Annotated in this window: 77 protein-coding genes, 4 tRNA genes and 1 pseudogene; 51 read left to right on the plus strand and 31 right to left on the minus strand. The window is 69.9% G+C overall.

What is annotated here, in order from left to right:
* From CXP56_RS11170 to CXP56_RS11185, 4 genes are all read left to right on the plus strand, one after another.
* A partial coding sequence (locus CXP56_RS11170; protein WP_286901028.1) for a class I SAM-dependent RNA methyltransferase occupies window positions 1-1,008 on the plus strand: 1,008 nt, incomplete at its 5' end.
* Window positions 1,009-1,129: 121 nt separating this feature from the next.
* Window positions 1,130-3,028, plus strand: coding sequence for a 1-deoxy-D-xylulose-5-phosphate synthase (dxs, locus tag CXP56_RS11175; protein WP_028848225.1), 1,899 nt, complete (start codon window positions 1,130-1,132; stop codon window positions 3,026-3,028).
* 68 nt (window positions 3,029-3,096) lie between these two features.
* On the plus strand, window positions 3,097-3,774 hold the full coding sequence (locus CXP56_RS11180; RefSeq protein ID WP_028848226.1) for a response regulator transcription factor: 678 nt from the start codon (window positions 3,097-3,099) through the stop codon (window positions 3,772-3,774).
* Between the two features lie 10 nt (window positions 3,775-3,784).
* Complete coding sequence (locus CXP56_RS11185; RefSeq protein ID WP_028848227.1) at window positions 3,785-4,915, plus strand: sensor histidine kinase; 1,131 nt, start codon at window positions 3,785-3,787, stop codon at window positions 4,913-4,915.
* Between the two features lie 4 nt (window positions 4,916-4,919).
* Here CXP56_RS11185 and CXP56_RS11190 read toward each other — a convergent pair whose 3' ends face one another.
* The 3 genes from CXP56_RS11190 to CXP56_RS11200 form a co-directional block, all read right to left on the minus strand.
* On the minus strand, window positions 4,920-6,161 hold the full coding sequence (locus CXP56_RS11190; RefSeq protein ID WP_286901031.1) for a ribonuclease D: 1,242 nt from the start codon (window positions 6,159-6,161) through the stop codon (window positions 4,920-4,922).
* A 67-nt stretch (window positions 6,162-6,228) separates the two neighbouring features.
* Window positions 6,229-6,945 carry a response regulator gene (locus tag CXP56_RS11195; RefSeq protein WP_038045087.1) on the minus strand — a complete coding sequence of 239 codons (717 nt, stop codon included), beginning with the start codon at window positions 6,943-6,945 and terminating at the stop codon, window positions 6,229-6,231.
* Window positions 6,946-7,626: 681 nt separating this feature from the next.
* On the minus strand, window positions 7,627-8,190 hold the full coding sequence (locus CXP56_RS11200; protein ID WP_286901033.1) for a DUF3000 domain-containing protein: 564 nt from the start codon (window positions 8,188-8,190) through the stop codon (window positions 7,627-7,629).
* Between the two features lie 440 nt (window positions 8,191-8,630).
* Here CXP56_RS11200 and hemE point away from each other — a divergent pair, with 440 nt between their 5' ends.
* The 3 genes from hemE to hemQ are packed head-to-tail and all read left to right on the plus strand — an operon-like array spanning window position 8,631 to window position 11,821.
* On the plus strand, window positions 8,631-9,710 hold the full coding sequence (hemE, locus tag CXP56_RS11205) for a uroporphyrinogen decarboxylase (RefSeq protein WP_286901034.1): 1,080 nt from the start codon (window positions 8,631-8,633) through the stop codon (window positions 9,708-9,710).
* A gap of 4 nt (window positions 9,711-9,714) precedes the next feature.
* A complete protein-coding gene (gene hemG / locus CXP56_RS11210; RefSeq protein WP_286901036.1) occupies window positions 9,715-11,112 on the plus strand; it encodes a protoporphyrinogen oxidase in 1,398 nt (465 codons plus the stop codon).
* 4 nt (window positions 11,113-11,116) lie between these two features.
* A complete protein-coding gene (gene hemQ / locus CXP56_RS11215; protein ID WP_028848233.1) occupies window positions 11,117-11,821 on the plus strand; it encodes a hydrogen peroxide-dependent heme synthase in 705 nt (234 codons plus the stop codon).
* Window positions 11,822-11,992: 171 nt separating this feature from the next.
* On the opposite strand, the gene msrB is transcribed toward hemQ, so the two are convergent.
* The 6 genes from msrB to CXP56_RS11245 all read right to left on the minus strand — a co-directional run bounded on the left by msrB (window position 11,993) and on the right by CXP56_RS11245 (window position 18,863).
* Window positions 11,993-12,418 (minus strand): peptide-methionine (R)-S-oxide reductase MsrB, encoded by a 426-nt coding sequence (msrB, locus tag CXP56_RS11220; protein ID WP_028848234.1) that lies wholly within the window; start codon window positions 12,416-12,418, stop codon window positions 11,993-11,995.
* A gap of 2 nt (window positions 12,419-12,420) precedes the next feature.
* Window positions 12,421-12,711 carry a hypothetical protein gene (locus CXP56_RS11225; protein ID WP_286901037.1) on the minus strand — a complete coding sequence of 97 codons (291 nt, stop codon included), beginning with the start codon at window positions 12,709-12,711 and terminating at the stop codon, window positions 12,421-12,423.
* 221 nt (window positions 12,712-12,932) lie between these two features.
* Window positions 12,933-14,498, minus strand: a complete 1,566-nt coding sequence (locus tag CXP56_RS11230; protein WP_353744551.1) for a serine/threonine-protein kinase — start codon at window positions 14,496-14,498, stop codon at window positions 12,933-12,935.
* A gap of 86 nt (window positions 14,499-14,584) precedes the next feature.
* The gene (locus tag CXP56_RS11235; RefSeq protein ID WP_286901038.1) at window positions 14,585-16,348 is read right to left on the minus strand and encodes a metallophosphoesterase family protein; all 1,764 of its coding nucleotides are present in this window, start codon (window positions 16,346-16,348) and stop codon (window positions 14,585-14,587) included.
* 128 nt (window positions 16,349-16,476) lie between these two features.
* Entirely contained in the window at window positions 16,477-18,045 is a 1,569-nt protein-coding gene (locus tag CXP56_RS11240; RefSeq protein WP_038044325.1) for an alpha/beta hydrolase, read from the minus strand.
* A 56-nt stretch (window positions 18,046-18,101) separates the two neighbouring features.
* On the minus strand, window positions 18,102-18,863 hold the full coding sequence (locus CXP56_RS11245; RefSeq protein WP_286901074.1) for a pyrimidine reductase family protein: 762 nt from the start codon (window positions 18,861-18,863) through the stop codon (window positions 18,102-18,104).
* Between the two features lie 62 nt (window positions 18,864-18,925).
* On the opposite strand from CXP56_RS11245, the gene zapE reads away from it, so the two are divergent.
* On the plus strand, window positions 18,926-19,951 hold the full coding sequence (gene zapE / locus CXP56_RS11250; protein WP_028846273.1) for a cell division protein ZapE: 1,026 nt from the start codon (window positions 18,926-18,928) through the stop codon (window positions 19,949-19,951).
* Here the strand turns inward: zapE and CXP56_RS11255 are convergent.
* Both CXP56_RS11255 and rocD read right to left on the minus strand, forming a co-directional pair.
* Entirely contained in the window at window positions 19,911-20,483 is a 573-nt protein-coding gene (locus CXP56_RS11255; RefSeq protein WP_051309509.1) for a phosphatase PAP2 family protein, read from the minus strand. The genes zapE and CXP56_RS11255 overlap by 41 nt on opposite strands.
* Window positions 20,484-20,507: 24 nt before the next feature.
* Window positions 20,508-21,746, minus strand: a complete 1,239-nt coding sequence (rocD, locus tag CXP56_RS11260) for an ornithine--oxo-acid transaminase (protein ID WP_286901042.1) — start codon at window positions 21,744-21,746, stop codon at window positions 20,508-20,510.
* 154 nt (window positions 21,747-21,900) lie between these two features.
* On the opposite strand from rocD, the gene CXP56_RS11265 reads away from it, so the two are divergent.
* Window positions 21,901-24,000 carry a S9 family peptidase gene (locus CXP56_RS11265; RefSeq protein ID WP_028846271.1) on the plus strand — a complete coding sequence of 700 codons (2,100 nt, stop codon included), beginning with the start codon at window positions 21,901-21,903 and terminating at the stop codon, window positions 23,998-24,000.
* Between the two features lie 255 nt (window positions 24,001-24,255).
* On the opposite strand, the gene CXP56_RS11270 is transcribed toward CXP56_RS11265, so the two are convergent.
* Window positions 24,256-25,515 (minus strand): glycosyltransferase 87 family protein, encoded by a 1,260-nt coding sequence (locus CXP56_RS11270; protein WP_051309508.1) that lies wholly within the window; start codon window positions 25,513-25,515, stop codon window positions 24,256-24,258.
* A gap of 155 nt (window positions 25,516-25,670) precedes the next feature.
* Between CXP56_RS11270 and CXP56_RS11275 the strand changes: the two genes are divergently transcribed.
* Both CXP56_RS11275 and CXP56_RS11280 read left to right on the plus strand, forming a co-directional pair.
* Window positions 25,671-26,858 carry an acyl-CoA dehydrogenase family protein gene (locus CXP56_RS11275; RefSeq protein ID WP_286901043.1) on the plus strand — a complete coding sequence of 396 codons (1,188 nt, stop codon included), beginning with the start codon at window positions 25,671-25,673 and terminating at the stop codon, window positions 26,856-26,858.
* Window positions 26,859-26,978: 120 nt separating this feature from the next.
* Window positions 26,979-28,199, plus strand: coding sequence for a thiolase family protein (locus CXP56_RS11280; protein ID WP_028846269.1), 1,221 nt, complete (start codon window positions 26,979-26,981; stop codon window positions 28,197-28,199).
* 156 nt (window positions 28,200-28,355) lie between these two features.
* Here the strand turns inward: CXP56_RS11280 and CXP56_RS11285 are convergent, their stop codons facing one another.
* The 4 genes from CXP56_RS11285 to CXP56_RS11300 all read right to left on the minus strand — a co-directional run bounded on the left by CXP56_RS11285 (window position 28,356) and on the right by CXP56_RS11300 (window position 31,806).
* Window positions 28,356-29,954, minus strand: coding sequence for a beta-N-acetylhexosaminidase (locus CXP56_RS11285; protein WP_245566515.1), 1,599 nt, complete (start codon window positions 29,952-29,954; stop codon window positions 28,356-28,358).
* A gap of 330 nt (window positions 29,955-30,284) precedes the next feature.
* Window positions 30,285-31,088: a hypothetical protein gene (locus CXP56_RS11290; protein WP_156899062.1), complete on the minus strand. Its 804-nt coding sequence runs from the start codon at window positions 31,086-31,088 to the stop codon at window positions 30,285-30,287.
* 59 nt (window positions 31,089-31,147) lie between these two features.
* Window positions 31,148-31,405, minus strand: a complete 258-nt coding sequence (locus CXP56_RS11295; RefSeq protein ID WP_051309506.1) for a hypothetical protein — start codon at window positions 31,403-31,405, stop codon at window positions 31,148-31,150.
* Window positions 31,405-31,806 (minus strand): hypothetical protein, encoded by a 402-nt coding sequence (locus tag CXP56_RS11300; RefSeq protein ID WP_286901044.1) that lies wholly within the window; start codon window positions 31,804-31,806, stop codon window positions 31,405-31,407. The genes CXP56_RS11295 and CXP56_RS11300 overlap by 1 nt, the downstream gene beginning before the upstream one ends.
* Window positions 31,807-31,848: 42 nt before the next feature.
* Between CXP56_RS11300 and CXP56_RS11305 the strand changes: the two genes are divergently transcribed.
* The 5 genes from CXP56_RS11305 to CXP56_RS11325 all read left to right on the plus strand — a co-directional run bounded on the left by CXP56_RS11305 (window position 31,849) and on the right by CXP56_RS11325 (window position 36,432).
* Window positions 31,849-33,594, plus strand: coding sequence for a hypothetical protein (locus CXP56_RS11305; protein ID WP_156899061.1), 1,746 nt, complete (start codon window positions 31,849-31,851; stop codon window positions 33,592-33,594).
* A gap of 28 nt (window positions 33,595-33,622) precedes the next feature.
* On the plus strand, window positions 33,623-33,940 hold the full coding sequence (locus CXP56_RS11310) for a right-handed parallel beta-helix repeat-containing protein (RefSeq protein WP_286901045.1): 318 nt from the start codon (window positions 33,623-33,625) through the stop codon (window positions 33,938-33,940).
* Window positions 33,937-34,062 (plus strand): hypothetical protein, encoded by a 126-nt coding sequence (locus tag CXP56_RS11315; protein ID WP_281168964.1) that lies wholly within the window; start codon window positions 33,937-33,939, stop codon window positions 34,060-34,062. The genes CXP56_RS11310 and CXP56_RS11315 overlap by 4 nt, the downstream gene beginning before the upstream one ends.
* Before the next feature lie 97 nt (window positions 34,063-34,159).
* Window positions 34,160-35,242, plus strand: coding sequence for a type VII secretion protein EccE (locus CXP56_RS11320; RefSeq protein ID WP_084608791.1), 1,083 nt, complete (start codon window positions 34,160-34,162; stop codon window positions 35,240-35,242).
* Window positions 35,243-36,171: 929 nt separating this feature from the next.
* Complete coding sequence (locus tag CXP56_RS11325; RefSeq protein ID WP_156899060.1) at window positions 36,172-36,432, plus strand: hypothetical protein; 261 nt, start codon at window positions 36,172-36,174, stop codon at window positions 36,430-36,432.
* A gap of 238 nt (window positions 36,433-36,670) precedes the next feature.
* Here the strand turns inward: CXP56_RS11325 and CXP56_RS11330 are convergent.
* Window positions 36,671-36,745 (minus strand) — tRNA-Val (locus tag CXP56_RS11330).
* Window positions 36,746-37,130: 385 nt separating this feature from the next.
* On the opposite strand from CXP56_RS11330, the gene CXP56_RS11335 reads away from it, so the two are divergent.
* The 5 genes from CXP56_RS11335 (at window position 37,131) to CXP56_RS11355 (ending at window position 38,473) form a co-directional block, all read left to right on the plus strand.
* Window positions 37,131-37,556, plus strand: a complete 426-nt coding sequence (locus tag CXP56_RS11335) for an SsgA family sporulation/cell division regulator (protein WP_028846265.1) — start codon at window positions 37,131-37,133, stop codon at window positions 37,554-37,556.
* A 92-nt stretch (window positions 37,557-37,648) separates the two neighbouring features.
* Window positions 37,649-37,721, plus strand: a tRNA-Gly gene (locus CXP56_RS11340).
* Between the two features lie 28 nt (window positions 37,722-37,749).
* Window positions 37,750-37,820: transfer RNA gene (locus CXP56_RS11345), tRNA-Cys, on the plus strand.
* Between the two features lies 1 nt (window position 37,821).
* Window positions 37,822-37,896: transfer RNA gene (locus CXP56_RS11350), tRNA-Val, on the plus strand.
* 385 nt (window positions 37,897-38,281) lie between these two features.
* On the plus strand, window positions 38,282-38,473 hold the full coding sequence (locus tag CXP56_RS11355) for a hypothetical protein (RefSeq protein ID WP_286901048.1): 192 nt from the start codon (window positions 38,282-38,284) through the stop codon (window positions 38,471-38,473).
* A gap of 165 nt (window positions 38,474-38,638) precedes the next feature.
* Here CXP56_RS11355 and CXP56_RS11360 read toward each other — a convergent pair whose 3' ends face one another.
* Entirely contained in the window at window positions 38,639-38,833 is a 195-nt protein-coding gene (locus CXP56_RS11360; protein WP_028846263.1) for a DUF397 domain-containing protein, read from the minus strand.
* Window positions 38,808-39,668: a helix-turn-helix domain-containing protein gene (locus CXP56_RS11365; RefSeq protein WP_286901049.1), complete on the minus strand. Its 861-nt coding sequence runs from the start codon at window positions 39,666-39,668 to the stop codon at window positions 38,808-38,810. Before CXP56_RS11365 ends, CXP56_RS11360 begins: the two co-directional genes overlap by 26 nt.
* 393 nt (window positions 39,669-40,061) lie before the next feature.
* Here CXP56_RS11365 and CXP56_RS11370 point away from each other — a divergent pair, with 393 nt between their 5' ends.
* The 10 genes from CXP56_RS11370 to CXP56_RS11415 all read left to right on the plus strand — a co-directional run bounded on the left by CXP56_RS11370 (window position 40,062) and on the right by CXP56_RS11415 (window position 47,361).
* A complete protein-coding gene (locus CXP56_RS11370; RefSeq protein ID WP_286901050.1) occupies window positions 40,062-40,310 on the plus strand; it encodes a hypothetical protein in 249 nt (82 codons plus the stop codon).
* Window positions 40,307-40,684: a hypothetical protein gene (locus CXP56_RS11375; RefSeq protein ID WP_286901051.1), complete on the plus strand. Its 378-nt coding sequence runs from the start codon at window positions 40,307-40,309 to the stop codon at window positions 40,682-40,684. The genes CXP56_RS11370 and CXP56_RS11375 overlap by 4 nt, the downstream gene beginning before the upstream one ends.
* A gap of 15 nt (window positions 40,685-40,699) precedes the next feature.
* Window positions 40,700-41,659: a radical SAM/SPASM domain-containing protein gene (locus tag CXP56_RS11380; protein WP_286901052.1), complete on the plus strand. Its 960-nt coding sequence runs from the start codon at window positions 40,700-40,702 to the stop codon at window positions 41,657-41,659.
* Complete coding sequence (locus CXP56_RS11385; protein WP_286901053.1) at window positions 41,656-42,495, plus strand: phosphotransferase family protein; 840 nt, start codon at window positions 41,656-41,658, stop codon at window positions 42,493-42,495. The genes CXP56_RS11380 and CXP56_RS11385 overlap by 4 nt, the downstream gene beginning before the upstream one ends.
* An 84-nt stretch (window positions 42,496-42,579) precedes the next feature.
* Window positions 42,580-42,705: a hypothetical protein gene (locus tag CXP56_RS11390; protein WP_281168963.1), complete on the plus strand. Its 126-nt coding sequence runs from the start codon at window positions 42,580-42,582 to the stop codon at window positions 42,703-42,705.
* Complete coding sequence (locus CXP56_RS11395) at window positions 42,702-43,817, plus strand: rRNA adenine N-6-methyltransferase family protein (protein ID WP_028846259.1); 1,116 nt, start codon at window positions 42,702-42,704, stop codon at window positions 43,815-43,817. The genes CXP56_RS11390 and CXP56_RS11395 overlap by 4 nt, the downstream gene beginning before the upstream one ends.
* A gap of 487 nt (window positions 43,818-44,304) precedes the next feature.
* Window positions 44,305-44,802, plus strand: coding sequence for a pyridoxamine 5'-phosphate oxidase family protein (locus tag CXP56_RS11400; protein WP_028846258.1), 498 nt, complete (start codon window positions 44,305-44,307; stop codon window positions 44,800-44,802).
* A gap of 14 nt (window positions 44,803-44,816) precedes the next feature.
* Complete coding sequence (locus tag CXP56_RS11405; RefSeq protein WP_028846257.1) at window positions 44,817-45,239, plus strand: VOC family protein; 423 nt, start codon at window positions 44,817-44,819, stop codon at window positions 45,237-45,239.
* A gap of 134 nt (window positions 45,240-45,373) precedes the next feature.
* Window positions 45,374-46,318: a hypothetical protein gene (locus tag CXP56_RS11410; RefSeq protein ID WP_286901054.1), complete on the plus strand. Its 945-nt coding sequence runs from the start codon at window positions 45,374-45,376 to the stop codon at window positions 46,316-46,318.
* 245 nt (window positions 46,319-46,563) lie between these two features.
* The gene (locus CXP56_RS11415; protein WP_051309501.1) at window positions 46,564-47,361 is read left to right on the plus strand and encodes a GH12 family glycosyl hydrolase domain-containing protein; all 798 of its coding nucleotides are present in this window, start codon (window positions 46,564-46,566) and stop codon (window positions 47,359-47,361) included.
* 710 nt (window positions 47,362-48,071) lie between these two features.
* Here the strand turns inward: CXP56_RS11415 and CXP56_RS11420 are convergent.
* Both CXP56_RS11420 and CXP56_RS11425 read right to left on the minus strand, forming a co-directional pair.
* A complete protein-coding gene (locus tag CXP56_RS11420; RefSeq protein ID WP_051309500.1) occupies window positions 48,072-48,647 on the minus strand; it encodes a TetR family transcriptional regulator in 576 nt (191 codons plus the stop codon).
* Window positions 48,628-49,059: an SRPBCC family protein gene (locus tag CXP56_RS11425; RefSeq protein ID WP_038044238.1), complete on the minus strand. Its 432-nt coding sequence runs from the start codon at window positions 49,057-49,059 to the stop codon at window positions 48,628-48,630. The genes CXP56_RS11420 and CXP56_RS11425 overlap by 20 nt, the downstream gene beginning before the upstream one ends.
* A gap of 134 nt (window positions 49,060-49,193) precedes the next feature.
* On the opposite strand from CXP56_RS11425, the gene CXP56_RS11430 reads away from it, so the two are divergent.
* On the plus strand, window positions 49,194-49,883 hold the full coding sequence (locus CXP56_RS11430; protein ID WP_286901055.1) for a hypothetical protein: 690 nt from the start codon (window positions 49,194-49,196) through the stop codon (window positions 49,881-49,883).
* On the opposite strand, the gene CXP56_RS19030 is transcribed toward CXP56_RS11430, so the two are convergent.
* Window positions 49,765-50,646 (minus strand): phosphatase PAP2 family protein, encoded by an 882-nt coding sequence (locus CXP56_RS19030; protein WP_353744550.1) that lies wholly within the window; start codon window positions 50,644-50,646, stop codon window positions 49,765-49,767. The two genes, CXP56_RS11430 and CXP56_RS19030, sit on opposite strands and share 119 nt — an antisense overlap.
* 87 nt (window positions 50,647-50,733) lie before the next feature.
* Between CXP56_RS19030 and CXP56_RS11435 the strand changes: the two genes are divergently transcribed.
* The 3 genes from CXP56_RS11435 (at window position 50,734) to CXP56_RS11445 (ending at window position 53,688) form a co-directional block, all read left to right on the plus strand.
* On the plus strand, window positions 50,734-51,423 hold the full coding sequence (locus CXP56_RS11435; protein WP_038044237.1) for a response regulator transcription factor: 690 nt from the start codon (window positions 50,734-50,736) through the stop codon (window positions 51,421-51,423).
* Window positions 51,420-52,499 carry a sensor histidine kinase gene (locus tag CXP56_RS11440; RefSeq protein WP_286901056.1) on the plus strand — a complete coding sequence of 360 codons (1,080 nt, stop codon included), beginning with the start codon at window positions 51,420-51,422 and terminating at the stop codon, window positions 52,497-52,499. Before CXP56_RS11435 ends, CXP56_RS11440 begins: the two co-directional genes overlap by 4 nt.
* Before the next feature lie 88 nt (window positions 52,500-52,587).
* Complete coding sequence (locus tag CXP56_RS11445; RefSeq protein WP_084608782.1) at window positions 52,588-53,688, plus strand: alpha/beta hydrolase; 1,101 nt, start codon at window positions 52,588-52,590, stop codon at window positions 53,686-53,688.
* Window positions 53,689-53,738: 50 nt separating this feature from the next.
* Here CXP56_RS11445 and CXP56_RS11450 read toward each other — a convergent pair whose 3' ends face one another.
* Both CXP56_RS11450 and CXP56_RS11455 read right to left on the minus strand, forming a co-directional pair.
* Window positions 53,739-55,319, minus strand: a complete 1,581-nt coding sequence (locus CXP56_RS11450) for an ABC-F family ATP-binding cassette domain-containing protein (RefSeq protein ID WP_286901058.1) — start codon at window positions 55,317-55,319, stop codon at window positions 53,739-53,741.
* Between the two features lie 311 nt (window positions 55,320-55,630).
* Window positions 55,631-56,341, minus strand: coding sequence for a hypothetical protein (locus tag CXP56_RS11455; protein ID WP_038044235.1), 711 nt, complete (start codon window positions 56,339-56,341; stop codon window positions 55,631-55,633).
* 303 nt (window positions 56,342-56,644) lie between these two features.
* Here CXP56_RS11455 and CXP56_RS11460 point away from each other — a divergent pair, with 303 nt between their 5' ends.
* Window positions 56,645-58,129 (plus strand): sugar transferase, encoded by a 1,485-nt coding sequence (locus tag CXP56_RS11460; RefSeq protein ID WP_084608781.1) that lies wholly within the window; start codon window positions 56,645-56,647, stop codon window positions 58,127-58,129.
* On the opposite strand, the gene CXP56_RS11465 is transcribed toward CXP56_RS11460, so the two are convergent.
* Window positions 58,123-59,280 carry a glycosyltransferase gene (locus tag CXP56_RS11465; protein ID WP_028846251.1) on the minus strand — a complete coding sequence of 386 codons (1,158 nt, stop codon included), beginning with the start codon at window positions 59,278-59,280 and terminating at the stop codon, window positions 58,123-58,125. The genes CXP56_RS11460 and CXP56_RS11465 overlap by 7 nt on opposite strands.
* Window positions 59,277-60,539, minus strand: a complete 1,263-nt coding sequence (locus tag CXP56_RS11470) for an O-antigen ligase family protein (protein WP_084608821.1) — start codon at window positions 60,537-60,539, stop codon at window positions 59,277-59,279. Before CXP56_RS11470 ends, CXP56_RS11465 begins: the two co-directional genes overlap by 4 nt.
* Window positions 60,540-60,758: 219 nt before the next feature.
* On the opposite strand from CXP56_RS11470, the gene CXP56_RS11475 reads away from it, so the two are divergent.
* Together CXP56_RS11475 and CXP56_RS11480 are read left to right on the plus strand one after the other, a co-directional pair.
* A complete protein-coding gene (locus tag CXP56_RS11475; protein ID WP_038044234.1) occupies window positions 60,759-61,919 on the plus strand; it encodes a DUF1972 domain-containing protein in 1,161 nt (386 codons plus the stop codon).
* Window positions 61,916-63,580 carry a delta-60 repeat domain-containing protein gene (locus CXP56_RS11480; protein ID WP_286901062.1) on the plus strand — a complete coding sequence of 555 codons (1,665 nt, stop codon included), beginning with the start codon at window positions 61,916-61,918 and terminating at the stop codon, window positions 63,578-63,580. The genes CXP56_RS11475 and CXP56_RS11480 overlap by 4 nt, the downstream gene beginning before the upstream one ends.
* A 111-nt stretch (window positions 63,581-63,691) precedes the next feature.
* Here the strand turns inward: CXP56_RS11480 and CXP56_RS11485 are convergent.
* The 4 genes and pseudogenes from CXP56_RS11485 to CXP56_RS11500 all read right to left on the minus strand — a co-directional run.
* Window positions 63,692-63,880 (minus strand): annotated as a pseudogene (locus tag CXP56_RS11485) (beta clamp domain-containing protein); the annotation flags it as partial.
* A gap of 141 nt (window positions 63,881-64,021) precedes the next feature.
* The gene (locus tag CXP56_RS11490) at window positions 64,022-65,746 is read right to left on the minus strand and encodes a right-handed parallel beta-helix repeat-containing protein (RefSeq protein ID WP_028846249.1); all 1,725 of its coding nucleotides are present in this window, start codon (window positions 65,744-65,746) and stop codon (window positions 64,022-64,024) included.
* A 2-nt stretch (window positions 65,747-65,748) separates the two neighbouring features.
* Entirely contained in the window at window positions 65,749-66,186 is a 438-nt protein-coding gene (locus tag CXP56_RS11495; RefSeq protein ID WP_028846248.1) for an FAD synthase family protein, read from the minus strand.
* The gene (locus CXP56_RS11500) at window positions 66,183-66,935 is read right to left on the minus strand and encodes a CDP-alcohol phosphatidyltransferase family protein (RefSeq protein ID WP_286901064.1); all 753 of its coding nucleotides are present in this window, start codon (window positions 66,933-66,935) and stop codon (window positions 66,183-66,185) included. Before CXP56_RS11500 ends, CXP56_RS11495 begins: the two co-directional genes overlap by 4 nt.
* Window positions 66,936-67,190: 255 nt before the next feature.
* Between CXP56_RS11500 and CXP56_RS11505 the strand changes: the two genes are divergently transcribed.
* Together CXP56_RS11505 and CXP56_RS11510 are read left to right on the plus strand one after the other, a co-directional pair.
* Window positions 67,191-68,687 (plus strand): AAA family ATPase, encoded by a 1,497-nt coding sequence (locus CXP56_RS11505; RefSeq protein WP_051309496.1) that lies wholly within the window; start codon window positions 67,191-67,193, stop codon window positions 68,685-68,687.
* Window positions 68,684-69,937 (plus strand): oligosaccharide flippase family protein, encoded by a 1,254-nt coding sequence (locus CXP56_RS11510; RefSeq protein WP_156899053.1) that lies wholly within the window; start codon window positions 68,684-68,686, stop codon window positions 69,935-69,937. The genes CXP56_RS11505 and CXP56_RS11510 overlap by 4 nt, the downstream gene beginning before the upstream one ends.
* 148 nt (window positions 69,938-70,085) lie before the next feature.
* Here CXP56_RS11510 and CXP56_RS11515 read toward each other — a convergent pair whose 3' ends face one another.
* A complete protein-coding gene (locus CXP56_RS11515) occupies window positions 70,086-71,513 on the minus strand; it encodes an LVIVD repeat-containing protein (RefSeq protein ID WP_502694573.1) in 1,428 nt (475 codons plus the stop codon).
* Window positions 71,514-72,126: 613 nt separating this feature from the next.
* On the opposite strand from CXP56_RS11515, the gene CXP56_RS11520 reads away from it, so the two are divergent.
* The 11 genes from CXP56_RS11520 to CXP56_RS11570 all read left to right on the plus strand — a co-directional run bounded on the left by CXP56_RS11520 (window position 72,127) and on the right by CXP56_RS11570 (window position 84,295).
* Window positions 72,127-72,822: a DUF305 domain-containing protein gene (locus CXP56_RS11520; protein ID WP_245566514.1), complete on the plus strand. Its 696-nt coding sequence runs from the start codon at window positions 72,127-72,129 to the stop codon at window positions 72,820-72,822.
* Between the two features lie 202 nt (window positions 72,823-73,024).
* Entirely contained in the window at window positions 73,025-75,085 is a 2,061-nt protein-coding gene (thrS, locus tag CXP56_RS11525) for a threonine--tRNA ligase (RefSeq protein WP_028846245.1), read from the plus strand.
* A gap of 15 nt (window positions 75,086-75,100) precedes the next feature.
* A complete protein-coding gene (locus CXP56_RS11530) occupies window positions 75,101-75,661 on the plus strand; it encodes an HIT family protein (RefSeq protein WP_028846244.1) in 561 nt (186 codons plus the stop codon).
* A 324-nt stretch (window positions 75,662-75,985) separates the two neighbouring features.
* The gene (locus CXP56_RS11535) at window positions 75,986-76,396 is read left to right on the plus strand and encodes a hypothetical protein (protein WP_156899052.1); all 411 of its coding nucleotides are present in this window, start codon (window positions 75,986-75,988) and stop codon (window positions 76,394-76,396) included.
* 48 nt (window positions 76,397-76,444) lie between these two features.
* Complete coding sequence (locus CXP56_RS11540) at window positions 76,445-77,962, plus strand: sugar transferase (RefSeq protein ID WP_051309537.1); 1,518 nt, start codon at window positions 76,445-76,447, stop codon at window positions 77,960-77,962.
* Between the two features lies 1 nt (window position 77,963).
* The gene (locus CXP56_RS11545) at window positions 77,964-79,199 is read left to right on the plus strand and encodes a class I SAM-dependent methyltransferase (RefSeq protein ID WP_028846242.1); all 1,236 of its coding nucleotides are present in this window, start codon (window positions 77,964-77,966) and stop codon (window positions 79,197-79,199) included.
* A complete protein-coding gene (locus CXP56_RS11550) occupies window positions 79,196-80,035 on the plus strand; it encodes a sugar phosphate nucleotidyltransferase (RefSeq protein ID WP_286901067.1) in 840 nt (279 codons plus the stop codon). The genes CXP56_RS11545 and CXP56_RS11550 overlap by 4 nt, the downstream gene beginning before the upstream one ends.
* Window positions 80,036-80,058: 23 nt before the next feature.
* Window positions 80,059-80,685 (plus strand): PIG-L deacetylase family protein, encoded by a 627-nt coding sequence (locus CXP56_RS11555; RefSeq protein ID WP_286901069.1) that lies wholly within the window; start codon window positions 80,059-80,061, stop codon window positions 80,683-80,685.
* A complete protein-coding gene (locus CXP56_RS11560; protein ID WP_028846240.1) occupies window positions 80,682-81,827 on the plus strand; it encodes a methyltransferase C-terminal domain-containing protein in 1,146 nt (381 codons plus the stop codon). Before CXP56_RS11555 ends, CXP56_RS11560 begins: the two co-directional genes overlap by 4 nt.
* A gap of 15 nt (window positions 81,828-81,842) precedes the next feature.
* Window positions 81,843-82,985, plus strand: coding sequence for an NAD-dependent epimerase/dehydratase family protein (locus CXP56_RS11565; RefSeq protein WP_028846239.1), 1,143 nt, complete (start codon window positions 81,843-81,845; stop codon window positions 82,983-82,985).
* A complete protein-coding gene (locus CXP56_RS11570) occupies window positions 82,985-84,295 on the plus strand; it encodes a UDP-glucose dehydrogenase family protein (protein WP_028846238.1) in 1,311 nt (436 codons plus the stop codon). Before CXP56_RS11565 ends, CXP56_RS11570 begins: the two co-directional genes overlap by 1 nt.
* The last annotated feature ends 96 nt before the right edge of the window (window positions 84,296-84,391 follow it).

Consider the following 84,391-nt stretch of genomic DNA (forward strand, 5'->3'; position numbering starts at 1 on the left):
GCCGACGATCGTCGGGTCACCCCGCCGTGCCCGCTTGCCGTGCCCGGTGGGTGCGGCGGGTGCGACTGGCAGCACGCCGCACCGTCGCTGCAGCGCGAGCTGAAAGCTGCGGTGGTGGCCGAACAGCTGCACCGGCTCGCCGGCATCGACACCGACGTCGTGGTGGAACCGCTGGAGCCGGCCCCGCTGGGCTGGCGGAGCCGGGTGCGGCTGGCCGTCGGCAGGAACGGCAAGGCCGGGCTCCGTGCGCATCGCAGCCACACGGTGGTGCCGCTGCAGGGCTTCGGGTGCCCGATCGCGGTGCCGGAGATGCTGGACGGCGTACTGGCGCGCAAGTGGCGTCCACGTGCCGAGGTCGAGGTCACCGCGGACGGTGACGCTCAGGTCCACGTGCAGGTGATCGAGCAGGTGCGCGGCCGGACGCGGCGTCGGCAGCTGGCCGGTGGCCGGGCGCGTGAGCACGCGGCCGGGCGGGACTGGCAGCTGGCGGCGCACGGGTTCTGGCAGGCGCACCCGGCCGCCGCGGACACCTACGCCCGCGTGGTGGCCGAGTACGCGCAGGCAGAGCCCGGGTCGCACGCGTGGGACCTGTACGCGGGGGTCGGGCTTTTCGCGTCGGTGCTGGCCGAGCAGGTCGGGGAGCAGGGGAGCGTGCTGGCCGTGGAGTCTTCCCGCTCCGCGGTCGCTGACGGCGAGCGCAACCTGTCCGACCTGCCGCATGTCCGGTGGCGTGCGGAGCGGGTCGAGCGGATGGTGCAGACCGAGGCCGGCGATCCCCAGGTTGTGGTGCTCGATCCGCCACGCAAGGGGGCGGGGGTCGAGGTGGCTCGGGCTATCGCCGAGCGTCGGCCGGCCCGTGTGGTGTACGTCGCGTGTGATCCTGCCGCCTTGGCGCGGGACGTGGCGACGTTCACCGAGGCCGGGTATCGGCTCGCTGACCTGCGGGCATTCGACGCGTTCCCGATGACGCACCACGTGGAGTGCATCGCACTGCTCACCGCGAGTTGATCATCGGGCGGGTAGCGTGGTGCCCGTCCGGGCATCCGGGCATCTCTACACTGGCAGGAACTGCCGGGGCCGGGCGGATCCGCCGGATCCCGGTGGTCGGCGCGACGAGGCGAGGTGGGACATGACGCTGCTGGACCAGGTTCGCGGACCGGGCGACCTGAAGCGGATGAGTCAGGTCGAGCTGGCCGCGCTGGCCGCGGAGATCCGCACGTTCCTGGTGGAGAAGGTGTGCCAGGCCGGCGGGCATCTCGGGCCGAACCTGGGGGTCGTCGAGCTCACCTTGGCGCTGCACCGGGTGTTCGACTCACCGCACGAGCCGCTGCTGTGGGACGTCGGCCATCAAAGCTACGTGCACAAGATCGTCACCGGCAGGCAGAAGGGCTTCGACCTGCTCCGCCAGCGCGGCGGGGTCAGCGGCTATCCGTCGCGGGCGGAAAGCGAGCACGACTTCGTCGAGAACAGCCACGCCTCCACCGCGCTGTCCTATGCCGACGGGCTGTCCAAGGCTTTCGAGTTGCGCGGCGAGCAGCGGTGCGTGGTGGCCGTCGTCGGCGACGGTGCGCTGACCGGTGGCATGTGCTGGGAGGCGCTGAACAACATCGCCGCTGCCCAGCGTCCGGTGGTCATCGTGGTCAACGACAACGGCCGCTCCTACCTGCCGACCTTCGGCGGGTTCGCCGAGCACCTGGCGTCGCTGCGGCTGCAGCCGTCCTACGAGAAGGTGCTGCAGCGCGGCAAGGACATGCTGCGGCACACCCCGGTGGTGGGGAAGCCGCTGTACGCGGCCGCGCACGCGGCCAAGGCCGGGTTGAAGGACGCGCTGAGCCCGCAGGCGATGTTCTCCGACCTGAAGCTGAAGTACCTCGGCCCGGTCGACGGGCACGACATCGCGCAGCTGGAGTCGGCGCTGCGCAAGGCGAAGGCGTTCGGTGGCCCGGTGATCGTGCACGTGGTCACCGAGAAGGGCCACGGCTACCCGCCGGCGGTCAACGACGAGATCGACCAGATGCACCAGACCGCGCCCGCGTCGTCGGGCTCGGCCAGGAAGGGCAAGAGCTGGACGGCGGTGTTCGCCGACGAGCTGGCCGCGCTGGCCGACGAACGCCCCGACCTGGTGGCCATCACCGCGGCCATGCTGCACTCCACCGGCTTGCACAAGTTCGCCGGGAAGTACCCGGAGCGGGTCTTCGACGTGGGCATCGCCGAGCAGCACGCGGTGACGTCCGCCGCGGGCCTGGCGATGGGCGGTCTGCACCCGGTGGTGGCGATCTACGCGACGTTCCTCAACCGGGCGTTCGACCAGGTGCTCATGGACGTCGCGCTGCACCGCCTCGGCGTCACGTTCGTCCTGGACCGGGCGGGCATCACCGGCCCGGACGGCCCGAGCCACCACGGGATGTGGGACCTGTCCCTGCTGGGCGTGGTCCCGGGCATGCGGGTGGCCGCCCCGCGTGACGAGGCGACGTTGCGCGAGGAGCTGCGCGAAGCGGTCGCCGTCACCGACGGGCCGACCGCCGTGCGGTTCTCCCGGGGCAGCGTCGGCGCGCCGATTCCTGCCGAGCGGCGCATGGGCACCGTGGACATCCTGCGCACGCCCGCCGGCGGCGCGGACGCCGACGTGCTGCTGGTGGCCGTCGGGGCGTTCGGCGAACTGGGCGTGCAAGCCGCGGCGAAGCTGGACGACCAGGGCATCGGGGTCACCGTGGTGGACCCGCGCTGGGTGCTGCCGGTGCCGGAGGAGCTGGTCGCGTTGGCCAAGCGGCACCGGCTGGTGGTCACCGTCGAGGACGGCGGCAGGCACGGCGGCTTCGGCTCCGCGCTGGCCGCGGTGCTGCGCGACCACCAGTGCGACGTGCCGCTGCGGGATCTTGCGGTGCCGCAGCGGTTCCACGAGCACGGCAGCCGTGGCGAAGTGCTCGCCGGCCTGGGGCTGACCGCGCAGGACGTGGCGCGCCAGGTGACCGGGTGGGCGTCGTCGCTGTCGGAGGCCGGTGTCGCGGAGGCCGCCGAGCGGCGCTAGCGCCACGCCGAGGCGGGTTTCAGCTTCTTCTCAGCCATCTGTGCAGTCAGTTGTGGCACGGTGAAGACGTGCGAGTTCTGGTAGTCGAGGACGAGGAACCTCTCGCGCAGGCGGTCGCCCGCGGCCTGCGCCGGGAAGGCATGGCGGTCGACGTGGCGTTGACCGGTGACGAGGGGCACGAGAAGGCCATGATCACGCGCTACGACGTGGTCGTGCTGGATCGTGACCTGCCCGGTATGCACGGCGACCAGCTGTGCGAGGAGATCATCAACTCCGGCGAGCTCACCCGCGTGCTCATGCTGACGGCGAGCGGCACCGTGGAGGACCGGGTCGACGGCTTGTCCCGTGGCGCGGACGACTACCTGGCCAAGCCGTTCGCCTTTCCCGAGCTGGTCGCGCGGGTGCGTGCGCTGGCCCGCCGGGCCACCCCGCCGACGCCGCCGGTGCTGGTTGCGCGGGACGTCAGGCTGGATCGCGCCAAGCGCACCGTCACGCGGGCCAGCGGGCCGATCGAGCTGACCCGCAAGGAGTTCGGGGTGCTCGAGGTGCTGATGGCCGCCGGCGGCTCGGTGGTGTCCAGCGAGGAGCTGCTGGAACGGGTGTGGGACGAGAATGCCGATCCGTTCACCACGACGGTGCGGGTCACCGTGATGACGTTGCGCAAGAAGCTGGGCGAGCCGGGGATCATCGACACCGTGGTGGGGGCGGGCTACCGGATACCCGAGGCCGGTACCGTGTCCCAGTGATCTTGTCGTGATCGTCAAGCGAGCGGTGGCGCACCTGCGCGGGTTGCGGGGGCGCTTCACCCTGCTGGCCGTGCTGCTCACCGCCGCGGTCAGCGTCGTGCTGCTGGTGCTGGCCTGGCTGCTGGTGCGCGACGCGGCGGCCACGGTCCCGCAGCTTCCGCCGGGCACCAAGGTGCGTGTCGACGACGCCCTCGTCGACGCGTCGGCGCTCACGGCCCATCTGCAGCAGCAGGCGCAGAACAAGGTCGTGGTGGCGGGCATCATCGCGTTCGGCTGCGTCGTGCTGGCCGCCGGCATCCTGGCGTGGGCCCTGACCACGCGGGTGCTCCGGCCGCTGGCCGAGATCACGGCCACCGCGCGCCGCCTGTCCGCGGAGTCGTTGCACGAGCGCATCGGCCCGTTGCGGCCGCGGGACGAGCTGGCGCGGCTGGCCGAGACGATCGACGAGATGCTGGACCGGCTGGCGCACGCGTTCGACTCGCAGCGCCGCTTCGTGGCCAACGCTTCGCACGAGCTGCGCACCCCGTTGACGGTGATCCGCACCGAGCTCGACGTCACGCTCTCCGACCCGGATGCCGACGAGGCCGAGTACCGCCGCATGGCCGAGGTGGTGCGGGCAGCAGCGCAGCGCGCGGAACGGCTGGTCAGTGCGTTGTTGCTGCTGGCGAAGACCGACGCGGCCGGCGTGTCCGCCAGGGAGCCGGTCGATCTGGCCGCGGTCGTGCGCAGTGCATGGGAAGCCGTGCGGCCGGAAGCCGAGGAACGTGGCCTGCGCGTCGACATGGCCATCGCCCCGGCGCCGACCATGGGTGACCCGGCATTGCTGGAGCGCGTGGCGGGCAACCTGCTGGAGAACGCCGTGCGGCACAACGTCGACGGCGGATGGATCACCGTGCACACCACGGCGGACGCCACGTCGGCGCAGCTGGTGGTGCGCTCGTCCGGGCGCACGGTCGATCCGGCCTCGGTGCCCGAGCTGTTTCAGCCGTTCCACCGCGGGGCAGGGCGAGTGGCCCGGTCCGGTGCGGGGCTGGGCCTGTCCATCGTCCGCGCCGCGGTGGAGGCGCATGGCGGCACGGTGCGCGCAGAGCCGGTGGACGGCGGGGGTCTGGCCGTCACCGTGATCGTGCCCAGTACGTAGCCGCTCAGTCCGTCTTCGCCCGTAACGCCCGGCTCAGCGGCAGGGCGGTGAGCTCCACCTGCCACGGGCGGGCGCCCCAGCCGGTGAGCAGCCGGGCGATCGAGTCCGCGTCGGTTTCCGCGGGCGGCTCCCAGCACAGCCTGCGGACCAGTTCCGGCAACAGCAGGTTCTCCACCGGTACCCGGTGCTGCTCGGACAGTTCCGCCAGCGCCGAGCGTGCCGCGGTCAGCCGGGCGGCCGCTTCCGGGTGCCGATCGGCCCAGCGGCTCGGCGGTGGCGGGCCCTCGCTGGGCTGGCTGGGGTTCGGCAGCTCGTCCGGGGGCAGTCGGCGGGCCTGTTCGATGTGCCGCATCCACAGCGTCGACAGCGAACGTTGCCGTTTGCCTCCGAACACGTCCAGCGCCCTGAGCTCGTCGACGGTCCTGGGGTTGCTCAGCGCGGCGGCCACGATGGCCTTGTCCGGCAGGATCCGGTTCGGCGCCCGGTCACGGTTGCGGGCGAGTTCGTCGCGGGCTTGCCACAGGGCGCGCACCACGGCCAGCGCACGGGGGGAGCGGATCTTGTGGATGCCGGAGGTGCGCCGCCACGGCTCCGGGCGCGGTGCAGGCGGGGGAGCGGCCAGGACCGCGGCGAACTCCTGTTCGGCCCAGTCCAGCTTGCCCTGGCCGGCCAGTTCGGTGGCGAGCTTGTCCCGCAGCGGCAGCAGCAGTTCCACATCCAGCGCGGCGTAGCTCAGCCATGCCTGCGGCAGCGGGCGGGTGGACCAGTCGGCCGCGCCGTGCCCCTTTTCCAGACGGTACCCGAGCAGCTGCTCCACCATGGTGCCCAGGCCGACCCGCTGGTACCCGGCCAGGCGCGCGGCCAGCTCGGTGTCGAACAACTTCGGCGGGCGAAGCCCGAGTTCGGTCAGGCACGGCAGGTCCTGCGACGCGGCGTGCAGCACCCACTCGCAGTCGTTGAGCACCGCGCGCAGTGGCTCCAGCTTGCCGGCCAGTGCGATCGGATCGATCAGGTGTGTGCCCGCGCCGTCGCGCCGCAGCTGGATCAGATACGCCTTCGGCCAGTAGCGGTAGCCCGACGCGCGTTCGGTGTCCACCGCGATCGCTCCGGTGCCCCCGGCCAGCGCGGCACAAGCGCGCGCCAGCGCTTCCTCGTCCTCGACCACGTCGGGAACGCCGTCCCGGGGCTGCCGCAGCAGGATCGCGTCGGTGGAGGGCTGGTCGGCTGCGGAGCGTGTGTCGTTCACGGCCCGCAACCCTACGCCGACAGTGCCCCGTCGGCGTAGGGTCCGGCCGTCACGTCGATCACGATGGTCAGCGGATGACCCCCGCCCGCATGGCCAGTGCGACCATCTGGGCCCGGTCACCGGTGCCGAGCTTGCGCCCGATCCGCGACAGGTGGGACTTCACCGTCAGCGCGGACAGGTTCAGCGCTTCACCGATTTCCTTGTTGGACTGGCCGTCCGCGACGAGCTGGAGCACCTGCACCTCACGCGAGGACAGCTCGCGCGGGGTGTTGTCGGTGCCGGGGACCCGCGTCCCGGTGGCCAGTACCGGAGCGACGCCCGGGTCGGCGTACACGCCTCCCTCGAGCACCCTGCGCACGCCGTCGGTCACCGCCATCGGTGACGCCGACTTGAGCAGGTACGCCTGCGCACCGGCCTGGAATGCGGCCCGCACGGCGTACGGGTCGTCCGACGACGCCAGCACGACCACCCGAGGCCAGCCGTTGCTGCGTAGTTCGGACACCAGCTCGATGCCGCTGCCATCCGGCAGGCCGAGGTCGAGGATGGCGAGGTCGCACGGCCCGGTGGCCGCTGCCCTCATCCTCGCTTCGGCGATGGTGGCAGCCTCGTGAACGGTGCCCGCACCCATCTGTGCGAGCCGAGCGGCGATCGCTTCCCTCAGCAGCGGGTGGTCGTCGACCACCAGCACGGAGAAAAGCTCCTCCCGCGGATGCGGAACCATGCTTGCTGGCAAGCTGCCAGCGGGCGTGGAACGAGCGGCCTGATTGAAGCCGACGGTAGCCACGTCACTACCTCCCTGGAGTCGGTCGTGCCCCCCGACCGGCACCGGCACTTTCGGCCGTTCAGCCGCGCCAGCTTTGAGCCGAAAGTGGTGTCGTGTGACGCACTCTAGCCGCCTGACAGGGTCAGTGGGGCGATCAAATGGGTAAGTATTTCGTTCTGTTGACTACTCAGAGTGGTGTGATTCACACGATCGGGCTACTAATGGCGAAGGTAGTAACGCGGCACTCGTCCAAAGCGATGAACATCGGTTAACGGTTCGCTCGGCACGGTGAGTGGTTGTTGCGAGCAGACGAGCGGTCGGCGGCCGAGCGGTGCACGCCCGCAGCCTCCCATCGGCCGTATCACAGCCTCTGGCGCATTCCGATTCGGCCCCAATTTTCCAGTATCTTCGGTTGGCCGGTGACGCCGGGGTCGGCTGTGACGGCTCGCGCCGGCTCCGGTGCTGACACAGCGTCGCCGGGATCGGTCGCAGATTCCGCGTTACGGCAAGTGGTGGAACGGCTCGTCCGTCCCCCGCGGTGGTCACCGCAGCGATGTGCAGACGGCGTTCAAGGCCTGGTTCCGGCTTACCTTGGGGGGAGGGCCGGACACGCGTGCGCAGCCGGCTCGACGTGCCGTCGAGGGCCACTCAGGGCAGCCGCAACGCAGGCCGTCGGCTTTCCGGCGGCCCCGGGCAGTGGGGTCAGGAACCGTGCCGCTGGCCGAAGAGCGTGACACCGACGGGTGGCAGGCCCACGACACTGGCCATCACGCGGCAGAACGCCTCGCCGTGCGGCCGAAGGTCGGGTGTCTTCGGCGTCCACGATGCGCGCAGTTCCAGGTCGTCGGTGCGGGCCGGGCCGGAGATGTCGCCGAAGCGGGCCGAGGACGTGGCGGTCACCGTGCCGCCGAGCGCGGTGTACTCGGCCGCCGTCGCCTCCAGTGCGTCGGTCAGCCAGGACCAGCCGACCGACGGCAGCAGGGGATCGCCCGCCAGCTCCGGATCGATTTCCGCGGTGACGTAGCCGACCAGCCGCAGCACGCCGTGCCACGGCTCGGGACCGTCCGGGTCGTGCAGCAGCACCAGACGGCCGGAGGCCACCACGTCGGCCGGCCCGGTCGCCTCGCAACTGAGCGCGTAGGACCACGGAGCGAGCCGCCGAGGTGGCCGGACCGGCTCGAGGACGAGCTCCGGGCGCGGTCGCACCTGGCGCAGTGCGTCCACGGCCGCCCGGAACACCTCGGGGGCGTGCGTCATCGCGGTCATCGGGGACGACTGTATGCCGGAAAACGCTTGCCGAGCCCGTAGGCACGCCGACAATCTCGCCCGGGTGTGGTGGGTCGTGCAGCGCGATCGCCCGATCGGCCGCCGCGCTGCGGTCGCCGTACGCCCGTCCAGGCGGATGATCGTGCGTTTACCCGGCGCACGGCGCGCGTCCGATCGGAGTACCGCCTCGCCGACGGCGCGCGGGGTCGGTGCATCATGCATCGGCCACGGTATGGGCCGTCGACGGGGCGGCGTTCGGTTTCGCAACTGTCGAGCAGAGCGGGGGAGGCCGTGCCGTCGGGTGGGGTGGCGAGCTTTGCGTGGCTGGCGCGCGGCAGGACGCCCGAAGGTGTACCAAGCCACTGGTACGGGTACCGGGCACGGATCGCGGCCGATGCCGTGGGATCATCGAGGCCGAGCCACTGGTCGAGGAGAGCGCCGTGCGTGTTGCCGAATCCCTGCGGGGGGACATCGTCCGTCGAGAACTGTCGACGGCGCCGTTCCTGGTGGCCGCGCGCGGCGGTACCCCGAGCCGGCTGCCGGTGTGGTTCATGCGTCAAGCCGGCCGCAGCCTTCCCGAGTACCGGCGGGTACGCGGCAGCGTGCCGATGCTCACCGCCTGCTTCGACCCCGGGATGATCACCGAGATCACCCTGCAGCCGGTACGCAGGCACGGCGTCGACGCGGCCATTCTGTTCAGCGACATCGTGGTGCCGTTGAAGGCTGCGGGTATCGGAGTGGACATCAAGCCGGGCATCGGCCCGGTCGTCGACCACCCGGTGCGCGACCGCGCAGGCGTGCGGTCGCTCCCGCTGCTGGAGCCTGATCAGGTCGACGCGGTGCACCAGGCGGTGCGCCTGCTGGTCGCCGAACTCGGCCGCACGCCACTCATCGGGTTCGCCGGGGCGCCGTTCACGCTCGCCTCGTACCTGATCGAGGGCGGGCCCAGCCGCAACCACGAGCACACCAAGGCGCTGATGCACTCCGACCCGCAGACGTGGCACGCCCTGCTGGACAAGCTCGCCGACATCACGATCACTTTCCTGCAGGCCCAGCTGGCCGCCGGGGTGGACGCGATCCAGCTGTTCGATTCCTGGGCCGGGGCGCTGGCCGAACGGGACTACCGCCGCTTCGTGCAGCCGCACTCGGCGAAGGTTCTCGCGGCTGTCGAGCAGGCGGGCGTGCCGCGCATCCACTTCGGGGTGGGGACGTCGGAGCTGCTGCCCGCCATGCGGGATGCCGGCGCCGACGTGATCGGAGTGGACTGGCGCATCTCGCTGACCACCGCGATCGAACGGCTCACCGCGAACGGCCGGCCGCTTCCGGTGGTGCAGGGCAACCTCGACCCCGCGGTGCTGCTCGCCGACTGGCCGGTGGTCGAGGCCGAGGTGCGGCGCATCGTGGCCGAGGGCCGTGCGGCGGCAGGCCACATCGTGAACCTCGGGCACGGCGTGCTGCCCGCCACCGACCCGGCCGTGCTCACCAGAATCGTCGAGCTGGTACACGGACTGACCCCGTGACGAGGTGAGCAGCCCGGTGGAGATCGCGGTCGTCGGCGGGGGAATCTCGGGGCTCACTGCGGCGGTGCGGCTGCGCAAGCTGCTCGGCCCCGCGGCATCGATCACCGTGTACGAGTCGACCACGCGCCTGGGCGGGAAGCTGCGCACCGTCGAGGTGGCCGGTGTTCCCGTCGACGTCGGCGCGGAAGCGTTTCTGCTGCGCAGGCCGGAGGCCGTCGAACTGGTCGCCGAGCTGGGACTGCAGGACGAGGTGGTGCATGCCGGCCCGGCCAGTCCGAGCGTACGGGCAAGTGGCCGTACGGTCGCCTTGCCGCGGCGGACGTTTATGGGAATCCCCGGCGACGCCGCCGAGGTCGACGGCGTGCTGTCCGCGAAGGGGGTCGAGCAAGTCGCCGCCGAGCGCACGTTGCCCCCGGTGCGGCTGCCCGCGCACGACGTGTCCCTCGGTCGGCTGTTGCGGCAACGGCTGGGCGACGAGCTGGTCGACCGGCTGGTGAGCCCGCTGCTGGGTGGCGTCTACGGTGCACGGGCGGACGATCTGGGACTGCGTGCCGTGTTGCCTGCCCTGGCGAAGGCGCTCGAGAATGGCGCGGGTTCGATCACCGCCGCTGCCGCCGGCCTGCTGCCACCACCGCAAGCGGGGGGAGGATCGCCCGTGTTCGGCACCTTGCGGGGCGGATTGCAGCAGGTGGCCGAACGGGCGGCACACGTGGCCGACGCCCGGGTGGAGCTGGGCACACCGGTGCGCGAGCTGCGCCGCACGGCCGCGGGCTGGCAGGTGACCGCGGCGGAGACCCGGTCGGTGGACGGGGTGATCCTGGCCGTGCCCGCTCCCGCGGCGCGTCGGCTGCTGGCCGGGTGCTCGCCCGAGGCCGCCGACGCCTACGGCCGCGTCGAGCTGGCCTCGATGGCCGTGGTCACCGTGGCGTTCCCGCCCGGCACCGAGCTTCCGGAAAGCAGCGGGTTGCTGATCGAGGAAGGCCAGCGCCGCTCCGACGGGTCCGCGGTGCTGAGCAAGGCGATGACGTTCACCAGCCGCAAGTGGCCGCACATCGGCGCCGCCGGGGTGATCATGCGTGCGTCGGTAGGCCGGTTCGGGCAGGCCGAGCAGCTGCGGATGACCGACGACGCGCTGATCGAGGGAGTGCTGGCCGACGTGGCCGACCTGGCAGGCGTGACCGTCGAGCCGATCGACGTGCACGTCCAGCGGTGGGGCGGCGGGCTGCCGTGCTACGGCCCCGAGCACGGCGAATGCGTCGCTGCGATCGACAAGGCGGTGGCCGGCCTGCCACGGCTGGAGGTGGCGGGCGCGCTGCTGGACGGGGTGGGCATCCCGGCGTGCATCGCCACCGCCGATGCCGCTGCCCGGCGCCTGGCGAGCCAGGTCACAGTGCCACACTGATGACATGACCGCCAAACCCGACGCAGCCCGGATCCGCGAGCTCAACGAGACCATTCGATACACGATGTGGTCGGTCTTCCGCGTCCAGCAGGGCGCGCTTGGCGAGGATCGCGGGCCCACCGCCGACGAGACCCAGCAGTACCTGGAGAGCCTGGAGGGCAAGGGCGTCACGGTGCGTGGCGTCTACGACCTGGCAGGCATGCGTGCCGACGCCGACTACATGGTGTGGTGGCACGCCGAGGAGATCGAGCAGCTGCAGGCGGCCTACAGCGGCTTCCGGCAGACCGCGCTCGGCCGCGCCAGCGTTCCGGTGTGGAGTCAGGTCGGCCTGCACCGGCCCGCGGAGTTCAACAAGAGCCACATCCCGGCGTTCCTGGCCGGTGAGCAGCCTCGCAAGTACCTGTGCGTGTACCCGTTCGTGCGATCGTACGAGTGGTACCTGCTGCCGGAGCAGGAGCGCAAGGAGCTGCTGGCCGAGCACGGCATGATGGCCCGCGACTACCCGGACGTGCGGGCCAACACGGTGGCGTCGTTCGCCCTCGGCGACTACGAGTGGCTGCTGGCTTTCGAGGCAGACGAGCTGCACCGCATCGTCGACCTCATGCGCACGTTGCGCGGGGCCCGTGCCCGGCGGCACGTGCGGGAGGAAATCCCGTTCTACACCGGCACCAGGGTCGCCCCGCCGGAGCTGGTCGCCGCCCTGCCCTGAGCGGCGAGGCCGCCTGTCGCGCCGACGGCCGGGCCTGCGGCCGCGGGAAGGCGTGCGCCGCACGCGCCGGCACGTGCGTGTGGCCGCCGGATGAGGGCCCGGTGCTCGGCGCATCCGCGCCGCAGGTCACCGGGCCTGGCGGCATGCCGTGCGTCTCCGGGCGGAGTGTGGTCACTCCTCCTCGGGCACCAGCTTCAGCGCGATCGAGTTGATGCAGTAGCGCTTGTCGGTGGGGGTGTCGTAGCCCTCGCCGGTGAACACGTGGCCAAGGTGGCTGTGGCAGCTGGCGCACAGCACCTCGACCCGCTTCATGCCCAGGCTGAAGTCGTCCCTGAGCAGCACCGCGTCGGAATCCGCCGGATCGTAGAACGACGGCCAGCCGCAGTGGCTGTCGAACTTCTCGTTGCTGGTGAACAGCTCCGCCCCGCAGGCCCGGCAGGTGTAGACGCCTTTGGCCTTGGTGTTCTCGTATTCCCCGGTGAACGGCGGCTCGGTGCCCGCTTCGCGCAACACGTGGTACTCCTCCGGGCTGAGTTCCTGCCGCCACTCGATCTCGGACTTGACCACTTTCGGCGTGGCGCCGACGACTGGCTTCATACCTACCATCCCAAGAATCCGCTGATCGTGTCCCACACGCTCACCGCGACGCCGAGCAGGATCAACGACACCACCAGCACGGCCATCGCCCGGTAGTGGCCGCGGACGCGGTTGCTCGATTCGGCGAACTCGGCGATGCCGTCCAGCGCGCCCTCCACGGTGAACCGGGGACCGGTGCGTTCCATCCGGTGCAGGTGCTCGGCGAAGGCCCGCGCTTCCGGGTCGTCCGGATCCAGGCCGATCAGGTCGTCGTGGAACCGGGCGTCGGGGCCCTCGGGCATGCGGGAGGTCATGTCACCACGGTATGTCAGCTCGACCGTGCCGTCGATGGCCGGCGATCGGCTTGCTCTGGGGCGTGCCCGGCGCGACGGTGCCAGCACTGGCGGGCTGCTGGTCTGGTGTGTGCCGGTTGGGTGTGGGGGCTGCTCGTGTGGGCGGGCTGCTGGTCTGGTGTGTGCCGGTTGGGTGTGGGGGGCCGCTCACGTGGGCCGGCTGCCGGATCGTGCGCGACCGGTCACCGGGTGCCCGAGTCCACGCGCAGCTGGTTGCCCTGCCGGATCACCCGGACCTTGCGCTTCGTGGTCATCTCGGTGCCGTCGTTCAGATAGGTGACGTCGATGGAGATCGTCACCGAACCGTCGGGGTTCTGCTCGCCCCTGGCGTTGTTGGACCACACCTGGTCGTACTGCGACCAGTACTTCCGGAACTTCGCTTCGCTGCCGTACTCCTGCTTGGCCTCCTCGCTGAGCATCTGCCACGACTTGGCCATGCCTGCAGGGAACGTGTAGAAGTCCACCACCAGGTTGCCCGCCTCGGAGAAACCGATCGGGCCGCCGGAGGCGTCGTGGCCGCCCTGCTTGGGCTGGCTCGACGACGGCGCGGGCTGCGACGTCTGGCTGCTGGCCGGGGGCTTGTCACCCTGCGCCTGCTGGCCGTTGCCGTCCAGCCAGAACACGAACCCGGCCACGACGGCCGCCACCACGAGCAGTGCCGCGGCGACGAGCACGGCCAGCCTGCCGGACTTCGATCGGCCGCCCTTCCCGCCCTTGTCCGGGCGCTTCGGCTGCGTGGCGGGCGGGCGGTGCGGGCCTGCCGCCGGGAACACGGCCGTGCCGGGGTGCTGGTCACCACCGGTGCGCTGGCTGGGGCTTGCGTTGTCGCGGTGACTCGGTGGGGGAGCGGGCGGCAGCGCGGGCATGGTGGCGGGCGGCGCCTCCGGCGCGCCGACGCTGGAGGCCACCTGGGCAAGGCGGCGGGCCGCCTCCGCCATCGTGATGCGCTCGGCGGCTTCCGGCCGCAGCATGGACATCAGCAGCGCGGTGGCCTTGCCCGCCTGCATCGGGGGCTGGATCTTGCCGCTGGCCGCGGTGTGCAGCAACGCCAGCTGGTTCGGGTTGTCGCCGTACGGGCAGTGGCCCTCGATCGCGTGATAGAGCGTCGCACCCAGCGCGAACACGTCCGACGCGGGTGCCGGGTCCGCGCCACGGGCCAGCTCGGGGGCCAGGTAGGCCGGGGTACCGCCGACCAGCCCGGTGGCGGTCAGCGTCATGTCGCCCTGGGCACGGGAGATACCGAAGTCGGTGAGCTTGGCCACCCCGGAGTCGTCGATCAGGATGTTGCCCGGCTTGACGTCGCGGTGCACGATGCCCGCCTTGTGTGCGGCGTGCAGTGCGCGGGCCACCTGCTCGCCGATGCGCGCGACCTCCGGCACCGGGAGGGTGCCGCGCTCGGTGATCAGCTGCGCCAGGCTCTTGGACTCCAGGTACTCCATCACCAGGCACGGGTCGCCCTCGTGCTCGGTGATGTCGAACACCATGATGGCGTTCGGGTGCTGCAGGCGGGCGGCGTTCTTGGCTTCGCGCATGGCCCGCGCGTGCAGCTCGGCCCGGTCGGCGGGCGACATGCCGTGCTGGCCGATCACCCGCTTGACCGCTACCGGACGCTCCAGACGCTCGTCGATGGCGCGCCAGACCACGCCCATGGCACCGGCGCCGATGTATTCGACGAGTCGGTAGTACCCAGCGACAAGTTGCCCGGCTTCGATGGCGAATTCTCCTTGGCGCGATGACGAGACGTGCAGGCGATTGGTGCCCCCCGACGACGCTTCGAGTGTACTGACCCCGGGGCGTGGCGGTGGCAGCGTGTCGGCCTCCCCGGCCGGGCGGCCTACCGGTTCGGCTCGTCGCGGGGCGTCACCACCACGGGGTCCTCGATCAGCTGCGGGCGCAGCTGGACGCCGTGTGGCCGCAGCAGCGGGTCCCCCGGCGCGCCGTCCGGGTCGGCCACCCACCGCCTGCACACCTTTTCCACCTTGATCGGGTAGATGCGCAGCGTGCCGTCGGCGGCGATGTGCATGCGCAGGAAGCCTTTGTGATCCTCGATGCTCTGGCCGGCCATCAGCTCGTTGAGGTTGATGCCGAACCGGCTGGCGATCATCAAATACACCGCGACGACCTCGCTGTGCACCAGGCCGAGCACGGTGGGCAGGCCGACCAGGATGACGACGAACGACACCCAGTTGCTCAGCACGTCGTCCGGGATGACGTCGCGGTACAGCTCGGTGATCAGCAGGCCCCACGCCAGGCTCAGCCCGAGATGGACCGCGGCGTGAGCGACGCCGAAGACGGTTCCGCGTAGTCGCGACGTGCGCAGATCGAGCCGGGCGAAGGCGACCCAGCCGACGACGACCAGGACGGCGAGCAGCACGGCGGGTGTCCAGCTGGCCACCAGGGCGAAGAACCCGCGCGGCCGGTCGCCGAACGGTCCGGCCAGCCCGTACAGCACGGCCAGCACGATCAGCGACTGGATGATGCCGGCGACACCCCAGAACCCGGGGTTGCGGAACGGCAGTCGCAGGATGCCTGCGGCGAAGCGCCGGGACTGGCGCTTCTCCGGATACCGGGCGGCCAGATCGTACCGGGTGCTCGGCCCCGCCGCCCTGATCCGCGTGGTCGGTGGCGGCAGCACCACCGACTCCGGCAGCTCGTCGGTGGTGGTGAGGTAGCCGCCGCCCAGGCCGCAGGTGACCTTCTGCCTGCCGCCGCCACGCTCGGCGTACCGGGAGTAGTGATGCTTGTCCCCGGACAGCATGACCCGGATGGTCGCCCCGGCGGGCCGCACGATGGTCGTGTCGAAGTACTCGATGGTGTCCCAGGCCTCCGCTCCGCGGGACGTGTGCGCGTCGACCCACGACGGGGACGGCGTGCACAGGATCACCGAGTCGCCTTCCCGCAGCTGCTTGGCGGCCTCGGTGAAGTACGCCAGCTGCGGCGCGTCGATGTGGTCGTCGAACTGTGTGTCCAGCGCGAACAGCCACCACCGCTGGGGCAGCTGGATGGCGAAGTAGCTGCGGGTCTGCGCGGTGTCCCAGCCGCCGAACGGCCTGCCCTGGGCGAACACGCGAAGAAACGCGGTCAGGCCGTCGTACCAGTCGTGGTTGCCGGGCAGCGCGTACAGGGTCGGGCGCTTGCCGTCCACGTGCGGCAGCGCTGCGGCGTAGACGCCCTTGGTGCGGTTCCGGTACGCGGTCACGGACGCGGCCGGGTACACCTGGTCTCCGCCCATGATCAGCATCTCGCCGCGGGGGAGCTTGCCTGCCGAGGGAACGTCGAGCTCGTCGGCGGCGAGCAGGCTCGCGACAGTGTAGGTCGCGTTGAACCCGTCGCCGAGGTCGGCGACGAAGTCGAACCACACCTCCCCGGTCTCGTCGTCCCCGTGCCGGTAGACGCGGGCGGGCAGGCTGCCTTGCAGTTCCCGCTTGTCGGCGTAGGCACCGAAGATCGTGGCCAGCAGCGCCTTGACGCCGGTGGCCACCAGGACCCCGGGTGCCAGCCACCGCACTGCGGGTTGCGGAGTGAAACCGAGTTCGGCGGGGGTGATCTCCCGCGGGCGCTCGGCCTGGGCTGGGGTATCGGCTCCTCGTGCGGACACGAGAGCGCATGGTAGCGATCAAGCACGCGGCCCGGGCCAGGCCGACGGGAGGGTGACGACGCATCGCGATCAAGCGGACGAACCGGACGCGTTCCGGCTGCTGCCGTGGACACTGGTGGCGCCTGCCGTCACGCCGGGCACACGACGTTGCTGTTCGGGACCTTGCCGTCGAGCAGGAAGTCGGTGACGTTCTTGGTCACGCAGTCCGACCGGCCGATCGCCCCGTGGCCGGCACCCTCCCAGGAGACCTTGCGCGCCCCGGCCAGCTGGTCGGCGGTACGCGAGGTGCCCTTCTCCGGGGTGACCGGATCCGCCGCGGTGGCGATCAGCAGGGTGGGCGGGATGCCCGGGGTGTGCAAGCCGGGCGGTTTCTCGGTCGGGACCGGCCATTGGCTGCACCACAGCAGCCGCTGCGCGATCAGCCCGCCGAACGTGGGGTACTTCTCCCGCCACGACGCGGCCAGCTGCACGATCCGCTCGGTCGGCAGCCGGGTCGTGGTGTCGTTGCAGATGGTGGTCAACGTGGCATCGATCGTCGGTGGCGCCTCGCCGGAGGGCTCCAGCACGGGCCGCACCAGCCGGACCAGCCGGGCCGGGCTCCCGTCGGCGGCGTCGTCGATGGCCCTGGCCAGGTGCGGCCAGCCATCCGGATCGCGCAGCCCGAGCCAGGCCGCGTACAGCACCATCGCCGGCCCGACCTGGATGCCGTCCACCTCGGCCGGGTCGTGTCGTGCCCGGTCGACGGCCTTGGCCAGCGCCGACGACGGGTCCGACCCGAGCGGGCAGTCCGAACGGCTCGCGCAGTCGTCGCCGAAGGCGCGCAACGTCGCTTCCGCGGCGGCGGCGAGGTCGGCCAGCGTGGCGGTGGCATCCGTTGCCGGGTCCGGTGTCCCGTCGAAGACGAACCGGCCGACGGACTGCGGGTGGGCGTTGGCATAGGCGATGAGCACCCGGGAACCCTCACCGCGAGCGATGGCGTGCAGCTTCGGCACGCCGACCGTCCGGCGCACTTCCTCCAGGTCCTCGGCGGTGTGCCTGGCGTCGTAGACGGTTTGCTCGTTGCCCAGCGCGATCGAGCATTCCTGACCGGACTTGCGGACCGCCTCCACCAGCGGCTCCGGGTCGGAGCTGTCCGGGTCGAGCCCGAGCAGGCCGTGCCGGGCGTAGCGGGGGATGCAGTCGATCGGGTTCGACCGGCCGGTGCCGCGGCGATCGACGCCGACCAGGGCCACCTGCTGCAGCAGGCGGTCGGGCAGCCGGCCGGCCAGCTCGGCCGCCAGCTCGCTGCCTGGCGGGCCGTCCACGTCGCCGACGACCACCACCGGCACCCGCCGGCCGAGATCACCCTTGCCGACGCGCATGAGCGCCACCTCGTGCTCGGGGCCGCGGTGGTCCAGCGACGGGCCCACGACGGTGGAGCATTCCACGGTCAGGCCGCGTGCGGCGGGCGGCAGGCGGTCGGTGACGCTCGGCAGGCACTCCGGCCAGTCCCGCCACCCGATGGCGTTCGGTGGCGGGGCACCCAGCGGTGGCAGCGGGGCGGGGCCCTGCTCGTCGGATGCGGTGTCCTCGCCGGGGGTGTCCTGGATCAGCACGGCGGGGCGTTCGGACGGGCCGACGGTGCATCCGGCGGTAAGCAGCGCGGCCAGTGCGCTGGTCAGCGCGCCGGTGATGCGCGTGCGCCGGGAAACCCTCACCACCACTCCCTTCGGCTCACCACCCCCAGTGTGCGCAGCGCCCGGTGAGACTCCGGTCAAGCACGCCGGTAGCGCAGCATCAGGAAGCCGTCCGCGGTCAGCACCGAGGCCAGCCGCAGCGAACGCGGCGGGCCGGTCATGGCCGGGCCGCTCACGATGCGCTCCGCGCCGGCTCCCGCCAGCAGCGGCGACACGGTCAGGCAGAGCTGGTCGACGAGGTCCGCGGCGACCATGGCGCCGAGCAGCCGCGGGCCGCCTTCGCAGTCGATCCGGTAGAGCCCACGGTCGCCGAGGGCCCGCACCGCGGATGGGAGGTCGACGCTGTCCTCGCCCACGACGACGACGTCCGCCCCCGCGTCGGCCAGTGCGTCGCGGCGCTCGGCCGGCGCGGCGGCGCAGGTCAGCACGATCGGGGGCACCATGGTGTCGGTCAGCAGCGGGGACTGCGGGGACAGCGAGCAGCGGTTGGTCACCACCGCGATCGGCGGCAGCGGCGACAGCCCCCGTGCCTGGCGCCGGGACGTGCGCAGTTCCCGGGGTTTGATCCCGGCGTAGCGCTCCGCCTGTGCCGTTCCCGCTCCGACCAGCACCACGTCGGCCAGGTCCCGGCCAAGGGCGAACACCCGCTTGTCGGCGGGATGCGACAAGCCCGCGGACCGGCCGTCGACCGCGGCCGCCCCGTCGGCCGAGCTGACCATGTTCGCCTGCACCCAGGGCTCGGTCAGCTCCGGCGGATAGTCGTAGAGGCGTTCCAGGTCGGCGTCGGTCACTGCGGTGGGCTCACCGTCGGTCGGCCACAGCGCGTACACGATGCCCAGTTCATCACATCCGGCCCGGCTGACTCCGGGGACGGGGCGTCCGGCCAAGTAGGGTGTGATCCATGCCGGCGTCCCTCGTCGATCGCTTCCCCGAGGTCGAACCAGCGGAGCTGGTCGCGGGGCTGGTGCCACCGCCTCGGTTCGACGCGGTGCGCTTCGACACCTACGTGCCCAACCCGGCCGAGCCGACCCAGGCGGCCGCGGTGGCTGCCGCGCGGGCGTTCGCCGAGCAGATCGGCGCAGGCGGGGGCGGGCGGAAGTCCCGCTGGCGCAGCCTGTTCGGCGGGCGGAAGGGCGGGCCGCAGCCGAGCAAGGGCCGGTACTTCGACGGCGGGTTCGGGGTCGGCAAGACCCACCTGCTCGCCTCGTTGTGGCACGCGGTTCCCGGCCCGAAGGCGTACGGCACGTTCGTCGAGATCACCAATCTGGTCGGGGCGCTCGGGTTCGCCGAGACCGTGCGACGGCTCTCCGGGTACACCTTGCTCGCCGTCGACGAGTTCGAGCTGGACGACCCGGGCGACACCATGCTGATGACCCGGCTGCTGTCCGAGCTGATGGACACCGGGGTGGCCGTGGCGGCCACGTCGAACACGCTGCCGGACAAACTCGGCGAAGGCCGCTTCGCCGCGGAGGACTTCCTGCGCGAGATCCACTCGCTGGCCGCGCGGTTCGAGGTGATCCGGGTGGACGGGCCGGACTACCGGCACCGCGGCCTGCCGGAGCCGCCCGAGCCGATGTCCGACGACGAACTCGTCGCGGCGGCCAACGCGCGCCCCGGCGCGACCCTGGACGAGTTCGGCAAGTTGTGCGAGCACCTGGCGGCCGTGCATCCGGCCCGCTACGGGCACCTGGTGGACGGGGTGTCCGCGGTGTTCGTGCAAGGGGTGCGCCCGGTGGACGACCAGGCCATCGCGCTGCGGCTGGTCGCGCTCGCCGACCGGCTCTACGACCGCGCCATCCCGGTCGCGGTCAGCGGCCAGGACGTCAGCAAGATCTTCCCCGAGGACATGCTCGCGGGCGGCTACCGCAAGAAGTACCTGCGTGCCATCAGCCGGTTGACGGCGTTGGCGCGAGACGCCGCCGAGTGACGTGGCCGATCACCACGACGCCCACGCCGACGGCGCAGCCGCCGACGATGTCGAACGGGTAGTGGTAGCCGGCCGCCACCATGCCGATCCCGGCCGCGACGACGAGCACCATCCCGACGCCTGCGCTGACCGCCCTGGCCACCCCCGGCCGGGTCAACAGCACCAAAAGCGCGCACACGGCCGCCAGGCTCGCGGTGTGCCCGCTGGGGTACTCCAGCGTGCCCGCGGACAGCGCCCGGAACACCGGTTTGAGCACCGCGGTGGTCGACAGCACCGCAACGAGCGGTGCCGTGGCCGCGAGCAGCGCGGCAGGACGGTCGCGGCCGAGCATGCACAGCACCACCACGACCACGACGACGGGCACCAGGACCACCGGCTCGGAGGGCAGCACGAGGTGACCGAGCACCTCGGGCTGCCCGTCGAACCACAGCGCCGCGTCCCGCTGCCAGGCGACGTCGATCGGCCACGGCCGCCGCCGCGCCAGTCCCAGCGCCAGGGCGGCAAGCAGCGCCAGCGGCCCGATGATCAGCACACCGGGAGGATAGGGCCTTCGGTGTCAGCGGCCGACCACCGCGGCCAGGGCGTCCAGGCCCTGGTCCAGCTCCTCGCGGGTGATGACCAGCGGGGGAGCGATGCGCAGCGTGGCGCCGTGCGTCTCCTTGCACAGCACGCCACGGCCGGCCAGCCGCTCGCAGGCTTCGCGCCCGGTCATGCCGTCGATGTCCACCCCGGCCCACAGGCCACGGCCACGCACCGCGGTCAGCCCGTTGCCGACCAGCTTGGTCAGCCGGTCGTGCAGGTGCTTGCCGAGTTCGGCGGACCGCTGCTGGAACTCGCCGGTGCGCAGCAGCCGCACGACGGCGCGGCCGACCGCGCACGCCAGCGGGTTGCCGCCGAACGTCGACCCGTGCTCACCGGGACGCAGCACGCCGAGCACGTCTCGGCTGCCGACGACCGCCGACACCGGCACGATCCCGCCGCCCAGGGCCTTGCCCAGCGTGTACAGGTCGGCGCGCACGTTCTCGTGGTCCAGCGCCAGCACCTTTCCGGTGCGGGCCAGGCCGGACTGGATCTCGTCGGCGATCAGCAGCGCGCCGTGCTCGTCGCACAGCCGCCGGACGGCGGCCAGGTAGCCCGCCGGTGGCACGATCACGCCTGCCTCGCCCTGGATCGGCTCCAGCAGGACCGCGGCGGTGTGCTCGGTGATCGCTTTCCGGAGCGCTTCGGCGTCGCCGTAGGGCACGATGGTGAAGCCCGGCGTGTAGGGGCCGTAGTCGGCTCGCGCGGTCTCGTCGTCGGAGAACGACACGATCGTGGTGGTCCGGCCGTGGAAGTTGGCACCGGCGACGACGATGTCCGCCTTGCCCTGCGGCACGCCCTTGACCCGGTACGCCCACTTGCGGGCGACCTTGATGGCGGACTCGACCGCCTCGGCGCCGGAGTTCATCGGCAGCACCATCTCGGTGCCGGTGAGCTCGGCCAGCTCCTGGCAGAACGCGCCCAGCTGGTCGTGGTGGAACGCCCTGGAGGTGAGGGTGACCCGGTTCAGCTGCCGGGTGGCGGCCGCGATCAGCTCGGGGTGCCGGTGGCCGAAGTTCAGCGCCGAGTAGCCGGCCAGGAAGTCCAGGTACCGTTTGCCGTCCACATCGGTGACCCACGCGCCTTCGCCCTCGGCGATCACGACCGGCAACGGGTGGTAGTTGTGGGTCGACCATCGCTCGTCGGCCGCGATGAAGTCGCGGCTGGTCACGGCGGGGCGAGTCAGGCTGGGGGAAGTGGGAACCGTCGTGGTCATACCGCCAGGTTAAGGCAGCATATGTGCGGCAATCATCCGCACAACGTTGCTCATTGCGGTTGTTTGTTGCACAGTTGACCACCTCGGCAATCGATTCGTTGCATCGTGTGATGCGGTGCCGGGTGGCGGGACCGGGCGTGGCACAGTGCACGGTGTGACGAGTGGTGTGACGACTGACCGGCAAGACCTGCCGTTTCTCCGCAAGCTGGCCCGTACCCAACGCTTCACCCTCGGTGCGCCGAGGGAGTTCGCGATCTCACCGGACGCCTCGCGCGTGCTGTTCCTGCGCAGTGCCGACGGGTACGACAAGAAGCACAGCTTGTGGTCGCTGGACCTGACCACCGGCACCGAGTCCGTTCTGGTCGACGCGAACGCGTTGCTGCCGGGGGAGGAGGACCTGCCGCCCGAGGAACGGGCCCGGCGCGAGCGGGCTCGGGAGACCGGCGGCGGTGTCATGCGCTACGCCGTGGACTCCGGGCACACCACGGTCGCGTTCTCGCTGGCAGGCAAGCTCTACACGGTCGACCTGGCCTCCGGCGAGGTGTCGCTCCGGGTCGACGGCGCGGCGGTCGATCCGCGGCTGAGCCCCGACGGCAGTCACGTCGCGTACGTGGTGGGTGGCGCCCTGTGGGTCGTGGATCTCGCCTCCGGGACCGACTCGGTGCTGGCCGACGAGCCGGACGACGACGTCACCTGGGGGCTCGCCGAGTTCATCGCGGCCGAGGAAATGCGGCGATCCCGCGGCTACTGGTGGGCCCCGGACGGCAGCGCCATCCTCGCGCAACGAACCGACACCAGCGGGGTCCAGCGCTGGCACATCGCCGACCCGGCCGATCCGGGCACACAGCCGACCTCGATGGCCTACCCCGCGTCGGGCACGCCCAATGCGCGGGTGTCGCTGGCCTTCCTCCGCCTGGACGGGTCCAGAGTGGACGTCGACCTGGGGGACTGGGAGTACCTGGCCGCCGTGCACTGGTCGGCGGGCGGCCCGCCGCTGGTGACCGTGCAGACCAGGGATCAACGCCGTACCGACGTGCTGGCGGTGGACCCGGAAACCGGCGCGACCAGGCAGCTGTACAGCGACACCGACGAGGCCTGGGTCGAGCTGGTCACCGGAGTGCCCGCGTGGACCGAGGACGGCCGGCTGGTGCGTGTCGTCGTCTCCGACGACGCATACCGGCTGATGATCGACGACGAGCTGGTGACCGATCCGTCGCTGCAAGTCCGGTCGGTGGTGCACGTCGGGCGCGAGGTGCTGTTCACCGCGTCCGCCGGCGATCCCACGCAGATTCACGTCTACCGCACCGACCAGGGCTCCGTTCGCCGGCTGTCGACGGTCGACGGTGTGACGGTGGCGGCGGGGCGCGCCGAGGCGTGCGTGCTGTCCGCATGGTCGCTTGATCACGCCGGTCCGCGGGTGAGCGTGGTTCGTGACGGGCACGACCCGGTGCCGATCGGCGTGCACACCGCCGATCCCGGCATCGAGCCGAGGCCGAAGATGATGACGGCCGGAAAGCGGCGGCTCCGCGTCGCCTTGCTGTTCCCCACCGGCTATCGGCCGAGCGACGGCCCGCTTCCGGTGCTGCTCGACCCGTACGGCGGTCCGCACGCGCAGCGGGTGCTCGCCACGCGCAACGCGTTCCTGACACCGCAGTGGCTGGCCGACCAGGGATTCGCCGTGCTGGTGGCCGACGGCCGGGGAAGTCCTGGCCGCGGCCCGGCGTGGGAGAAGGAGATCGCGGGTCGCTGCGCCGAGGTCAGCCTGAACGACCAGGTGGACGCGCTGCTGGCGGTGGCCGCCGACCATCCGGAGCTGGACTTGTCGCGGGTGGCGATCCGCGGCTGGTCCTACGGCGGCTACCTGGCTGCGCTGGCCGTGCTGCGCAGGCCGGACGTGTTCCATGCGGCAGTGGCGGGGGCGCCGGTGACCGACTGGAAGCTGTACGACACCCACTACACCGAGCGCTACCTGGGGCATCCGGACGAGAACCCGGAGGCGTACCGGGCCAACTCGTTGATCGACGACGCGCCGAACCTGAGCAGGCCGCTGATGATCGTGCACGGCATGGCCGACGACAACGTCTTCGTGGCGCATGCGCTCCGGCTGTCCCAGGCGCTGCTCAAGGCGGGCAAGCCGCACGAGTTCGTTCCCTTGGTGGCGACCACGCACATGACCCCAGCGGACGAGGACGTCGCGGAGAACCTGCTCCGTCTCCAGGTGGACTGGCTCCACGAGCAGCTGGGCGGCAAGTAGGCCGCAGCAGCGGCAGTCGGATCGGCAAGAACGGTCGGTCGAGCTCGCTCACCGCAACGCGACCGGGCCGACGGCCCTCGACGAGCTGGCGCACGGTGTCGCACTCGAGGCCCGACACGTGGCGAGCGAGCCGCGCAGCCGGGGGCAGGCCAGACCGGCGCCGGCCCGTCGATGGCCATACCGATGAGCGGTTGCCCACGGCATCGACGGCGATCGTGCCGAGTGACCGCGGCAGCGGGCGACAGCTCTCGGCTTTCACGCGGCTTTTGGGGCCTCGTCGGGCTGAGTCACGGCGCGCCGCTGCCGGCGCTTGCCGACGATCCCGGTGATCGCCATCGCGACGATCCAGGCGATACCCAGCAGCACGTAGGCATTGCCCACCAGGTGCTGTTCCGGCGTCCACAACTGCTCGAGATCGATGGGCGGGTTGTTCCAGTCGTCGTTGCCCGGCAGCTGGTGGAACGGGCCGATGACGAACGTCGCCACGGTGATCACGGTACCGGCGAGCAGGACGAATCGTCGAGGTCGGTTGTCCTGCCACGCCTGCAGGCAGCCGTAGGCCATGACGGCGACCGCGGGCGCGATCCACACCCAGTGGTGCGACCACGCCGTCGGGGACGCCAGCAACGACAACGCCGCGCACAGCATGAGGGCGGTCTCCGGGGTGCTGGCCCGGGCGCCGATCACCACCAGCGCGAGCAGCACCAGCACCACGACAGCGGTCACGACGACGAGCGTCGTGCCGTCCAGGCCCAGCCGCGCGAACGCCGCTTGCACGGTCTGGTTGGTGCGGTACGTGGAGCCACTGATCTGGCCCGCCCCGGCGAAGCCGCCGAACCAGTAGGTGACCGAGCCGCTGGGATTGACCAGGAATCCGAGCGCGGTGGCGGCCGCCCCGGTGGCCGCGGCCACGCCGACCGCCCGGTAGTCCCGGCGCAGCAGGAAGTACAGCACGAACACCGCGGGCGTGAGCTTGACGGCTGCGGCCAGGCCGACACCGATGCCGCGCGGCCACCGGGTCCGCCTGGCCAGGCAGTCGATGGCCACCAGCCCCATCAGCAGCAAGTTGATCTGCCCGAAGGCGAACGTCTCCCGCAGCGGCTCCAGGCACAGCAGCAGGATCAGCGAGCCGCCCGCCACGGCGAGGGTGGTACGCCTGCTGGCCTGCGGATACAGATGCCTGCCGACCAGATAGACCGTGCCGACCGTGCAGCCGATCCCCAGCAGGAACAGCAGTGTGTAGGACAGTGTCCACGGCAGCACGGCGAACGGGATCATGCAGACCGCGGCGAACGGGGGATAGATGAACGGCAGGACCAGGCCGCCGTTGACCGCGGGCAGCTCCCCGTAGATGTCGCCGCCCTCCCACCAGCGCCAGACCGCGAACCGGTACACCTCGAGGTCGATGTGCGCGAAGGGGATGTTGACCGCGTAGAAGTAGGCGATGCTCAGTGCGGCGACGACGGTCGAGGCGATGATGACGACTCGCTCGGTGGTGACTTTCCCCGGCTGCACCGTCCGGAGCCTAACACCGGGACGGGCTACACCGGCCACGCGCTGGGGGACGTCGGCCGCTGTCGGGAAGTGGTGACGCGCCGTGACCGGACTGCGCGGTGATCGTGATCGCGACGGGTGGCGCTCGGCGGGCGTCGCCCTCGATAGTGAGGGGCATGTACACCGGCAACCCCGATGTTCCCGATGACGTCTTCGCGGAGGTTCTCGACCAGATCGAAGACTTCGTGCGCTCGCGTGTCATGCCACGCGAGCGCGAGATCATGGAGACCGACCGGATTCCGGCCGATCTGCGGCAGCAAGCCGCCGAGATGGGCTTGTTCGGGTACGCGCTCCCGCAGCGGTGGGGCGGGCTCGGCCTGGACGTGGTGCAGGACGTCGAGGTCGCCATGGTGCTCGGCTACTCGTCGTTGGCGCTGCGCTCGATGTTCGGCACCAACAACGGCATCGCCGGCCAGGTGCTGGTCGGGTTCGGCACCGACGAGCAGCGGGCGCGGTGGCTGCCCGGGATGGCCTCGGGGGAGATCGTCGCCTCGTTCGCCCTCACCGAGCCGGGCGCGGGCTCGAACCCGGCCGGGCTGAGGACCACCGCGAAGCCGGACGGCGACGGATGGGTCATCGACGGCGCCAAGCAGTTCATCACCAACGCCACCGAGGCGGGGCTGTTCGTCGTCTTCGCGCGCACGCAGCCGCCGTCGGAGGCCAGTCCCGGGATCGCGGTGTTCCTGGTCCCGGCGGACGCGCCGGGGATCACCGTCGGGCCGCACGACGCGAAGATGGGCCAGGAAGGTTCCCGCACCGCCGAGGTGACCTTCTCGCAGGTGCGGGTCGGTCCCGAGGCGCTCGTCGGTGGTGACGCCGACGTCGGCTACCGGGCCGCCATGGCTTCGCTGGCACGCGGCCGGATCCACATCGCCGCGCTGGCCGTCGGAGCCGCCCAGCGGGCGCTGGACGAATCGGTGAGTTACGCCGCGACCGCCACGCAGGGCGGTACCCCGATCGGTGACTTCCAGCTGGTGCAGGCCATGATCGCCGACCAGCAAACCGGCGTCATGGCCGGTCGTGCACTGGTCCGGGACACGGCCCGGCGGTACGCCACCGGGGAGGACCGCCGGATCGGGCCGTCGGCGGCGAAGCTGTTCTGCACCGAGATGGCGGGCAAGGTCGCGGATCTGGCCGTCCAGGTGCACGGCGGGAACGGCTACATGCGCGGGGTTGCGGTGGAGCGGATCTACCGCGACGTCCGGTTGATGCGGCTGTACGAAGGCACCAGTGAAATCCAGCGGCTGATCGTCGGCGGTGGTCTGCTGCGCGCGGAGCGGAAGAAGGCCGGACGACCCGGGTAACGTGACACCGTCGGGCACATCACCCCGTGCCGATCCGACACCCGAGCAGCGCCCTGGCGCGAAAGACACCGCCGCAGGGCGACAGCCGCGGCCACGCCGCGCGAGCACAGTGGGAGAGCCATGACTGACGTGTTCATCGTGGACGGAGTCCGCACCCCGCAAGGACGTTACGGTGGCGCGCTGGCCCAGGTCCGGCCGGACGACCTGGCCGCGATGGTGGTGCGCGAAGTGGTCGGCCGCGCCACGGTTCCCGCCGACGCGATCGACGAGGTGATCCTCGGTGCGGCCAACCAGGCCGGTGAGGACAACCGGAACGTGGCGCGGATGGCCGCGCTGCTGGCCGGGCTGCCGGACGAGGTCCCCGGATACACGGTGAACCGGTTGTGCGCCAGCGGCCTGACCGCGGTGGCGACCGCCGCCGCCACGATCCGTGCCGGTGAGGCGGACGTCGTCGTCGCGGGCGGAGTGGAGTCCATGACCAGGGCTCCCTGGGTGATGGCCAAGCCGGGCACCCCGTGGGCCCGGCCCGGTGAGGTGTCCGACACCTCGCTCGGCTGGCGCTTCACCAACCCGAAGTTCACCGAGCACGACCGGGCCGTGCCCGCAGGCGCCGGGCCCGAGGTCCGCAAGGTCACGCTGTCCATGGGGGAGACGGCCGAGGAGGTGGCCAGGCTCGACGGCATCACCAGGGAGGAATCCGACCAGTTCGCCCTGCGCAGCCATCAGCGCGCGGTCGCGGCCGCCGACGCCGGGCACTTCCGGCGGGAGATCGTGCCGGTGCCGGTCGGTGACGAGCTTGTCGAGGCCGACGAAGGACCGCGTCGTTCCACCAGCCTCGAGAAGCTGGCCAAGCTGAAGCCGGTGTTCCGCAAGGACGGCATCGTGACCGCGGGGTCGTCCTCTCCGCTGTCCGACGGTGCGGCGGCGTTGCTGCTGGCCGGCGAGCGCGCGATCCAGCGGCACGGACTGACACCGCGGGCCAGGGTGGTGGCCGGCGCCAGCGCCGGTGTCGCCCCCCACGTCATGGGGCTCGGGCCGGTGCCCGCCACCGAGAAGCTTCTGGACCGCACCGGGCTGACCGTGGACGACATCGACGCCGTCGAGCTGAACGAGGCGTTCGCCGCGCAGAGCCTGGCCGTCATCCGCAGGCTGAAGCTGGACCCGGAGAAGGTGAATGCCGACGGCGGGGCGATCGCGCTCGGCCATCCGCTCGGCTGCTCCGGAGCACGGCTGGTCGTCACGCTGCTCGGGCGGCTCGAGCGGGAGGACGCTCGGCGTGGCCTGGCGACCCTGTGCGTCGGTGTGGGCCAGGGGGTCTCTCTGCTGGTCGAGCGGGTCTGAACCGCCTGCACCGCGCTGTCCCGTCGACAGTGCGGCGGGGGTGGCATGCGTCGCGGCGACCGGACGGACTGTCGGCCGCGGTGGCTCCGACGCCGCGGCTACTGGTCCGGGGCCGCCGCGGCGTCGGCTCTCCGCCGACTGCAGGACGGGAAGGGGTCACCAGTCGATCTGCGGGGACCGGTAGAAGTCGACCCCTTCCGCCTCCCACCGTTTGCCCTCTTCGGCCAGCCGGGCCCGGAACGACTCCCAGTCGTGGCTGTCCGCGGGCGACCAGCCGAGCTCGGCGATGGCCGGAAGCCGGGGGAAGGCCATGAACTCGATGTCGTCGATGTTGCGCAGGGTCTCCGACCACAGCGGTGCCTCGACGCCGAGCACCGACTCCTCGCCGACACCCGTCACGTGGCTTCCCGGATCCCAGTCGTAGGCGTCCTTGACCTCGATGTAGCCGGCCCAGGACAGGCCGAGCGGGGTGTTCTGGTCGTACTTCATGTCCAGGTAGGCCTTGTTGGCCGGGGACATGATCACCTTGTTGCCGTGGGCGACGGCGTCGGCCAGGCTCGCGTTCTCCCGGTTGGTGTGCCAGAACTGCGGCACGACCGACGTGGGCGGCTCGGCCTTGGTGACCTCGGTCCAGCCGAACGCGCGCTTGCCGTACTTCTCCACCAGCGGCAGGACCCGCTGCATGAACGCCCGGTAGTCCTCCTCCGGCGTGGCGTGCGCCTCGTCGCCACCGATGTGCAGGTACGGGCCGGGGGTCAGCTCCGCGACCTCACGGATGACGTCCTCGACGAACCGGTACGTCGTCTCCAGCCCGATGCACAGCGAGCTGTATCCGACTTCGGTGTCCGTGCGCGGCGGCACCGGGACGCCGTCGCAGTTCAGCTCGCCGTAGACCGACAACGCGGCGTTGGTGTGCCCCGGCATGTCGATCTCGGGGACGATGGTGATGTGCCGGCTCTCGGCGTAGGCGACCAAGTCGGCGTAGTCCTCCTTGGTCAGGTAGCCGCCGCCGACACCGTCCACGCCGGTGCCGGGACCGCCGCCGACCGGGGCCAGGTCCGGCCACGAGTCGATCTCGATCCGCCAGCCCTGGTCGTCGGTCAGGTGCAGGTGCAGGTAGTTGATCTTGTAGTGGACGATCTGGTCGATGTAGGACTTGATCTCGTCCGGGGTGTGGAAGTGCCGGGCGATGTCCAGCATGGCGCCCCGGTATTCGAACCGTGGCGCGTCGACCACGCGTCCGGCGGGCACCGTCCACGTGTGCTTCTGCTGCGTGCCGGCGGCGAACTCCGGGGGCAGCAGCTGCCTCAGCGTCTGCACCCCGGCGAACAGGCCGTCCGAGGTGTTGGCGCGGATGGTGATCCGATGCGGGGTGACGTCCAACCGGTAGCCCTGGTCACCGACCCGCTTGCCCGCACCATGGAGCAGCAGCGCGATGTGCGGGCGGGCCGTAGGACGGTCGACGATCGGCACGTCGAATCCGGTGGCTGGCCGAATCTCCTCGGCAAGGTACTCGGCGACCTGGCGGGCCTCGGCCGAACCGGGCTCGGTGCGGACGACGATGCCCGGAGTGAGCCGGAATCCGGGGCCGCCATGGGCTTTCGCCTCGAGCGGCGCGGGGATCAGTGCGTCGTAGCGGCTGGTGATCTGGTGGGACGCCGGCGCCGTCTGCTCGGCGAAGGCCGGGGTGACGGCGGCGGTCACGGCGAGCGCGGCCGCTGCCAGGACGGCGGCCAGGCGGGTTCGCTTCGGCACGGTGCACCTCCGGGGTCGGCCGGATGACGTGCGATAAAGGTGTAGACCAATCGGCAGCGATCCGCCAGGGCCTGCCGGGTGGTCGTGGCCGAACGGGCAGCGAATCGGGGTCGGCGGACGCGCACGCGACAACGGCTGCCACCCCGAAACCGGAGCGGCAGCCGCGCGCAGCAGTGCGATCCCAGCGAACATCACCCGGCTTGCGGCCACGTCGCCGCAGGCATCAGCACCCTGGCGGGGCCGGCCGCGGCGGCATCGGACTGCTCTCCGACGCCGGTGCCAGGTGCTGCGGCCTCGGCCAGCGTCGTGGGCTGGGCACGCGCGACGCGCTCAGACTTCGAGGTTCCGCCGGGTTTCCTCGGTGGTGTACTTGTCGTCTTCGCCGTCGGTGAAGATGTCGTCGACGTTGTCCTTGCGCTCCCGCATCTTGTCGATCATGCCGGTGACGCCCTTGACCTTCTCCACACCGCTGCCCATGCTGCCCGGATTGAGGCCGATCGTTTCCTCCACGGCTTTGTAGCCGCCTTCCTTGACCGAGTGCAGCACGGCTTGCCCGAGGTTCATCTCCTGGAAGCGGCGGGCAGTACCGCTCAGGCCGAGCGGGCTCTCCCACGCTGCCTTGTACGCGTTGAGCGCACCCTTGAACCCTTGCAGGCGCTCACCCCAGGTGTCCAGGAACGTGGCGAACCGCTTCAGCGGCGGGAAAAGCTTCCCCAGCCATTCGAAGGCCTTGCTCAGCGCCGTGGCGACGTGGCCGACCGTGTTCGCCATGGTGGCGGCGACGCTGGCACCGAACGAGAACACCGAACTGGCCAGCGCGGGCAACCAGGCGTAGATGCACCAGAACACCAGCTCGCTGATGATGGCCTTGATCGTCTCCTCGATGACCTGCATGACGATCGACCACATCGTGAGCGTGTCGGCGACGCCGTGCGCGGTGCCGGCGATCCCTTCGATGCCCTTGGACAGCTCCTCGAGCTTGTTCTTGGCCGCCGTACCCGCTTCCTGGGGCCAGTTCTTCAGCTGCTTGTCCCGGTCCTCGCACAGGGCCTGCGCCATGTTCTTCAGGCCTTCGCCGATCTGCTGGAAGTTGCCGGAGGCCTCGGCCAGGGCGGGACCGTCGCCGCTGACCATGTGCAGCACGTCCTGCAGCGGCTGGAACAGTTCGAGCAGGAAGCTGAGCCCGTTGCTGATCAGCCAGTGATGGGGTCCTTGGCGAAGCTGACGATCTCAGCCGCGCACTCGCCGACGAGCGCGAGACCCTTGCTGACGACCTCCGCCTTGGAGATCTCGAAGTCCTTGTCCGCCCACTCGTCGTAGGTCTGGTACGCCGAGCCGGCGATCGAGATCTTCTTCGCCGCGTTCTGGATGTCGAACAACGGGTCGTCGATCTCGTCGGACGTGAACTTCTCCTTCGCCTGATCGGCGAAACTTTCCCGTTGCTCGGCCATCACCGCCCCTTGTCGTCGCCGATGCCGTCCACCTCGGCCGCGTGGTGGCCGAACATGATCACGTGGTCCTGCTCGGTGCTCTCGTAGACCTTCGCCGCCTCGGCGATCTTGTCGCCGAGGCCCTGGAACGCCTCTTGCAGGTCGTCCACCAGCTCGCGCAGGATCTGCAGCTTGCTCGTGTACTTGCCCTTGACAAAGAGCCCGATCACACCCCAGGACTCGTCGGAGATCCCGTTGGCCTCCTCGACCAGGCCCTCGAACTTCTTCGCTTCCGATTGGTAGAAGTCGAGCGTCTTGACGAACTGTTTGAGCTCGCCGACCTCGACACCGATACCGATACCTTCGGTCCCCCCAGTGCGACTCCCTTCCGGGCCCGCAGGCCGCGTCAGGAATGATGGCACACGCACCGAGTAGTGATCGTCCGTTTCGGGGGGAGAACGTTCGTGGATGCCGCCACACTCGACGAGGCTGGGCTGTGGGTCACTGGGGGAGGCCTGGCGTTCTTCGTCGTGTCGATCCTTGCGCGGACGTGGACTGCGGACGAGGGTCGCTACGAGGAGGAGCAAGCCGCGCTGAAGGCGCTGGCAGACGCGCGGAACACCGGCATGAGCAGGCACGGCCCCACGTTCGTCTCCTACACGAAGCCGGACACCGGGGAGCCGGTGACGCCGGAGTGGTGTGCGGGTTTCACGATCCACGGTTTTGCAGCCGCTGCGTTCGGTTACGGGGAGGGCCGGCGTTGTGTCATCCAGGTCAAGACGCCGCACACGCCGGAGTTCCGGGTGGTTCGGGCGGGCAGCGCGGCCGCGGATCGGCTGCGGCTGCGTCTCGGTGAGTTCCCGCGGTTGTTGACCAAGAACGAAGCCCAAAAAGTCGCCGTTTTCGCCGCCGACGAAGCGGTTGCCAAGGCCTTCCGGAAGCTGATCGTCGTACCGTACGAGCGGCTGTCTCCCGGTGAGAAGGACCGGGTCCCCGAGTCGGACCGGCCGCACTCGATGGCCCTGGCCGACGGTGTGATCAGCATCGACGTCGCCGCGCCGCAGCGGCTGGACGACGTCATCGAATACGCCAAGGATCTGCTGGAGTTGGTGCGTGACGTCCCGGACCATTCGTGGCGCACCCACGCAACCAGGGACGATGTGGGACCTGGATACGGTGGTCGTTACTTCCGATACCGGCCGCGTCCGCGCGAACAGTGGTGTCGTCTGCTCAGCACGCTCGGCCTGCTGCCCATGATCGTGGTGGCGTTGGCTTTCGGGGTAGCAGAGATAGGGCGATCCCTCGCCTATCTGACCGGCGCGCCGACCCGGATCTTCACCGGTGACGAGCTGCCCGCGATCTTCGCCGAGCGGTACACCTCGCTGCCGAGTTCGCAGCTGTCGGCCAACGTGTACGCCGTGCTCGGAGTGCTGGCGGTGTACATGTTCGGAACGCTGGCGGTGCGACTCGGCCGCTGGGTGGGCATACCGTTGCCTGCACTGCCGCCCAGACTGCGCAGCTACCTGCGCCGCATGGTGTTCGCCCTCGTGGTCGGGGTGTTGCTGCTGGCGATACTCAGCCTCGGCGTCCGTGGCTGGCTGGCGCTGGTCATAGTGCTCGTCATCGATGTCGTAGTGGCCGGACTCCTGCAGTTCGGCGTGTTCGTCGGGCGCCGGCTGAGGAAGCGGAGCACCGACATCGTCGATGTCGGGCTCTTCGCCCTGCTTGCGCTGGCGGCGATGCCCGGGGCCTACCTCCTCGGCAACGCAGCGGCGGTCATGGTGGGTGTGGGGCCGACGGTCGAAGTGACCGTCGTGGACAGGGAGGATCCCTTGGGGGACGATCCCCCCAGCCTTGACGTCACCTACGAGCTCGGCGGCCAACGGAAGGAGAGCACCGGCAAGGAATGGCACGGTGATCGTGACGACGCGCCGCACGAGGGCGACACGCTGACCATGGCGATGGCGCCGCTGTGGCCGCGTGAGCTGTTCTTCGAGCGGTCCGACGCATGGTCGAGGGTCGAAGACGGTCTGCTGGCGATCGCCCTCATCGCCGGTTGCCTCGCCTACGGGATCGCCTTCGGTGGAGGCCGGAAGATGGAGCCCAGCTACATGAAGGACGGCCGGCTGAGGATGCCGCCGGGTGCATCCGATCCGGGCCGTCAGGAAAGCGCCGGCCAGGTTGCCGAGGGACACGAAAGGTCCTCGTGACGATCGCCGGACCGCTAGGGTTGGACGCATGGCCCGCACGCTTCTCGTCGCGCCTGGCCAACGTGGGGCGCTGTCCAGCATTGCCGAAGCACTCGAAGTGGCGGACGACGACACGGTCGTCACGATCGCCCCGGGCACTTACACCGAGCCGGTCCAGGTCCACCGGCGCAAGGTGACGCTGGTGGCACGGGACCGGGGCACAGTGACCCTCGAGGGGCAGGCCGGGGAACCCACCGTGTCGTGCGTCGGGGGAGTGCTCGAACTCAGCGGCATGACGGTGATCGGGTGCGGACGGACCAGCACGACGAATGGGTCGAGCGGGCCGATGCTGCCGTGCGCCGGATGACGCCTGCCGACACCGCCGAGGACGCGGTGTGGGAGGTCGAGAAGCCGGGCGGCCCGGTGATCGCCCGCGACAACCGGGATCAGTACCGGAACGAGCCTCCGGCGGCGTTGGGCAGCGCGTAGCAGACCTCACGGCAGCGAGTGATCGGCCGCGTCGAGCCGGCGGGCGAGACTCCCCAACTTTTCGGCGGGCGCCCCGGTCGAAGTGGGTGTGGGGACGATGACGCAAAGCTCGAGGTGGCTGCGGCCCCGCCGGTTGCCCGGCCGGATCGGCCCGATCGGCGTGGTCCGGCTGGTGCTGGTGCACATGGTGATCGCCGTGGCCATCGTCGCCGCAGCGAACGGCCTCGTTGCCGGTCTGATCGGTGGCACGCTCGCCGCGGTGCTGCTGGCCCTGCTGCTGGGCAGATACAACGGCCGGTGGCTGACCGACACGATCGTGTTGTGGGCGCGCTACCGCCGCCGCGCCGGCCGTGGTGCGCCGACGCCGGACCCTCGGCTGGCGGCCCTGCGGTATCTGTCACCGACGCTGACCGTCCAGAACGTCGCAGGCCCGGACGGTCCACTCGGCGTAGCCGACGACGGGACAGGTTGGTTTGCGGTGCTGGAGCTGCGCAAGCCGCACGGCGACAACGCGACGACTGCGCCGGTGCCGATCACCAGGCTCATGGCAATCGCCGACGACGCCGAGGTGGCGGGAGTTCAGTTCCAGGTCGTCACCCAAACCACGGGCGGTGTGCCGGTGGCATGGGTCGCGGTTCGCGTGGACGCGCGGCAGCTGGCCGAATCGTTCGTCGGCACGCCCGAGTACACCGTGAACGTCCCGGCGGTGATGGCCGAGATGGTTCGCCGCGTCGGCCGGGCGCTCGCTCGGCGCGGTGTTGCGGCGCGGACGCTGGACGCTGATCGCCTGCTGGCGGCGCTGGCTCATTCGTGTGATTTGGCGCCGGGTGGTCAGCCCGCTGCCGAGGAGCGGTGGCGGGAGTGGCGTTCGCGTCGACTGGCGCACACGTGCTTCTGGGTGCGGTCCTGGCCGGATCCACGGCGAGCAGGGGAGCTGTTCGCGGCGATTCGGGCCATGTCCCTGCCGTCGACGAGTATCGGGATCACGGTTGCTCCCCGCGGCAAGGAAGCCGACCTCCGGTGCGTCGTTCGCATCGCGACCCCGCACGCCGGGAACGAGGACGCCACCACCCAGCTCCTGCGCGTCAGTCGAGGCTACGGCGCCGAGATGTTCCGGCTGGACGGTGAGCACGCGCTCGGCGTGTACGCGTCCGCCCCGACGGGAGGAGGAATGGCATGAACGTCGCAGCCACGTCCGTGACCAAGAAGGACGCGCAAGCCGCGAGGACTCCATCGCCGGCCAACGGCACGGTGCAGCCACCCGGTACCGCGCCCACCCAGGCAGGCCACCCGCTGGGCGCCGCACCACCCACCCAGGCGGGCCACCCGCTGGGCGCCGCACCACCCGGACGGGCCGGGGGCACCCGCCGGGGACCGGCTCCGACCACCACGGTCGCTCCGCGCGGCGCCCTGCCATCGGCGCATCCTGGGCGCCTCGGACCGATGCCGACCGGTGCGGGCCGGCCACAGGTGGCTCACCGACCGGCTGCTGGACCGACGGGCCCGGCCCGCGCGGCGCACGGTGCCCGGGCTGCGGCACAAGCAGCCGCTCAGCCGGGTGGCCTGCGGCGGGCGGGCGCACAGCGACAAGCCGCCGCGGCGCCTGCGGTGCCACCGCGGCCGAGCGGGCAACCCCATCAACCTGCCCAACCCCCCGTCGTGCCGGTTGCCGCCGCGCGCTGTACCGGGCTGCCGCCACTGTCGGTGGGGCATCACCTCGCCTCGCGCGAAGAGCTCGGCCACCTTCAGCTCACCGCGACGACCTACGGCCTCACGCTGGGCAAGGACGAAAGGGGAGTAGCGGTTCCGCTACCGGTACTCGTGCCCACTCCGACATCGGTGGCGTTGATCGGGGGCTGGTGGGCGGCGCGATACGTCGCGATGCGGGCGTTGGCGTTCGGAGCACGCGTCGTAGTGTTCACCGACCAGCCTGCGGGCTGGCATGACCTGGCCGAACATGTCACTGGCCGCATCGATCGAGTGGTGGTCGTTCCTCCGGCAGCACGCCCTGACGTGCCTGGCACCGCGGAGCGACCGGTGCTCTTGGTGCACGACGTCAACCACGCCCGGAGCTGGGAGTACGCACGGCCCTCGTCATGGCAGACGCGGGTGTCGGTGATCGACGTGTTGACTCCGGAACGAGCGCAGCTCCTCCACCACGCCGACATCATCGTGATGCAACGCCTGCAACCCAGCGAGGCGTCGGTCGTGGCGGGTGCACTGGGCATGGTTCAGGAAACGGTCAGCCGGCTGCAGCATGTCGGAGCCGAGGAACTTGCGGTGCTGGTGAAACCGGCGGCCCGGCACTTGGTGCGGGTCGACCTGACACCGAGGGAAAGCACGGTGCTGTGCCGGCCGGGACGCTACTGACCGGTGGCGCAGGGAACGGCGGGGACCGGCACCCGGGTCGACGTCACCCAGGATCTGCTGACCGGTGGCGCAGGGAGCGGCGGCCACGGTGGTGGTTGCTGTGTTTCCGGGAGCTGAACCGGCGAATCAGTTGGCCAGCAGGAAGGTACTCCGTTCGTGGTCGCTGAGTGGCCGGGTGATGCGCTCGCTGGTCACGAACGAAGCCCCCTGACCCTGCTGGCCAGGGGGCTTCGTTGGGTGGTGCGCGATGCTGGGATCGAACCAGCGACCTCTTCGGTGTGAACGAAGCGCTCTCCCGCTGAGCTAATCGCGCTTGTGTCGCCGTCGGACTCGTCGGTGCCGACTGCATGGAGAACTTTACCCGACGCCGTTCGGGGACTGCACGAAGGGTCCCCCTTTGCCGATCACGAGGAGCTTCGATCACGACACCGTGCGCACACGGGCCAGGTCAGCGGGGTTGTCGATAACAAATGTGTGACCTTCGTCTTGCGGCATTCGCGCGACATCTCTTTTGCATGTGCATCTTCCCGAGCACTATGGAGCGGACGCTGCCGCAGCACCTCTGCCCGGACGGGTGAGGCAAAGCCGACCATACGGGTGATACCTGCGGCCGAAGTGGGCCAACCAGGAATAGGTCGCGTCATAGCTGTGTACGCAGGTCGTTAGCACGACCGGGAAGGGGACGAAGGGTAGAGACGATGCGCAACGACCACGTGACGCTCCGCTCGACCGCGGTGTTCGACCTGCTCGCTCCGCGGGCGCCAGCTGTTCCGGTCAAGGTGGAGCTGCGCTACGACACGCGTGACCCGTACGCGGTCGTGGCGGCGTTCCGCACCGGGAAGGCCGGCTGGGTGGAATGGGTCTTTGCGCGTGACCTGCTCGCCGACGGCCTGCTGGCCGACTCCGGCGAGGGCGACGTCCGGATCCGTCCCTCCGTCGAGGACCCGGAGTCGGTGTTCATCGAGCTGAACTCGCCGTCCGGGCACGCCATGTTCGAAGCCTCCGCGCAGGAGCTGGCGGACTTCCTCGACCGCACCTACGACGTGGTGCTCCCGGGCAACGAGCACCTGTGGGTCGACGTGGACGACGCGCTGACCCACCTCATCCCCCACGACCTGGCCTGAAGGTCATTTCCCCGACCCCGGTGCGTGCGGCCTCCACGGCGTCGGCTAAAGTGTTGGACACAACCACCACGGAGCACCCGAGGTGGCACAATGCGGATGTAGCGCAGTTGGTAGCGCATCACCTTGCCAAGGTGAGGGTCGCGGGTTCGAGTCCCGTCATCCGCTCGGCGATGGCTTTTGCTCAGGCCGACGCGGTGGAGTGGCCGAGAGGATAGGCAGCGGCCTGCAAAGCCGTCTACACGGGTTCGAGTCCCGTCTCCACCTCGCGCGATTAGCTCAGCGGGAGAGCGCTACCTTGACACGGTAGAGGTCACTGGTTCGATCCCAGTATCGCGCACCAGCGTTTCCGCAAGTCAGGCCCGGTTTTGCCGGGCCTTTCGCATGCGTGCCCCGACGTGCCCCATTGGATTGGTCGGGCGGGGCAGGACCTGTGATGATCATGTCTCGTAACGTTCCTGTCACACCTTGAACCTCGAGGCAGCAAGTCTCCATAAGGGTGGGACGAGCGGCGTCTCCGGCTCCGGACGCAGCGCGCGGAGTGACCTGCGCCACGTCTCCGGGTATGTCCGGTCGGCCGTACCGCGGGCGTGGGCCCGACGCAACCACGTGGTCACCACACCGCCAGCCGACTGGCTGCCGGGGCCCGCGCCGCAGCACTTTCACCGACGTCAAGTCGCCGGGGGAGTCGGGGCTGCCGCCCGACGAGCTGTTCCTGCAGCTGCTGCGTGAGCGCGGCGGAGATCGAAGAGTGGGTCAACGAAACGACCATCGAGTTCGGCAAGCTCGCGTGCGAGTGGCTCGAGGAGGGCTTGTTGCTGGGCGACGTGGCCGCCCGCTACGAGGAATCATTCCGGGACGAGGGCGCGATGTCCGTTGTCACAGGGGGCCGCTGTGTTCTGCCTGAAAACGTGCGCTGAGCGAAGCGACGGTCCTTGGGGCGGTGAATCGGCCTGCGCAGGTCACGAGGCCGCCAGACCACTACCTGATCAGGCAGTAGCCTGAGTTGGATCAGGCGTAGCCCTAGACATGAGGCCCCTCTCCCCGCGCGCAGGGAGAGGGGCCCAGGTCACTGTGTCGACCGTTCAGGTCAGGTCGTCGAACTCGCCCGCCTTGACCCCCTGCACGAAGGCCGCGATCTCGGCCTTGGTGAAGGCCAGGCGAGGTCCGTCGGGGTCCTTCGAGTCGCGCATGAGGATGTGACCGTCCTCGGCCTTGCGCAGCTCGACGCAGTCGGAGTCCGGGCCGCTGAAGCTAGACTTGCGCCACTCGCTGCTCATCTGCTGATCCTTCCACTTCTTCCTTGAGCCGCTCGATCAAACGCATCGATTCTGTCTCACCGAGTGCGACAGCATTCAGCTGGGACAGCACCCCGAGATAGATGCCCGTATGTTCTTCGGTGTCGAGAAACACGGTGCCGCGCAAGTTCTCGACATCCACGACTGGTTGCCACTCGTCGAACTCCAGCACGCTGAAGGGGCCGAGCAATGCGCCTCGCGCATCTGCTTCGGGGAGCACGACCCGCAGGGTGATGTTGTCCTGTTGCCCGATGTTGAGGAGCGCCGCGAGTTGGCGAGCCAGTATCTCCCTACTGCCGACCGTTGCTTTGAGCGCGGTCAGCCCAAGGAAAACCCGATATTCCACATCGCCTTTCAAGATCTGCTGGCGACGCACTCGCACAGTCAGCCGGGCTTCTATGTCTGCCGTATCGAGGTTCGGATCGAACCCGATCGCGGAGCGCGCGTAGTCCATGGTCTGTAGCAGGCCAGGGATCAGCAACGGTGCCCACTCGGTGATCTTCTGGGCGTCGTTCTCGTAGTCCGCAAGGGCTCCCATCGTCTTCGTGACACCCGCGAGCTCCCACCAGCCGGGTTCGTCGAGCGAGCGCACGGTGGCGAGAATGCGGTCGCGCCGGTCACCGGTGACGCGGTACAGGCCGAGCAGACCCGAAATCTCTTCGGGGTTGTACGGACCCTGGCCCTTCTCGATCCGGTGCAGACGATTGAAGTCCCAGCCCACCCCTTTGGCGGCATCCCGCAGGCTCAGACCGGCTGATTCACGACTCTGACGTAGTGCCGCCCCCAGGCGCTTGGCCTTCACCTTCGACTTCGCCATTCAATCCTCCGTCTGGGTGAACTGCGACCCGTTTCAATTGCTGATACAGGCTGTCGGAGCGAACTCTAGCAGCCGTTGTTCACAAACAGACTGCGATCACTGAAACACGGAGGGACACAGCATGCAAGCCCCGACCCTGCAGCTGGCTAGCCGACCGTGTTTCACCTGCGCACCTGATTCGACGGATCGGGTGAGCGCAACCGCGGCACCCCCGCAGGTGAATCCCCGCCCCCTGCGGGGAGTGCCGCCCTCCACACCAGCCGTCGCCGCGACCCCACGGCACGTCGTGGTTGATCGCAGCAGCGGCGGTTCCCGGATGAACGATCTTGCCCTGCTGGCTGCGCCGATCACGACTCGTCAGCCGGGGTATTCGGCCACTGAGGTGAGTCAACGATGACCTTCACGCTGGTGTTCTTGCTGATCGCCGGAATGGCGTATGTGCCGTTTCTGGTGCGCTGGTATCGCCATCAGGCCAGGCTCGAGGGCACACCCCGCCCGCCGGTTCGCCCCATCTTGGACGTGGGTCGGCACAGCGAGGAGTACTCCCGGTTGATCGCCCACCCGCTCACCGTCGAGCAGGCGCAACGGAAGATCGCGCCCGGCATGGGCGGGATGTCGTCGAGATTGCGGGACGTGGCATGACCGGGCTGATCGGCGAATCCGAGGAAGAGCGCGCAGCCATCGACGCTCTGCGGCGCATCACCGCAGCCGGGTTCAAATCCTCCGGAGACAGTGTGCCGGGGCGGGTGATGGGCAAGCGCCGCGGTGACGGCGTTATCGACACCTATGTGGTGTTCGACGTCGACACCGCGTTCGCCGGCCGCTACTTGATCGACGACCACGGTGAGGTGGTGGCGGACCCGGTGTGGTTCTACTTCGGTCCGGTCGCTGCGGCGATCACCGCGCTGCTGAAGCTGTCGCCCCACGGCAGCGAGCACGCGCCGAAACACCCCCTGTCCGGTGCGCCCGCGCAGTTCCAATTCCCCCCGTTTTCCCGCGTCGAACACAGCAACTGAGGAGAGGAAGGGTTGATGACCGCCGCAACGATCGATGCCCCGAGTAGCCGGGTGGCCGCGCCGCTGGAATTTGTGTGGTTGGAGATCACCGGCAAGTGCCAGTTCCACTGCACGCACTGTTTCGCCCGCAGCGGGCCACAGGGCTCCCATGGCTCGATGACCGCCGACGACTGGAAACGGGTCCTGGACCAGGTCGCCGCTACCGGTGTGCGCCTGGTGCAGTTCATCGGCGGCGAACCAACGCTGCACCCGGCGCTGCCCGCGCTGGTCGAGTACGCGCTCACGCTGGGGCTGCGGGTGGAGGTGTTCAGCAACCTCGGGCATGTGACTGACGAGCTGTGGGAAGTGTTCCGACGGCCAGGGGTGTCGCTGGCGACGTCGTACTACAGCGGCAACCCGGACGAGCACACCATGATCACCCAGCGCCCCGCCTCGTACGAGCAGACCCGTCGCAACATCGCACGCGCGGTGCAGTACCAGATCCCAATCCGGGTGGGCATCATCAAGGTGCTCGACGAGCAGGACATCGAGGGTGCACGCGCTGATCTCCTCGCCCTTGGTGTACCAGAGCAGGCGATCGGGTTCGACAACGTACGCGCCCTGGGGCGCGCGGCTGGGATCGCGCCGCGGCATACCCCGCTGGGTGGTTGCGACGCGGGCGAGCTGTGTGGTGGATGTGGCGATGGCAAGCTCGCGGTCATGCCGGATGGCTCCGTGACCCCGTGTGTGATGGCCCGCGATCTGGAGTTGGGCACCGTGACGACGCACAGCATCACCGAGATCGCCGAGCTGTTGCCCCATGCCCGCCAGCGTCTGATCGCGCTCGGCATGCCCGAGCGCCAGCGAACCGGGTGCCGACCGGGTGGCAGCGGCGAGAATTGCTACCCGGAGAACGAAGCCTTCGGTGCGGGATGTCGACCCGGTGGTGGCGGCACCAACTGCTACCCGGAGAACGAGGCGGTGCGGAGGGCGTGACCAACAGCGAGTCGGCCGAGCGGCTGGAGGCGACATTTCGCCGCTGGCTGCTCGGCCACCGCGACCGCGCCGCCAAGCGGCTCGGGTTGACGGTAATCGGCGAGCCTCAGTTCGGCGTCGGGCTGCGCTCGGTCAGCGGTCTGTGCCGCACCAGCGGCGGGGAGCCGCGCTGGCTGCGCGTCGGGGCGGAGCTGGCCAGCGACGTGCGCGCGTTTCCGCTCGTATGGACCGGGATCGCCGAATCCAATGCGGTGCGGGGCGTACCCAAACCGTACGTGCTGGCCTCGACCGACTACACCGATGAGTTCAACGGCCTGCAGTTCTGCGTACGCGCCGACGCCATGACCGTCATCGACGGCCAGCCGATCTCCTCCAGCCGGGTGCTGCGACACCCGGTGGATCTGCCCGACCAGTGGTGGCGCGACTTGCGGAGCGCGCTCGACACGCTGCGCGCCACACCGACCGACCGCGTCAAGAAGAACCCAGCCGCGGATGCCCGCATCCGCAAAGTGCTCGGCTTCGACCTGGTCATCCCGCAGCAGGAGACCGTGCACGGTGACTTGCACTGGGCCAACCTCTACCAGCCGCTGGCCATTCTGGACTGGGAACTGTGGGGCCGCGGCCCCGCCGGCGCGGACGCCGCCAAGCTGTACTGCCTGTCGCTGCTGATGCCCGAGGTCGCCTACAAGGTCTATGAGGTCTTCGAGGACCAGCTGGCCAGCGACACCGGCCGGTTGACGCTGCTGCACGTGGCGGCCAAGCTGCTGCAACCCGCGAAGCAAGAGTTTCCCGACCTGATCGACCCACTGCACGACCTCATCCGCACGCTGCTGTGAGCAGCACGCACCCCATTTATGGGTGCACACAGAGTGCTCACTCCGTTACACGTAGATAAGATCCGTTTCGGTAGGGGAGGGACCATGGGGAAACACGGCAAAGACAAGATCGAAGCCGACGGTCAGGGCACCTACGACCCGGACAAGACCAAACCGGTGGAAGAAGCCGGCGGCGGTCGGCACGACAAGGACGATCGAGGCGGCCGGTGACCGACTGGCAACACCTTCTGGCCGAGGTCCCACGCGCCGACTTCATCCCCGACGACATCTGGGATGCGCAGCTGCGCCCGATCTCGCGTCGCACCAATCCGGCGGAGTGGGAAAAGCTCGTCGCAGACAACTCCTTCGTGATCACACAGGTCAACAACGGCGAAGGTGGCGAGCCCCGGTTCGCGTCGAGTTCCTGCTCGATGCCGTCCGTCGTGGCCGAGATGCTCGACGCCCTCGACCTCCAACCCGACCACCATGTGCTCGAGATCGGCACCGGCACCGGCTGGAACGCTGCGCTGCTGTCCCGGCGAGCGGCGTCCGTGGTCAGTGTCGAAGTCGATCCCGCGATCGCTGAGCAGGCGCGTCAGAACCTCGAGCGCACCGGGCACGACGTCACCGTCGTCACCGGTGACGGTCTCCAGGGCTTCGCCGAACGCAGCCCCTACGACCGGGTCATCTCCACCGCGGCCGTGCGGGAAGTGGTGCCGCCAGCCTGGTTCGAGCAAACCAAGGCCGGGGGCGTCCTGGTCACCCCGTGGGGCACCGACTGGCTCAACGGAGTCCTGCTCACCCTGCGCGTCGACCCCACCCGGGCAGTCGCCGACGGCCGCTTCTCCGGCGACATCGCGTTCATGCGTATCCGCAGCCAGCGCGCCACGCTCTTCAGCTGGCAGCCCAGCGAAGCCGAGATCGCCGACGCCGACGTGAGCAAGTCACAAAGCCATGGCGGCGATTTCGACCGCATCTTCAACCCACGCCGCGGCGGCTTCGCGCTCGGCGCACGCCTGCAATCGATGTACGCCTGGATCGACTGGGACGCCGAAGGCGAACGCCGGCACGTCGTCGAACTCGACGACGGAGCCACGAAGTCCTTCGCCCGCGTCCACGCCGACCTCACCAGTAGCAAGCCATGGACGGTACGTCAGCTCGGCCCGCGCCGACTCTGGGACGAAGTCGAAGCCGCCTACGACTGGTGGCACGACAACGGCGAACCCGGCATGGATCGTTTCGGCATGAGCTGCACCCCGTTCACTCAATGGCTGTGGCTGGACACCGACGAGAACATCGTGCGGGAGCTGACCAGGTTCGACCCGCAACCTAAGCGAGGCTGATAGCAGACCTTGTCTGACCGCCGCACTCGATGCCCCTGGGGTGCGAGCCGCGCCCGAACGCTCCATTGCACGGGGTTGATTGCTTTCGAGGGATTGCACGGGATTGATTGCTCCGAGGGCGCAGGTCACGCCTCACACCCAACGGCGGCGGGGACCACGCGACCGCGACATGTGCGCTGAGCGGAACAGGGGAAGTCTCGAGGATGCCTGGGAATCGATCGTGCGATGGCGACGTAGAGAGACCGTCCGACCCGGTGTCGTCTTACGGCCAGGGCTGCAGGCGCTGACCGGTTGCGAAACGGCCGGCGGGTGAGCATCCCTTGGGCCGTTTCGCTTTTGCCACGGCATGCCGGACCCCGTGTCGCGTGTTGTGCGCTTGCTGTGCCGGCGGAGGCTGCCGGGGCCTGCGGGCGGGTGTTCCGCGATGGACGGATGAGGTCCGACGCGAGAGGCTGGGCGGACACACCGCCAAACCCGAGGGGTACTCATGGATCAGCAAGCGGTCGACCAAGTCCTTGCCCGCCCGTACAGCCAGGAGCTGCTGGCCCGCGACCTGGCCAGGCTGGCGTTCGTCGCCCTGGACGGAACGCCGCGTGCCATCCCGATCGGCATCCACTGGAACGGCACGGAAATCGTCATGTGCACCGCGACGAACGCGCGGAAACTCGCCGCGCTGCGCCGCAATCCCGCGGTCGCATTGACCATCGACACCGAATCCCATCCACCCAAGGTCCTGCTGCTGCGCGGCGATGCCGAACTCGACGAGGTCGAGGGCATCCCGGAGGAGTACCTGCAGATGAACGGCACGTACCGGATGACACCGGAGCAGCGGGCCGAGTGGGAACGGAACGTCGAAGCGCTCTACGACGGCATGGTGCGGATCGTGGTGAAGCCGACCTGGGCGAAGCTGATCGACTTCGAGACGACGTTGCCGACCGCGATCGAGGAACTCATGCGGCAGAAGGCCTCGGAGGCGGCCCGGTGACCGCGAGCGTGCGTATGGACAACGTCGCCGTGGTGGTCGACGACCTCGAGATGGCGAAGGCGTTCTTCGGCGCTCTGGGCCTGGAGCTGGAGGGCGAGGCGACGGTGGAAGGCAACGTCGTCGATCGCGTCGTCGGGCTGGACGGTGTGCGGTCGGCCATCGCGATGATGCGGACCCCGGACGGTCACGGCCGGATCGAGTTGACCGAATATCTCTCGCCGCCCGCTGTCGACGGCGGCTCGACGCCGGTGAACGTGCTGGGCGGTCACCGGGTCATGTTCGCCGTCGACGACATCGACGTCGCCCTCGACCGGCTGCGGCCGCATGGCGCCGAGCTCATCGGCGACGTCGTGCGGTACGGAAACCACCAGCTGTGCTACGTCCGAGGCCCGGCGGGCATTGCCGTCGCCTTGGCCGCGGCAACCGGGGGAGAGTGAACGCGGAGTCGTCTACGCGGAGGACGGCCCCAACCTGATGTCCCCGTCAGCGGTCGTTGCAGTCGAAGCCGGACAGAGCAGCACCCGCTCGGTCCGGCGAGGCAACGACACGCGAGGACCGACGGGGAGCAGCCATGACGACTCCGCACCACCCGGACCGCCCTGACGTATCGCAGCACCACAGCGGCCCCTACGGGCGGCAGCATTACCCGCCGACGGGCGGTTTCCCAGTCGGCGGCTGTCCACCGCAGCCCCCGAAGAAGAAATCCGGCACCGCTGTGATGGTCGGCATCATCGCCGTGGTGGCGGTCGTCCTGGGCACGCTCGGCATCACCGGATTCGTCGCCCCCGGCTTCCTTCTTTCCGGCGACGAGGAAGCGGCCAGTGGCTCCGTCGCCCCGACGAAACCCGAGGACCCGAAGGCGGCGGCGAAGGAGCTCGCCGAACAGATCGTCGCCGGATATCACGCCCGCGACCGCGGCAAGCTGGAAAAGCTGCGGTGTCCGGGGGAGGACGCCGTGTTGACGTCCATCATCTCGGACGCGACGGACGTCGAGTCGGTCGAGCTGACCGGTGAGGTTCGCCTGGTCGGTGACGCCGAGGCCGAGGCCGACATGTCCATGATCTGGGTGACCATCCGACGCTCCCTCACCCTCAAGCTGACCAAGCAGGGTGACGGCTGGTGCTGGAGCGGCGTCGAACTGCACCGGACCGAGAAGGCCCCCACCACCCAGCCGGACGTGCCCGGCTTGCCGACGCTGCCCGGGATGCCCGACAGCGAGGAGGTCGAGCGGGAGGCACGGAAGTTGACCGAGGACTTCGCCGAGCAGGTCAACAACGGCGACAAGCCAGGTGCCCTGGCGCTGACCTGCGAGAAGACCGCGGTACAGCCGCTGGTCGAGATCATCATGGACCGGCAGCCGCGCATCGAACTCGGTGCGACGACCGCGACCGGCCTGGGCGCGAGCACCGAGATCACCGGTTCGCGGGCGGACAACCCCCGGGCGAGCGGGTCGATCCATGTGATGACCGAGGACGAGGGTGCGACGTGGTGCGTGGCCTCGTTCTTCTTCCGGTGATGGGCGATCGCGCCCGGCCTCCGCGCCACGCACCTTGCTCCACCGCGACCGTGAGCCACGCAACCGGCTCCCCAAGCGGCACGACGACCTGCCGCCGTCTCGCCCAACGCGGCTGCCAACTCCGGTCCAGCGCCCGGGTCGCCATTCGGCCTAACCCGGGCGCTCGCCGTTGACCATGCATAACGGCTTCCGTAGCTTTCCGGTCTCGAATTGATAACGCCGACCCGTAGGAGTGAGGCACCACCATGCGCAAGACCTTCGCCGCGGCGTCCGCGCTGGCCCTGATCGCCATCGCGACGGGCGTGGCGGTCGCGACCGAAGCGCCCGAGGACGCCGCCACCACCGTGGCCGCGCAGAAGTGCGCCGACCCGGTGCAGACCTGGTCCACGGACGACGGCGGCGGGCCCATCGACGGCAACGGGGAGGGCGACGGCAAGGACTATTACGGTGGCCCGAACGTGTGGAACGACAACGGGACCGTGTCGCACAACATGGCCGTCTGCTCGTTCAGTTCCTGGTATGTGGAGGCCGCTGCGACCGACGCCGGCGACGGGGCCGTGCTGAGCTACCCGAACGTCCACAAGGACTGGCACGACTGGAACAGTGGCGCGGAGCCGAGCCTCGACTCGTTCGAGCGCATTCCCACCCGCTTCGCTCACGAGGCCCCGGACGTGGGTGCGTGGAACTTCGCCTACGACGTGTGGATCAACGGTGTGGGCAACGGCCCGGGGACAACCGAGCTGATGATCTGGACCCAGTACCAGGATCAGCGCCCGGCCGGTGACCTGCGTGACACGGTCACCGTCGGTGACACCGAGTGGGAGCTGTGGGCGACCGACGACGACGAGATCGTGTCGTTCGTGGCGACGGAGCCGATGACCTCGGGCGAACTGGACATCAAGCAGTTCACCGACCACCTGGTCTCGTCCGGCATGCTCAAGGACGGCTCCACTCTCGGCCAGATCGGCTACGGCGTCGAGATCGTCGACACTGCGGGCCAGCAGCGGTTCGACGTGACCGACTTCCAGGTCGACGCCTACTGATCAGCGGTGGCCGTCCCGCCGCGCGATGCCGATCGGGCGGCATACGTCAAGGCAGGTACGTCTCTCAGGGCGCCGGCTGGTCCTCGCACCAGCCGGCGCCGCCGCACGGACCGGTTCGCGGCGGGTCTGTCGCTGAGCCGCCGTCGGTCAGCGATACGGATCGTGGGCGCGCCGGATTCTTCGAACGCAGCCGGGTCGGCCCGCAGCCGCTCGGACTCCTCCTTGCTGATCTCGGCGGACAGCTCCTTGTCGACCGGCTCCCCGCTGAGCCACTTCAGCACCTAGCGGCCGCCTTCGTGGATGGCTCACCAGCCGTGGCCGCCGTGGTGTCGTCGCTGGGTGGCGGCCCGGAGACCACGTGCTCTCCGAACGAGCAAGTCATGAACTCACTTCCCAATGTCGATCTGTGAACGGGGTGCCCTTGGGCAGTTCGACGGTCGCTTCCGGCAACCCCGCGGCGCTGGTACTCGTTGCCCTGGCTCGCTGTCGCCGGGATGGGCGGGTTCTCCACGTGCTCCGGCTCGATGGAAGCCACGATGGTGTCCTGTTCGGTCAGCGTGCCCTCGGGCAGGCCGAGTTCGTTCTCGGCTCTGCCCGGCCGCAGGCACACTAGCCACGGCTGCTCGGGGCTCATAGGCACCTCGTGGCTGTGTGGGGTAGTGCGTGGGGTAGTGCGCGGGCAGGGTTGAGGAGCACGCCGTCCCCGGGCGTCAGCCGTCTCGCTGCACTTCGCGCCGCACCATCGTGGTGAATTCCTCGACGGCCGCGTCCGCGGCCGCACGGTCCCCGGTCAGAGCCATCTCGAACAGCACGCCGCGCCCGACCGCGAGCGACAGCCTGGCCAGCCGAGCGGCCCGATCCGGGCTGGTCACCCGCTGGAAAGCCTGCGTGAAGCCGGTCAGCCAGGCGTCCGTCAGCACCGTCCGCAAACTCTCCGCGTACGGCTTGCGATACATCGCGTGCGACGACAACTCGAAGAACAACGGCGCGAACACCGCCGACGTGTCGGCGACGTGCCGCCAATAGCGGGCGCCGGCGTCGAACGGGTCGGAAGCTTCCGCGATGAACCGGTGCAGCGTCTCCCGCTCCGCCGCGCACACCCGTTCGATCACCGCGGACAGCAGCTGGTCGCGGGAGCCGAAGTGGTAGTGGAGCATGCGATTGCTGGTGCCGACACCTGCGGCGAGCGTGCGCATGCTGGTGTCCAGCACGCCGTGCTGCATGAACCACTCGACGATCTTGGTCAGCAGTACGTCCCGGGGGTGTTCAGTCCGTTCCTTCGCCATCCTCGGCCGCCTGTGCGATGTGCTCTGCCTCCGATGAGACATACCGTCGCGCCTTGCGGCCCAGCAACAGGGTGGAGATCCGGGCCAACGGGCCGGTCCAGTCCAGGGTGAGCACGATCCGCGTCCCGTCCGCAGTGGGTTCGACCCGGTGGGAGGCCGTCGTCACCACGCCGGGGGCCTGGGACTGCCAGGTGAACAGCTTGCCGGGCTCCCAGTCGGTGATCTGGTAGACGGCCTTGGGCAGACCGGGCTGCCGCACGTCGAACTTCGTCCCGATGCCGATCGGGCCGGTGCCGTCCAGGCGGGTGATCTGGTTGAACGTCGGCAGCAGGGCGGGCCACTTCTCGATGTCGCTGAGCAGCGCCCAGACGCGCTCGGGTGCCGCCTTGGCGGTGCGAGTCACTTCGATCATGTAACAAATGTTACATCCGGGGTGGGCATGGTCCCAAGATTCGGTGAGATCGGCACGCGCCCGCAGCAGGCGACCCCTAGAATCAGTGCCGATCTCACGCGCGGAGTACCGCGCCCGCCGAACCTGGGGTGCCGATGAGCCATCCGTACGGGCAGCCGCAGAGCCCGTATTCACAGGGACCGCAGCAGCCATACGGGCCACCGCAGGCGTACGGCCCGCAGGGCCCGCAGGGATATGGCCCGCCCGGTTACGGTCCGCCCGGCCAGGTGCCCCCGCCCGGTTACGGGGGCCCGCCGCCTCGCAAGAGCAACCCCGGGCTCATCGTGGGCATCGTCAGCGCCGTCGTCGTGCTCGCTGTCCTCGGCATCACCGGGTTCGTCGCTCCGGGCTTCTTCCTGTCCGACGACGGGGACAGCAGCGCAAGTAGCGGCAGCGGTGACAACACCAGCCAAGGCAGCGGCGGCAGCGGTGACAACGGCAGTGGAGGCGCCGCGGGACAGGATGCCGGCGGAGCGCAAGCGGTGGCCGATTCACTGATCTCTGCGCTGGTATCGCACGACACCAACACCCTCAACCAACTGGGCTGCCCGGACATCAGTGCTGGCGCGCTCGACTTGATCGAGGATTCCGGTGACGTCAGCACGGCGCAGTTGTCCGGCGAGGTGCGAGAGACCGGTGACCGGGCCGAGGCACCGTTCACAGCCGTCAGCGCGTTCGATGGCAGCACGGGAAACTTCGTCGCCATCCTCGCCAAGCGGGCTGACGGCTGGTGCTGGCAGGACCTGCTGTATCCGGAGGACCTTCGCGGCGGACCCACCGGCTGACCCGGGGCCGGAAGCCGGCACGAGCGGCCTGCAGGGCAGAGGGCAGGTTCCGAGGTGTCCGCGGGGCACAAACGGGTGCCGTCTCCCGCTCGTCTGCCGTCGTCCGTCGGCACTGGCTGGAGCGCTGACCGCGACGCCACCAGGTGTCGCATGCTGGGCGCGCACGCAGCCGCTCGACCAGGTTGGTCGTGGGCCGCAGCATCGCCCAGACGACGAGCGCGGCGGTTGCGCTCCCGACGGTGAGGCCGGCGATCACGTCGTGGACGTAGTGCACGCCGACCACTACTCGCGAAGCCGCAACCGCGATGGCCACCAGCGCGGCCGGGATCGCCAGCCTTGCCCATGCGCACGCGACGCCCACCGCGCATGCCCCGGCCAGCGCGGCATGGTTGCTGGGAAACGACCAGTCACCGGTGGGCGGGCACTCGATCACCGCGCGGACGACCAGTGCTTGGCACGGCCGTTCGGCGGCCGCCAGGAGCTTGATGCCCGAGCTGATCACGTACGCGGCCAGCACTCCAACTGGAGCGAGCATGGCGCGCGCCATGCGCTGCGCCGGAAGCTGCCGCGCCCGCCACCAGCACAGCAGAACACCCGCATAGAGCACACCGACGCCTGCATCGGTGAAGAGCGCAGCGAACGACTCCCACCACCCCGGCCCGGCCGCCTGCAGTTGGTTCTCCGTCATCCGCACCTCGATCCTCGCCCCGACGGTAACCGGGCAGCACATCACCCGGACCGGTACGCCCTCGCGCCATCGCATCCCTCGCTCCGGTGCACTTCACGCGGCTTCTGAGAGATCTCTGTGAATGTGGCTGCCCACGGCCCGGCGTGGGCGAAACTGGTGCCCATGGGGCGCAAGGTGCTGGTGGTCGACGACGAGACGTACCTGGCCGAACTGGTCGCGACCGCGTTGCGGTACGAGGGCTTCGAGACGCAGATCGCGGGCACCGGCAAAGGCGCCCTGGACGGTGTGGCGAGCTTCCGTCCGGACCTCGTGGTGCTCGACGTGATGCTGCCGGACATGTCCGGGGTGGAGGCGTGCCGCCGGCTCCGGGCGACCGGCCAGCAGGTGCCGGTGGTGTTCCTGACCGCGCGGGACGCCACCGAGGACAAGATCACCGGCCTCACCGTCGGCGGTGACGACTACCTGACCAAGCCGTTCAGCCTGGGCGAACTGATCGCGCGGGTCCGCGCCGTGCTCAAGCGCACCGCCCCGCGCGACGACGACCGGCTGACCTTCGCCGATCTGGAACTCGACGACGCCGCGCACGAGGTCCGCAGGAACGGACAGCGCATCGATCTGACCCCCACCGAGTTCGCGCTGCTGCGCTATCTGCTGGCCAACGCGGGCCGGGTGCTGACGAAGCGGCAGATCCTCGACCACGTCTGGGAGTACGACTTCGGCGGCAACGACGGCGTCGTGCAGACCTACATCTCGTACCTACGCCGCAAGATCGACGCCGGCCGCACGCCGCTCATCCACACGGTGCCACGTGTCGGATACGTGCTGCGGCTGCCGGAAGGCCATCGGCCGTGAGCCTGCGTGCCAGGCTGATCCTCATCGTGGTCGGCCTGTCGGTGCTGGGGATCGGCCTGGCCGTCGGCGCGACCTTCGGTGCCGTGCAGGATTTCGACGGCGACGTGGCGGAGCTCGACCCGGCCGCGTACGAAGAGCTGACCAGCCGGGTGGCCGCCGTCGCCATCGTGTCCGGGGTAGGAGCCGTGGTCGCGATGGGCTTGCTCTCCGCGATCGCCCTCCGGCGCGGCCTCCGCCCGCTGGAGCGCATCGCCGAAACGGCGGGACGCATCGGTGCAGGGGAGTTGTCGCACCGCATGCCGCAGGAAGCCCCGGGTACGGAAGTGGGCGTGGTCAGCGACGCGCTCAACCGCATGCTTGCCGAACTGGAGAAGGCGTTCGCCGAACGCACCGCGGCCGAGCAACGACTGCGCCGCTTCGTCGCGGACGCCTCGCACGAGCTGCGCACGCCCGTGGCCACGATCGGCGGCTACGCCGAGCTGTACCGGCGGGGCGGGGCCGAGCACCCGGAAGACCTGGCGAAGATCCTGGCGAGGATCGAGTCGGAGGCCTGGCGCATGGGTGTCCTGGTCGACGAGCTGTTGCTGCTGGCCCGCCTGGACGAGGGCCGTCCCCTGGAGCGGGCGCCCGTGGACCTGGCCGAGGTCGCGGCCGACGCGGTCGCCGCCGCGCAAGCCAGGGACGACCGCCGGACGTGGTCGCTGCACGCCGATCCGCAGGCCGTGGTGACCGGTGATGCGGCGCGGCTCCGGCAGGTGATCGACAACCTGCTGACCAACGTCGAACGGCACGCCGACCCGGGGCCGGCGAGCGTGCTGGTGCGGTGCGACGGCGACGACGTCGTCGTCGAGGTGCAAGACAGCGGGCCCGGCATGCCACCGGAGCAGGCCGGCCGGGTGCTCGAGCGCTTCTACCGCGTCGATCCCTCGCGCTCCAGGGCCACCGGGGGACACGGCCTCGGACTGTCGATCGTCGATGCCGTGGTGCGTGCCCATGCGGGCGCGGTCGTGGTGCGGTCCGAGCCGGGCACCGGCACCACGGTCCGGATCCGGCTGCCGCGCCGGGGCCGATTCTGAGCGTTCTCACAGAGCGATCGCAGCGCGCTGGAAGACCGGCTTGATCGACTGAGGGTGTTCCGGATTCCCGCGTTGGAAAGGACCCACGATGAAGCGTCGAGTTCTTGCCGTCGGGGCCGTCGCCGTGATGGCCCTCGGTACGGCGGCGACGGTCGCATTCGCCGACGACCCGAGCCCGCGCGCGACCAAGCATGCACAGCAGCTCACCTGCACGGCCTACCGCCTGCCGGTGCAGCACCAGGGCGCCGAGCACCACCTCTACGCCGAGCTGTGCCACCGCGGTTCGCTGCGATCGAGCACACCGGTGCAGGTTCTGCTGCACGGTGGCGGCTACGACCACCGCTACTGGGACTGGCCCTACCGTCCGCAGACCTACTCCTACGTCGAGTACGCCACCAAGCACGGCTTCGCCACGGTGAACCTCGACCGGCTCGGCTACGGCGCGAGCGACCATCCGGACGGTGCCACCCTCGACTTCGACGCCGGTGGAGACGCTGTGCACCAGGTCGTCGAGCATCTGCGGAACGGCACCCTGGGCCCACGGTTCGACACGATCGTGCTCAACGGTCACTCGATGGGCGGCATCGTCGCCGAGCGTGCCGCCGAGCGCGGTGGCGTCGACGCCGTCATCGTCAGCGGGATACCGCTGCACACCGACGACGAGGACGAGGGTGCAGGCGGCCCGGACGACGAGGGCGGTGACGACGAATCCGGCGACGACGAATCCGGTGACGAGGGCTTGTTCCCGTTCGCGCCCGCCGCGGACGATCCGCGGTTCGCCGGGCAGCCGTGGGCAGAGGGCTACTTCACCACCGTCCCGGGCAGCCGCACCCAGGCCTTCCACTACCCGGGCACGTACGAAAGCGCCATCGCCCGCGGCGAGGAGTCGGCCAAGGACACCTTGGCCCGCGGCGAGTTGTGCGCACTGCGGCCGTGCAGCGGGCCGCCTGCCGCGGCCGGGAACCGCAGGCAACCGAGCGGCAAGCAGGCCGAGCTGCCCGTGCTGCACGTCCTGGGCCGCCACGACATGATGTTCTGCCGGACGACCACGGACTGCGCCACCGACCCCGGGGCCGGCCAGACCAAGCACCTCATCCCGGACGCCGGGCATTCGATCAACCTCAGCAGGGGAGCGCAGCAGTTCTACCGGCTGACCATCTCCTGGCTTGCCCGCCACGGCATCCGCTGAACCCCCTCCGGCCGCCGGGGCCGTCAAAACGACCACGGCCCCGGCGGCGCTCATGCCTCCAGGTGCAGCCGCCGGGTCAGGTCGATCTCGGCCAGGAACGGCTCGTCGTGACTGGCCACGATCAACGCGCCCCGGTACTGCCGCAGGGCCTGCACCAGCTGCCGGACGCTGGACAAGTCGAGGTTGTTGGTCGGCTCGTCCAGCAACAGCAGCTGCGGCTGCGGATGGGCGATCAACAGGGTCGCCAGCGCCGCGCGGAAGCGTTCCCCGCCGGAGAGCACCCCGACCGGCAGATCGGCACGCCCGTCCTTCAGCAACAGCCGGGCCAGCTGTGCCCGGATGGTGTTCGGTGTCGCCGCCGGGTTGACCCGGGCGACGTTGTCGGCCGCGGTCGCCTGGTCGTCGAGGATGTCCAGGCGCTGCGGCAGGAAGCCGACGGGGACAGACACCTCGACTTGGCCGGACGCCGGGGGGATCGCGCCGGTGATGGTCCGCAGCAGCGTCGTCTTCCCCGATCCGTTCCGGCCGGTGACCCCGATGCGCTCCGGGCCACGAATGTCCAGCTCGACCGCCAGGCCGGTGCGCAGCACCGCGTCCACACGCAGCACCTTGCGCCCGGAGGGGACCGTCGTCCCGGCCAGATCGATCCGGATCGTGTCGTCGTCGCGCACCGCCTGTTCGGCCTTCGCCAACCGCTCCTTGGCCTGCGCGGCCTTCTCCTCGTGCATGATCCGATAGCGGCCCGCCGACACCTGGGCTTCGCGCTTGCGCGCGTTCATGACGATCTTCGGCTCGCGTTTGTTGGCGTACTGCTTGCGGCCGTACCGGAGCCGGCGGGCAAGAGCGGTACGAGCGGCCGTCAGGTCGCGCTGCTGCCGCCGGACGTCGGCCTGAGCGGTGCGCACCGCACGCTCGGCAGCCTCTTGTTCGGCCTGCACTGCTTGTTCGTACGCGGCGAAGTTGCCGCCGTACACGCGGAGCTTGTCGTCGCGCAGCTCGGCGATCTGGTCGACCCTGGCAAGCAGCTCGCGATCGTGCGAGACGATCACGGCGGCGCCGGACCAGGAGTCGATCGCCGCGTACAGCCGCTCGCGGGCGTGGCGATCGAGATTGTTGGTGGGCTCGTCGAGCACGAGGACGTCCGGCCGGGCCAGGAACAGCGAAGCCAACCCGAGCAACACCGTCTGCCCGCCGGACAGCTCGCCGACGCGACGATCGAGCCCGACATCGGCGAGTCCGAGCTGGTCCAGCATCGCCCGGGCGCGCTCCTGGGCGTCCCAGTCGTCTCCGACGACGTCGAACAGCTCCGGTGCGGTCTCCCCGCGCTCGATCGCCGCGATCGCGCGCACCACGTCCGCGATGCCCAGCACCTCGGCCACACTGCGCGAGGTGTCCAGCACCAAGTTCTGCGGGAGGTAGCCGACTTCGCCGGTGGTGATCGATCCGCGCGCCGGGCGCAGGTCGCCGGCGATCAACCGCAGCAGGGTCGATTTCCCGCACCCGTTGAGCCCGACGAGCCCGGTTCGGCCGGGCGGAACGACGGCGTCCAGGCCGTCCAGCACGACGGTGCCGTCCGGCCACGCGAACCGAAGGCCGGACATGACGATGGCGGAAACAGCCGGGGAAGACATGGCGGGCTCCGGAGAGGTCGGCACGACAGGGGATGTGGGGCGACCTCAGCTGAGCACCGGCAGCTCCCTCCGGACGACGACACGGCCTGGCCGAAACATAGCCAGGCCGTGCCGAGCAGAGCAATCGAATTACCGACCAGCGAGCTCAGCAGGAACCGCAGCAGCCGCAGCCCGGGCCGGAGCAGTTGCTGCAGCCACAGCATCCACCCATCGATGACCTCCGGTTATCGCCATATCACTACATGCGCATAAGCGCACGATTGACGACGGTAACGATCGTCGGGAGGAATCGCTACCGCCGTCCGTGCGGCTCAGCCGTCACGCTCTGCAACTGCCGGTGCCGGACTCTCGCTGTGCAGTTCCTGCCACCGGCGTACTGCCAGCCGTGCTGTGAGATAGAGCACGCATGCGTTGAGCACGTGCCACATGAAGTGCGTGCCGAAGGGGACCAGGTCGCACAACGGCCGGTCCAACGTGCGCAGAGTCAGCGACACCGCGAACAGAAGGCCGATAGCGGCGTACTGCACGCCGTATGGGCGGACCGCAGGGTCAGCGGAGAAGTGCAGCGCGCCGCCGAGAAGGAGCAAGGCGAGCAACGCCGACAGGTACATGCCGGGCCCGCGCAAGCCGGCGAAATCGGCCAGCAGCGCGGTGAGCAGCGTGAATCCGACGAACAGCGGAGCCGCCAGCCAGGCGACCCGCCACTCCAGGCGCCAGAACAGCACCACGAACAACACGATGTAGTAGAGCAGGTACACCGCGATGAAGCCGGTATCGGCGACCGCGCCCCAGCGGGTGGCCGTCGTGTGATATGCGCCACTGCCCAGGAAGATCAGGAAGATGATCACCGGAAGCGCGCGGATGGTGCCTCTCCGCTCCGGTCCGCGCGCACGGCTGACCAGAACCCAGGCGCCGACGGCGGCGACGGCGAACGCCAGGTTGGTCCACGCGTTGAGCGGCTCGTCCCAGAAGCCCGGTCCGATGCGCTCGCAGTAATTGCTGAAGGTTTCCTGGGCTTGCACGGTTCCAGGTCTATCAGCTGACGGCGCGGAGCGGGAGTGCCCTGCGCCGGGCGGAGCCCCGCTGCGGCGGGTGTGCCGGTTGCCGGCGGGCGTGGCGATCGTCCGAACGTGGGGTGTGTGCGGCCGAAATCGCATGATCTGCCGTGAACCGGACGGCCCGGACAGACCGTGAGTGTGATCGACATGTGGGAGGCCACGATCGGGTGACTGTCGATCTCGCTAATATCCACCCACCGTTGCGGCGATAACTCCCGTGCGCGGAATGTGTCCCAACTGTCCGAATCTGCATGTGAGGGGAAGTGCATGCGTGACCGGTCGACGTCGGCGACGTCGTTGCCCACCGGCGCCATCGGGAGCGCGGTCCCACGCGGGAGCCGCAGGCGCAGCGGCCCCATCACGCGCTGGGAACGGCACTACCGGGCCGCGGTCGTGGTCGCTGACGCTGCCGCGGTGATCGGTGTCTCGGCCGCCGCGGGCATCCTCGGCCTGCTCGGCGTGATCGACGGCCTGCACCCGGAGATCGCCCCGCTGCTGGCCGTCCTGGCGCTGGTTTTCCTGCCGATACGCCGGGCATGGCAGCTGCAGATGCTCGGCGCCGACGCCGAGGAGTATCGCCGCGTGGTGTCGGCGATGTTCTCCGCCGCGGTGGTGCTGGCCCTGCTCGGGCCGTGGCTGGAGCACGTCGACGTGCGCCCATGGCTGCTCGGCGTGCTGCCGGTGATGACGTTCCTGGCGCTGCTGGTGCGCTACCTGCTGCGTCAGTGGCTGCACTGGTCCCGTCGGCACGGCCGCCGCATGCTCCCGGTCGTGGTGGCGGGCGGCGCGGACTCGGTGCGCGAGCTGATCGAGCGCACCCGCGAGCACAGCCACGTCGGCTGGCGGGTGGAAGCCGCCTGCCTGGTCGATTCCGATCCGGAGGCGCAGCGCGACGGCGAGATCGCCGGCGTTCCGGTGATCGGGTCGCTGGACGAGCTCGCCGACCACGTGCGCCGCGGTGGCTACCGGGTGGTGGCGGTGACCCCGCACCCGCACTGGACCCCGCAGGTCCTGCGGCAGCTGGCCTGGGACCTGGAAGGGACGTCCGCGGAACTGGCCGTGGCCCCGGTGCTGATGGAGGTCGCCGGGCCGCGGGTGAAGGTGTCCGGCGTGCTCGGCATGCCGATGCTGCGGGTCAGCCAGCCGGCCTTCACCGGTGGCGGGCGGGTGATCAAGGAGATCGTCGACCGGGTGGGTGCGCTGATCGGGCTGGTGCTGGCCGCACCGGTGATCCTGGCCGCCGCGATCGCCATCAAGCTGGACGACGGCGGGCCGGTGTTCTACCGGCAGCTGCGCGTCAAACGCGACGGCGAGGTCTTCACCATGTGGAAGCTGCGCACCATGCATGTGGGTGCCGACCGCATGCGGTCGCAGCTGCAGAACGAGGCCGACGGCCCGCTGTTCAAGATCCGCTCCGATCCCCGGGTGACCAGGGTGGGCGCGGTGCTGCGCCGGTTCTCCATCGACGAGCTGCCGCAGCTGTTCAACGTGCTCGGCGGGTCCATGTCGCTGGTCGGTCCCCGGCCGCCGCTGCTGGAGGAGACGCTCAGCTACGACCCGGCGGTGCGGCGCCGCCTGCTGGTCAAACCGGGGCTGACCGGGTTGTGGCAGGTCAGCGGGCGCAGCGACCTGTCGTGGGAGGACTCGGTCCGGCTGGACCTGCGCTACGTGGAGGACTGGTCGCTGACGCTGGACGCGGTGATCCTCTGGAAGACCGTCCGCGCGGTGCTGACCGGCCGCGGGGCCTACTGAGCCGCGCAGGCCTGCGCCACCGCGTCCGCGATGGCGGACCGGTAGGTGGCGGGGGAGAAGCGCTTCTCGGCGGCTTCCCTGGCGGCTTCGGCCCGCGCCGAGGCCGCCGGCCAGTCGCGCACGATGCTGAGCACCGCGTCAGCGAGCGCCGCGTCGTCGTCGCGCGGCACCACCAGGCCGTACCGGCCGCCTTCGACCGTCTCCGGCAGGCCCTGGGCATCGGTGACCACGACCGGAATCCCCGCCAGCTGCGCCTCCACCGCGGTGTTGCCGAACGGCTCGACACGGGAGGGCACGAGCGCCACATCGGCCTCCGCGTAGGCCTGCCACACGTCGGGTGTGAAGCCGTCGAACCGCACCTGGCCGGTCAGCCCGAGGTCGCGCACCTGGTCGTGCAGCTGGTCGACGAACCACTCGTAACCGGTGAAAGCCGACCCCACCAGCCGCAAGGTTGCCGACTGCCCGGCGTCGAGAATGCGCCGCACCGCCCGGATGGCGACGTCCGTGCCCTTGCGCGGGGAGAGCCTGCCGACCAGCACCAAGCGCAACGGGTCGTGTGGCCGCTGGCGGACGGGCGACGCGTTCTGCGGCCCGGCCACACCGTTGTAGATCACCTGCGTTCGCGGTCCGAGGCGAGGAATGGCCGTGACGACACTGCGTGCGCTCGCCTCGCTGTTGGCGACGACCGTGGTCGCGGCCAGCAGGGGAGCCGCCAGCGCTTGCCGGACGAGCTTCGGCACTTCGTCCTCGGCCTCGTGCACGTGGGCGACGACCGGGAAACCCATGAGGCGTGAGAGGGCCGACCACAGCGGCACCGTGACCGTGTTGATGTAGACGGCGTCCGGACGCACGGCGCGCGCCAGGCGCAGCATCGGCCGCACCGCGCGAGCAGCCTCCAGTGCCAGCCGGGCGAACCCTGCCGGACGCAGCGCCGCCTTCCGCAGCACGGGCGTGGGGCACAGCCGGACGTCGGCGCCCGCACCGCGGAGGAGGCGGGCGAGGTCGCCTTCGCCAGGAAGCGCGACGACGACCCGCCACTCGTGTTCGATCAACGCCGCCACCGATTCGACGAACATGCGATCCGAGCCGTACAGCTCGACGGACGGATGCACCATCAATGCCGTGCGCGGTGCGCTCTCCGCGGGGGTCACTTGGCCGACTTCCTCCTCGTGTTCCGGGTGATTGCGAGGGACCCCGTGCCGTACGGCGGCAGGGGTGCGGAGGCGTCCAGGCGGCCGGCTTGCGCGCGCGCCTGCAGTACCCACGCCAGCAGCAGATACAGCCAGGTGAAGGCGGCGTTGGCCGGGGCGCCGAGGCTTTCGGTGAAGATCGAGTTGGCCATCATGCCGAGCAGGACCGCCGACACCAGCATGCCGTCCACCCGCGGCTCGTCCTTGCGGCGGGTGAGCCGGTAGGCCGCCACGAGGATGCCGACGAGCAGGGCCAGCCAGGCCACCGCGCCCAGGATCCCGGTGTCGACCAGCAGGTTGATCAGCGCGTTGTGCCCGCCACCCAGCCCCATGGTCTTCAGGAACAACCCGCGGGTGGCGGTGAGCCCCCAGCCGTAGAGCGGGTGTTCGGCGAACGCGTCGAACGCTTGCGCCCACAGTTCGGTCCGCGAGTTCAGGGTGGCCAGCCGCTCGGCCGACTCGCCACGGGCGAAGTAGGCCTCGATGGCGTCCGAACTGCTCACCAGCACCACGGCGAGCGCCACCGAACCGACAATGGCCAGCTCGAACTTCCGCACACCGCGCCACCGGGTCCACAACAGCACCGCGATCCCGACCGCGGCGCCGAGCACCGCACCCCGCGTCCTGGTCGCCAGCAGGGCGCCACCGCAGATGGCCAGCAGGAACAGATACGCCCCGGGCCGCCAGTGCGGGCCGTTGCGGGGCAGGCCGCCGGTGAGCAGGTAGGCGGCCAACACCACGGTGGCGATCGCCAGCATTTCGCCGGCTTGCACCGGGTGCACGTACAGCCACGTGAACCGCTCCTGCTGCAGCGGCGGCCGAGGGAACGGCACCAGAACCCCGAAGACCGCGGATGCCGCGATGAGCACGGCGTAGGCGTGCGCGATCCGATGAGGCGTGTGCGGATCGGTGTGCAACGCCACGCATCGGAACAACGCCACCGCGACGGCGACCTGTCCGGCGCGCACCATGGCGAGCGCGACGTAGGGCGCATACAGCGCCGACAACACCAGCACCGCCGCGTAGGCGTAGCCGAGCAAGACCAGCCTGGACGTGCGGTGCAGCCGGGGCCGCGGCCGGAACTTCACGTACAGGAACAGCGCCACCGCCGCGTAGGTGCCGACCTCCAGCAGCACGAACGGATCGGCGTTGCCGGACACCGCCTGCGTGTTGTCGCGCAGCCGGAACTGGAAATCGCTGACCAGAACCAGGGCGATCACACACACCACCGGCCAGACCGGCGCGCGCTGCCGGGCCGACCGGGATCGGGACGTCGAGATCCTGGGAATGCGTTGCTCCAAATGGAGTAGCGTGTCCGGTTTGGACGACCTCGTGATCGAGTCTAAATGATCGCCCGGTACATTGTTGCGCGCATACGGTGCCGGGGGCGTATGCGACCCAGTGACTCCAGCTCCGCCGAGTTGCTCAGAGGTTGTGTCATGCGCATTGCCATGATCGGCACCAGAGGGGTTCCGGCACGCTACGGCGGGTTCGAAACGTGCGTCGAGGAGGTCGGCCGCCGCCTCGTCGAGCGCGGCCACCGGGTCGCCGTGTACTGCCGGACCGGGCGGGGCGAGCCGCGCCAGCAGGAGCACCTGGGCATGCGCCTGGTGCACCTGCCTGCGGTGCGGCACAAGGTCATGGAGACGCTCAGCCACACCGCCCTGTCGGTGCTGCACGCCTGCCGCGTACGGCCGGACGTGGCGTTCGTGTTCAACGCGGGCAACGCGCCGTTGTTGCCGGTGCTGCGCGGCGCCGGCATCCCGGTGGCCACCCACGTGGACGGGCTCGAATGGAAACGCGCCAAATGGCGCGGCGCCGGGTCGGTCTACTACCGGCGGGCGGAATCGCTGGCGGTGCGCTGGTCGGATTCCCTCATCGCCGACTCGCGCGCAATTCAGGACTATTACCTCGACCGGTTCGGAATCGAGACCACCTACATCCCGTACGGTGCGCCGATTCTGCCGGACAGCACGTTCGACCGGTTGCCGGAACTCGGCCTGCGGCCGGCGCAATATCACCTGGTCGTGGCCCGTTTCGAGCCGGAGAACAACATCCATCTCGCGGTGGAGGGCTACCTGCGTTCCGGTGCGCAGTACCCGCTGGTGGTGGTCGGGTCGGCGCCGTACGCCGACGCCTACCGGGCCGAGGTGGAGGCGATCGCCGCGGGCAGCCCGCGGGTGCGCTTCCTGGGCTCGGTCTGGGACCAGGATCTGCTCGATCAGCTCTACGCCGGTGCGCTGACCTACATTCACGGCCACTCGGTCGGCGGCACCAACCCCTCGCTGCTGCGCGCCATGGGGGCAGGAGCGCCGACATCCGCCTACGACGTGCCGTTCAACCGCGAGGTCCTCGGCGAGTACGGGCGCTACTTCAGCACCCCCGCCGAGCTGGCCCGGCTGTGCGACGAAGCCGAGGCTGAACCGGGCCAGGCCGCCGTTCGTGGACGGAAACAACGAGACATGTTGGACGAGCGTTACAACTGGGACGCCGTCGCCGATGCTTATCACGAGCTCGCCGTGCGCTTGGCAGGCCGTGCCCGCGGCGGGCGCTCACCGATTGTCCGCACTGCTCGAGTCACGAAGCTGGAGCCGCGATGAAATTGACCCGTCGTAGCTGGGCAGCACTCGGGGCGCTGGGTGCCCTGGTCGTGCTGGTGGTGTCGTTGCTGCCCGCGTCGGCGCAACAGAGTGCGCAGGAACCGAGCAAGCATCCGGCCACGGCGGGTGCGCTTCCGACCCCGCAGACCGACGGCATCGTGTTCGCCATCGAGATCGTCGGCAACACCGCCTACGTCGGCGGCCGGTTCACCAAGGCGCGGCCGGCCGGTGTCGAGCCGGGCGGGCCGGGCGAGGTGCCGCGGCACAACCTGCTGGCGTTCGACGTGCGCACCGGCCAGCTGCTGCCGTGGGCGCCCAAGGTCTCCGGCAGCGAGTTCACCAGCACGACGGACCCGGGCAACTACTGCACCAAGACCGGGACCAACAAGTACGTGTGCGACGCGGTGTTCCGGATCAAGGCCAGCCCCGGCGGCAGCGCGCTCTACGTGGGCGGTGACTTCGACCGGATCGACGGCAAGTGGCGGTCCAGGATCGCCAGGTTCGACCTGCCAAGCGGTGCACTGAACGAGACGTTCAAGCCGTCGTTCTCCAGCCGGGTCCGCGGGCTGGCGGTCGGCGCCCAGACCGTCTACGTCGGTGGCTCGTTCTCCAAGGTCGGCGACCAAACCCGCACGCGGCTGGCTGCCGTCGCCCACAACGGGACGCTCCGGGCGTGGGCGCCGACGGCTGACGCCACGGTGTTCGCGCTGCTGCTGTCGCCGGAGCACAACCGGGTCCTGGTCGGTGGATCCTTCGAGAAGCTGAACGGCAAGACGCAGCGGCGGATGGGCGCGGTGAGCTCCCAGACCGGCGAGAGCGTGTCGTGGGCGGCCAAGGTCAACGGCTCGCCGGTGGTCACCGACATCGCCACCGACGGCACCGGCGTGGCGTACTTCTCCGCCTACGACTCGGTCGGCGGTGTCGGTCTGGCCCGCTTCGAGGGCCGGATGGCCGCCAAGATCGACACCGGTCAGGCGTTGTGGTGGGACGGCTGCCTCGGCGACACTCAGGCGATCGCGGTGCGGCACGGAGTCATCTACGCCGCCTCGCACACCCACGACTGCTGGGCGTCCGAGGTCATGCCAGAAAAGGGTGCGTCGTTCCAGTACTACCGCCTGACCGCGGAGACCACGCAGGCGACCAGGACGGCGCCGCGCAACTACGGCCTGGTCCGCAAGGGCGACCCGATCCCGACGTTCTTCCCGTGGTACCCGAACACCAACGGCGGCCCGTCGAGCAGCCCGTGGAAGAACGGGCCGTGGGCCGTGGCGGTCAACGACGAGTACGTGGTGTACGGCGGAGAGTTCACCACGGTGAACGGCCAGCCGCAGCAGAGCCTGACCCGGTTCGCCGTGCGGAGCGTGCCCGGCGCGGTGCACCGCGGACCGCAGACGCCGTTCCCGGCGCCGACGCTGAGCAGGAACCTGCAGGGCAAGGTCGTGGTGAAGTGGAAGGGCACCTGGTCGGCGCAGACCGATGCCATCACCTACCAGGTGATCAAGGTGGGCACCTCGGAGCCGATCTACGAGGTCACCAAGTCGTCCCGGCCGTGGTCGATTCCGGAGTTCAGCTACACCACCTCGTTCACGTCCGGCACGTTCTACATCCGGGCGATCGACGAGGACGGCAACCGGATCGGTTCGCCGAGCGCGACGATCTAGCGCGCCAAGGCGGTCACGACCGGCCAGGTGAGTGGCAGCGGCGCTCACCTGGCCGGTTTCGCGTGTGCGGCACGCAGGCGATTGCGCACACTCGGCGGGAAACGACACGGCCTCGGCGATAGTGGCCGACACGCTCACCGTCGCCGAGACCTCGTTGTCGAAGCCGGAGACGGTCAGCGCTCCGTCGCCGTCGTCGCCACCTGCGTCGAGCGGCACACCACCAAGCACCGGGACGGACGGTCGAGTGGGCAGGCTCTTGGTTACCCAGTCAGTGCGCGACGCCTCGGCGTGCGTGTGCACGGCGGCTGAGTCGGAATCCGGCAAGGCACTTCACTGCAACACGGGGCTGCGCTCGCCCGGACGTACCGTTGACGACGCGCAGGCCGGAAGAACGCGAGCCATCGGCTCCCGCCGCATCGAGGCGGCGCGTGCCGGAGACGGCTACCTGACCAGGATGCCGAGGTCCGGATGTTGCTCGACCTCGACCCCGAGAGCCTCGGCGATGTCGGCGGGAATGGGCAGCCCGGCTTCGATGCCCACCGACCCCGGTTGGAGGGTGTAGTCGTCGGCCAGCTGGACGGCCCCGGGGTTGCCGGTCAGGCCGTGCTTTTCGAACCCGGCTTGGCGCAGATCGGCCAGGGTGGGGTAGGGCTCAGCCTTCCCGTTCCCGGTGACGAACACCGCCAGCGGCTCGTCCGACGCGGCGCGGAGGTAGCCGTTTCCGTTCGCCCGCGCGACGAACGCCGGGTTCCCTGCCGGGTTCTTGCGATAGTCGGCCGACTGCACGACCGGTGCCGCCGGGTTGCGCTGGATCAGCAGGTTGTTGACCGCCACCAGGTCGCTGGTCAGCCAGGTCAGCCCTTTCGCCTCGCTGTACCAGTCGAAGCTGGGCAGTCGCGGATCGTTGAACAGGCCGACCGCCGCGGCGCCCTCCCCGGTGATGGTGTTGTGGTACAGCCGGACCCGGTCCGAGCTGGCGATCTTCAGCCCGTGCTTGCGGTTGCCCGCCAGCACGTTGTCGGCGATCAACGCGGCACTGGAGACCTCGTAGAACATGCCGTGCCCGCTGTTGTCGACCGAGCGGTTGCTGATCACCGTGGCGTCGGTGCACCCCAGGTCGCACCACCAGCCGGTGGCGTAGTTGCCGCGGAAGACGTTCCTGGCGAAGTACGGCCGCTGGGTGCGGGTCACCTTCGCGCCCGCGGCACCGACCGCCTCGCCGCTGGTGGCGAAGTGTTCGGCGTTGTTGCCTTCGAATCTGCTGCCGGTGACCCGCAGGTCGTCCGCCCGGTTCGCGAGCAGCCCGACGAGGCCGTTGTCGCGGAAAATGCTGTCCACGACCCGCCCGCCCGGCTGGAACACCGCCAGGCCGGTGGACGCGGAATAGCGGAACGTCGTCTTTTCCACCCGGACCCGCGGTGCGTTGACGACCACCATCGCGCCGCGGGCGCCATAGCGTTGATTCGACCCGTAGTGCGCGATGCCGACCCCGCGCAGCTGCGATCCGTCGGACCCTTTGTCGAACTGCAGCAGGTGGTCGTAGGCGGTGACTTCCACCGTGCGGTCGGCCGGGTCGTCGCCGATGACCACCGCGCCGTCACCGACGTAGAACGTGCCGGGCCCTACCTCTTCCCGGGTGGCGACCTGGCGCAACGGCTTGCCGTCCAGGAAAACCATCTGCGGCCGGCCTGCCAGGGGGTACTTCTCGTCGATGATGTCCGGCAGGTAGCAGTCGTTGCACAGCTCGTCCCGCCACCCGGTGTGCTGCCAGACCTTGCCCGCCTTTTCCCAGTCGCGCACCACCAGGCTGCCTTTGAACCACACGCGCTCGTTCGGGTAAGGCTGGATGGTCAGGCGTTTGCCGATCAGGCCGACTTTCTCCCGGTACGTGCCGGCCCGAAGCACGATCGTCTGCCCCGCTTTGGCCGCGCGAACAGCGGCTTTCAACGTGCGCAACGGTGCGTCTTTGCTGCCGGATGCCGAGTCGTCACCGCGCGGCGAGACGAACAAAGCGTCCTTCGGTACGGGGTAGGCGGTGCGGGGGAGCCAGCCGCCGTCGGCGGCGGCACCATGACCGCGCGAGAAACCCAGGTACACCACCAGCGCGGTGAGACAGGACAACGCAGCGAGCACCGACGCCACGACCAGGCCGGTGCGGGCTTGCATCGTCAGCTCCCCATGTCCCTCATTTCGACTGCCGACGTCAACCAGGAACGCAACAGCGTCGACGACGTGTGAATCGTGTAGGGAAAGTAGACCACGCGAGCACCGACTTCGCTGAGCAAGCGCTCCAGGCGCTCCGCGCGCGGGGTACCCCGCCAGTCGTCACCTTTGAAGAGGACGTCGTAGCGGAATTTCTTCCACGTCTCGAACTTGTCGACGAACTCGTCCTCGACCGCCTCGTCGACGTAGCGGATGCTGCGCACGATTTCGATCCGTTCCCGGAACGGGATCACCGGCGGCTTGCCCTTCGCGGCGAGCACCACCTCGTCGGTGACCACGCCTGCGATCAGGTGGTCGCACTCCGCGGCCGCCCGGCGCAGAATGTTCAAGTGTCCGATGTGGAACATGTCGTACGCGCCGGGCGCATAACCGACGACGGTCACCGAGCTCCTCCCCGGTCGACGTCCAATCTTCCGGCTTCCCGGAACCACTTCACCAAGGCCAGCGCGAGAAATGCAGCATTGGCCGCGAACAACCCTGTATACACCACACCGAAAACGGTGGGGAATCCGAATGTCAGGAACGTTATACAAAGCAGACCGTAATCGGTCGGCACAACCAGAATGCTGCGCACGGCCGAGTGCTTCGCTCCGGGCGGAGCGGTGGGGCCTGCGCCGGTGGCGCGGCGCAGCAGGTCGTTGAGGATCATCGCGAAGAACATCACCGCGGCCACCACGGTGAACCCGATCGGCACCAGCAGCCACTGGGGTGCCACGTCGAAATGCTGGTAGGCGGCGATCAGCACGGCCAGGTGCAGCGCGGAGATCTTGGCCGCGTCCACCACGTGGTCGAGCCATTCACCGGCGGCCGACCCGCCGCCGCGCAGCCGGGCCAGCTGGCCGTCCGCGGCGTCCAGTGCATAGCCGACGACCAGCAATGCGGTGATGATCACACCGACCGCGGGGGCCGGGGGCACCAGCGCGACGACCGCGATGGCCGCGTAGGTGAACAGCGCGCTGACCGCGGTGACCTGGTTCGGTGTCGCGCCGATGCGGTACGCGGCCGCGGCCAGCACGCGCCCGGCCTTGCGGTTGACGAACCGGGAATAGGCAGGCGCGCCTTTCGCGCTCTTTTGCGCGTAGCGCAGCTTGTCGAGGGCCTGAACGAAGCTGAGCTGGGTAACGACAGTCATGGGCTAACGGTGGTCGGTTCGGCGAACAGAATGGACACCAACGGACGTGCAAGAATCGCCGCCGTCAGCTTAGCGGACAGCGTGAATCGCGACGCGGTCCGTTCGGGCGGGATGACGGTACGGAGATTCATTACCGCCCTTATCGCCGCTTCCTCCGGGCGTGTTACCGGCGGCACGCGGCGGGGCGGGAGGTGTGGCAAATCTGTTAGGTTGAACCGTCCGTGATGGGCAGGGCCAGCCAGGGAGAACGATGACATGGACGAGCTGCCATCGCCACGGCTCGTCGACGCGGTGTGGCGGTACCGGACGAGCTCGCTGATCATCGTCGGCGTCGCGGTGCTGCTCAGTGTGCTCGTGGCACTGATCGTCGGCGAGCCGTCGCGGATGCAGGCCAGGCTCGCGCTCAAGACGCCGGACAAGGCCGGTGTGCTCGGCGTGGAGTCCGGGGAGACGGCGTTCGCCCGGTACGCCAATCAGCGTGCCTTGTTCGTCACGTCGGACAAGGTGATCGCGGGTGCGATGGAGAAGCTCGGCGGGTCGGTGACCCAGGAGACGCTGCGCGACGCGGTGACCGCAGAGGCGTCCGACACCGGCGAGTCGCTGGTGCTGCAAGTGGCCGCGGGCAGCCCGGAAGAGGCCTCCCGCATCATGCGCGCGGTCATCGAGTCGTACCGGGAAGCCTCCCGCGCGGAGGTCGCTCAGCGGGTCAAGGCACTGTTGGACACGCTGGCCGAGCAGCGCAAGTCCATCGAGGAGCGGCTGGCCGACACCCCGGAGGGGACCCGGCGCTCCGCCAACACCGAAGCGGCCGCGCAGTCGCTGTCCGAACTGGACAAGCGAGCCACCGAGCTGAAGGTCGCGGCCAGCCAGATCGGCGACGGCGTGGCGTTCGTCTACGACACCGAACCGGACCGCACGGCCCTGCTGCGCGCGGTGGCCAGGGACGGCGTCATCGGGTTCGGCGTCGGCGGGGTGATCGCCGTGGCGGTGGCCTGGTTCCGCGCCGACCGGGACCGCCGGGTGGGCAACCTGGCCGAGCTCGAGGCGCTGGTGGACGAGCCGGTGCTCGGCGAGATCGAACACGTCAGCAGGGACGAGGCCGCGGCGCTGCTGTGGCTGGGTGCGCCACCGTCGAAGACGTACCGGATGGTGGCCTTCGGCGTGCAGCAGGTGATCGACGAAGGCGTCCTGATCGTCACCGGCGAGTCGGGCAGCGGTGTCACGACCACGACCATCCAGCTGGCCAGCGCGCTGGCCCGAAGCGGGTTGAACGTGCTGCTGGTGGACGGTGCGGTGCGCACGCACGGGCTGTCGACCAGCATCGGGCTGGCGGCCAAGCAGCCGTACGGGAACGAGGACGACCATCGCAAGCACCCCGGCCTGACCGACATCGCGATGGGCAACGTGCGCCCGCAGAACACCATGCGGGTGGTCGAGCTCGGCGACGGCGTCACGCTCACCGTGATCCCGGCGGGTGCCTACGTCGACGGCGTGCTCGAACGGTTCAGCGTGCCGCTGCTGGACCGGGCGATCGGCGAGATGCGCGCGCAGTTCGACATCGTGCTGATCGACGCGCCGACGCCGGCCAGCGCACCGGAAGCGGGTGCGCTGGTGCGGGCCAGTGACGCGGTCATCGTGGTGGTCCGCCGGGACGCCGACGCGGCGGGCCTGCGCAGGCTGATCGAGCAGATCCGGATCGTCGGTGGCAAGGTCGCCGGGTACGTGCTGACCTTCGCCACCCGGAACCGATGACGCGCGCGGCGGCCGCGGTCAGGGCGGCGGTGCGCGCCCTGCGACGGCTGTCGGCGCCGGTCGCCGCCCAGGCGGTCACCGCGGCGACCAGCATGGTGCTGCAGGTGGTGGCGGCTCGCGCGCTCGGGCTGGCCGAGTTCGGGGCGTTCGCCGTGCTGCTGGGATTCCTGGTTGCGGCTTCGGCGGTGTACACCGGCTACGTCGGGGACAGCCTCGCCGTGCTGGACCGGCACGACGCGGTGGTGCGCGGCGCGTTGGTCGGCAGCGCGCTGACCTCCTGGGTGCTGGCGGCCGGGGCCGCCGCCGTGACCGTGGTGCTGCTGCGCGGCCCGGACATCCCGTTGCTGCTGGCCTTCTCGGTGCTGGCCGTCGTGTGGCTGGTGCGGGAGACCCTGCGCCGGTTGCTGATCGCCCGAATGGATTTCACCAGGCTGCTCGGCAACGACGTGCTGTATCTGGTGGTGACGCTGGCTGTGCTGCTGGTGGCTGCCAGCAGCGGCCTGACATTGACCGCCTTGGTGGTGGCGATGGCGATCGGCGCGGTCGTCACGGTCGGGCTCGGCGTCCTGCGGGTGCCGCGCGACGAGCTGCGTGACCTTCGTCCCGGCTGGCAGGGGATGGGCAGGCTCGCCCAGTTCGCCGGCTGGCGTGCCGCGCACGCGACGTTGCGGCCGGTGGCATTGCTGGCCGTGCGGGTGCTGGTCGGCGTGTTCGGGTCGCTGACGGCGGTCGGCCTGCTGGAGGCCGGGCGCCTGGTGGTGGCGGCGCTCCAGGTGGTGGTCAACGGTGCGGGCAGCTACCTGCTGCCGCGGTTCGCCGCCGCGGAGAAGCAGCCGGAGCGTGGCCGCCCGGACACCGCGCGCCTCGCCGTCGTGCTGGCCGCCGGGACGCTGGCCTGTGGCCTGGTGTGCGCCGCGCTCGCCGGACCGCTGGGTGAGCTGCTCACCGGCGCGCCCGTTCCCGGGTGGCTCGTCCTCGGCTGGTCGGTGTACCTGGCGGTGTGGGCGGCCGGCCTGCCGTCCGTGGCCGAGGTCGTGGCCCGCAAGCTGTCGCGTGCCACGTTCGTCGTGCGGCTGATCGACACCGTGGCCGGCCTTGCCCTGGCGTCGGTGGCGCTCGCGGCGGGCGCCGACGTCACGGTCGTGCCGTGGTTGCTTGCGATCGGGGGCTGCTACGCGGTGGTGCGGTTGCACCTGCTCGCCATGCGCACGCGGACGACGCGACCGCACGACGCGCCGGGCCGCAAGTAGCTCTGCCCACCGGGCCGGCGCGGAGCGACCCGCCTGCCGCGGCACGCCGGGTGTTGGATGATCTGCTTCCGCAGAACATGGGCCAGGGGCGCCTCCGCAAGGGAGACGCCCCTGGTCGTTGCCGAACTCGACTCAGGCCGCCGACGGGTCAGCGTTCCCGGTAGTGCTCTTGTGTCTGGGCATTGAGCACCTTGGTCCTGACCTTCTTCGCCGGGTCCGTGCGCTTGTCGTCGATGCGCAGGACGTCGAAGCCCTTACCGAGGTCGGACGAATAGATGTAGCCGTTGTAGTAGTAGCTGGACCACGTACCGCCCGCTTCCGCCGGGTTGGAGGCCGGGCCGCGGTCGAAGAAGCCGATCGTCTTCGGCTTGCGGGCGTTGGTGAAGTCCCACACCACGGTGCCGCCCATGTACCAGGACTGCACCATGATGTCCTTGCCCGGCACCGGCAGCAGCATGCCGTTGTGGGCGACGCAGTTCTCCTCGTCGGTCTGGGTCCGGTCGATCTTGTAGAAGCTGCGGAACTTCAGCTTCCGGTGCTTGCCCTTGCCGACGATCTGGTAGATGCCGTTGGCGCCGAGCTCGGGGCCGATCTCCGGGTTGCAGGTGGCCGCGCCGCCGCCGCCCAGCTCGTCGGTGAAGACGACCTTGGAGGCGTCGTTGCTGAACGTGGCCGAGTGCCAGAACGCGAAGTGCTCGGCGTCGGTGACCCGGTCGATCACCTTCGGCTTCTCCCGGTTGGTGATGTCCATCAGCACGCCGTCACCCATGCAGGCGCCCGCGGCGATGTTCTTCTCCGGGTAGACGGTGATGTCGTGGCAGCCCTCGGTGGGCACACCGCCCGGCTTGTCGATGTCCCAGCCGTCACCCGGGAAGCCGCCGTCCGGGAACAGCACCGGCGTGGCCACGACCTTGGCCTTGGTCGGCTGGCGCACCGGCACCTTGATGATCGAGATCAGGTCGTGCGGCGGCTGGCAGTTGGACAGCGACGGGGACGGCGCATACGACGACACGTAGATGTACACGTGCTTGCTGGACCTGGCCGGCACCAGCGTGTGGGTGTGCGAGCCGCACTTGGTCTCCACCGACTTGACGTAGCGCGGGTTGCGCATGTCGGAGATGTCGAAGATGCGGATGCCTTCCCAGTACGGCTTGGTGCCGTCGTTCTGCGGCTGCGAGTTGCACGAGTCGTCACTGCGGCGCGCGTCGACCGACAAGAACAGCAGGTTCTTGTGCACGCTGACGTCGTTCTGCGCGCCGGGACACAGCACGTTGGCCACGATCTTCGGCTTCTTCGGATTCCTGATGTCGTAGATGGTGAATCCGTTGTAGTTGCCGACGATCGCGTGCCCGTCGGTGAACGCGATGTCGGTGCCCACCGCACCGTCCTTCAACGGGTCCTGGAACGGCACGTTGGCGATGTGCTTCATGTTCGGGCTGGTGACGATTTCGTCCGGGCCCGGCGTGCTGGTGTTCGCGACCGCGGACGAAGTGCCGAATGCCGTGCTCAGCAGCGATGCGCCAAGCGCCACGGCGAGCGCGGCGGCACGCCAACGTCGGGTACGGGTGCCTGTCACGGTATGTCGCCTTTCTCCCACAGGTCGACGGTTCGGCGCCGACTCCCGTTGCGCACGGTACCGCGTGAGGTCGCTCGATCGCGCGACTTTTTCGTTTCAGTGTCCGAAATTCCGACACAAATGGCGCACATCCCGTGGAAGGCCGAAGGATCGTTCGCGTCACGCGAAATGGGCTTGCGACGAGGTGACCGGCGAGTCCGGTCACGGCCCGTGATCAATCTGGCCGTCGACCTGGTATTTACCCGATGTTTGCGGCTGATATCCGGTATGTCCGAAATAGGAAAGATGGGGTGTCGGCGAAGGCGCGTCGGCGAATTCGTCCGGGTTCCGGTATGCGTACCCGGACAGCGCCGGTCCGAGGTCCGGCCAGTTCGGCGTGCGGCCCGGCCATTTTCGGCAAGCGGAGTTCGTTCCAGGCCGCCGGTGCGGCTTGCGTCGAGATGCGGAATGCGGCAGGCGGCGCTCATTCGGCGGATGTCACGGTCATTGCCTCGGTGGGGCTGCCGTGGCGATTGTCCGGCATTGGTGACGGTGTTGACGGCGGCCCGGTGATGCGGCAAGGCTTGGCAGCCGCGCCATTGTGTGCGGTGCCGTGGAAGGAAAAGGAGAAACGGTGCGCAGATGGATCGTCGTGCCATTGACGTTGTGGGTGCTGGCGCTGCCCGCCTGTACCGGCGATGACGACGGTGGGGGAGAGCAAGGCGCCCGACCGGCGCCGTCGGTCATCGCGCCGGGCAAGCCGGGGGAGCCGAACAAGACGCTTTCGCCGGAGGAGGCCCGGTCCGCCGTTCCGAAGAACGAGCCCAACGAGGCGGACTTCCGCTTCGTCGAGGACATGGTCGTGCACCACTCGCAAGCCGTGGTCATGACCGACCTGGCCGAGACCCGCGCGTCCGATGCCAAGGTCAAGGCGATCGCGAAGCGCATCGCCGGCGCGCAGCGGGCCGAGATCGACATGATGAACACCTGGCTGAAGCGCCACGGCCGCGAGCCGTTGGACGTGCCGGGCGCCAAGGGGCACCGCCAGGGCGGGCACCACGGCCACGGCGAGCACGGCATGCAGCACGACCATGAGGGCATGCCGGGCATGGCCACCCAGGAGCAGCTGGACCAGCTGGCCGCGTCCCGTGGCGCGAAGTTCGACAGCTTGTTCCTGCGGCTGATGATCGCCCACCACGAAGGTGCGCTGACCATGGCCCACGAGGTGCAGCGCGACGGTTCCGACATCCGGGTGCAGGAGATGGCCGACGAGATCATCGCCACTCAGTCGGCGGAAATCGCCAAGATGGAGGCGATGCAGCGGGACTGATCCGGGCGTTCCAGCCGTTCGTCAGCAGGCTGCGATCGGCCGGCCTGTGGCTCGGACGGTGCTGTCCTGCCTGCGGTCCGGCGGGTTGCCGGGGCAGGCAGGCGCTGCGCCGGGGAACGCCGGACACGGTGCGTAACGCGTTCGCGGCGGGGACTAGCATCCGCAGTACCGCATTTGGAGTTTCCCGTCGTGAGGAGTCATCGTGTCCGAGCCGTACTCGTCCGCAGCTGCACCCGCCGAGCGTGTGGTGGTGCCGGCGGGCACTACGGCGGGCAGCGCCGTCCGGGAGGCCGGGCTCCCCGGCAAGGGCCCGGAGGCGATCATCGTGGTGCGGGACGCCGACGGCGTGCTGCGTGACCTGTCGTGGGTGCCGGAGACCGACGTCGAGGTGGAGCCGGTCGCGGCCAACACCGAGGACGGCCGCAGCGTCATCCGGCACTCGGCGGCGCACGTGCTGGCGCAGGCCGTCCAGGAGGAGTTCCCGGAGGCCAAGCTGGGCATCGGGCCGCCGGTGAAGGACGGCTTCTACTACGACTTCGGCATCGACCACAACTTCACGCCGGAGGACCTGCAGCGGCTGGAGAAGCGCATGAAGCGCATCATCAAGTCCGCGCAGCGGTTCTCCCGCCGGGTGCTGCCGTCGGTCGACGACGCCAAGTCCGAACTGGCCGACGAGCCGTTCAAGCTCGAGCTGGTCGACCTCAAGGGCGCCAAGGAGCAGGTGGACACCTCCGAGGTGATGGAGCTCGGCGGCGGCGAGCTGACCATGTACGACAACGTCGACCCGCGCACCGGCGAGACGGTGTGGGCCGACCTGTGCCGCGGGCCGCACGTGCCGACCACCAAGCACATCCCGGCGTTCAAGCTGACCAGGGTGGCCGCCGCCTACTGGCGCGGCGACGAGCGCAACCCGCAGCTGCAGCGCATCTACGGCACCGCGTGGGAGTCGCCGGAAGCGCAGGAGCAGTACCTGGAGCTGCTGGCCGAGGCGGAGCGGCGGGACCACCGGAAGCTGGGCGCCGAGCTGGACCTGTTCAGCTTCCCGGACGAGATCGGCTCCGGCCTGGCGGTGTTCCACCCCAAGGGCGGCGTGGTGCGCAAGGCGATGGAGGACTACTCCCGCCAGGCCCACGAGCGGGCGGGCTACGAGTTCGTCTACACCCCGCACATCACCAAGTCGCAGCTGTACGAAGTCTCCGGCCACCTCGGCTTCTACGCGGAGAACATGTTCCCGTCGATGCACCTGGACGCCGAGTACGACGCCGACGGGAAGCTGCGCAAGCCGGGGCAGGACTACTACCTCAAGCCGATGAACTGCCCGATGCACAACCTGATCTACAAGGCGCGCGGGCGGTCCTACCGGGAGCTGCCGCTGCGGCTGTTCGAGTTCGGCTCGGTGTACCGGTACGAGAAGTCCGGCGTGGTGCACGGGCTGACCAGGGTCCGTGGGTTCACCCAGGACGACGCGCACATCTACTGCACCCCCGACCAGCTGCAGGACGAGCTGGCCAGCCTGCTGGAGTTCGTGCTGAACCTGCTGCGCGACTACGGCCTGACCGAGTTCACCGCCGAGCTGTCCACCCGCCCGGAGAAGTACTTCGGCGAGCTGGAGGACTGGGAGCGGGCCGAGGCCGCGCTGGAGGCCGCGCTCAAGCGGGCGGGCCTGCCGTACCGGATCGGGCACGGCGAGGGCACGTTCTACGCGCCGAAGATCGACGTGCACTGCACCGACGCGCTCGGCCGCTCGTGGCAGCTGTCCACGCTGCAGGTCGACCTGCAGCAGCCGGAGCGGTTCGACCTGCGGTACACCGCGCCGGACGGGTCGCGGCAGCGTCCGATCATGATCCACCGCGCGCTGTTCGGCTCCATCGAGCGGTTCTTCGGCATCCTCACCGAGCACTACGCGGGGGCCTTCCCGGCGTGGCTGGCCCCGGTGCAGGTGGCCGGTATCCCGATCGCCGACGAGCACGTCGAGCACCTGCAGGGTGTCGCCCAGCGGCTGCGCGAGCGCGGGGTGCGGGTGCAGGTGGACGTCAGCGACGACCGGATGCAGAAGAAGATCCGCACGCACACCACGCACAAGGTCCCGTTCATGCTGCTGGCGGGCAACAAGGACGTCGAGGCGGGCGCGGTGTCGTTCCGTTTCCGGGACGGCTCCCAGGTCAACGGCGTTCCGGTGGACTCCGCGGTCGACGCCATCGCCGGGTGGATCGAGCGCAGGGAGAACGCCTCCCCGAGCGCGGAGAACTTCACGGTCGGCTGACTACGATCGGTGGCTATGCAGGACAGCGGGGCGCACGAGGTGCAGGACGGTGTCGGCGTCCCGGACGCGTTGCAGCGACTGTGGACGCCGCACCGCATGGCCTACATCAAAGGCGAGAACAAGCCGGACGGCGACGAGCCACAGGGCTGCCCGTTCTGCCGCATCCCTCAGCTGGACGACGCCGAGGGATTGATCGTTTTCCGCGGTGAGGTCGCCTACGCCGTGCTGAACCTGTACCCGTACAACCCCGGGCACCTGATGCTGGTGCCGTATCGCCACGTCGCCGACTACACCGACCTCACCAAGGAGGAGACCGCCGAGGTCGCCGAGCTGACTCAGACCGCGATGCGGGTGGTGCGGTCGGTGTCCAACGCGCACGGGTTCAACATCGGCATGAACCAGGGCTACGTCAGCGGCGCCGGGATCGCCGCCCACCTGCATCAGCACGTGGTCCCGCGGTGGGGAGGCGATTCGAACTTCATGCCGGTGATCGGCCGCACCAAGGTGCTGCCGCAGCTGCTGGGGGAGACCCGCCAGCTGCTGGCCGACGCGTGGCCCGGCGCGAAGAGCGCCTGATCTTTGCGGTACGCGCTGCGTGGTGCGTGTGCCTGCCCGGAAGCATCGCTCCGGCGCGCAGCCGACCGCTTGCCACTGGGTGGTGCGAGCAAGGTGAACCGGGCATCGGTCGATTCGGTATGACTCGCGCTGGGGCGGGCGGTGGACACTCGGATTTCGGTCGAACGGTTGCTCGCGAGCCGATCGATGCCGATTCCTGCGACAGGAAGCTGTGACCGCTGATGGCCGGCGGGGGTCAGTCATGCGCCCGTGGACCGATCGCCGATACCGCCCATGCGGCCTGGGCGGGACCGGGGTCAGCCATGCGCCCGTGGACGATCGGCGGTGAAGAAGATCTCCAAGACCGCGGAGCTGGGGTCAGCCATGCGCCCGTGGACGATCGACTGCGGCGTGATGCGCTTCCTGACCGCAGGTGCCCTGGTCGTCCACGTCGAGCCGCCCGCGGAGCACGTTCTCGGCCGGCGCCCGGATGGCGGACGTGGCGGTTGGTGGCCCTGGGCTCGGATCGGTGACCTTGGCGCCCGAGTACGGATCGGTGACCTTGGCGCCGGTGGTTGCGTGGTTCGTGTGCCGCTACTCCGGCGACCGATCCCGCTGTCGCGCCGAGATAGTCCGAAAAATCCCATTCCTTCCCGCGTAACTCTTTCGGGTGAAGCCGCGAATCTGGAGGCAGGCAAGGCGGTGAACCGCGGGGTCGAGGATCTGGTTTCGCCGCCGGGATTCCACAGGAGCTGATGCCCGGTCGTGCGCTGCGCGTGCTCGCCGGGCGGAAGGGGCGTGGCGATGAGTGACCGTGTCGAGTCCTCCACGCCCACCGTGCCGGCTCAGCCGCGGCTGGATCGGGAGGCGTTCTACTCACGGTCGTTCCGGCCGCCGGTCACCGCGTGGGAGCGTCGGTACCGGCAGTGGATCATCGCCGCCGATCTGGCCGCGACGGTCGTCGTGGTGGTCGTCGTCGGCGCGATCATGCAGACGCGGCACCCGCACTGGGGTGTCACACCGTTGTTCGGCCTGCCCTCGCTGATCACGCTCGAGGTGCTCACCGTCGGCGCGGTGATGCTCGCATTCGGGCTGAGCCGGGTGTGGCATCCGGTGGTGCTCGGCCAGGGCCCCGAGGAGTTCGGCAGGCTGGGCAAAGGCCTGTTCGCGTCGATCGTCGCGCTCAACGTGGCACTGCTGGCGGCGGGCAGCCCGGCGGGGGCCCGGTTCTGGGTGTTCGTGGTCGTCCCGGCCATCGCGCTGCTGGTGTTCCCGCAGCGCTACCTGGCCAGGCGCTGGCTGCACCGGGCGCGCAAGCAGGGCAGATGCCTGCTGCCGGTGCTGGCCACCGGCACGCACCAATCCATCACCGACCTGATCGACCGCACCAAGAAGGCGCCCCATGTGGGGTGGCGGGTGGCCGCGGCCTGCACCGTCCACGGCGGCAGCGACGAGCGCACCGAGATCGACGGGGTCCCGGTGGTCGGGAGATTCACCGACGTCGCCGAGCACGTCAAGCGCGGTGGCTACCGGATCGTGGCGGTGACCCCGGACCAGTACTGGACGCCGGAGCGGCTGCGCAGGCTGGCCTGGGACCTGGAGGGCACCGGCACCGAGATGGTGATCGCGCCCGGCCTGATGGAGGTGGCCGGGCCACGGCTGCACATCTCCGGCGTGCTCGGCATGCCGCTGCTGCGGGTCAGCCAGCCGGCGTTCACCGGATTCTCCCGCCTGGTCAAATCCGTCGTCGACCGGGTCGGCTCGCTGGTGCTGTTGCTGCTGCTGTCCCCGTTGATGCTGGTCACCGCGGTGGCCGTCAAGCTGGACAGCCGCGGCCCGGTGCTGTTCAAGCAGCGCAGGATCGGCAAGGACGGGGTGCCGTTCACCGTGCTGAAGTTCCGCACCATGGTCCCGGACGCCGACCGGATGCGGGCCGATCTGATCGAGGTCAACGAAGGCGCCGGGCTGTTGTTCAAGCTGCGCCGCGATCCGCGGGTCACCAGGGTCGGCCGGCTCCTGCGCCGCTACTCGATCGACGAGCTGCCGCAGCTGTTCAACGTGCTGGCCGGCTCGATGTCGCTGGTCGGCCCGCGGCCGCCGCTGCCGGAGGAGACCGCCCGGTACGCCCCGAGCGTGCGGCGACGGCTGCTGGTCAAGCCGGGCATGACCGGGTTGTGGCAGGTCAGCGGGCGCAGCGAGTTGTCCTGGGAGGAGTCGGTGCGGCTCGACCTGCGCTACGTGGAGGACTGGTCGCTGGCACTCGACTTGATGATCTTGTGGAAGACACTACGGGCCGTCATCGGCGGCGAAGGGGCGTACTGACATGACGAGCTGCCGACTGTGCGGATCCGCGGCCCTGGCCAGCGTGGTCGATCTGGGGGCGACACCGCCGTGCGAGCTGTTCCTCACCGCGGAGCAACTGGACGAGCCGGAAATGACCTACCCGCTGCACTTGCGGGTATGCACCGATTGCCTGCTCGCCCAGCTCCCACCGTTGATCACGCCGGAGGAGACCTTCACCGAGTACGCGTACTACTCGTCCTACTCGGACTCGTTCGTCGCGCACGCGCGCACCTTCGTCGACAACGCCGTGCAACGCCTCGGACTCGACGACCGTTCGTTCGTGGTCGAGGTGGCCAGCAATGACGGCTACCTCCTGCAGCACGTGGTGCAGCGCGGCATTCCGTGCCTCGGCGTCGAACCGTCGGTCAACGTCGGCGAAGCGGCGCGGGCGAAGGGAGTACCGACGGTGACCACGTTTCTCACCCCGGAATCCGGTGCCGCGCTGCGTGCCGAACACGGCCCGGCCGACCTGGTGGTGGCCAACAACGTCTACGCGCACATCCCGGACGTCGTCGGATTCACCCGCGGCCTGCGTGCGCTGGTCGCCGACGACGGCTGGGTCTCGATCGAGGTGCAGCACCTGCTCACGCTGATCGAGCGGAACCAGTACGACACCATCTACCACGAGCATTTCCAGTACTACACGGTCGCATCGGCGCAGCGGGCGCTGGCCAGTGGCGGGCTGGCCCTGGTGGATGTCGAACTGATCGACACGCACGGTGGCTCGATCCGGCTGTGGGCCCGCCCGGTGGAGGTCGCAGGCGAGCCCAGCGGCCGAGTCGCCGACGTGCTCGCCGCGGAGAAGGCGGCCGGGCTGCACGAGCTGTCCGGATACGCCGGCTTCGGCGCCGCCGTGGCGAAGGTCCGCCGCGACCTGACCGCGTTCCTGATCGAAGCGGCAGGCAACGGCAAGCGCGTGGTGGGTTACGGGGCCCCTGGCAAGGCGAACACGCTGCTCAACCACTGCGGTATCCGCACCGATCTGCTCGCCTACACCGTCGACCGCAACCCCTACAAGCACGGCCGGTTCACCCCCGGCACCCGCATCCCGATCCTGCCGCCGGAGCGGATCGCGCACGACCGCCCGGACTACGTGCTGGTCCTGCCCTGGAACCTGCGGGAAGAGCTCACCGAGCAACTGGCCTACGTGGGCGCGTGGGGCGGGCGCCTGGTCTTCGCCATCCCGCAGCTGGAAGTAGTGGAGGTAGCGCCGTGAAAGTCGTCCTGTTCTGCGGCGGTTATGGCATGCGCATGCGCGACGGGGTGTCCGCCCTGCCCAAGCCCATGGCCATGGTCGGCCCGCGTCCGCTGATCTGGCACGTGATGCGCTACTACGCGCACTTCGGCCACAAGGACTTCGTGCTGTGCCTCGGCTACGGGGCCGACCACATCAAGGAGTTCTTCCTCAATTACTCGGAGACGGCGTCCAACGACTTCATCCTGCGCGACGGCAACGTCGAGATGCTCACGTCGGACATGAGCGACTGGACCATCACGTTCGTCCACACCGGGCTGGATTCGCCGATCGGGGAGCGCCTGCGGCGGGTGCGCCGCTACGTGGAGAACGAGGAGATGTTCCTGGCCAACTACGCCGACGTGCTCACCGACGCGCACCTGCCGGACATCATCGACCGGTTCGCCGCCTCCGACGCGGGAGCTTCGCTGCTGGCCGTGCCGCCGCAGTCGGCCTTCCACGTGGTGCAGCTCGGCGAGGAGTCGCGGGTGGACCAGATCATCGAGGTCTCCACCATGCCGCTGTGGGAGAACGGGGGCTACTTCGTGCTCCGGCCGGAGATCTTCGACTACCTGCCGCCCAACGGCGACCTGGTCGGTGACGTGTGCACCGAGCTGGCCAAGCGCGGCCGGTTGCTGGCCTACCCGTACCGGGGCTTCTGGCAAGCCGCGGACACGGTGAAGGAACGCGCCGCGCTGGACGCCGCCTACGCGGCGGGCAACCGACCATGGATGCTGTGGGAGCACGGCCGGGCCGACCCGCCGCCCAAGCACCCCGAGCCGCAGCAGCTGCCCGCGTTGCAGCTGACCGAGCGGTGACCGGGCCCGCGGCCCTCGGGCGGGTGGATCGTCTCCTGCTGCTCGGGGCACATTGCGACGACATCGCCATCGGGTGCGGCGGCACGGTGCTGCAGCTGTGCCGGGCCAACCCCGGCATGCGCGTGACCGCCCTGGTGCTGTCCGGCGCCGGGACCGACCGGGAAGCCGAGGAGCGGATGGCCCTGGCGGCGCTGTGCGCCAAGGCCGAGCTGGACGTCACGGTGCTCGACCTGTTGGACGGACGCGTTCCCGCGCAGTGGCTGCGCGCCAAGGAGGCGCTGGAAGCCGTCCGGCCGTGGTGCGAGCCGGACCTGATCCTGGCGCCGTCGCCGCACGACGCCCACCAGGACCACCGGGCGCTGGCCAAGCTGGTGCCGACGGTGTTCCGGGCGCACCAGGCGCTGGGCTACGAGATCCTCAAGTGGGACGGCGACCTGGCCCAGCCCAACCTGTACGTGGCGCTGCCGGAGCAGGTGTTGGCCGACAAGCTCGACATCCTGCACCGGCACTACGGCTCGCAGCGCGGCCGGACATGGTTCGACGACGAAGCCTTCCGCGGCCTGGCCAGGGTGCGCGGTGTGCAGTCGGGCGAGCGATACGCCGAAGCCTTCCACGCCGCCAAAGTCACCCTCCGGGTGGGTGCGTCATGACGGTGCCCAACGGGGAAGTCCGCTGCCGGTTCTGCGGCAGCGTGGACGGTGCGGTGGTCGCCGACCTGGGCATGCAGCCGGCCTGCGACTACTTCCCGCTTGCCGACGCCGCCGAGCCGGACCCGGTGTACCCGCTCCGGTTGTGGGTCTGCACCGCCTGCCGGCTGGCCCAGCTGGCGGAGGATCCCACCGAGCCGGACGAGCCGCGGGGCGTCGAGCCGGTGGCGCTGGTCCGCCAGGCCGAGCAGGCCGTGGCCGCGGTACACGCCGCCGGGCTGCTGCCGGACGGCGGGGTCGCCCTCGAACACAGCAGCCCGCATGGCGGATCGTGGCTGGGGCTGCTCGAGGCCAGGGGCATCCGGGCCGCCGCCGGGGGGCAGGCCGACGTCGTGGTGGACAGCTTCGGGTTGATGCACGACGCCGACCAAGCCGCCGCGCTGCGGCTGCGCGCCGCCGAGCTCAAACCGGACGGCCTGCTGCTGGTGCAGTTCCATTCCCTGGCCGCGGTGCTGCGGGGCAAGCAGTGGAACACCATCCGGCACGGTCATCCGGTCTACCTGTCCACGCCCGCCGTGGCCGGGATGCTGGCATCGGTCGGGCTGCGCGCCGTGGCCGCGTGGTGGTTCGACCTCTACGGCGGAACCGTCCTGTTGGCCGCGCGCCGCCAAGGCCCGGTGAGCCCGTCCGTCCAGCATCTGATCGACGACGAGCTGGCCGCGGGCGTCGGCGACCTGGACGTGCTGCGCGGCCTGGCCGCCTCCGCCGCCGAGTCGGCACTGGTGCTGCGCAGCTGGCTGGCCTCCGAGCGGGCGCAGGGCCGCACGGTGATCGGGTACGGCGCGGCCTCTCGGGCGGTGCCGCTGCTCAACCACGCCGGGATCGGCCCCGACCTGCTTCCCGCGGTCGCCGACGCCTCCGAGGCCAAGCAGGGCAGGCGGTTCCCCGGGGCCGGGGTACCGATCATCGCACCCGACGAGCTGGTCGCACTGGCTCCGGACGACGTGGTGCTGTTCGTGCCCGACATGCTCGCCGAGGTCCGCGCCCGGCTGCCCGAGGTGGAACGCCGGGGCGGCCGCTGGGTGCTGCTGGAACCGAGTCCCCGGGTGATCGAACCCGACCCGCGAACCATGACGAACGGCTGAAAGGCACCTGACACGATGACTGCGCCCAGCGTGACCGCCCGTATGCGAGCCGACGAGGTGTGCGCCGCCGACCTGGCCATCATGCTTGCCGACTTGGCAGCCGCAGGCGCCGACCTGGCCAGGATGTCCGGCCGGCGGCTGCTGATCACCGGCGGCGCCGGCTTCCTCGGCTACTACCTGGTCCAGCTGCCGCTGGCCTGGAACGACCTGAACCCCGGCGCGCCGCCGATCGCGGTCACGGTGTTCGACAACTACATCCGCGGCGTGCCGCCATGGCTGGACCGGCTCGCGCAGCGCGACGACGTCACCTTGCGGCCGCACGACGTGCGGGAACCGCTCCCGGACGACATGGGCGACGTCGCCTACGTCATCCACGCGGCGGGCATCGCGTCACCCACGTACTACCGGGCGCACCCCATCGAGACCATGGACGCCAACATCACCGGGCTGCGCAACCTGCTCGACTACGCCGCCAGCCGACTGGCCGCCGGGGCCCGCTTCGACGGGATGCTGTTCTTCTCCTCCAGCGAGATCTACGGCGATCCGGATCCGGCGGCGATCCCGACCCCGGAGACCTACCGCGGGTTCGTCTCCTGCACCGGTCCGCGGGCCTGCTACGACGAGTCGAAACGGTTCGGCGAGACGCTGTGCGTCAACTTCGCGCAGCAGTTCGGGGTGCCGGCGCGGATGGCCAGGCCGTTCAACAACTACGGCCCCGGCATGAAGATCACCGACGGCCGGGTGATCGCCGACCTGTGCCGGGACGCGCTGGCCGGGCGCGACCTGGTGCTGCGTTCGGACGGCACCCCGCGCCGCACGTTCTGTTACGTCTCCGACGCCGTCACCGGCTACTACCTGGCGTTGCTCAAGGGCGGCGACGGCGAACCGTACAACGTGGGCATCGACGGCCCGGAGATCTCCATGCTCGAGCTGGCCACCGCGATCGCGCACGTCACCAGGGAGCTGACCGGCCGTCAGCTCGCCGTCACGCACCAGCCGAGCCCGGAGTCGGCCTACCTGGTCGACAACCCCAACCGGCGCTGCCCGGACATCGGCAAGCTGCGCGCCCTCGGCTACCGGCCGCGGGTCGGCCTGGAAGAGGGCTTGCGGCGCACGTTGCAGTGGTATGCCGGCAATCCCGGCGGGACGGAGCAATGATGCGGATCGCCGTCATCGGAGCCGGATACGTCGGGCTGGTCACCGGCGTGGGCTTGGCCGAGCACGGGCATCGCGTCGTGTGCGTGGACGTCGACGCGGCTCGGGTCGATGTGATCAACGCCGGCCGGGCACCGATCTTCGAAACCGGTTTGGACGACCTGCTGGCACACCACATCGGGGCCGGGTTCACCGCCACGACCGACCTGGCCGGCGCCGTCAGCGGCAGCGACGTCACGTTCATCTGCGTGGGTACGCCCGCCAGGCCGGACGGCAGCATCGACACGTCGTTCGTGACCGCCGCGGCCGCGGAGGTGGGCGGCGCATTGCGGCCGGGGAGCAGTGTGGTCGTCAAGAGCACCGTGGTGCCTGGGACGACCGACGGCCCGCTGACGGAGGTCTTGGCGGAGACGTCCGGGCTGCGGCCCGGGCAGGACTTCGGTGTCGGCGCCAATCCCGAGTTCTTGACCGAGGGCCAGGCGGTCGCGGACTTCCTCGACCCGGACCGCATCGTCATCGGTGGCGACGACCTGGCGGTAGCGGCACTGCGCGAGGTGTACGCGGGCTTCGCGGGCACTCCGCTGGTGCAGACCAACGCGCGCACCGCCGAGATGATCAAGTATGCCTCCAACGCCATGCTCGCCACGGCCATCTCGTTCACCAACGAGCTGGCCAACCTGGGAGCGGCGCTGGGCGGCGTGGACACCACGGAGGTCATGCGCGGCGTGCACTTGTCGCGCTACCTCACCGCGGAATCGCCGGGCCCGGCGGGCCTTGCGGCGTTCTTCGCGGCCGGATGCGGCTACGGCGGGAGCTGTCTGCCGAAGGACGTCGCCGCGCTGACCGCATTGGGCGAGCAGGCAGGTTCGCCGCTGCGCGTGCTGCAGGCGGTCGCGGCGGTCAACGACGAGCAGCCCGTGCGACTGGCCGACATCGCCGAACGTGCCCTGGGCGGGCTCGCCGGCCGCCGGGTGACGGTTCTGGGCTTGGCCTTCAAACCGGACACCGACGACACCCGGCACTCGCCGGCGTTCCCGGTGATCCGTCAGTTGCGCAGCAGGGGCGCGGACGTGGTGGTGCACGACCCCGTGGTCGGCGCCGAGGCCGTGGCCGGCATCCCCGGCGTCACGCACGTGGCGGATCTGCCGGTCGCGGTCAAAGGTGCCGATGCGGTCGTGCTGGTCACCAGGTGGGAGCAGTATCAGCGGCTGCCGGAGGTGCTGTCCGGCCTCGGAGCGAATCCGCTGGTGGTGGACGGCAGGCGGGCGCTCGCCCCGTCGTCGGTGCCGCGTTATGCGGGGATCGGGCGGTAACGGGTGGCAGTCACCACGAGCAGATCGGCGAGCGACGCGGCGAGCGCATCGGTGCAGGCGCCGGGCGGCGGGCCACTCGGCAGCCGGGCAGGCCAT

It is taken from the genome of Thermocrispum sp., assembly GCF_002919275.1.
Classification (GTDB): domain Bacteria; phylum Actinomycetota; class Actinomycetes; order Mycobacteriales; family Pseudonocardiaceae; genus Thermocrispum; species Thermocrispum agreste.

Bases quoted from the DNA above. Each gene is read 5' to 3' on its own strand.
- dxs (WP_028848225.1), top strand. From the start codon at position 1,130: ATGACGCTGCTGGACCAGGTTCGCGGACCGGGCGACCTGAAGCGGATG.
- CXP56_RS11200 (WP_286901033.1), bottom strand. From the start codon at position 8,190: ATGACCGCGATGACGCACGCCCCCGAGGTGTTCCGGGCGGCCGTGGAC.
- hemQ (WP_028848233.1), top strand. From the start codon at position 11,117: ATGACCGCCAAACCCGACGCAGCCCGGATCCGCGAGCTCAACGAGACC.
- msrB (WP_028848234.1), bottom strand. From the start codon at position 12,418: ATGAAGCCAGTCGTCGGCGCCACGCCGAAAGTGGTCAAGTCCGAGATC.
- CXP56_RS11225 (WP_286901037.1), bottom strand. From the start codon at position 12,711: ATGACCTCCCGCATGCCCGAGGGCCCCGACGCCCGGTTCCACGACGAC.
- zapE (WP_028846273.1), top strand. From the start codon at position 18,926: ATGCCGGCGTCCCTCGTCGATCGCTTCCCCGAGGTCGAACCAGCGGAG.
- rocD (WP_286901042.1), bottom strand. From the start codon at position 21,746: ATGACCACGACGGTTCCCACTTCCCCCAGCCTGACTCGCCCCGCCGTG.
- CXP56_RS11275 (WP_286901043.1), top strand. From the start codon at position 25,671: ATGTACACCGGCAACCCCGATGTTCCCGATGACGTCTTCGCGGAGGTT.
- CXP56_RS11280 (WP_028846269.1), top strand. From the start codon at position 26,979: ATGACTGACGTGTTCATCGTGGACGGAGTCCGCACCCCGCAAGGACGT.
- CXP56_RS11290 (WP_156899062.1), bottom strand. From the start codon at position 31,088: ATGGTCAGCGGCGACGGTCCCGCCCTGGCCGAGGCCTCCGGCAACTTC.
- CXP56_RS11295 (WP_051309506.1), bottom strand. From the start codon at position 31,405: ATGGCCGAGCAACGGGAAAGTTTCGCCGATCAGGCGAAGGAGAAGTTC.
- CXP56_RS11310 (WP_286901045.1), top strand. From the start codon at position 33,623: ATGGCCCGCACGCTTCTCGTCGCGCCTGGCCAACGTGGGGCGCTGTCC.
- CXP56_RS11315 (WP_281168964.1), top strand. From the start codon at position 33,937: ATGACGCCTGCCGACACCGCCGAGGACGCGGTGTGGGAGGTCGAGAAG.
- CXP56_RS11320 (WP_084608791.1), top strand. From the start codon at position 34,160: ATGACGCAAAGCTCGAGGTGGCTGCGGCCCCGCCGGTTGCCCGGCCGG.
- CXP56_RS11335 (WP_028846265.1), top strand. From the start codon at position 37,131: ATGCGCAACGACCACGTGACGCTCCGCTCGACCGCGGTGTTCGACCTG.
- CXP56_RS11360 (WP_028846263.1), bottom strand. From the start codon at position 38,833: ATGAGCAGCGAGTGGCGCAAGTCTAGCTTCAGCGGCCCGGACTCCGAC.
- CXP56_RS11365 (WP_286901049.1), bottom strand. From the start codon at position 39,668: ATGGCGAAGTCGAAGGTGAAGGCCAAGCGCCTGGGGGCGGCACTACGT.
- CXP56_RS11370 (WP_286901050.1), top strand. From the start codon at position 40,062: ATGACCTTCACGCTGGTGTTCTTGCTGATCGCCGGAATGGCGTATGTG.
- CXP56_RS11375 (WP_286901051.1), top strand. From the start codon at position 40,307: ATGACCGGGCTGATCGGCGAATCCGAGGAAGAGCGCGCAGCCATCGAC.
- CXP56_RS11380 (WP_286901052.1), top strand. From the start codon at position 40,700: ATGACCGCCGCAACGATCGATGCCCCGAGTAGCCGGGTGGCCGCGCCG.
- CXP56_RS11390 (WP_281168963.1), top strand. From the start codon at position 42,580: ATGGGGAAACACGGCAAAGACAAGATCGAAGCCGACGGTCAGGGCACC.
- CXP56_RS11400 (WP_028846258.1), top strand. From the start codon at position 44,305: ATGGATCAGCAAGCGGTCGACCAAGTCCTTGCCCGCCCGTACAGCCAG.
- CXP56_RS11405 (WP_028846257.1), top strand. From the start codon at position 44,817: ATGGACAACGTCGCCGTGGTGGTCGACGACCTCGAGATGGCGAAGGCG.
- CXP56_RS11410 (WP_286901054.1), top strand. From the start codon at position 45,374: ATGACGACTCCGCACCACCCGGACCGCCCTGACGTATCGCAGCACCAC.
- CXP56_RS11415 (WP_051309501.1), top strand. From the start codon at position 46,564: ATGCGCAAGACCTTCGCCGCGGCGTCCGCGCTGGCCCTGATCGCCATC.
- CXP56_RS11420 (WP_051309500.1), bottom strand. From the start codon at position 48,647: ATGGCGAAGGAACGGACTGAACACCCCCGGGACGTACTGCTGACCAAG.
- CXP56_RS11425 (WP_038044238.1), bottom strand. From the start codon at position 49,059: ATGATCGAAGTGACTCGCACCGCCAAGGCGGCACCCGAGCGCGTCTGG.
- CXP56_RS11430 (WP_286901055.1), top strand. From the start codon at position 49,194: ATGAGCCATCCGTACGGGCAGCCGCAGAGCCCGTATTCACAGGGACCG.
- CXP56_RS19030 (WP_353744550.1), bottom strand. From the start codon at position 50,646: ATGCGATGGCGCGAGGGCGTACCGGTCCGGGTGATGTGCTGCCCGGTT.
- CXP56_RS11435 (WP_038044237.1), top strand. From the start codon at position 50,734: ATGGGGCGCAAGGTGCTGGTGGTCGACGACGAGACGTACCTGGCCGAA.
- CXP56_RS11445 (WP_084608782.1), top strand. From the start codon at position 52,588: ATGAAGCGTCGAGTTCTTGCCGTCGGGGCCGTCGCCGTGATGGCCCTC.
- CXP56_RS11450 (WP_286901058.1), bottom strand. From the start codon at position 55,319: ATGTCTTCCCCGGCTGTTTCCGCCATCGTCATGTCCGGCCTTCGGTTC.
- CXP56_RS11460 (WP_084608781.1), top strand. From the start codon at position 56,645: ATGCGTGACCGGTCGACGTCGGCGACGTCGTTGCCCACCGGCGCCATC.
- CXP56_RS11475 (WP_038044234.1), top strand. From the start codon at position 60,759: ATGCGCATTGCCATGATCGGCACCAGAGGGGTTCCGGCACGCTACGGC.
- CXP56_RS11480 (WP_286901062.1), top strand. From the start codon at position 61,916: ATGAAATTGACCCGTCGTAGCTGGGCAGCACTCGGGGCGCTGGGTGCC.
- CXP56_RS11490 (WP_028846249.1), bottom strand. From the start codon at position 65,746: ATGCAAGCCCGCACCGGCCTGGTCGTGGCGTCGGTGCTCGCTGCGTTG.
- CXP56_RS11500 (WP_286901064.1), bottom strand. From the start codon at position 66,935: ATGACTGTCGTTACCCAGCTCAGCTTCGTTCAGGCCCTCGACAAGCTG.
- CXP56_RS11505 (WP_051309496.1), top strand. From the start codon at position 67,191: ATGGACGAGCTGCCATCGCCACGGCTCGTCGACGCGGTGTGGCGGTAC.
- CXP56_RS11510 (WP_156899053.1), top strand. From the start codon at position 68,684: ATGACGCGCGCGGCGGCCGCGGTCAGGGCGGCGGTGCGCGCCCTGCGA.
- CXP56_RS11530 (WP_028846244.1), top strand. From the start codon at position 75,101: ATGCAGGACAGCGGGGCGCACGAGGTGCAGGACGGTGTCGGCGTCCCG.
- CXP56_RS11540 (WP_051309537.1), top strand. From the start codon at position 76,445: ATGAGTGACCGTGTCGAGTCCTCCACGCCCACCGTGCCGGCTCAGCCG.
- CXP56_RS11545 (WP_028846242.1), top strand. From the start codon at position 77,964: ATGACGAGCTGCCGACTGTGCGGATCCGCGGCCCTGGCCAGCGTGGTC.
- CXP56_RS11560 (WP_028846240.1), top strand. From the start codon at position 80,682: ATGACGGTGCCCAACGGGGAAGTCCGCTGCCGGTTCTGCGGCAGCGTG.
- CXP56_RS11565 (WP_028846239.1), top strand. From the start codon at position 81,843: ATGACTGCGCCCAGCGTGACCGCCCGTATGCGAGCCGACGAGGTGTGC.
- CXP56_RS11570 (WP_028846238.1), top strand. From the start codon at position 82,985: ATGCGGATCGCCGTCATCGGAGCCGGATACGTCGGGCTGGTCACCGGC.